Source organism: Streptomyces triculaminicus (genome assembly GCF_017349075.1).
GTDB lineage: Bacteria > Actinomycetota > Actinomycetes > Streptomycetales > Streptomycetaceae > Streptomyces > Streptomyces triculaminicus.
The window spans coordinates 400,987-516,329 of record NZ_JAFMOF010000004.1; the positions used below are offsets into that span (position 1 = coordinate 400,987).

A 115,343-nucleotide genomic window follows, 5' to 3' on the forward strand; every position below is an offset into this window, starting at 1 on the left:
GAACGACGGCATCGCCTTGGACAGGGGGAAGAAGTAGCTCGCGGCGCCGCCGGCGTGCGGCAGGCACACCAGCCGCACCTCGCTGTCCGGGCGCGGGTGGAACCTGCGGATCCACAGGCCGTTGTCGTCACCCGAGAGGTTGTCGATCACAGTGGGGTCGTTCCTTCCAACACGGTCGTCTCGGCAGAAGTGCTAGGTGTCCCGACCTTCCTCAGGACGCGGTGCCCAGTTTCGCCACCCACTCGTCGACGGCCGCCGCGGTCGACTCGGCGTGACGTTCCATCAGCGTGTAGTGGTTCCCCGGCACTTCGGTCACCGTATCGGCATGCTCCGGGGCGGCAGGGCGGTCGTCGGCGCTCGCCGCCTGGTCCGCCATCCACTCCCCCGCCCTGACGACGAGCGTGGGCGCGGCGGCCGTCGGCACGTCCCAGCCGTCGAAGACGCGGAGATAGCCGCCCATGGCGGTGAGCTGGGTGCCCGGCGAGGAGACGAAGTCGAAGCGCTCCGCCTGTTCCTGGGCCACCGCCGACTGGAAGCGGTCGCCCATGCCCTCCCGGCGGGTGAAGCTGTCCAGCATCACCACGCCCTCGACCGGCCGGCCCAGCCGCTCGAGGTGGCAGGCGACCGCGTGCGCGACCCAACCGCCGGAGGAGTAGCCGACCAGCACGACGGGTTCGTCGCCCACGCTCGCCGCGATCGCGGCGGCGTGCACCCCGAGCAGGGCGGCCACATCCTCGGGCAGCGCCTCGTGCGGCGCGAAGCCGGGCTCGGGCAGCGCCCAGATGCTGCGGCGCCCCGCGAAAGCGGCCGCGAACCTGGCGTACTGGTGCACACCGGACGGCGCCATGTACGGGCCGAAGCAGACCAGGTGCGGGCCCTCCTCGCCGCGCGCCAGCCGCACGGGCGTGGGCAGGTGCGCCCCGGCGTCGGCGGCCGCGAAGACCGGCCGCAGCCGCGAGGCGCTCATGACCATGTCGATCCCCTCGGCGAGCCGGCCGACGGCGGCGGCGCGGCGGTAGAGGGTGACGAGGACGTCCTCCTCGGCCGGCGCGCCCCCCGCCTCCTGGTCGCCCTGCCGTTCGCCGATCAGCGAGAGCAGGTGGGCGGCGACGGCGGCCGGCGTGGGGTGGTCGAAGACCAGGGTGCTCGGCGGCTTCAGGCCGGTGGCCCGGCCGACGCGCTTGCCCAGCTGGACGGCGGTCAGCGAGTCGAAGCCCAGCTCCAGGAAGACGTGCCGCTCCCCCACCGCGTCCTTGTCCGGGTGGCCGAGGACGGCGGCCGCCTCGGCGCGGACGAACTCCACGATCGCCGCCAGGTGTTCCTCCTCCGGGAGCCCGGCCAGGCGGCGCACCAGCGGCGGTTCCGTTCCCTCCGCGGGCTCCTCCTCGGCAGCGAGGCGGGCGACCTCGGGGAGGTCGCCGATGAGGGGGCTGGGGCGGGCCATGGTGAAGCCGGGCACGAAGCGCGCCCAGTCGACGTCGGCGACGACGGCGGTCGTCTCGTCGCGTTCGACCGCGCGGCGCAGGGCGAGCACCGCGGCGTCGGGGCCCATCGGGTCCAGGCCGCGCAGCCGCAGGCGTTCCCCGGCCGCCGCGTCGACCATGCCGCCTCCGCCCCAGGCGCCCCAGGCGATGGAGGTGGCGGCGAGGCCGCGGGCGCGGCGGTCCTCGGCGAGGGCGTCCACGAAGGCGTTCGCGGCCGCGTAGGCGCCCTGGGCGCCGCTGCCCCAGGCGGCGGCTCCCGAGGAGAAGAGGACGAAGGCGTCCAGCGCGCGGTCGCCGAGCAGCTCGTCCAGATGCGCCGCGCCGGCCGCCTTCGCGTCCATCACGGCGGCGAACTCCTCGACGGTGGTGTCGGCGAGCATGGCCGGCGTGCCGATCCCGGCGGCGTGCACCACGGCGGTCAGGGGCGGCAGGTCCTCGAGGGAGGCCAGGAGCGCGGCCACCGCGTCCCGGTCCGCGAGGTCGCAGGCGGCGACCGTCACCCCCGCCCCCAGCGCCTGGAGTTCCTCGCGCAGCTCGGCGACGCCCTCGGCCCCGGGGCCGCGGCGGCCGGCCAGCACCACGTGCTCGGCGCCGTCGGCGGCCAGCCGCCGGGCGACGTGACCGCCGATGTGGCCGGTGCCGCCGGTGACCAGGACGGTGCCGCGCGGCCGCCAGGGCCGCTCGCCGGACGCGGAGCCGCCGGGGGTACGTACCAGGCGCCGGGCGTACGTTCCGGCGTCCCGCACCGCGACCTGGTCCTCGCCGCCCGTACCGAGCAGCACGGCGGCCAGCCGCCGGGCGACGCGCCCGTCGGCGGCCTCCACCGCCCCCGGCAGGTCCACCAGGCCGCCCCAGCGCCCGGGGTGTTCCAGGGCCGCCACGCGCCCCAGCGCCCACACGGGCGCCTGCCGCACGGCGAGCGGGGCGTCGCCGGCCACGCCGGCCGACACCGCGCCCCGCGTGACGCACCACAGCGGCGCCTCCACGCCCGCGTCGCCGAGCGCCTGGATGAGCAGCAGCGACCGGGCCAGGCCGCGCGAGAGCGCCGGGTGGTCCGTGTGCGGGCGGTCGTCCAGCGCCAGCAGGGAGAGCACACCGGCCGGTTCGGAACAGGCACCGCGTACGAGCGCCTCGAGCGCCCGCCGGTCCTCGGAGCCGTCCACCCCCAGCCGCACCACGTCGGCGCCGTGCGCGGTCAGGGAGTTCAGGGCGAGCGCGACGGCCGGGTCGTCCGCACGGTCGCTCGGCACCACCGCCAGCCAGGTGCCGGGCACGGCGGGCGGCGCCGTCCCGGGCAGGGGCTTCCAGGTGATCCGGTAGCGCCAGGCGTCGGCGGCCGACTCGTCGCGGCGGCGCCGGTGCCAGGCGGACAGCGCGGGCAGCGCCGACCGCAGGGTGACGTCCTCGTCCACGTCCAGCCCCTCGGCGAGCGCCCGCAGGTCCTCGCGCTCGACCGCCTCCCAGAACGCGGCATCCATCACCGACGCCGCCGGAGCGGTCTCCTCCGGCGCCTCCAGCCAGTAACGCCGCCGCTGGAAGGGGTAGGTCGGCACGTCCACGGGGCGGACGTCCCAGCCGGCGAACACCGCCCGCCAGTCGACGGGCGCCCCGTGCGCGTGGGCCTCGCCCAGGGAGGCGAGGAACCGCGGGACACCGCCGTCACCGCGGCGCAGCGTCGGGACGACGGCACCGGGGACGTCGCCGTCACCGTGGGCGTCGAGGGTGTCCTGCAGGCCGTACACCAGCACCGGGTGCGGGCTCATCTCCACGAAGACCCGGTGCCCGTCGGCCATCAGGTGCCGGGTGGCCTCCTCGAAGCGCACGGTCTCCCGCAGGTTGCGGTACCAGTACGCCACGTCGGGGGCGACGTCCAACGGGCCGCCGGTCACCGTGGAACAGAACGGCACCGCCGGCGCCTTCGGGGCCAGGGGGCCCAGCGCCTCGGCGAACGCGTCGCGGACCGTCTCGACCTGGGCGCAGTGCGAGGGGTAGTCCACCTGGATGCGCTTGGCCTTCACGCCCTGCGCCGCGCACTCGGCGAGCAGCTCGTCCAGCGCGTCGAGGTCGCCGGAGACGACCACGGCACGGGGCCCGTTGACGGCCGCCATGCTCAGCCGCCCGTCCCACCGCGCGAGCCGCCGGGCGGCGTCCGCCTCGGACTCCGGGAGCGAGGCCATGCCGCCCAGGCCCGCGAGCCGGGACACCAGGGCGCTGCGCCGGGCCACGACCCGGGCCGCGTCCTGGAGCGACAGCGCGCCGGCCACGCAGGCCGCCGCGATCTCGCCCTGCGAGTGGCCGACGACGGCCGCCGGCCGCACGCCGCAGGCGCGCCACAGCTCGGCCAGCGACACCATCACCGCCCACAGCGCCGGCTGGACCACGTCGACCCGCTCCAGGCCGGGCGCGCCCGCCTCACCGCGCAGCACGCCCTCCAGCGACCAGTCCACGTACGGGGCCAGGGCCTCGCCGCAGGCGGTGATCCACTCGCGGAAGACCGCCGAGGAGTCGAGGAGTTCCACCGCCATCCCGGCCCACTGCGAGCCCTGCCCGGGGAAGACGAAGACCGGCTGGCGGGAGCCGGCGGCGGTGGCGCGCACCAGGTGCTCGTGCGCGTCGCCCGAGGCGAGGGCCTCGAGCACGGCGGTCAGCCCGGCGCGGTCGGCGCCCACGACGACCGCGCGCTCGTCGAAGGCCGTGCGGGTGGTGGCGAGGGCGTGGGCCACGTCCCGCGGCCGCGCGTCGGCGGACTCGCCCAGCAGCGCCGCGAGCCGGCCCGCCTGCTCCTCCAGCGCGGCGGGGGTGCGGGCGGAGAGGAGCAGCGGAACGGCCACGGGGTCGAACACCGGCCGCACGGGGGCGGCTTCGGCGGGCGCGGGCGGCTCGGGCGCCTCCTCGATGATGACGTGGGCGTTGGTGCCGCTCATGCCGAAGGAGGACACGCCGGCCCGCCGGGGGCGGCCGGCGTCCTCCCAGGCGACGGGGTCGGTGAGCAGCCGGACGGCTCCCGAGGCCCAGTCGACGTGCGGGGTCGGCTCGTCCACGTGCAGCGTCCTCGGCAGCGTCCGGTGCCGCAGGGCCTGCACCATCTTGATGATGCCGCCCGCGCCGGCCGCCGCCTGGGTGTGACCGATGTTCGACTTCAGCGAGCCCAGCCACAGCGGGCGGCCGTCGGGCCGCTCCTGCCCGTACGTGGCCAGCAGCGCCGACGCCTCGATGGGGTCGCCCAGCGTTGTGCCCGTGCCGTGGGCCTCCACCGCGTCCACGTCCGCGGCCGTCAGCCCCGCGTTGGCCAGGGCCTGGCGGATGACGCGCTGCTGGGCGGGGCCGTTGGGGGCGGTCAGGCCGTTGCTGGCGCCGTCCTGGTTGATGGCCGAGCCGCGCACGACCGCCAGGACCCGGTGCCCCTTGCGGTGGGCGTCGGACAGCCGCTCCACGAGCAGCATGCCCACGCCCTCGCTCCAGCCGGTGCCGTCGGCGCCGGCGGAGAACGCCTTGCAGCGGCCGTCGGCCGCCAGGCCCCGCTGCCGGCTGAACTCCACGAAGGCGCCGGAGCTCGACATGACCGTCACGCCGCCGGCCAGCGCCATCTCGCACTCGCCCTGCCGCAGCGCCTGGGCCGCCAGGTGCAGGGCGACCAGCGACGACGAGCAGGCCGTGTCGACGGTGACGGCCGGGCCCTCGAGCCCGAGGGTGTAGGCGATGCGGCCGGAGACGACGCTGGCGGCGTTGCCGGTGCCCAGGTAGCCCTCGACGCCGTCGGGGACCTGCAGGTTGCGCCGGATGTAGTCCTGGTAGCCGGAGCCGACGAACACGCCGACGGGCGTGGACCGTACGGTCGTCGGGTCGATGCCGGCCCGCTCGAACACCTCCCACGACGTCTCCAGCAGCAGCCGCTGCTGCGGGTCCATGGCCGAGGCCTCGCGCGGCGAGATGCCGAAGAACGCGGCGTCGAAGTCGGGGAGGTCGTGCAGGAAGCCGCCCGCCCGGGCGTACGTGGTGCCGGGGTGGTCGGGGTCGGGGTGGTAGAGGGCGTCCAGGTCCCAGCCCCGGTTGCCGGGGAAGGGGGTCATCGCGTCGGCGCCCTCGGCCACGAGCCGCCACAGGTCCTCGGGGGACCGTACGTCGCCGGGGTAGCGGCAGCTCATGGCCACGATGGCGATGGGCTCGTCCTCGGCGGCGCGCGAGCCCTCGAGAGGACCGGACTCCGCGCCGACGCCCATCAGTTCGACCAGGAGCCGGCCGGCGAGGTCGATGGCCGAGGGGTAGTCGAAGACGACGGTGGTGGCCAGCGGGAGACCCGTGGCCCGCCCGAGCCGGTCGCGCAGCTCGACGGCGGTCAGCGAGTCGAAGCCCAGCTCGCGGAACGCCCGGCCCGGCTCGATCGCCTGCGGTCCGCCGTGCCCCAGCACGGCGGCCGCCTCGGTCCGTACGAGCTCCACCAGCATGCGGTCGCGTTCGGCGGCGTCGGCCCCGGCGAGCGTGCGGCGCAGGGCGGCCGCGGCGCCGGAGGCCTCCCCGTCGTCGTGCCGGTCGCCCGCGGGCCGCGCGGCGGCCCGGACCTCGGGCAGGTCGGCGAGCAGCGGGCTGGGCCGGCCGATGGTGAAGGTGGGCGCGAACCGCTCCCAGGCCACGTCGGCGACGGTCACCGCGGCCTCGTCCCGGCCCAGCGCCTCCGCGAGCGAGGAGATCGCGAACGCCGGGGCCATCGGGTTCAGGCCGCGGCGGCGCAGGGCGTCGGCGACCTCGGCGGAACCCGCCATGCCGGCCTCGGCCCACGGCCCCCAGGCCACGGCCGTCGCCGCGAGCCCCCGGGCGCGGCGGGCGGCGGCGAGGGCGTCGAGGCAGGCGTTGGCGCTGGAGTAGGCGGCCTGGCCGCCCGCGCCCCAGACGCCGGCGATGGAGGAGAACAGCACGAAGGCGTCCAGCGGGCGGTCGCCCAGCAGCTCGTCCAGATGCGCGGCGCCGGCCGCCTTGGCCGCCACGACCTCGGCGAAGGCCTCGGGTGAGGTGCCGGGCAGCGGGCCCGGGGTGTCGACGCCGGCGGTGTGGAAGACGGCGGTGAGGTCCGGCAGCCCCCGGAGCAGTTCCGCGACCGCGTCCCGGTCCGAGACGTCGCACGGGAGGATCGTCACCCGCGCCCCGAGCTCCTCGAGTTCGGCGCGCAGTGCCGGCGCGCCCTCGGCGGCGGGGCCGCGACGGCTGGTGAGGACGAGACGCTCGGCGCCTTCGGCGGCCAGCCACCGGGCCACGTGCCCGCCGAGGGCACCCGTGCCGCCCGTGACGAGAACGGTCCCCCGAGGGGAGAACGCGGGCCCGGCCGGGGCACCGTCCCGGTGCGCCAGGCGGCGGCCGAGGACGCCGGCCGGGCGGACGGCGAGCTGGTCCTCGTCGCCGTGACCGCCCGTGAGGATGCCGGCCACCCGGGCCAGGACCCGGGCGTCGAGGTCCTCCGGCAGGTCGACGAGCCCGCCCCAGCGCTGGGGAAGCTCCAGGGCGGCCACCCGGCCGAGGCCCCAGACTCCCGCCTGCGCGGGGACGGTCGGCGGGTCGGACTCGCCGGTGGCGACCGCACCCCGGGTCAGGCACCACAGGGGCGCCTCGATGCCGGCGTCGCCGAGCGCCTGCACCAGGGTGAGGGTGGGAAGGACCGAGGGCTCGTCGTCCAGTGCGAGGAAGGAGACGACGCCACGAAGCCGGCCGCCGGCCTCATGTTCCGCCGCCGTGCGCAGGCGGTCCGCGAGCGTGTCGCGGTCCTCGGCGGGGTCGACGCTCAGGCTGAGGGTGTGGGCACCCCGCCCGGTCAGCTCCTCCTGAAGGGCGGAACCGTCCCGCGTGGCGCGGGCGTCGGGCGGGGTCAGCAGCAGCCACAGCCCCTCGGCGGCCGGCGGCTGGGGGCCGGCGTCGGCGAGCGGGCGCCAGGCGACCACGTACCGCGTGCCGTCGGCGCCGGAGCCGGGCGCGGGGGACGCCAGCCAGTACGGCCGGCGCTGGAAGGCGTAGGTGGGCAGGTCGACGCGCCGGGCGCCGCGGCCGGCGAGGACGGCGTGCCAGTCCACTGCCGCACCGTGGACGTGCAGCCCGGCGAGGGAGGTGGTCAGCGCCACGTCCTCGGCGCGGTCGGCGCGCAGGGCGGGAAGGGCGGCGGCCGGGACGTCGGCGAGGACGGACCGGGCGAGCGCGGTCAGGACGCCGCCGGGACCGATCTCAAGGAAGGCGGTCACACCTTCGGCGGCCAGTGCCTCGATGGCGTCGGCGAAGCGCACCGCCTGGCGGACGTGCCGCACCCAGTACTCGGGGTCGCACAACTCCTCGGCCGGAACGGGCCGACCGGTGAGGGCGGAGACGACGGGCAGCGAGGGGGCGGAGAAGGTGACACGTTCCGCCACGGCCCGGAAACCGGCGAGCATCGGGTCCATCAGCGGCGAGTGGAAGGCGTGCGACACGGCCAGGGGCTTGGTCTTACGCCCCTGGGCGGCGAGCTTGGCGGCGATCTCGGTGACGGCCGCTTCGGCGCCGGACAGGACCACAGCCTGCGGGCCGTTGACGGCAGCGATCCCCGCCCGGTCCTCGTAGCCTGCGAGCAGCGGAAGGACCTCGTCCTCCGACGCCTGCACGGCGACCATCACGCCACCGGCGGGCAGGGCCTGCATCAACCGACCACGCGCCGATACGAGCGTGGCCGCGTCGGCAAGGGACAACACCCCGGCGACGTGCGCGGCGGCCAGTTCTCCGATCGAGTGCCCGGCGAGGTAGTCGGGCCGTACGCCCCAGGACTCGAGGAGACGGAACAGCGCCACCTCGACGGCGAACAGTGCCGGCTGAGTGAACTCCGTACGGTCCAGCAGCCCGTCCGTGTCCTCACCGAACACCACATCCCGCAGCGGACGCTCGAGATACGCGTCCAACTCTCCACACACCGCATCGAACGCCTCGGCGAACACCGGGAACGCGGCATGCAACTCCCGCCCCATCCCCACCCGCTGACTCCCCTGCCCCGAGAACAGGAACGCCAGCTTGCCTTCCTTGCCGACGACGCCGTCCACCACGTTCGGGGCGGACGTGCCCTCGGCCACCGCCCGGAGGCCGGCGGTGAGTTCGCCGGGGTCGGTGCCGACGACGACCGCACGGTGTTCCATGGCCGCGCGGGTGGTGGCCAGCGAGTAGGCGATGTCGAGGGGCTCGACGGTGGTGTCGTCGGAGAGGCCGATGACGTGCGCGAGCAGCCGTTCCGCCTGCTCGCGCAGGGCCGCCGCGCTGCGGGCCGAGACGATCCAGGGCACCGGCGCCCGCGCCGCGCCGGCGCGCTCCGGCTCCGGGTCGGTGCCTGCCGCGGGGGCCTGTTCGATGATGGTGTGGGCGTTGGTGCCGCTCACGCCGAAGGACGATACGGCCGCCCGGCGCGGGTGCCCGGTCTCGGGCCAGGGCACGCTCTCGGTGAGCAGGCGGACGGTGCCCGTCGACCAGTCGATGTGCGGCGAGGGGTCGTCGGCGTGCAGCGTTCTGGGCAGCACGCCGTGGCGTATCGCCTCGACCATCTTGATGATGCCGCCGACGCCGGCCGCGGCCTGCGTGTGCCCGATGTTCGACTTGAGCGAGCCCAGCCACAGCGGCTGTTCCTGCGGGCGTCCCTGCCCGTACGTGGCCAGCAGGGCCTGTGCCTCGATGGGGTCGCCCAGCGTCGTGCCCGTGCCGTGCGCCTCGACGACGTCGACGTCCGTCGGGGAGAGGCCGGCTCCGGCCAGGGCCTGCTGGATGACGCGTTGCTGGGCGGGGCCGTTGGGGGCGGTGAGGCCGTTGGAGGCGCCGTCCTGGTTGACGGCGCTGCCGCGGACGACCGCGAGGACGGGGTGGCCGTTGCGCCGGGCGTCGGACAGGCGCTCGACCAGCAGCATGCCGATGCCCTCGCCCCAGCCCGTGCCGTCGGCTTCGGCGGAGAAGGACTTGCAGCGGCCGTCGGCCGCGAGGCCCCGCTGGCGGCTGAACTCGGTGAACATGCCGGTGCTCGCCATGACGGCCGCGCCGCCGGCCAGGGCCATCGAGCACTCACCCTGCCGCAGCGCCTGCACCGCCAGGTGCAGGGCGACCAGAGACGACGAGCAGGCCGTGTCCACGGTCAGCGCCGGGCCCTCGAGCCCGAAGGTGTAGGACAGTCGGCCCGAGGCGACGCTGGGGGCGGTGCCGGTCAGCAGGAAGCCCTCGAGCTCCTCGAGGGTGTCGCCGCCGCCGGCGTAGCCCTGGTAGGCGAGGCCGACGAACACGCCGGTGCGCGAGCCCTTGACGGACGACGGGTCGATGCCGGCCCGTTCGAAGGTCTCCCAGGCGACCTCGAGCAGCAGCCGCTGCTGCGGGTCGGTGGCGAGGGCCTCGCGCGGGGACATCCCGAAGAAGCCGGGGTCGAAGTCGCCGGCGTCGTGGAGGAATCCGCCGTGGCGCGTGTAGCACTTGCCGGGGGTGCCCGGGTCGGGGTCGTAGAGGCCCTCGAGGTCCCAGCCGCGGTCGGCGGGGAAGCCGGAGACGGCGTCGGCGCCGTCCTCGACCAGGCGCCACAGTGCCTCGGGGCTGTCGATCCGCCCGGGGTAGCGGCAGCTCATCGCCACGATGGCGATCGGCTCCTGGTCCTTGGCCTCGACTTCGTGCAACCGGCGCCGGGTCTGCTTGAGATCGGCCGTCACACGCTTGAGATAGTCGAGCAGCTTCTGCTCGTTCTGCTCGTTCTGCATGTCTCGTTCACCCGCCATAGGAGTTCGTGAAGTCGTGCGTGTTCCGGTGAGCGGCAGGGCCGCGCCGTCGGGGCGGTCAGGCACCGTCGAGTTCCTGGTCGATGAGGTCGAAGATGTCGTCGACGGTGGCCGTCCGCAGGCGCTCGTCGGACGTGGCGCCTCCGTCGGGGCCGTCGTCCGGCCCGGTGGTCTCCGCCGGGGCCGCGGGCGATTGGCTGATCCGGGCGAGCACGCTCTGCAGCCGGGTGCGGACGCGGGAGCGTACGAGCTCGTCGTCCGCGCCGACCGCGGCGAGGGCCGCGTCCAGCCGGTCGAGCTCGCCGAACACGGACAGGGCCGACAGGGCCGGGTCCGCTCCCCCGGGCGCCAGGTCCGCGCCGATCCGCTCGGCGAGCGCCACGGGCGTGGGGCAGTCGAACACCAGGGTCGCGGGGAGCCTCAGCCCGGTGGCGGCGTTGAGGCGGTTGCGGAGCTCCACGGAGGTCAGCGAGTCGAAGCCGAGCGCCTTGAACTCCCGGTTGCGTTCGACCTCCTGCGGGCCGCCGATGCCGAGGACGGCCGCGACGTGCCTGCGGACGAGGTCCAGCAGGATGCCGCTTCGCTCCGTCTCCGGCAGGCCCTCGAGGCGCCGGCGCAGGCCGTCGGCGTCCCCGCCCGGTGCGGCCGCGGCCCCGGCCGTGCGCCGCGCCGGCGTACGGACCAGGCCGCGCAGGATCGCGGGCACGGCGGCCGCCTCACCGTCCCGTCCGGCCGTGGTCGGGGAGGCGAAGCGCACCGGCACGGCGACGGCCTGCTCGCCGAGGCGTGCCGCGTCGAACAGCTCCAGGCCCTCCGCCGCGCGGAAGGAGACCAGGCCGGAGCGGGCCATGCGGCTCCGCCCCCGCTCGTCCAGGCCGTCGGCCATGCCGCCGTCGGCCCACGGCCCCCAGGCCAGGGACACGGCGGGCAGCCCGGCCGCGCGCCGCCGCCGGGCCAAGGCGTCCAGATAGGCGTTGGCGGCCGCGTAGTTGCCCTGGCCGGCGCTGCCGAGCGTGGCGGCGACGGAGGAGAACAGCACGAAGGCCGACAGGTCCGCCTCCCGCGTGAGCTCGTGCAGATGGAGCGCGGCATCCGTCTTGGGGCGCAGCACGGTCTCCAGCCGCTCGGGGGTGAGGGAGGCGACCAGGCCGTCGTCCAGGACCCCGGCCGCGTGGATCACGGCCGTCAGCGGGTGGGCTGCGGGGATGTCCGCCAGCAGCGCGCCGAGCGCGTCGCGGTCGGCGGCGTCGCAGGCGGCCACGGTGACGGTCTCGGCGCCCAGGGCGAGCAGGTCCTCGCGCAGGGCGGCCGCACCCTCGGCGGCCGGGCCGCGCCTGCTCGTGAGCAGCAGGTGGCGTGCGCCGTGTTCGGTCACCAGGTGGCGGGCCACGGTGCCGCCGAGCGCTCCGGTGGCACCGGTGACGAGCACGGTGCCCTGGGGGTCGGGGGCGGCCGGGACGGTGAGGACGAGCTTGCCGACGTGCCGGGCCTGGCTGAGGTGTCGCAGGGCCTCGGGTGCCTGGCGGACGTCCCAGCAGGTGAGGGGCAGCGGCCGCAGTACCCCGCGCTCGAACAGCTCGACGAGCGCGCGCAGCATGGCGCCGATGCGGTCCGGTCCCGCCTCGATGGTGTCGAACGCCTGGTACGACGCGCCGGGACGGGTCGTGGCGATCCGCACGGGGTCTCGGACGTCGGTCTTGCCCATCTCCAGGAAGCGCCCGCCGTCGGCCAGCAGGCGCAGCGAGGCGTCGACGTACTCACCGGCCAGCGAGTTGAGCACGACGTCCACGCCCCGGCCGCCGGTGGCCTCGCGGAAGGCCTGCTCGAACTCGAGGGTGCGCGAGTTCGCCAGGTGCTTCTCGTCCAGCCCGTCGGCGCGCAGCGCCGCCCACTTGCCGGGGCTCGCCGTGCCGTAGACCTCGGCTCCCAGGTGCCGGGCGAGCTGGGTGGCGGCCATGCCGACGCCGCCGGCGGCCGAGTGCACCAGCAGCGACTGGCCGGGGCGCAGGCGGGCCAGGTCGACCAGGGCGTAGTAGGCGGTGAGGAACACGATGGGTACGGACGCGGCCTGGGCGAACGTCCAGCCCCGGGGCATCGGCGCCACCATGCGGTGGTCGGCGACGGCCAGCGGGCCGAACGACTCGGGGATCATGCCCATGACGCGGTCGCCGGGCGCGAGGCCGGTGACGCCCGGCCCGGTCTCGGTCACGACGCCGGCGGCCTCGCTGCCGAGCGTCGCGGCGCCGGGGTACATGCCGAGGGCGATGAGCGCGTCGCGGAAGTTGACCCCGGCGGCGCGCACGGCGATACGCACCTGCCCCTCGCCCAGCGGCGCGGTGGCGGCCGGGTTCTCCGTCAGCGCCAGGGCGTCGAGGGTGCCGATGCCGCTGGTCGTGAGCCGCCAGCCGGTGGCTCCGGGGGCGGGGCGCAGGGCGTCCTCGGCCGTCCGGCGGGCGAGCCGGGGCGCGTACGCGGTGCCGTGCCGCAGGGCGAGTTGGGGCTCGCCGACCGTCAGCGCGGCGGTCAGGGCACGGGCGGAGGCGGGGTCGTCGTCGACGTCGAGCAGGACGAAGCGGTCCGGGTTCTCGGTCTGCGCCGACCGCAGGAGGCCCCAGAGGGCCGCCTGCGCCGGGTCGGCCACGGTCTCGCCGGGCACGGCGGCGACGGCGCCACGGGTGAGCAGCACCAGCCGAGACCCGGCGAACCGCTCCTCCCCCAGCCACTCCCGCACCAGCTCGAGGGCGTACCGGGTGGCCGTACGCACGTCCTCGGCGGTGTCGCCGCCGGGGATGTCCGACCGTACGAGCACGGCGTCCGGGGCCGCGGCGGCGAGGGAGGCGAGGTCGGGGTGGCTTACGAGGCCCTCGGCGAGGACGGGCTCGGCGGCACCGAGCAGGGCGCACGCGGGCCGGGGGGCCGAGTCGGGCAGGGGGACGGCCGGCCAGGCGAGGCGGTACAGCGCGTCCTGGTGCTCGACGGACCGGCCGGCGCCGGCGCCGAGCTGATCGACCGTCACAGGGCGCAGGACCAGGGAGTCGATCGAGGCGACGGGCCGGCCGGCGGCGTCCGCGACCAGGAGGGACACCGCGTCCTGCCCGGCAGGGCGCAGCCGGACGCGGAGCGAGGTCGCGCCCGTGGCGTACAGGCGTACGCCGCTCCACGAGAACGGCACGCGTCCCTGGCCGGTGTCGGGCAGCAGCCCGCCCAGGCCCACGGCGTGCAACGCCGCGTCGAGCAGCGCCGGATGGACGCCGAAGCCGGTGACGTCGGTGCCGTCGGGCAGCGCGACCTCGGCGAACGCCTCGCCCTGGGGCGCGCCGTCGTTCGTACCGCCGCCGTCGCTCGTGTCGCTGTCGGCGGCGGCGTGCCACAGGCCGCGCAGGCCCTGGAACACGGGCCCGTAGCCGAAGCCGAGCTCGGTGAGGCGCTCGTAGTAGCCGTCGGTGGGCACCGGGGTGGCGCCGGACGGGGGCCACTGGGCCAGGTCGGGTTGTTCGCTGGGGGCCGGGGCCGATGTGAGCACGCCGGTGGCGTGCGACACCCAGGGGGTGCCCGGGTCGGCGCCGTCGGCGCGGGAGTACACCTGGGCCGTGCGGCGCCCGGCGTCGTCGGCGGCGCCGACGGTGACCTGCAGCTGCAGCGCGCCCTCGGCGGGCAGCGCGAGCGGGGCCCGCAGGGTCAGCTCCTCGAGGTGGTCGCAGCCCACCTCGTCGGCCGCGCGCAGGGCGAGGTCGACGAGGGCGGTGCCGGGCATCAGCACCGCACCCATGACCGCGTGCTCGGCCAGCCACGGCTGGGCGGCCACCGACAGCCGCCCGGTCAGCACCGCGCCCTCGCCGTCGGCGAGCGCCACCGCGGCGCCCAGCAGCGGGTGTTCGGCGGACCGCAGGCCGGCGCTCGTCAGGTCGCCGGCCGCCGGGCCGGTGTCGAGCCAGTAGCGTCGGCGCTGGAAGGCGTAGGTGGGCAGGTCGACGGGGCGGGCGTCGTCGCGGTCGGAGAAGAGGGCGGTCCAGTCGACGGGGACGCCGTGGACGTGGAGCCCGGCGAGGGCATTGATCAGGGCCGCCTCCTCGGGGCGGTCCGCGCGCAGAGCGGCGACCACGGTGTCCGCCCGGCCGTCGAGGACGGCGTCGGCGAGGGCCGTCAGGACGCCGCCGGGGCCGATCTCGAGGAAGGCGGTCACGCCCTCGGCGGCCAGCGCCTCGACGGCGTCGGCGAAGCGGACCGCCTGGCGGACGTGCCGCACCCAGTACTCGGGGTCGCACAACTCCTCGGCCGGGACGGACCGGCCGGTGAGCGTCGAAACGATCGGCAGCGCGGGAGCGGAGAGGGTGATGCTCTCGGCGACCTTGCGGAAGTCGGCGAGCATCGGGTCCATCAGCGGCGAGTGGAAGGCGTGGGACACGGCCAGGGCCTTGGTCTTACGGCCCTGGGCGGCGAGCTTGGCGGCGATCTCCGTGACGGCCGCTTCGGCACCGGACAGGACCACGGTCTGCGGGCCGTTGACGGCCGCGATACCGGCCAGGTCCTCGTAGCCGACGAGCAGCGGCAGGACCTCGTCCTCCGACGCCTGCACGGCGACCATGACGCCGCCGGCGGGAAGCGCCTGCATCAGACGGCCGCGCGCCGCTACGAGCGCGGCGGCGTCGGACAGGGACAGCACCCCGGCGACGTGCGCGGCGGCCAGTTCTCCGATCGAGTGCCCGGCCAGGAAGTCGGGCCGTACACCCCACGACTCGACAAGACGGAACAACGCCACCTCGACGGCGAACAAGGCGGGCTGAGTGAACCCGGTCTGATCGAGCAGCTCACCATCGTCGCCGAACACCACATCCCGCAGCGGACGCTCGAGATGCGCGTCCATGTACGCGCACACCTCGTCGAAGGCGTCGGCGAAGGCCGGGAACGCGGCGTACAACTCCTGCCCCATCCCCACCCGCTGGCTCCCCTGCCCCGAGAACAGGAACGCGACCTTGCCGTCCGTGGCCGCGACGCCCCGGACCTCCGTGCCCGTCGTCTCCCCGGCCGCCAGGACGCGCAGGCCGTCCAGCGCTGCCGACCGGTCGGTGACGACCATGGCCGCGCGGTGTTCCAGCGCCGCGCGCGTGGTGGCCAGCGACAGCGCGACGTCGGCGAGTCCGAGCTCCGGCCGTGCCGTCATATGGGCGAGCAGCCGTTCGGCCTGTTCCCGCAGGGCGTCCGCGCGGCTTCCGGAAAGCAGCCACGGGACCGGTCGTGAGCCGGCGGGGGCGGTGGCCGGACGCCGGGGCTCGTCCGGGGTGTGCGGCGCCTGCTCGATGATGACGTGGGCGTTGGTGCCGCTCACGCCGAACGAGGAGATGCCGGCCCGGCGCGGACGCCCCTCGACGTCCGTCGTCCACTCCACGGGCTCGGTCAGCAGCCGCACCTCGCCCGCCGACCAGTCCACGTGCGGCGACGGCTCATCGACATGCAGCGTCTTCGGCAGCACGCCGTGCCGCATCGCCTGCACCATCTTGATGATGCCGCCCACACCCGCCGCGGCCTGCGTGTGACCGATATTGGACTTCAGCGATCCCAGCCACAGCGGACGACCCTCCGGCCGGTCCTGACCGTACGTCGCCAACACCGCCTGCGCCTCGATCGGATCACCCAACGTCGTACCCGTACCGTGCGCCTCGACCACGTCCACATCCGCAGCCGACAGACCCGCACCGGCCAACGCCTGCCGGATCACCCGCTGCTGCGCCGGACCGTTCGGCGCCGTCAGACCGTTCGACGCGCCATCCTGGTTGATCGCGCTGGACCGCATGACCGCGAGCACCTTGTGCCCATTGCGCCGGGCGTCCGAGAGGCGCTCGACGAGCAGCATGCCCGCGCCCTCGCCCCAGCCCGTGCCGTCGGCGGCCGCCGCGAACGGCTTGCAGCGACCGTCGGGGGCGAGGCCGCGCTGGCGGCTGAACTCGATGAAGGCGTTGGGGCTGGACATGACGGTCACGCCGCCGGCGAGGGCCATCGAGCACTCGCCCCGTCGCAGGGCCTGCGCGGCGAGGTGCAGGGCGACCAGGGACGACGAGCAGGCCGTGTCGACGGTCAGGGTGGGGCCCTCGAGGCCGAAGGAGTAGGCGATGCGTCCGGAGACGACGCTGCCGGAGCTTCCGGTGCCGATGTAGCCCTCCAGGTCCTGCGGCACGCTCAGCAGCCGGGCCGCGTAGTCCTGGTAGCCGGAGCCGATGAACACTCCGGTGGCGCTGCCGCGCACCGACGTCGGGTCGATGCCGGCCCGTTCGAACGCCTCCCAGGCGATCTCCAGCAGCAGCCGCTGCTGCGGGTCCATGGCCAGCGCCTCGCGCGGCGAGATGCCGAAGAACGCCGGGTCGAAGTCGCCCACGTCGTGGAGGAAGCCGCCGTCCTTGGCGTAGGTGGTGCCGGGGCGGTCGGGGTCGGGGTCGTAGAGGGCGTCGAGGTCCCAGCCCCGGTCGGTGGGGAAGCCGGAGACGGCGTCCCGTCCGTCGGCCACGAGCCGCCACAGGTCTTCGGGCGTGCGGACGTCGCCGGGGTAGCGGCAGCTCATGGCCACGATCGCGATCGGCTCGTCGCCGGGGCCGGCGGCCGCGACGGACAGGGGCGTGACGGCGGCGTCGGGCGCGCTCGCCGCCGTGCTCGTGCCCGTGCCGAGTTCGGTGGCGAGGTGTGCGGCCAGCACGGCGGGGGTCGGGTGGTCGAAGACGAGCGTGGCGGGCAGCCGGACGCCGGTGGCCCTGGCCAGCCGGTCGCGCAGCTCGACGGCGGTGAGGGAGTCGAAGCCCAGTTCGCGGAAGGCACGGTCGGAGGCGACGGCTTCGGTTCCGGTGTGGCCGAGCACGGCGGCCGCTTCGGTGCGGACGAGGTCCAGCAGGGCGCGCCGGCGTTCGCCGTCGTTCATCGCGGTGACGCGCCGGACGAAGGCGGGAACCTGGTCGCCGGTCCCGCCCGTCCCGCCGGTCCCGTCCGCGTCAGCAGCGGCGGCGGCCAAGGCGGCCCGTACCTCGGGCAGGTCGCCCAGCAGGGGGCTGGGCCGCAGCAGGGTGAAGGACGGTGCGAAGCGGGCCCAGTCCACGTCGGCGACGGTCACGGCGGTCTCGTCGCGGTCGAGCACCCCGCGCAGTGCGGTGATCGCGGCCCGGGGGGCGAGGGCGGGCAGTCCGCGCCGGCGGAGCCGGTCCTCGGCGTCGCCGTCCTCGACCATGCCGCCGTCGGCCCAGGGGCCCCAGGCCACGGCCGTCCCGGCCAGGCCGCGGGCCCGGCGGCGTTCGGCCAGGGCGTCGAGCGAGGCGTTGGCGACGGCGTAGGCCGCCTGCCCGCCGGCGCCCCAGACGCCGGAGATCGAGGAGAACATCACGAAGGCGTCCAGCGGTTGGTCGCCCAGGAGCACGTCCAGGTGGGCCGCGCCCGTGGTCTTGGCCGCGAGGACGTCCGCGAACCGTGCGGGCGTGGTGTCGGCGAGCATCTCGGGGGTGCCCACGCCGGCCGCGTGGAACACCGCGGTCAGCGGTTCCTCCTCCGGTACGCCCGCCAGCAGCCGGGCCACGGCGTCGCGGTCGGCCATGTCGCAGGCCTCGATGGTGACGCGGGCGCCGAGCTCCTCGAGCTCCGCCTTGAGCCGGTCGGCGCCGTCCGCCGCGGGGCCGCGCCGGCTTGTCAGCAGCAGGTGCGGCCGCCCGGTGCCGGCCCCGGCGAGCCAGCGGGCCACGTGCCCGCCGAGCGCGCCCGTACCGCCGGTGATCAGGATGGTGCCGTGCGGCTGCCACGCCGCCTTCGCCGTGACGGCCCCTTGCGGGGCGCGCGCGAGGCGCCGTACGAACACTCCCGACCCGCGCACCGCCAGCTGGTCCTCGCCGCCGCCGGCGAGGACGGCCGACAGGCGGCGGGCGGCGCGGGTGTCGAGCTCGTCGGGGAGGTCGACGGATCCGCCCCAGCGCGAGGGGTGTTCGAGGGCCGCGGTCCGTCCCAGCGCCCACACCTGTGCCTGGCGGGCGCTGTGCAGGGGGTCGGAGGAGCCGGTGGAGACCGCGCGCCGGGTGACGGACCACAGGGGGGCGTCGAGGCCGACGTCGCCGAGCGCCTGGATCAGGGCCAGCGTGGCGGCCAGGCCCTCGGTCATCGCCTCGTGCCCGCGGTGCGGCCGCTCGGCGAGGGCGAGCAGGGACAGGACTCCCGTGACGTGGGCGTCGGCGGGCAGGTGCGCGGCGAGCGTCTCGCGGTCGGCGCCGGCCTCGACGACGACCGGGTGGACGTCGGCGCCGTGGTCGTGCAGCGCCCGTACGACGGCGGCGGCCCAGGGGTCGTCGGCGTGGGAGGCGGGGGTGAGCGCGAGCCAGGTGCCGCTCAGTGCGGGCGCCTCGAGGTCGGTGGCCGGCTTCCAGACGACGCGGTAGCGCCACCGGTCGACCGTCGACTGTTCGCGGTTCCTGCGCCGCCAGGAGGAGAGGGCGGGCAGCACCGAGCTCAGTGGGGCGTCGTCCTCGACGTCGATGCGGTCGGCGAACGCGGCCAGGTCCTCGCTCTCGACGGCCTCCCAGAAGCCTGCTTCGGCCGGGTTCGCGGCCGGGGCGTCCCCGGCGGCGGCCGAGGGGTTGCCGGGGACGAAGGCCGTGGACTCCAGCCAGTAGCGGCGGCGTTGGAAGGGGTACGTCGGCAGGTCGGCGAGCGCGGTGCGGTGGCCGCCGAAAGAGAGGGTGGTCCAGTCGACGGGGACGCCGTGGACGTGGAGCCGGGCGAGGGCGGTGACGACGGCCGCGTCCTCCGGGCGGCGGTCGGCGGTGCGCAGGGCCGGGACGGCGACGGCGGACTCGTCGTCGAGGACGTCCTGGGCCAGGGCGGTCAGCGCGCCGCCGGGGCCGATCTCGAGGAAGGCCGTCGCGCCTTCGGCGGCCAGCGACCGGACGGCGTCCGCGAAGCGGACCGGCCGGCGCACGTGCCGGGTCCAGTAGGCGGGGTCGCACAGTTCGTCGGCCGGGACCGGGGCACCGGTCAGGGCGGAGACGACCGGGATCGTGGGGGCGGCAAAGGTCACTCCCTCGGCGACGGCCCGGAATTCGGCGAGCATCGGGTCCATCAGCGGCGAGTGGAAGGCGTGCGAGACCGGCAGCCGCTTCGTCCTGCGTCCTTGGGCGGCGAGCCGTTCGGCGATCTCGGTGACGGCCGCTTCGGCGCCGGACAGGACCACGGCCTGCGGACCGTTGACGGCAGCGATGCCGACCTGGTCCTCGTAACCGGCGAGCAGCGGAAGGACCTCGTCCTCCGACGCCTGAACGGCGACCATGACGCCACCGGCGGGCAGGTCCTGCATCAGACGGCCACGAGCCGCTACGAGCGCGGCGGCATCGGCCAGGGACAGCACCCCGGCGACGTGCGCGGCGGCCAGCTCCCCGATCGAGTGCCCGGCGAGGAAGTCCGGTCGTACGCCCAGTGATTCGACGAGACGGAACAGCGCCACCTCGACGGCGAACAGGGCGGGCTGAGTGAAGCCTGTCTGGTCCAGCAGCCCGTCCGTGTCCTCGCCGAACACCACATCCCGTAACGGACGCTCGAGATGCGTGTCCATGTGCGCGCACACCGCGTCGAAGGCGTCGGCGAAGACCGGGAAGGCGGCGTGCAGCTCCCGGCCCATGCCCAGTCGCTGGCTCCCCTGCCCGGAGAACAGGAACGCGACCTTGCTCCTCCGGGCGGACACGCCCCGCACGGCGTTGCCGGCCGTCTCTCCCTGTGCCAGGGCGGTGAGGCCGGCGAGGAGTTCGTCGCGGCCGGCGCCCACGGCGGCGGCGCGGTACGGGAGCGCGGCGCGCGTGGTGAGCAGGGAGTGGCCGATGTCGCCGGGTGTGAGCTCGGGGTGCGTCCGGGCGTAGGCGAGCAGGCGCCGCGCCTGTTCGCGCAGGGCGGCCTCGTCCTTCGCGGAGACGATCCAGGGCAGCGGCCGAGCAGTGGAGTCGGGCGTCTCCGCGCGGGTCCTCTGCGCGTCGGTCCTCTCAGCGTCGGCTTCCCCGGGATCCGTGGCCTCGGACCGCTCCGGTGTCGCGGACGGCTCCGGGGCCTGCTCGAGGATGACGTGCGCGTTCGTACCGCTCACGCCGAACGCCGACACGCCCGCCCGCCTCGGCCGGCCCGGTTCCCCGGCCGGCCACGGGGTGGTCTCGGTCAGCAGCCGGACCGCGCCGGCCGACCAGTCGACGTGGGGCGTGGGCTCGTCCAGGTGCAGGGTCCTGGGTAAGACGCCGTGCCGCATGGCCAGCACCGTCTTGATGACACCGGCGACGCCGGCGGCGGCCTGCGTGTGCCCGATGTTCGACTTCAGGGCTCCCAGCAGCAGCGGCCGCTCGTCCGGCCGCTCCTGCCCGTACGTCGCCAGCAGCGCCTGGGCCTCGATGGGGTCGCCGAGGGCGGTGCCGGTGCCGTGCGCCTCGACCGCGTCGACGTCCGACGCGGCGAGGCCGGCGTCGGCCAGCGCCTGGCGGATCACCCGCTGCTGGGCCGGACCGCTGGGGGCGGTCAGGCCGTTGGAGGCGCCGTCCTGGTTGACGGCCGAGCCGCGCAGGACCGCGAGGACCCGGTGACCGTTGCGCTCGGCGTCCGAGAGCCGCTCGACGAGCAGCATGCCGACGCCCTCGGCCCATCCGGTGCCGTCGGCGGCCGCCGCGAACGGCTTGCAGCGGCCGTCGGCGGCCAGCCCGCGCTGGCGGCTGAACTCCATGAACGCACCGGGCGTGGACATCACCGTCACCCCGCTGACCAGGGCGAGCGAGCACTCCCCCTTGCGCAGCGACTGCGCGGCCAGGTGCAGGGCCACCAGCGACGACGAGCATGCCGTGTCCACCGTCACCGCAGGGCCCTCGAGCCCGAACGTGTAGGACAGCCGGCCCGAGACGACGGCGGCGGCGTTGCCCGTGCCCAGGTAGCCGTCGAAGTCCTCGGGGGAGGTGGACAGGCGGGCGTAGTCCTGGCCGTTCGTTCCGGCGAAGACTCCGGTGCGGCTGCCGCGTACGGAGGCCGGGTCGATGCCCGCCCGTTCGAAGGCCTCCCAGGCGGTCTCCAGCAGCAGCCGCTGCTGGGGGTCCATCATCAGGGCCTCGCGCGGCGAGATCCCGAAGAACGCGGCGTCGAAGTCGCCGACGCCGTCGAGGAATCCGCCCTCGCGGACGTAGCAGGTGCCCGCGTTGTCGGGGTCGGGGTCGTAGAGCGCGTCCAGGTCCCAGCCCCGGTCGGCGGGGAATCCGGAGACGGCGTCGCCGCCTTCCTCGACGAGCCGCCACAGCTCCTCGGGCGAGGTGACGCCGCCGGGGAAGCGGCAGCTCATCGCGACGATCGCGATGGGCTCCCGGGATTCCGCCACCAGTGTCCGGTTCTGCCGGCGCAGCCGCTCGGTCTCCTGGAGGGAGGCCCGCAGTGCCTGAACGATTTTCTCGTTCGACGTGGTCATCATGTGCTCCGTACTCAGGCCGTTTCGGAAATCGTTCAGAGTTCGCCGTCGCCCAGCGCCAGTTCGATGAGGTTGTCGACGTCCATCGACTCGATGGATCGCGTCGCCTCGTCGGCGTCCGTACCGGCGGCGGGGGCGGGGGCAAGGGCCGGGTCGGCGGGGTTGCTGTCGGCCGCCAGGCGCAGCAGGGCGTCCAGCAGCCCCGCCTCGCGCAGGCGGGCGAGCGGCAGGGCGGCGAGGGCCTGCCGCACCCGTTCGTCGTCGCTCCCGCCGGCACCGGAGCCGTCGCCGCCGTTCTCCACGAGCAGGTCGGCAAGCAGCTGTTCGGTCAGGGCCAGCGGTGTCGGGTAGTCGAAGACCATGGTCATCGGGAGCTTCAGGCCGGTGACCGTGCCGAGCCGGTTGCGCAGTTCGACCGCCGTGAGCGAATCGAAGCCCAGCTCCCGGAACGCCCTGTCCGGCTCGACGGCGGCGGCCCCGGCGGCCCCCGTGTAGCCGAGCACGGCGGCCGCCTCGGCCCGCACGAGCTCGAGCAGGGCCTCGCGCCGGTCGTCCCGCGCGAGCCCGGCCAGACGCCGCGTCAGCTCCAGGACGCCGTCACCCGGCGCCTCGTCGTCACGGCCGGCCCCGGAGGCCAGCGCCGTACGCACCTCGGGCAGGTCGCCGAGCAGCGGGCTGGGACGGCCGATGGTGAACGACGGCGCGAACCGCGACCAGTCCACGTCCGCCACGACCACGGCCGTGTCGCCCCGGTCCATCGCGTTCTGCAGCGCGCCGACGGCCAGCTCGGGCGGCAGCGAGGGCAGGCCGCGCCGGCGCAGGTGCTCCTCCGCCCCGCCGTCGGCCGCCATGCCGCCCTCGGCCCACGGGCCCCAGGCGACGGCCGTCGCGGCCAGGCCGCGGGCCCGCCGCCGCTGCGCCAGCGAGTCGAGGAACGCGTTGGCCGCCGAGTACGCGGCCTGGCTGCCGCTGCCCCACACCCCGGACACCGACGAGAAGAGGACGAAGGCGTCCAGCGGCCGGTCGCCCAGCAGCTCGTCCAGGTGCACCGCGCCCGCGACCTTGGCCGACAAGACGGCGGCCAGCTCCGCCGTACCCGTGTCCATGATGGTCGCGAACTGCGGAAGCCCCGCCGCGTGGACGACCGCCGTCAGCCCGGGGCCGGTCTCCTCGAGCGAGCCGAGCAGCCCGGCGACCGCGCTCCTGTCGGCCACGTCGCACGCCACGACGGCGACCTCGGCCCCCAGGCCCTCGAGCTCCGCACGCAGTTCCGCCGCCCCCTCGGCGGCCTCGCCGCGCCGGCTGGTGAGCACCAGGCGCTCGGCGCCGTTACGGGCCAGCCAGCGGGCGGCATGGCCGCCCAGCGAGCCCGTACCGCCTGTGATCAGTACGGTCCCGCGCGGCCGCCACCCGCCGCCGGCGGCGGCCGCCGTGCCGCGCGGTGCCCGCGCCAGCCGCCGTACGAGCACTCCCGAGCCGCGCACGGCGAGCTGGTCCTCGGCGGCACCTATTTCGGTATGGGCATCGGCATCGGCATCGGCGAGCACGTCGACCAGGCGGTTCAGGGCGCGCTCGTCCGGCACCCCGGGCAGGTCGATCAGTCCGCCCCAGCGCTGGGGCACTTCCAGCGCGGCCGCCCGGCCCATGCCCCAGACGAGACCCTGCAGCGGATTCTCGACGGGGTTCGAGCGGCCGGTCGACACGGCGCCGCGCGTGACGCACCACAGCGGGGCGGCCATGTCGAGGTCGCCCAGGGCCTGTACGAGCGCCATGGTCGCGGCCAGGCTCGCGGGCAGTCCGTCGTGGTCCGGGTGCGTCCCCTCGGCCAGCGCCAGGAGGGACACCACACCGACCAAGGCCGTACCGCCCGGCACCGCCTCGCGCAGCAGTTCCGCCACGGCCTCGCGGCCGCCGCCGGGCCCGCCGACGACCACGGGCGCGAGGGCGTCGGCACCCCGGTCGCCGAGGACACGGACGACGTCACGCGCCTCCTCCGACGCGCTGTCGGGGGCCACGACCAGCCATGTGCCCGGGAGCACGGCGCCGGAGGCGAGTTCGGTCAGCGGCTTCCAGACGGGCTGGTAGCGCCAGCCGTCGAGCGTGGACCTCGTCCGGCTCTCGCGCCGCCACGCCGACAGCGCGGCGAACACCGAATCGGCGGACGCCTCGGCGTCGACACCGAGGCGCTCGGCCAGCGCCCCGTGCCGCCCGTTCTCCACGGTCTCCCAGAACTCCGCCTCGGCGGCGTCGCCGGGCGCGCCCGACTGCCCGGTCGCGACGGCCTGAGTGGGACGTGTGTTCTCGAGCCAGTAGTGCTGCCGCTGGAAGGGATACGTCGGCAGATCGACAAAACGAGCGCCGGTCCCGGCGAAGACCGTGCTCCAGTCGACGGGGACGCCCAGGACGTGAAGCCGGGCCAACGCCGTGGTGACGGACAGGCCTTCGGGGCGGTCGGCGCGCAGGGCCGCGACAGCCTCGGCCGTCTCCACGTTCTGCTGCGCCATCGCGGTCAGCACACCGCCCGGACCGACCTCGAGAAAGACCGTCGCGCCTGCGACGTCCAGCGCACGGACCGCGTCGGAGAAACGGACCGTTTGCCGCACATGCCGCACCCAGTACTCCGGGTCACTCAGCTCGTCGGCCGTGACCAGCCGCCCGGTCAGAGCGGACACGAAGGGGACGACCGGGGCGGAGTACGTCACGCTCTCGGCGACCTTTCGGAACGCCGCCAGCATCGGATCCATCAACGGCGAATGGAAAGCATGCGACACCGACAACCGCTTCGTCCGCCGACCGTCAGCGGCCAGCAAACCACCCACCTCGATGACGTCGTCCTCAGCACCTGAGACGACCACAGAGGACGGGCCATTGACCGCAGCGATCCCGAGCGCATCCTCACGCCCCTCCAGCAACGGAAGCACCTCGGCCTCCGACGCCTCCACCGCCAACATCAACCCACCCACAGGCAACGCCTGCATCAACCGACCACGCGCCGCCACAAGCACAGCCGCATCGGCAAGAGACAACACCCCGGCCACATGCGCGGCAGCCAACTCACCCACCGAATGCCCGGCCAGGAAATCCGGCCGCACACCCCACGATTCCACCAGCCGGAACAACGCCACCTCGACCGCGAACAACGCCGGCTGAGTGAACCCCGTCTGATCCAGCAGCTCGCCATCGTCACCGAACACCACATCCCGCAACGGACGCTCAAGGTGCGCGTCCATGTGCGCGCACACCTCATCAAAGGCATCAGCGAACACTGGGAACGCGGCATACAACACCCGTCCCATCCCCAACCGCTGACTCCCCTGCCCCGAGAACAGGAACGCCGTCCGTGTCGTCGATGCCACGGCGACACCTCGTACGAGGTCCGGTGACGACTCACCGCGTGCCAGGGCGTCCAGCCCGGCGAGCAGGGTGGCGCCGTCCTGTCCGACGACCACGGCCCGGTGCTCCATGGCCGTACGGCTGACGGCGAGGGAGAGGGCGACGTCGTGGGGTCGCCGGTCCGCCACGTGGGCGAGGAGGTTGCGGGCCTGTTCGCGCAGGGCGGCCTCGTCCTTGCCGGACACGGTCCACGCGGTGCAGCGCTCCGAATCGCCCGCGTCCGCTTGCGCTTCCGCTTCCGTCGGCGCCGGTTCCTCGACGGGTGCCTCTTCGATGATGGTGTGGGCGTTGGTGCCGCTCACGCCGAAGGACGATACGGCCGCCCGGCGCGGCTGCCCGTCCGTAGCGGTCCACTCGACCGGCTCGGACAGCAGGCGCACGGCCCCGGCCGACCAGTCGACGTGGGGCGTCGGCTCGTCGACGTGCAGGGTCCTGGGCAGGAGGCCGTGGTGCAGGGCCAGCACGGTCTTGATCACGCTCGCCACGCCGGAGGCCGCCTGGGTGTGGCCGATGTTCGACTTCATCGAACCCAGCCACAGGGGCCGGTCCTCCGGGCGCTCCTGCCCGTACGTGGCCAGCAGGGCCTGTGCCTCGATCGGGTCGCCCAGCGCGGTGCCGGTGCCGTGGGCCTCGACGGTGTCGATGTCGGCGGCGGTCAGACCGGCGTTGGCGAGGGCCTGGCGGATGACGCGTTGCTGGGCGGGGCCGTTGGGGGCGGTAAGGCCGTTGGAGGCGCCGTCCTGGTTGACGGCGCTGCCGCGTACGACCGCGAGGACGGGGTGCCCGTTGCGTCGGGCGTCGGAGAGCCGCTCGACGAGCAGCATGCCGACGCCCTCGCCCCAGCCCGTGCCGTCGGCGGCCGCCGCGAACGGCTTGCAGCGGCCGTCGGCGGCGAGTCCGCGCTGGCGGCTGAACTCGACGAAGGCGTTGGGGCCTGCCATCACGGTCGCGCCGCCGACGAGGGCCATCTCGCATTCGCCCTGCCGCAGCGCCTGGGTGGCCAGGTGCAGCGCGACCAGCGACGACGAGCATGCCGTGTCCACGGTCACCGCCGGGCCCTCGAGCCCGAAGGTGTAGGCGATGCGGCCGGACATGACGCTTCCGGAGCTGCCGGTGAGCAGGTGCCCCTCGACTCCCTCGGGCAGTTCGCCGAGCCCGGCGCCGTAGCCCTGGTAGCCCGAGCCGATGAACACGCCCGTCCGCGATCCCTTGATGGTGGCGGGTGCGAGCCGGGCGCGCTCGAGGGCCTCCCAGGCGGTCTCCAGCAGCAGCCGCTGCTGCGGGTCCATGGCCAGCGCCTCGCGCGGCGAGATGCCGAAGAACCTGGGGTCGAAGTGGCCCGCGTCGTGCAGGAAGCCGCCTTCGTCGACGTACGTGGTGCCCGGCCGCTCGGGGTCCGGGTCGTACAGCGCCTCCAGGTCCCAGCCGCGGTCGGCCGGGAACGCGGAGACGGCGTCCACGTCGTCGGCGAGCAGCCGCCACAGTTCCTCCGGCGACCGTACTCCGCCGGGGAAGCGGCAGCTCATGGCGACGATGGCGATGGGCTCGTCGGCGGCGGAACGGGCGGCCACGGCTTCGGCTTCGGCTTCGCCCGTCCGCGTGGCCCGGCCCGACACCTCGGTGGAGAGGAAGGCGGCGAGGTGGGCCGCGCTGGGGTGGTCGAAGACCAAGGTCGTCGGCAGTCGCAGCCCGGTGGCCGCGTTGAGCCGGTTGCGCAGTTCGACACCGGTGAGGGAGTCGAATCCCAGGTCCTTGAAGGCCCGTTCCGGGGCGACCGCCTCGGGGCCCGCGTGGCCGAGCGCCATGGCGGCCTCGGTACGGACGAGGTCGAGCAGCACCCGGTCCCGCTCGGCCGGCGCCAGCCCGGCCAGCCGCTCGCCGAGGGCGGAGGTGGTGGTCGCGGCGTCGGGGGTGCCGGCCAGGGCTTCCCGTACCTCCGGCAGATCGCCGAAGAGCGGGCTGGGCCGGGCGACGGTGAAGGCGGGTGCGAACCGCTCCCACAGCACGTCGGCCACGACCACGGCGGTCTCGTCGAGGTCCAGCGCCCGCTGGAGGGCGGCCGTCGCCGTCTCCGGGGACATCGCGGGCAGCCCGCGCCGGCGCAGATGCGACCGCGCCTCCTCGTCCCCGGCCATTCCGCCGTCGGCCCACGGCCCCCAGGCCACGGCCGTGCCCGCCAGCCCCCGGGCGCGCCGGCGTTCGGCCAGGCCGTCGAGGAAGGCGTTGGCGGCGGAGTAGGCGGCCTGGTTGCCGCTGCCCCACACGCCGGCGACGGACGAGAAGAGCACGAAGGCGTCCAGCGGCCGGTCGCCCAGCAGTTCGTCCAGGTGGGTCGCGCCCGCGACCTTCGCCGACACCACGTCGGCGAGGTCGGCGAGCCTCGTGTCGGCGAGGGGGGAGAACTGCGGCATTCCGGCGGCGTGCACCACCGCCGTCAGCGGCTCTTCGTCCTCCTCCAGCGTCCTGAGCAGAGCCGCCACGGCCTTCCGGTCGGCGGCGTCGCAGGCGACGAGCGTCACGCGGGCGCCCAGGTCCCGCAGGTCGGCGGCGAGTTCCTCGGCGCCGGGGGCCTCGGGTCCACGGCGGCCGGTGAGCACGAGGTGGCCGGCCCCGGCGCGGGCGAGGTGACGGGCCACGTGGGCGCCGAGGGCGCCCGTACCGCCGGTGATCAGCATGGTGCCGCGCGGCCGCCACGCCCGCTCGGCGGGCACGGCGCCGAAGGGCGCCCGGGTCAGCCGGCGTACGAACACCCCGGACGGCCGCACGGCGAGCTGGTCCTCATCGCCCGCCGCGCCGCCCAGCACGGCCGCGAGACGGCGCGCCGAACGCTCGTCCAGCACTTCCGGCAGGTCGACCAGCCCGCCCCAGCGCTGCGCGTGTTCCAGCGCGGCCGCCCTGCCCAGGCCCCAGACCATCCCCTGGTACGGGCTCCGTGCGGCGTCCGAGCGCCCGACCGAGACCGCCCCGCTCGTGGCGCACCACAGCGGCGCGTCCACCCCCGCCTCGCCCAGCGCCTGAACGAGCACGGTGGTGAGGGCGAGGCCCAGGGGCAGGGACGTGTGCAGCGGGTGCGGGTCCTCGGCCCGGCCGAGCAGCGAAAGGACGTGCTCCGGTGCCGCCCAGCGGATGCGCTCGGCCAGCTCGGAGCGGTCGTCGTCGGCGCCTACGGTCAGCCGCATGACGTCGGCGCCATGGGCGGACAGGACGCGCTCGACCGCGTCGGCGGCCGGGGATTCCTCCTCGTCCGTGGTGACGAGCAGCCAGGTGCCCCGCGGCCCGGCCGCCTCCCGCAGGGCGGTCAGCGGCTTCCAGGTGACCCGGTAGCGCAGGCTGTCGACGGCGGACTGCTTCCGCTGCCGGCGACGCCAGTCCGACAGCGCCGGCAGCACGGAGCTGAGCGGCGCCGCCTCGTCGACGGCCAGTTCCTCGGTGAGGGCGGCCAGGTCCTGCCGCTCCACGGACTCCCAGAAACTCCTCTCCGACGGATCCTGGGCATCCCCGGCGAGGACGGCGGGTTCGCCGGAGGACGGCAGCAGCCAGTAGGGCTGGTGCCGGAAGGCGTACGTGGGCAGGTCGACGCGGCGAGCGCCCCGGCCGGCGAAGACGGCCGACCAGTCGATCGCCGTGCCGTGCACGTGCAGCCGGGCCACGGCCGTGGTGACGGCGACGTCCTCCGGACGGTCCGTGCGCAAGGCGGGGACGGCCGTCACGCTCGGCTCGTCGACGATGTCCTGGACCAGAGCGGCGAGAACACCCCCCGGCCCGACCTCGAGGAAGGCGGTCACACCTTCGGCGGCCAGCGCCTCGACCGCGTCGGCGAAGCGGACCGCATGACGGACGTGCCGCACCCAGTACTCGGGGTCGCGCAGCTCGTCGCCGGTGACCAGTCGGCCGGTGAGGGTGGAGACGATCGGGATGGCCGGGGCGGCGAAGGTCACGCCTTCGGCGACCGTCCGGAAGTCGGCGAGCATCGGGTCCATCAGCGGCGAGTGGAAGGCGTGCGAGACCGACAGCGCCTTCGTCTTACGGCCCTGAGCGGCAAGCTTGCCGACGATCTCCGTAACAGCCGCCTCGGCACCGGACAGGACCACGGCCTGCGGACCGTTGACAGCGGCGATCCCCGCCTGGTCCTCGTAGCCGGCGAGCAGCGGAAGGACCTCGTCCTCCGACGCCTGCACCGCCACCATCACACCGCCGGCAGGCAGCGCCTGCATCAACCGGCCACGCGCCGCTACGAGCGCGGCCGCATCGGCCAGGGACAGCACCCCGGCGACGTGCGCGGCGGCCAGCTCCCCGATCGAGTGCCCGGTGAGGAAGTCGGGCCGTACGCCCCAGGACTCGAGGAGACGGAACAATGCCACCTCAACGGCGAACAGTGCCGGCTGAGTGAAACCGGTCTGATTCAGCAGCTCGCCATCGTCACCGAACACGACCTCCCGCAGCGGACGCTCGAGATGCGCGTCCAACTCGCCACACACCGCGTCGAACGCCTCGGCGAAGACAGGGAACGTGGCATGCAGCTCCCGCCCCATCCCCACCCGCTGGCTCCCCTGCCCCGAGAACAACAGGCCGGCCTTGCCGTCCCTCGCGCCATCGCCACCGGCGTCGCCCCGGGCGGCCAGCGCCTCCAGCCCCCGCACCAGCTCCTCACGGTCCGAGCCCACCGCGAACCCGCGATACGGCAACGCACCCCGCGTCGTCGCCAACGACAACGCAACATCCACCACATCAAGACCGGGATCAGCTTCCACGAACGACAACAACCGCTCCGCCTGCCCCCGCAGCCCCTCCGCGTCCTTGCCCGACACCAACCACGGCACAGCAACGCCACCGCCCGCACCGCGATCGTCACGCGCGTCGTCGGCCCGCGTCTCCTCCGGCGCCTGCTCGACGATGACGTGCGCGTTCGTTCCACTCACGCCGAACGACGACACACCCGCCCGACGCGGACGCCCGTCACCGTCCACCGCCCACTCGACCGGCTCGGTCAGCAGCCGCACCTCACCCGCCGACCAATCCACGTGCGGCGACGGCTCGTCCACGTGCAGCGTCTTCGGCAGGACGCCGTGCCGCATCGCCTGGACCATCTTGATGATGCCCGCGACGCCCGCCGCTGCCTGCGTGTGCCCGAGGTTCGACTTGACGGTCCCCAGCCACAGCGGGCGACCGGAAGACCGCCCGTGCCCGTAGGCCTCGAGCAGTGCCTGGGCTTCGATCGGGTCGCCGAGCATCGTTCCCGTGCCGTGCGCCTCGACCGCGTCGACGTCGGCGGCGGTCAGCCCCGCCGATGCCAGGGCCTGCCGGATCACCCGCTGCTGGGCGGGGCCGTTCGGGGCTGTCAGGCCGTTCGAGGCGCCGTCCTGGTTGACGGCGCTGCCGCGTACGACCGCCAGCACCTGGTGCCCGTTGCGCCGGGCGTCCGACAGCCGCTCCACGAGCAGCATGCCGACGCCCTCCGCGAGGCCGGTGCCGTCGGCGGCGGCCGAGAAGGCGCGGCAGCGGCCGTCCTGCGACAGGCCGCGCTGGCGGCTGAAGCCGATGAGGGCTCCGGGTGTCGACATGACGGTCACGCCGCCGGCCAGGGCCAGTTCGCACTCGCCCTGCCGCAGCGCCTGCATCGCCAGATGGAGCGCGACCAGCGACGACGAGCATGCCGTGTCCACCGTCACCGCCGGGCCCTCCAGCCCGAACGTGTAGGACAGCCGGCCGGAGACGACGGATGCCGAGTTGGCGGTGAGCAGATGTCCTTCCATGCCCTCCGCGGCGCCGGCAGTGAGGCCGACGGCGTAGTCCTGGCCGTTGGTGCCGGCGAAGACGCCGGTGCGGGAGCCGCGCAGCGTCGCCGGGTCGATGCCGGCCCGTTCAAAGGCCTCCCAGGTGACCTCGAGCAGCAGTCGTTGCTGCGGGTCCATGGCCAGTGCTTCGCGCGGCGAGATGCCGAAGAAGTCCGGGTCGAAGTCGCCGGCGTCGTGGAGGAAGCCGCCTTCGCGGGTGTAGACGGTGCCGGGGGCGTCGGGGTCGGCGTGGTAGAGGGCGTCGAGGTCCCAGCCGCGGCCGGCCGGGAAGCCGGTGATGGCGTCGCCGCCGCTCGCGACGAGGTCCCACAGGTCCTCCGGGCTGCGGACGTCTCCGGGGAAGCGGCAGCTCATGCCGACGATGGCGATGGGCTCGTCGTGCCCGGCGGGCCGCCCGAGGGTGGCAGGCGGGGCCTCGGTGACCAGGGTGACGCGTCCGGCGCCGCCCGTGACCTGGTCCGAGAGGTGGGCGGCCAGGGCGGCGGGGGTGGGGTGGTCGAAGACGACGGTCGCGGGCAGCCTGGTGCCCACCGCCGTGCCGAGGCGGTTGCGGAGCTCCATGGCCGCCAGGGAGTCGAAGCCCAGTTCGCGGAAGGCGCGTCCGGGGTCGACGGCCGCCGGTTCGGCGTGGCCGAGCACGCCCGCGACCTGGGTGCGGACGAGCTTGAGGAGGGCCTTGCGGCGTTCCGCCGGAGGCAGCCCGGCCAGCCGCCGGGCCTCCTGCGGGGTCTCGTCGGCGGCCGCCGCTTCGGCGGCCCGGCGCAGCGGGGTCCTGACGAGTCCGCGCAGCAGGGCGGGTACCGTGCCGCCGGCCGTGTGCCGACGCATGGCGGCCGGGTCCAGGCGTACGGGCGCGAGCACCGGGTCCTCGAGGGCGCGCGCGAGGTCGAGGAGGCGCAGGCCCTCGTCGGCGGTCAGCGGTATGAGCCCGGCGCGGGTCATCCGCCGCAGGTCGCTCGTCCCGAGGCGCGTCTGCTCGCCGCGCTCGTCCCACACGCCCCAGGCGAGCGAGGAGGCCGGGAGCCCGCTCGCCTTTCGGTGCTCGGCGAGGGCGTCGAGGAAGGCGTTGCCCGCCGCGTACGCGGCCTGGCCCGCGCCGCCGAGCGTGCCGGCGAAGGAGGAGAAGAGGACGAACGCGGCGAGGTGGTCCATGTCCCGCGTCAGTTCGTGGAGGTTCAGCGCCGCGTCGACCTTGGGGCGCAGCACCTGGTCGAGTTCGTCGGGGGCGAGGGAGGCGACGAGGCCTCCCGCGACGACGGCCGCGGCGTGGACGACGGCGGTGAGCGGGTGCTCCGCCGGTATGCCGGCGAGGAGTCCGGCCAAGGCCTCGCGGTCGGCGGCGTCGCAGGCGGCGATGGTGACGGTTTCGGCGCCGAGGGCGGTCGTCAGGTGCTCGCGGAGTTCGTCGGCGCCTTCGGTCGCGGGGCCGCGGCGGCTGGTGAGGACGATGTGGCGGATGCCGTGGGTGGTGACGAAGTGTTCGGCGACGAGCCGGCCCAGGGCGCCGGTGCCGCCGGTGATCAGCACGGTGCCGTGCGGATCGAAGGCCCGGGCCGGGGCCTGTTCCAAGGCTTGGTCTTGGGCCTGGGGAGCGTGCCCGGCGGCGGGCACTCGGGCGAGCCTCGGTACGGACATCCGCCCGGCCCGCAGCGCGAACTGGGGCTCGCCGGTGGCCAGTGCGGCCGGCAGCAGGGCGTGGGAGTCCGCGTCGTCGTCGAGGTCCGCCAGGACCAGCCGGTCGGCGTGCTCGGACTGTGCCGAGCGGACCAGTCCCCACACCGGCGCGTGGGCGAGGCCGGCCAGAGCGTCGTCGCCGTCGTCCGCCGCGACCGCGCCCCGCGTGAGCAGGACCAGCCGGGAGGCCGCGCAGCGTTCGTCGGCGAGCCAGGAGCGGACGAGGCCGAGGGTTTCGCGGGCGAGGGCCCGTACGGCCTCGGGGTCGCCGCCGTCGGCGCTGGGCACGGCGGCGACCACCACGTCGGGTACGGGTTCGTCCGCCGGCACGGGGAGGGCGGGGAGGAGGCCGGGCCGCAGGGCGCGCAGCGCCTCGGGGACGTCGTCGCCGAGAACCGCCCATCGTCCGCCCGGGGTCCGGGAGTTCACGGGCAGGGGTAGCGGCGTCCAGTCCACCCGGTACAGCGCGTCGTGGTGGTCCGCGCGTGGGGAGCGGAGCTGCTCCTCGTCCACGGTGCGGAAGCTCAGCGTGCCGACGGAGGCCACGGCCCGGCCCGTCGCGTCGGCGGCGGTCACGGACACCGCGCCGGGGCCCGCCGGGCTGATGCGTACGCGCAGCTCCGAGGCGCCGGTGGCGTGCAGGCGCACGTTCTCCCAGGAGAAGGCGAGCCGTCCGCCGTCGGTGTCCCCGAGCGGGCCGAAGCCGACGGCGTGCAGCGCGGCGTCCAGCAGTGCGGGGTGGAGGCCGAAGCGGGCGGCGTCGGTCCGGGCGTCCGGGGCGGCCGTGGGCAGGGCGACCTCGGCGTACACCTCGTCGCCGTGCCGCCAGGCGGCCCGCAGGCCCTGGAAGGCGGGCCCGTAGCCGAACGACCGCTCGGCGAGCAGGTCGTAGAAGCCGTCGAGGTCGACGGCCGTGGTGCCCGCGCCGGCCGGAGGCCAGGCGGTGAGGTCCTCGGCCGCGTCCGTCTCCGCGGGGCCGCCCGTGGCCAGTGCGCCGGTGCCGTGGCAGGTCCAGCCGTCGTCGTCGGCGGCTGCGTCGTCGGGCCGCGAGTAGATGCCGAAGGTCCTGCGGCCGGAGTCGTCGGCCTGGCCGACGGAGACCTGGACGACCACTCCGGCGCCGTGCTCGGGGAGCAGCAGCGGTGCCTGGAGGGTGAGTTCCTCGAGCCGGTCGCAGCCGGCGTGGTCGCCGGCGCGGAGGGCGAGCTCGACGAAGGCCGTGCCCGGCAGCAGGACGTTGCCCATCACGACGTGGTCGGCGAGCCAGGGGTGGGTGTGGGTGGACAGCCGTCCGGTGAGCAGCAGGCCGTCGGAGTCGGCGAGGGTGACGACGGCGCCCAGCAGCGGGTGGTCGGCCGGCCCCAGGCCGAGGCCGGTGGCGTCGCCGGCGGGGTGGGGGGCGTCGAGCCAGTAGCGCTGGTGCCGGAAGGCGTAGGTGGGCAGGGGGACGGTACGGGCGCCCGTACCGCCGAGGAGCGTGTGCCAGTCGAGGGCGACGCCGTGGGTGTGGGCCTCGGCGGCCGAGCGCAGGAACCGGCCCGGGCCTCCTTCGTCGCGGCGCAGCGTGCCCAGCGCGACGGCCGTGGCGCCCATGTCGTCGAGGGTCTCCTGCATCCCCATGGTGAGCACGGGGTGGGCGCTGACCTCGACGAGCGCGCTGTGCCCGTCGGCGACCAGGGCCCGGGTGGCCTGCTCGAAGTACACGGTCTGCCGCAGGCTGCGGTACCAGTACTCGGCGTCGAGCCGTGCGGTGTCCAGCGGCTGCCCGGTGACGGTGGAGTAGAACGGCACGTCGGACGAGCGCGGCGAGATGTCGGCGAGGGCGACCAGGACGCGCTCGCGGACCGACTCGACCTGGGCGGAGTGGGAGGCGTAGTCGACGGCGATGACGCGGGCCCTGATGTCGTCGGCGGCGAGCGTGTCGCGCAGTTCGGCCAGGGCGTCGGGGTCGCCGGACAGGACGATGGAGGTGGGGCTGTTGACGGCTGCCACGGACAGCCGGTCGCCCCACGGCTCCATGCGCGGGGAGAGCCGGTCCAGGGGCAGGCCCACGGACATCATGCCGCCGCGCCCGGAGAGCGCGGTCAGGGCCTGGCTGCGCAGCGCCACGACCTTCGCCGCGTCCTCCAGCGACAGCGCTCCCACCACGCACGCGGCGGCGATCTCGCCCTGGCTGTGCCCGGCCACGGCGGCCGGCCGCACGCCGTACGAGCGCCACAGCTCGGCCAGCGAGACCATCACCGCCCACAGCACCGGCTGGACGACGTCGACCCGGTCGAGCCCGGGCGCGCCGGGAGCCGCGCGCAGGACGTCCTCCAGCGACCAGTCGACGTGCGGTGCCAGCGCGTCCGCGCACTGCTGGATGCGCTCGCGGAAGACGGGCGAGGAGTCGAGGAGTCCGAGCGCCATGCCGGGCCACTGGGAGCCCTGCCCGGGGAAGACGAAGGCGACCTGGCGGGCGTGTTCGGCGGTGCCGCGCACCACGGTGGCGGGGTCGGGCTCGCCGGCGGCGAGCGTGGCCAGGGAGGCCTCGAGCCCGGCCCGGTCGGCGGCCAGGAGGACGGCGCGGTGGGCGAAGGCGGTGCGGGTGGTGGCGAGCGAGCGGGCGATGTCGGCGGCGTCGAGGCCGGGGTGTGCGGCGAGGTACGAACTCAGGCGCGCCGCCTGGGCGGTGAGGGCGGCCTCGCCCTTGCCCGACAGGGCCCAGGGGATGAGGGGCAGGGGCGTTCCGGCGGCCTCTTCGCCGGGGCTGTCGACGCGGGCCTCCGCCGGCGTGGACTCCTCGATCTGTTCGGTGCTCTCGATCTGCTCCGCCTGCGCGGTCTCCTCCGCCTGTTCGATGAGTACGTGCGCGTTGGTGCCGCTGACGCCGAAGGCGGACACGCCCGCGCGCCGGGGCCGGCCGGTCTCGGGCCAGGCGGTCTGCCGTGTCAGCAGGGACACCGCCCCGGCCGACCAGTCGACGTGCGGTGTCGGCTCATCGACGTGGAGGGTGCGGGGCAGCACGCCGTTCCGCAGGGCCTGGACCATCTTGATGACGCCGGCGACGCCGGCGGCGGCCTGGGTGTGCCCGAGGTTCGACTTGACCGAGCCGAGCCACAGCGGCCGGTCGGCGGGGCGCTCCTGCCCGTAGGCGGCCAGCAGGGCGTCGGCCTCGATGGGGTCGCCGAGGGCGGTGCCGGTGCCGTGGGCCTCGACCGCGTCGATGTCGGACGGGGACAGCCTGGCGTTGGCCAGGGCCTGGTGGATGACGCGCTGCTGGGAGGGTCCGTTGGGGGCGGTCAGGCCGTTGCTCGCGCCGTCCTGGTTGACCGCGCTGCCCCGTACGACCGCCAGGACGGGGTGGCCGTTGCGCCGCGCGTCGGAGAGCCGCTCCACGAGCAGCACGCCGACGCCCTCGGACCAGCCGGTGCCGTCCGCCGAGGAGGAGAACGCCCGGCACCGCCCGTCCGGGGACAGTCCGCGCTGGCGGCTGAACTCCACGAACGTCGTCGGCCCGGCCATCACCGTCACGCCGCCGGCCAGCGCCAGCTCGCACTCCCCCTGCCGCAGCGCCTGCACGGCCAGGTGCAGCGCGACCAGCGACGACGAGCATGCCGTGTCGATCGTCACCGCCGGGCCCTCCAGGCCCAGCGTGTAGGCGATGCGGCCCGAGACGACGCTTCCGGAGTTGCCGGTGCTGACGTATCCCTCGATGCCCTCGGGTATGCCGGGGAGCCGGGAGACGTAGTCGTGGTACATGACGCCCGCGAACACGCCGGTGCGGCTGCCGCGCAGCGACGCCGGGTCGATCTCGGCGCGCTCGACGGCTTCCCACGAGGCCTCCAGCAGCAAGCGCTGCTGGGGGTCCATGGCCAGCGCCTCGCGGGGGCCGATGCCGAAGAACGCCGCGTCGAAGTCGCCCGCGTCGTGGAGGAAGCCGCCCCCTCGCGCGTACGTCGTTCCCGGGGTCTCGGGGTCGGGGTCGTAGAGCGCCTCGAGGTCCCAGCCGCGGTCGGACGGGAACGCGGAGATCGCGTCGCGGCCTTCCGTGACGAGGCTCCACAGCTCCTCGGGGGAGCTGACGCCGCCGGGGAAGCGGCAGCTCATGCCCACGACGGCGATGGGCTCGTGGTTCTTGCTCTCCACCTCGCGCAGGCGCTGACGCGCATGGCGCAGATCGACAGTGGCACGCTTGAGGTAGTCCCGGAGCTTGTTCGCGTCAGTCGTCATCTGAATTCTGTTCCTCAATGCCAAGGGAATTCGTGCTGTCGATCGGTGGTCATTCGGTGGTGCCGAGCTCGTTGTCGAGGAGCTCGAAGAGCTCCTCGTCGGTGGCGTCCTCGACCGCGGCCGCGTCCGATTCCGCGCCGGAGGACGCGGTGCCGGCGGAGCCGGGGCCGGCGTCGGTGGCGGTGCCCGTACCGCCGTGGTCGCGGCTCGCGTCGTTCCACTTCGCGAGCAGGACTTCGAGGCGCAGGGCGACCGTGGCGCGCAGCCCCTTGTCACCCCTATCGCTCTTGTCACCCTTGTCACCCTTGTCGCCCTGCTCATGCCGCGAGTTCATGAGCGCGGCTTCGAGCCGGTCGATCTCGGCGAGGAGGGAGGGGGCGCCGGCGTCCGCGCCGTCGGCCGGCAGTTCGGCGTCGAGGCGCTCGGCGAGGGCCGTGGGCGTCGGGTAGTCGAACAACAGGCCTGCCGGCAGGCGCAGTCCGGTGGCGGCCCCGAGGCGGTTGCGCAGCTCGACCGCCGTCAGCGAGTCGAAGCCGAGGTCGCGGAACGCCTGCCCGGCGCCGACCGCCTCGGACGAGGCGTGCCCCAGCACGGCGGCGACCTCGCCCCGGACCATGGCCAGCAGGATCCTGCGGCGCTTCTCCCCCGACGCGCCCGCCAGCTGCCGCTCGAGCGAGGAGGAGGCGGGCAGCGCCTCGGCCGCCGCCCTGCGGGCGGGGGCCGGCACCAGGGCGAACAGGAGAGCGGGCAGGGGCGACGCCGCCGCCCGGGCGCGCAGCGCGGCGAGGTTCAGCCGGACCGGTACGTACACGCCGCCGTCCGCCGCGGCCGCCGCGTCGAAGAGCGCGAGCCCCTCGTCGGCCGGCAGCGGGGCGACGCCGCCGCGCGCCATGCGCGCGAGCGCCTCGGTGTCGGCCTCGCCCAGCATCCCCTCGGCACCGGTCGCCCAGGGCCCCCAGGCGAGCGAGGTGCCCGCCTGCCCAGCAGCTCGGCGTCGTTGCGCCAAGGCGTCCAGATAGGCGTTGGCGGCGGCGTAGTTGGCCTGACCGGCGTTGCCGAAGGTACCGGCGAGGGAGGAGAACAGGACGAAGAGGGAGAGGCGGGCATGACGGGTGAGCTCGTCCAGGTGGCGGGCGGCGTCCGCCTTGGGCCGGAAGACCCGGTCCAGCCGCTCGGGCGTCAGCGCGTCGACGAGCCCGTCGTCCAGGACGCCGGCCGCGTGCACCACGCCCGTCAGCGGATGCTCGGCCGGTACGGCCTCCAGCAGGGCGGCGAGCGCGTCCCGGTCTGCGGCGTCGCAGGCCACCGTCGTCACCCGGGCGCCCAGCGCCGACAGTTCGGCCTCGAACGCGCCCGCCCCCTCGGCGTCCGGCCCCCGCCTGCTGGTGAGCAGCAGGTGCCGCGCGCCGTGGACGGACACCAGATGCCGCGCGACGAGCCGGCCCAGGGCGCCGGTCGCGCCGGTCACCAGAACGGTGCCCTCCGGGTCGAGCGGCAAGGGCGCGGGAGACGACGCGTCGGCGCCCGCCCGGGCAAGCCGCGGCACGAACAGCCGGTCGCCACGGAGCGCCACCTGCGGCTCCCCGGCGGCCAGCGCCGCCGACAGGCCGGTGGCGGGATCGGCACCCTCGCCCACGTCGACCAGGACGAAACGGTCCGGGTGCTCGGACTGCGCCGAACGCACCAGGCCCCACACGGCGGCCATCTCGGGATCCACCGCCGCGGCATCGGCGACGCCCGTCGCGACGGCGTTACGGGTGACCACGACGAGGCGGGCGTCATCGCCCACGGTGCCGGCGGCAGCGGACTCCGCCTCCGCCAGCACATCCTGGACGAGGGCCAGCGCACGCGCCACGGGCCGCGCGCCCGCGGCGGGCGCAGGCCGCGGCTCTAGGCCCCGGGCGCGCAGGGCGTCGACGAGCGCGGTGTCGGGCATGGGGTGGTCGTCGAGGCCGCTTTCGCCTGCGCCGAGGTACGCCCACTGGCCTGGGGCCGGCCCGGCGGGAGCCGGGTGCGCCGGCACGGAAGTCCAGTCGACGCGGTAGAGCGACTCCTGGCGGCCGCCGCGCGCGGCGGCGAGCTGCTCGGCCGAGACCGGGCGCAGCACGAGCGAACCGACCGATGCCACGGGCTGCCCGGTGACGTCCGCGACCTGCAGCGACACGGCGTCCGCCCCGTCCGCCGCCAGCCTGACGCGCAGGGCGGTGGCGCCGGTGGCGTACACCCGCACGCCGTGCCACGAGAACGGCACCCGCGCCTGACCGGTGTCGGCCAACAGCCCGCCGAACGCTACGACATGAAGCGCCGCGTCGAGCAGTGCCGGGTGGACGCCGAAGCCGGCGACGTCGACCGGGCCGGTGACCGAAGAGGTGCCGGTGACGGACTCGGGCAGGGCCAGCTCCGCGAAGAGCACGTCCCCCTGGCGCCAGGCCGCCCGTACGCCCCGGAAGACGGGCCCGTAGTCCAGGCCGAGTCCGGACATGCGCTCGTAGAGCTCCTCGACAGCCTCCTCCGTCAGCGGAATCGCGCCGGCCGGCGGCCACTGCGCGAGGTCGTCGGACGATTCGCCGGAAGCGGAGGGCGGCGTGGCGGAGACCGTACCCATGGCGTGCGCGGTCCACAGCTCGCCCACTGCCGCGCCCTCCCGACGGGAGTACACCGTCACCGCACGACGGCCGTCGTCGTCGGCACCGGCGACGAGCACCTGGAGCTGCACCCCGGTGTCCTCCGGGAGTACGAGCGGTGCCCGCAGCGTCAACTCGTCCAGGTGGTCGCAACCGACCTGCCCCCCGGCGTGCAGCGCGAGGTCCACCAGGGCTGTGCCGGGCAGCAGGACGCTGCCCAGGACCACATGCTCGGCCAGCCACGGGTGCGTGGCCGCCGACAGGCGCCCGGTGAACAGCACACCCTCGCCATCGGCCAGGCCGACCGCCGCGCCGAGAAGCGCGTGACCGGCAGCCGCCAGACCCGCCGACGCCATGTCGCTGATGACGGGACGTGCGTTCTCGAGCCAGTAGCGCTGCCGCTGGAAGGGATAGGTCGGCAGATCGACAAAACGAGCGCCGGTCCCGGCGAAGACCGTGCTCCAGTCGACGGGGACGCCCAGGACGTGAAGCCGGGCCAACGCCGTGGTGACGGACAGGCCTTCGGGGCGGTCGGCGCGCAGGGCCGCGACAGCCTCGGCCGTCTCCACGTTCTGCTGCGCCATCGCGGTCAGCACACCGCCCGGACCGACCTCGAGAAAGACCGTCGCGCCTGCCGCATCCAGCGCACGGACCGCGTCGGAGAAACGGACCGTTTGCCGCACATGCCGCACCCAGTACTCCGGGTCACTCAGCTCGTCGGCCGTGACCAGCCGCCCGGTCAGAGCGGACACGAAGGGGACGACCGGGGCGGAGTACGTCACGCTCTCGGCGACCTTTCGGAACGCCGCCAGCATCGGATCCATCAACGGCGAATGGAAAGCATGCGACACCGACAACCGCTTCGTCCGCCGACCGTCAGCGGCCAGCAAACCACCCACCTCGATGACGTCGTCCTCAGCACCTGAGACGACCACAGAGGACGGGCCATTGACCGCAGCGATCCCGAGCGCATCCTCACGCCCCTCCAGCAACGGAAGCACCTCGGCCTCCGACGCCTCCACCGCCAACATCAACCCACCCACAGGCAACGCCTGCATCAACCGACCACGCGCCGCCACAAGCACAGCCGCATCGGCAAGAGACAACACCCCGGCCACATGCGCGGCAGCCAACTCACCCACCGAATGCCCGGCCAGGAAGTCCGGCCGCACACCCCACGATTCCACCAGCCGGAACAACGCCACCTCGACCGCGAACAACGCCGGCTGAGTGAACCCCGTCTGATCCAGCAGCTCGCCATCGTCACCGAACACCACATCCCGCAACGGACGCTCAAGATGCGCATCAAGCTCCGCACACACCGCATCAAAGGCATCAGCGAACACTGGGAACGCGGCATACAACACCCGTCCCATCCCCAACCGCTGGCTCCCCTGCCCCGAGAACAGGAACGCGGTCTTCCCGCCCTCTGCGGGCCCGTCGTGCGTGACGGTCGCCGTGGACGGCTCGCCGTTCGCCAGAGCGCTCAGGCCCGCCAGCAGCTCGGCGCGGTCGGTCGCCACGACCGCCGACCGGTGTTCCAGGGCGGCCCGGCCGGTGGCCAGCGAGTACGCCACGTCCTCGGCGGCGAGTTCCTCGTGGGACCGTACGTGGGCGAGGAGGCGTGCGGCCTGGTCGCGCAGGGCTTCGGGGGACTTCGCGGACAGCAGCCATGCGGCCGCCTCGCCCGAGGGGGCGGTGGTACGGGCGGCCTCGGTGTTCTCCGGCTGCTCCGGCGCCTGTTCGATGATGACGTGGGCGTTGGTGCCGCTGAAGCCGAAGGAGGAGACGCCCGCGCGTCGCGGATGCCCGTTCTCGGCCCACTCGACGGGTTCCGTGAGCAGGCGTACGGTGCCCGTCGACCAGTCGATGTGCGGCGAGGGCTCGTCGGCGTGCAACGTCCTGGGCAGCACGCCGTGCCGTATCGCCTCGACCATCTTGATGATGCCGCCGACGCCGGCCGCCGCCTGCGTGTGCCCCAGGTTCGACTTGAGCGAGCCAAGCCACAGCGGCCGGTCCTCCGGCCGCTGCCGCCCGTACGTGGCCAGCAGCGCGGAGGCCTCGATGGGGTCGCCCAGGGTGGTGCCCGTGCCGTGCGCCTCGACCGCGTCGACGTCGGCGACGGTCAGTCCGGCGTTGGCGAGGGCCTGCTGGATGACGCGCTCTTGCGACGGGCCGTTGGGGGCGGTGAGGCCGTTCGACGCGCCGTCCTGGTTGACCGCGCTGCCGCGTACGACCGCCAGCACGGGGTGGCCGTTGCGCCGTGCATCCGACAGCCGCTCCACGAGCAGCATGCCCGCACCCTCGGACCAGCCCGTGCCGTCGGCCGCGGCGGAGAACGCCTTGCAGCGGCCGTCGGCGGCCAGCCCGCGCTGGCGGCTGAACTCCACGAAGGCGCCCGGGCCCGCCATCACGGTCACACCGCCGGCCAACGCCAGCTCGCACTCCCCCTGGCGCAGCGCCTGCGCCGCCAGGTGCAGCGCGACCAGCGACGACGAGCATGCCGTGTCCACCGTCACCGCCGGACCCTCGAGCCCGAACGTGTAGGACAGCCGGCCCGAGATGACGCTGCCGGAGTTGCCCGTACCGAGAAAGCCCTCGACGCCCTCGGGAACGGCCTGCAGGGAGGAGGCGTACTCGTGGTACATCACCCCGGCGAAGACGCCGGTTCGCGAGCCGCGCAGCGTCGCCGGGTCGATGCCGGCGCGCTCGAAGGCCTCCCACGACGTCTCGAGCAGCAGCCGCTGCTGCGGGTCCATCGCCAGGGCCTCGCGCGGCGAGATGCCGAAGAAGGCCGCGTCGAAGTCACCGGCGTCGTAGAGGAAGCCGCCCTTGTGGGTGTTGCTTGTGCCGGCCTTGCCGGAAGCCTCTTCGGACCCACCGGCATCTTCCGCCCCTTGCGCCAGCAGATCGAGGTCCCAGCCCCGGTCGACGGGGAAGTCGGAGATGGCGTCGGTTCCGGAGGTGAGCAGCTGCCACAGTTCCTCGGGGGTCCGTACGCCGCCCGGATAGCGGCAGCTCATGCCGACGATGGCGATGGGCTCGTCGCTGACGCGAGCGACAGCGGCGTGCGGGGCGCGGGCTGCGCTGTCGCGCCGCGAGCCGGTGAGTTCGGCGCGCAGATGGCGGGCGAGGGCGTCGGGGGTCGGGTGGTCGAAGACGAGGCCGGCCGGCAGCCGCACGCCGGTGGCGGAGCCGAGGCGGTTGCGCAGTTCGACGGCGGTCAGGGAGTCGAGGCCCAGCTCGCGGAAGGGCTGCGTCGCCTTGACGGATTCGGGGCGCCCGTGTCCGAGGACGGCGGCCGCGTGCGTACGGACCAGGTCCACGAGCAGCTCGTGGCGGCGTTCCTCCGGGAATCCGTCCAGCTGTCGCACCAGCTCCGCGACCGCACCGCCGCCCGCAGCCGCCACCGCTGTCGTCGCCGCTTCGGCGCGGCGTACGGGCGCGGGGAGCAGGCCCGAGAGCAGGGGCGGAAGCTCGCCGGAGCGCCCTTGCTCGCGTAAAGCCCGCATGTCCCACTGCACGGGGACGAGCACGGCCTCGCCCGGCACGCGGAGGGCACTGTCGAGGAGGGCCAGGCCGGTCGCGGATTCCAGGGCCCGCATGCCCGAGCGGGTGATGCGGTGCTGGTCGGCGGTCCGCAGCGCACTGGTCAGCGCGCTCGTCTCGGACCACAGACCCCACGCCAGCGACACCGCCGCAAGACCCTCCCCGCGCCTCTGCTCGGCCAAAGCATCCAGGAAAGCGTTCGCGGCCGCGTAATTGCCCTGCCCCGCACTACCGAACACACCGGCAGCCGAGGAGAACAGCACGAAGGCCGACAGGTTCATGTCCCGCGTCAGCTCATGCAGATGAAGCGCAGCAACAGCCTTCGGAGCGAAGACACGCTCCAACCGCCCGGCGTCCAGAGCCGGAATGATTCCGTCATCGGTCACACCCGCCGCATGCACCACACCCCGCAACGGACGCCCCGCCGGAATCCCCGCCAGCACACCCGCCAACGCCACCCGATCAGCGACATCGCAGGCCGTGACCGTGATCTGCGCCCCGTGGCCCGACAGCTCGTCGGCGAGATCGGCCATCCCCTCGGCGTCGAGGCCACGGCGGCTGAGGAGCAGCAGATGCCGGACGCCGTGGGCGGTCACCAGATGCCGGGCCACCAAACGACCCAGCACACCGGAAGCACCCGTCACCAACACCGTGCCATCGGCATCGAAAACAGGCTCATCATCCGGCGCGGACTCCGGAACCTCGGCACGCACGAGACGAGGCACGAACACCTCACCACCACGCACCACCACCTGCGGCTCACCCACACTCAACGCGGCGGAAAGCGACGCCTCCTCGTCATCCTCATCGACATCCACCAGCACGAACCGGCCCGGATTCTCCGACTGCGCCGACCGCACCAGACCCCACACAGCCGCCTGCCACGGATCCACACCAGCCGACGCACCCACCACGGCACCACGCGTCACCACAACCAGACGCGAACCCGGCCCCCCAGCCGCCTCACCCGCCAACCACTCCTGCACCAGCCCCAACACCCGATACACACCAGCATCAGCGGCATCAGCATCACCAGCACGCACAACCACCACATCAGCCGGCGAAGCGTCACCACCGGACACCGGACGCCGCACCCACTCCACCCGGTACAGCGACTCCTGCCCACCGCCCCCGGCCCCTGCCTCCGCCAGTCGTCCGGCGCTCACCGGCCGCAGCGTCAGCGACTCGACGGTGAGGACCCGGCCGCCGGCGGCGTCCGTGACGAGCAGCGATACGGAGTCCGTTCCGGCCTGTGACAGGCGTACTCGTAGGGCGTTCGCGCCGGTGGCGTGCAGTTCGACGCCGTCCCAGGCGAACGGGATCCGGGCCCGGCCGGGGTCCTCGACGAAGTTCCCGAGGCCGACGGCGTGCAGGGCGGCGTCCAGCAGGGCCGGGTGGACGCCGTAGCCCGCGGCGGCGACGCCTTCCGGCAGCGCGATCTCGGCGAGGACCTCCTCGCCGAGCCGCCACGCGGCCCGTACGCCCCGGAACACGGGCCCGTACTCCAGGCCCAGGCCGGCCATCCGCTCGTACAGCGCGTCGGTGTCGACGGGGACGGCGCCGGGCGGCGGCCACTCCGTCGCCGGCTCGAACGGCGTGGTCCGGCTCGTGGTGACCGTACCCGTGGCGTGGCATGTCCAGGGGGTGTCCTCCGCGGCCTCGTCCGGCCGCGAGTACAGGCGTACCGCGCGGCGGCCGGCGTCGTCGCCGTCCACGACGACCTGGAGCCGGACGCCGCCGTCGCCATGGGCGGGCAGGACGAGCGGCGTGGACAGGGTGAGTTCTTCGAGGTGGTGGCAGCCCACCTGGTCGCCCGCCCTGATCGCCAGCTCGACGAGGGCCGTGCCGGGGACCAGTGTGGCGCCCATGACGGTGTGGTCCGCGAGCCAGGGGTGGGTGGCCGTGGAGAGCCGGCCGGTGAGCAACAGTCCGTCGTCGGCGAGGGTGACGACGGCGCCGAGCAGCGGGTGGTCGGCGGTGCCGAGGCCGGCGTGGCCGAGGTCGCCGATGGCGGGTCGCGTCTCGAGCCAGTAGCGGTCGCGCTGGAAGGCGTACGTGGGGAGGTCGACGCGGCGGGCGCCACGGTCGGCGAAGACGGCCGGCCAGTCGAGGGCGACGCCGTGGACGTGCAGCCGGGCCACGGCCGTCGTGACGGCGGCGTCCTCCGGACGATCCGCACGCAGGGCCGGGACGGCCACCACACCCGCGTCGTCGTCCACAACGCCCTGGACCAGGGCCGCCAGAACGCCACCCGGGCCGACCTCGACGAACGCGCTCACGCCTTCCGCGGCCAGCGTCTCGACGGCGTCCGCGAACCGCACCGCATGCCGCACATGCCGCACCCAGTACTCCGGGTCGCGCAGCTCCTCCGCCGACACCACCCGGCCCGTCAGCGTGGAGACGATCGGGACCGACGGCGCGGCGAACGTCATCCGTTCCACCACGGCGCGGAAGTCGGCCAGCATCGGCTCCATCAGCGGCGAGTGGAAGGCGTGCGACACCGACAGCGCCTTCGTCTTACGACCCTGGGCCGCGAGCCGCGCCACCACCGGCGCGACAGCGTCCTCCGCGCCCGAAATCACCACCGACGTGGGACCGTTGACCGCCGCGACACCCGCCCGGTCCTCGGAGCCCGCGAGCAGCGGCAGCACCTCGTCCTCGGACGCCTCCACCGCCACCATCACACCGCCGGCCGGCAGCTCCTGCATCAGACGACCACGAGCCGCCACCAGCGCCGCCGCATCGGCCAGCGACAACACACCCGCCACATGCGCGGCGGCCAGCTCGCCCACCGAATGCCCGGCCAGGAAGTCCGGCCGTACGCCCCAGGACTCCACCAGTCGGAACAGCGCCACCTCGACGGCGAACAACGCCGGCTGCGCGAATTCCGTACGGTCCAGCAGCCCGTCGGCGCCCTCGTCCAGCATCGCGTCCCGCAGCGACCACTCGAGGTGGACGCCGAATTCCGCGCACACCGCGTCGAATGCCTTGGCGAAGGCGGGGAAGGACGCGTACAGCTCCCGGCCCATGCCCGCGCGCTGGCTTCCCTGTCCCGAGAACAGCATCGCCACCGTCTGCCGAGGAGCCACCGGGCCCTCGATCACACCGGCCGCCGCCCCGTCGCCTCGGGTCAGCGCCTCGAGGCCGCGCAGGAGTTCCGCCCGGTCCGAGGCCACCACGGCGGCGCGGTGGTCGAGCGCCGCGCGTGAGGTGGCCGATGAGAGGCCGAGGTCGGCCACGGAGTACCGGGGGTGATCGGTGACGTGGGTGAGCAGGCGGGCGGCCTGGTCGCGCAGGGCGGCCGCGTCCGTGGCCGAGAGCACGACGGGCGTGGGCAGGGGGGTGGCCTCGGAGGGTTCCTCGTCGGCCGGTTCGGGCTCGGGGGCCTCTTCGATGATCGTGTGGGCGTTGGTGCCGCTGAAGCCGAAGGAGGATATGCCGGCCCGGCGCGGACGGCCGTCGGCGTCCGCCGGCCACTCGACGGGCTCGGTCAGCAGCCGCACCTCGCCCGCCGACCAGTCCACGTGCGGCGACGGCTCGTCCACGTGCAGCGTCTTCGGCAGGACGCCGTGCCGCATCGCCTGCACCATCTTGATGATGCCGCCCACACCGGCCGCGGCCTGCGTGTGCCCGACGTTCGACTTCAGCGACCCCAGCCACAGAGGACGGTCGGCGGTGCGCCCGCGCCCGTACGTGGCCAGGAGGGCCTGGGCCTCGATCGGGTCGCCCAGCGTCGTGCCCGTGCCGTGCGCCTCGACGACGTCCACGTCGGCGGCCGACAGCCCCGCCGACTCCAGCGCCTGCCGGATGACGCGCTGCTGCGAGGGGCCGTTGGGGGCGGTCAGGCCGTTCGACGCGCCGTCCTGGTTGATGGCGCTCCCCCGGACCACGGCCAGCACCTCGTGCCCCTTGCGCCGCGCGTCCGACAGCCGCTCCACGAGCAGTACGCCCACGCCCTCGGCCCAGCCCGTGCCGTCGGCCGCGGCCGCGAAGGGCTTGCAGCGGCCGTCGGCGGCGAGGCCCCGCTGGCGGCTGAAGTCCACGAACGCCGTGGGGTTGGACATGGCCGTGACGCCGCCGGCCAGAGCGAGGTCGCACTCTCCCTGCCGCAGCGCCTGCACCGCCAGGTGCAGGGCGACCAGCGACGACGAGCACGCCGTGTCGATCGTCACCGCCGGGCCCTCGAGCCCGAAGGTGTAGGCCACCCGGCCGGAGACGACGCTGGCCGCGCTGCCCGTACCGATGTAGCCCTCGACGTCCTCGACGGCATGCTGCAGCACGGAGGAGTGATCGTGGTACATGACGCCGGCGAACACGCCGGTGCGGCTGCCCCTCAGGGAGGTGGGGTCCATGCCGGCCCGCTCGAACGCCTCCCAGCAGCTTTCCAGCAACAGCCGCTGCTGCGGGTCCATGGTCAGCGCCTCACGCGGCGATATCGCGAAGAGCCCGGCGTCGAACAGGCCGATGTCGTCGAGGAATCCGCCTTCGCGCACGTGACTGGTGCCGCGGGTCTCCGGGTCCGGGTCGTAGAGCGCGTCCAGGTCCCAGCCGCGGTCGGCGGGGAATCCCGTGATGGCGTCCCCGCCGTTCTCGAGCAGGCGCCACAGGTCTTCGGGAGACGTGACGCCGCCCGGGTACCGGCAGCTCATGGCCACGATGGCGATCGGCTCCTGCCGTGCGGCGTCGAGCTCCTGGAGACGCTCGCGGGCCTCGTGCAGGTCCGCCGTGACGCGCCGGAGGAAGTAGCGCAGCTTGTCTTCGTTGTTCACCTGAGGGTCGTTCACCTGAGGTCACCTCTTGCGGAAGGCCCGGGAGCGGAGCCGAAGCCGGCGGATTCGTCGAATGCGTTGTGGGTACGGGAGTTGGCTGCCAACTCCCCGGGTCAGGAGATCCCGAATTCCTTGCCGATGAAGTCGAACAGCTCGTCATCGGTCGCCGCGTGCACGTCGTCGGCCACCTGGTCGGTGGTCCCGCCGGTCGCCCACTCGGCCGCCATGCCCCGCAGCCTCGAGGCGATCTCGGAGCGGTGTGCGTCGTCGTCCGCCGCCGTGGACCGGGCGGCGGCCCGCAGGGCCGTCTCGATCCTCTCCAGCTCCGCGAGGAGCGTGGTGACGTCCCCGCCCGCAGGGACGACGGCGGTCTCGGCCCCGGCTTGGACTTCGGCCTCTGCCTCGGCCTCGGCCTTGAGGTGGTCCACGAGCTCGCCGGGCGTCGGATAGTCGAAGATCAGGGTCGGTGCCAGCCGAAGTCCGGTGTCCTTGGCCAGCCGGTTGCGCAGTTCCACGGCCGTCAGCGAGTCGAACCCGAGGTCGCGCAGCGCCTGCCCCGGCCGTACCGCCTGGGGCGAGGGGAGACCGAGGACGGCCGCCACGTGGCCGCACACCAGGTCCAGCAGCAGTCTGTGCCGCTCGGGTTCGCCGAGCCCGGCCAGGCGCCCGGCCAACGAGGGGGCGTCCGCCGTGTCCGTACCCGCCGTGGCGCGCGCCGTGCGGCGCACCGGCACGCGCACCATGTCGCGCAGGAGCGGCGGGAGCGAGCCTGCCGCCGCCTGGGAGCGGAGTTCCGGCTGGTCGAGCTTTACGGGCACGAGCGCGGGGTCCGGTCCGGCGAGGGCCGCGTCGAGGAGGGCGAGCCCCTCCTCCGTGGACAGGGGCAGGACACCGCTGCGTGCCATGCGGCCGCGGTCGGCGTCGCTCAGCTCCCCCGTGATCCCGCTGCTCTCCTCCCACAGCCCCCAGGCCAGCGACAGGGCCGGCAGCCCGGCCGTACGCCGCTGCCGGGCCAGGGCGTCCAGGAAGGAGTTCGCGGCGGCGTAGTTGGCCTGACCCGGGCTGCCGAAGACGCCGGCGGCGGAGGAGAAGAGCACGAACGCCGACAGCTCCATGTCACGGGTCAGCTCGTCCAGGTGCAGGGCGGCGTCCACCTTGGGAGCGAAGACGCGGTCGACGCGCTCGGGCGTCAGGGACGCGACCACGCCGTCATCGACGACGCCGGCCGTGTGCACGACCGCCGTCAGCGGGCTCCCGGCCGGTACGGACGTGGCCAGGACACCGGCCAGCGCCTCCCGGTCGGCGACATCGCAGGCCGCCACGGTCACCCGGGCTCCGCGTGCCGTGAGCTCCGCCTCCAGTTCGGACATACCGGCGGCCGTGCCGCCGCTGCGGCTGACCAGCAGCAGGCTGCGTACGCCGTGTTCGGCCACCAGGTGCCGGGCGACGAGCCGTCCCAGCGTGCCCGACGCACCGGTGACGAGAACCGTGCCGTCGGCCGGGAAGGCGGGGCCGTCCGCGGCGGAGGCGGGGCCGTCGCCGGGCGTCGCCTCCGGGGCGCCGGCCGGCGTCCGTACGAGGCGCGGTACGAGCACCTGGCCGTCGCGCACCGCGAACTGCTCCTCCTCCGCACCGAGCAGGGCGGGCAGCGCGCGGACGGAGGCGGCGTCGCGGTCCAGGTCGGCCAGGACGAACCGGCCCGGGTTCTCCGACTGGGCGGACCGCACCAGCCCCCAGACCGCGGCCTGGGCGGGGTCGATCTCCTTGTCGTCGTTCCTCGTGACCATCGCGTTGCCGGTCAGCACCACGAGCCGGGAGTCGGGCCGCCGGTCGTCGGCGAGCCACTGCCGCAGCAGCTCCAGCATGCGGTGCGCGGTCGTGTGGACGTGGCGGACGGGGTGATCGCCGTCCGGGCGGACGCCCGCCGTCGCGAGGACGACCACCGGCGGCACGTCCCCCGCCGCCTCGGCCTCCCGAGCGACGCTCGCCAGGTCGGCGTGGAACGTCGCGGGTACGCCCGCCGCCTCGAAGGCCGCGCGCAGCCCGTCGTCGTCACCGATGACGGCCCAGGGCGCGGTCACGGTACGGGGCTCGGGCGGGGCGGCAGCGAACCCGCCCGGTTCCACGGTCCGGGCAGCGGGCCACGGCATCCACTCCACGCGCAGGAGGGCGTCATGGCGACCGGCCCCGCCCGCGGCCCGCGCCAGCTGCTCGCCGGAGACGGCCCGCAGGACGAGGGAGTCGACGGACGCGACCGGACGACCGGCGTCGTCGGCGACCCGCAGCGAGACGGTGTCGGGACCGGAGGCCGTCAGCCGGACCCGCAGGGACGTGGCGCCCGTGGCCTGCACGGTCACACCGTTCCAGGAGAACGGAATTCTCCCCTCCCCGGTGTCGGGGAGCAGCCCGCCCAGACCCACGGCGTGCAACGCCGCGTCGAGCAGGGCCGGGTGGACGCCGAACCCGGTCACCGCCGTCCCTTCGGGCAGCGCGACCTCCGCGAAGACCTCGGCCACCTCGTCACCGTGCCGGCGCCGCCACAGGCCGCGCAGCCCCTGGAAGACCGGCCCGTACTCGAAGCCGCTCTCCGCCAGCCGCTCGTAGGCGCCGTCGAGTGCGACGGGCTCGGCAGCCTCCGCGCTCGAGGCGGGCGGCCACTGCGCCGCCAGGCCGAACGTTTCGGCGAGCTCCTGGGCCTGGTCCTGGGGCTCTGCGTGTTCCGGCGCCTGTGCGACCGTGCCTGTCGCGTGGCACGTCCACGGTGTGTCTGCGTCGGCATGCTCCGGCCGGGAGTAGATGTTCACGGCCCGGCGACCGGACGGATCGGCGGTGCCCACGACGGCCTGCAGCCGCAGCGCACCCTGTGCGGGGACGACGAGCGGGGCGGGCAGGTGGAGTTCGTCCACGCGATCGCAGCCCACTTCGTCCGCCGCCCGCAGGGCGAGATCGACGAGTGCGGTTCCGGGCAGCAGCACGGTGCCCATGACGGCGTGCTCGGCGAGCCAGGGCTGAGCGGACACGGACAGCCGACCGGTCAGCAGCGCGCCTTCCCCGTCGGGGAACGCCACCGCCGCGCCCAGCAGCGGATGCTCGGCCGCCGTCAGCCCCGCCGACGCCACGTCGCCCGTCGGAACGCCGGACTCCAGCCAGTAACGCCGACGCTGGAAGGCATACGTGGGAAGTTCGACGAGCCGGGCGTGGTGGACGGCGAACACGGCGGGCCAGTCGACGGCCGTGCCGTGGACGTGGAGCCGGGCAAGGGCCGTCATGACGGCCGCGTCCTCGGAGCGGCCGGCCCGCAGGGCGGGGACGGCCGCCGCACTCGGCTCGTTGACGATGTCCTGGACCAGAGCGGCGAGAACACCCCCCGGCCCGACCTCGAGGAAGGCGGTCACACCTTCGCCGGCCAGCGCCGAGACGGCGTCCGCGAAGCGAACCGCGTGGCGAACGTGCCGCATCCAGTACTCCGGGTCGCACAGCTCGTCGCCGGTGACCAGCCGGCCGGTGAGGGTGGAGACGATCGGGATGGCCGGGGCGGCGAAGGTCACGCCTTCGGCGACCGTCCGGAAGTTCGCGAGCATCGGCTCCATCAGCGGCGAGTGGAAGGCGTGGGAGACGGCGAGGGCCTTCGTCCTACGGCCCTGGGCGGCGAGCCCGGCGGCGATCTCCGTGACAGCGTCCTCCGCGCCGGACAGAACCACTGAGGTCGGCCCGTTGACGGCGGCGACGCCGGCTTGGTGCTCGTAGCCGGCGAGCAGTGGAAGGGCCTCGTCCTCCGACGCCTGCACCGCCACCATCACGCCACCGACGGGAAGCGCCTGCATCAACCGACCGCGCGCCGCTACGAGCGCGGCCGCATCGGCCAGGGACAGCACCCCGGCGACGTGCGCGGCGGCCAACTCTCCGATCGAGTGCCCGGCGAGGTAGTCGGGCCGTACGCCCCAGGACTCGAGGAGACGGAACAGCGCCACCTCGACCGCGAACAAGGCGGGCTGGGTGAACCGCGTCTGATTCAGCAGCTCGCCATCGTCACCGAACGCGACCTCCCGCAACGGACGCTCGAGATGCGCGTCCAATTCGCCACACACCGCATCGAACGCCTCGGCGAACACCGGGAACGCGGCGTACAGCTCCCGCCCCATCCCCACCCGCTGACTCCCCTGCCCCGAGAACAGGAACGCCAGGCGGCCGCCGCCATCGGAACCACCGTCGGTCGCGTCCGTCAGCTCCGCCAGTGCGGCCAGCAGCTCGTCGCGGCTGTGGCCGACGACGGCAGCGCGGTGGTCGAGGGCCGCGCGCGACGTGGCGAGGGAGAAGCCGATGTCGGCGGGCTGGAGGTCCGGGCGCTCGGCGACGAAGGAGGCGAGGCGTCGTGCCTGATCCCGCAGCGCCTGCTCGTCCTTGGCCGAGAGCACCCACGGCACGGCGGTTGTCGCGTCGCCGCGCTCGGCGGGTCCGGCCGGCAGTGCGGCCGCCGGGGCGTCGGGTACCTCTTCCAGTACGACGTGGGCGTTGGTGCCGCTCACGCCGAAGGACGAGACCGCCGCGCGACGCGGACGGCCGTCCGCCGTCCACTCGACGGGTTCGGTCAGCAGCCGTACGGAGCCGGCCTCCCAGTCGACGTGGGACGTGGGTTCGTCGACGTGGAGGGTGCGCGGCAGCACGCCGTGCCGCATCGCCTGCACCATCTTGATGATGCCGGCGACGCCGGCCGCGGCCTGCGTGTGCCCGATGTTGGACTTGATGGATCCCAGCCACAGCGGCCGGCCCTCGGAGCGCCCCTGCCCGTAGGTCGCCAGCAGGGCCTGCGCCTCGATGGGGTCGCCCAGCGTCGTTCCCGTGCCGTGCGCCTCGACCGCGTCCACGTCGGCGGTCGACAGGCCGGCCGATGCCAGGGCCTGCCGGATGACCCGTTGCTGAGCGGGGCCGTTGGGGGCGGTGAGGCCGTTCGACGCGCCGTCCTGGTTGACGGCGCTGCCGCGGACGACCGCCAGTACGCGGTGGCCGTTGCGTCGGGCGTCCGAGAGGCGCTCCACGAGCAGCATGCCCGCGCCTTCGGCCCAGCCGGTGCCGTCGGCGGACGAGGAGAACGCCTTGCAGCGCCCGTCCGCGGACAGCCCGCGCTGGCGGCTGAACTCGACGAACGTGTCCGGCGTGGCCATGACGGTCACGCCGCCGACCAGCGCCATCTCGCATTCGCCCTGCCGCAGCGCCTGCGCCGCCAGGTGCAGCGCCACCAGGGAGGACGAGCACGCCGTGTCCACGGTCACCGCCGGGCCCTCGAGCCCGAACGTGTAGGAGACGCGTCCCGATGCGACGCTGCCGGACGTCCCCATGCCGAGATGCCCTTCGACGCCGTCGGGCACGACGGCGAGCCGGCTGCCGTAGTCGTGGTACATGACGCCCGCGAAGACGCCCGTACGCGAGCCACGCATCGCCGCCGGGTCGATGCCCGCGCGCTCGAAGGCCTCCCACGACGTCTCGAGCAGCAGCCGCTGCTGCGGGTCCATCGCCAGCGCCTCGCGCGGCGAGATCCCGAAGAACGCCGGATCGAAGTCGCCGGCCTCGTAGAGGAAACCGCCCTCGCGCGTGTAACTCGTACCGACGTGGTCCGGGTCCGGGTGGTAGAGGGACTCGACGTCCCAGCCACGGTCCGAGGGGAAGCCGCCGATGGCGTCACCGCCCTGGCTGACCAGTTGCCACAGCTCGTCGGGCGTCCGTACGCCACCCGGGTAGCGGCAGCTCATGCCGACGATGGCGATGGGCTCGTCGACGGCTACGGCCGTCGCCGGCACCGGCCGCCGCTCCTCGGCGGAGGAACCGAGCAGATCGTTCATCAGGTGGTGCGCAAGCGCTTCGGGAGTGGGGTGGTCGAAGACGAGCGTCGCGGGGAGGCGCAGGCCGGTGGCGGCGTTGAGGGCGTTGCGCAGTTCGACGGCGGTGAGCGAGTCGAAGCCGAGGTCCTTGAACTGCCGGTCGACGCTGACGGATCCCGCCGTCGCATGCCCCAGCACGGCCGCGGCCTGCTCGCGGACCAGGTCCCGCAGCGTCTCGAGCCGGTCCGCCTCGGACAGCCCGTCCAGACGCCGGGCCAGGGCGGACCGTCCGGCGTCCGCCTGCTGGGCGGCTTCCACGGCGCGGCGCGCGGGAGTACGTACCAGGCTCCGGAAGAGCGGCGGCAGGGCGCCGGACCGTGCCTGCGCCTGCAGGGCGCCGAACTCGAGACGGGCCGGCACCACGACGGCGTGCTGGGCGCGGGTCGCGATGTCGAAGAGGGCGAGCCCGTCCTCGGTCTCGAGCGCCTCCAGGCCGGAGCGGGTGATGCGGTGCTGGTCGGCGGTGCCAAGGGCGCTGGTCAGGGCGCTCGTTTCGGCCCACAGCCCCCACGCCAGAGACACCGCCGCAAGACCCTCGGCCCGCCGCTGCTCGGCCAAGGCGTCAAGGAAAGCGTTCGCGGCCGCGTAGTTGCCCTGCCCCGCGCCACCGAACACACCGGCGGCCGACGAGAACAACACGAACGCCGACAAGTCCATGTCCCGCGTCAGCTCATGCAGATGAAGCGCAGCAACAGCCTTCGGAGCGAAGACACGCTCCAACCGCCCGGAATCCAGAGCCGGAATGATCCCGTCATCGGTCACACCCGCCGCATGCACCACACCCCGCAACGGACGCCCCGCCGAAATCCCCGCCAGCACACCCGCCAACGCCACCCGATCAGCGACATCGCAAGCGACGGTCTCCACGCGGGCCCCGAGCGCGGCGAGCTCCTCGGCGAACTCCGCCGAACCCTCGGCCAGGGGCCCCCGCCGACTCACCAGGACGAGGTGCCGGACGCCATGGGCGGTGACCAGATGCCGGGCCACCAAACGACCCAACACACCGGAAGCACCCGTCACCAACACCGTGCCATCGGCATCGAAAACAGGCTCATCATCCGACGGCGATTCCGGAACCTCGGCACGCACGAGACGAGGCACGAACACCTCACCGCCACGCACCATCACCTGAGACTCGCCCACACTCAACGCGGCGGAAAGCGAAACCTCTTCGTCATCCACATCCACCAGCACAAAGCGGCCCGGATTCTCCGACTGCGCCGACCGCACCAGACCCCACACGGCCGCCTGCCACGGATCCACACCAGCCGAGGCACCCACCACGGCACCACGCGTCACCACGACCAGGCGCGAATCCGAACGTTCAGGCTGCTCGCCGGCCAACCACTCCTGCACCAGCCCCAACACCCGATACACACCGGCATCACCATTGGCATCACCAGCACGCACAACCACCACATCAGCCGGCGAAGCGTCACCACCGGACACCGGACGTCGCACCCACTCCACCCGGTAGAGCGACTCCTGTCGCGTTCCCTGAGCCGCCGAGAGAGCCGCGACGGTGATGGGCCGAAGGGTGAGGTCGTCGACGGTGGCGACGGGCATGCCCGCCTCGTCGGCGATCGACAGCGAGACCGCTTCCCGCCCGGCTCGCGTCAGCCGGACCCGCAGGCTCGTGGCCTCCGTGGCGTACACGCTGACCCCGTTCCACGCGAACGGGAGTCGCCCCTCGTGCCCGTCGGGCAGGAAACCGCTCACCCCCAACGCGTGCAGCGCCGAGTCGAGCAGTGCCGGATGGAGGGCGAAGCCCGCGACGGAGGTCTGTTCGGGCAGCGCGACCTCGGCGAAGAGATCCTCTCCACGCCGCCAGGCTCCCCGCAGCCCCTGGAACACCGGCCCGTAGCCGAAACCGGCAGCAGCAAGCTGCTCGTAGCAACCGTCGGTCTCGATCGCCTCCGCACCCGCAGGCGGCCATTCCCGCAGGTCAGCGGCCGACTCCGTACGCTCGGCGGTGAGGGCTTCGGCCACCACACCGGCGGCGTGGCACGTCCACGGCGCGTCCACGGCGTCAGCGCCCTCGACCCGCGAGTGGATCTTCACGGTCCGCCGCGCCGCATCGTCCTCCGCGCCGACGGTCACCCGGATCTGGACCGCGTCCTGTTCGGGCAGTACGAGCGGGGTGGCGAGGGTCAACTCCTCGACCCGGCCGCACCCGACCTCGTCGCCGGCGCGCACCGCCATCTCCAGGAAGGCCGTCCCGGGCAGCAGCACGACGTCGGACACCGCATGGTCGCCGAGCCAGGCATGCGTGGCCCGCGACAACCGTCCGGTCAGCAGCACACCACCCTCATCGGGCAGACTGACCGCCGCGCCCAGCAGGGCGTGTCCCGCCGCCGCCTGGCCGACCGACGTCACATCGCCGGAGGCGGCGGGTGCGTCGAGCCAGTACCGCTCGCGCTGGAAGGCGTACGTGGGAAGGTCGACGCGCCGGGCACCCCGGCCGGCGAAGACGGCGGTCCAGTCGACGGCGACACCGTGGCCGTGCAGTTGAGCCATGGCCCGCATGACCGCCGCGTCCTCGGAACGGTCACCACGCAGAGCCGGCACGGCCGCGAGCGACTGGGCCAGGGCGGTCAGAACACCGCCGGGACCGATCTCGAGGCACGTCCCGACACCTTCGGCGGCCAGCGCCTCGACCGCGTCGGCGAAGCGGACCGCATGACGGACGTGCCGCACCCAGTACTCGGGGTCGCACAGCTCGTCTTCCGTGACCAGCCGACCGGTGAGGGTGGAGACGATCGGGATGGCCGGGGCGGCGAAGGTCATGCCCTCGGCGACGGCCCGGAAGTCGGCGAGCATCGGGTCCATCAGCGGCGAGTGGAAGGCATGCGAGACCGACAGCGCCTTCGTCTTACGGCCCTGAGCGGCAAGCTTGCCGACGATCTCCGTAACAGCCGCCTCGGCACCGGACAGAACCACGGCCTGCGGACCGTTGACAGCGGCGATCCCCGCCTGGTCCTCGTAGCCTGCGAGCAGCGGAAGGACCTCGTCCTCCGACGCCTCCACCGCCACCATCACGCCCCCTGCGGGAAGCGCCTGCATCAACCGGCCACGCGCCGCTACGAGCGCGGCCGCATCGCCCAGGGACAGCACCCCGGCAACGTACGCGGCAGCCAGCTCACCCACCGAATGCCCGGCCAGGAAATCAGGCCGCACCCCCCACGACTCGACGAGACGGAACAGCGCCACCTCGACGGCGAACAACGCCGGCTGAGTGAACCCGGTCTGATTCAGCAGCTCGCCATCGTCACCGAACACCACGTCCCGCAACGGACGCTCAAGATGCGCATCAAGCTCCGCACACACCGCACCAAAGGCATCAGCGAAGGCCGGGAACGCGGCATACAGCTCCCGCCCCATCCCCACCCGCTGACTCCCCTGCCCCGAGAACAGGAACGCCACCTGCCCACCGGCAACCACACCAGCCCCACCCGCGTCGCCCCGGGCGGCCAGCGCCTCCAGCCCCGCACCAACTCCTCACGATCCGACCCCACGACAGCCGCGCGCCGTTCCAAGGCGGCGCGTGCCGTGGCCAGAGTGAAGCCGATGTCCACCGCGTCCGGCTCGGGGTGAGTGCGTACGTACGCCAGAAGGCTCTCGGCCTGGGCCCGGAGGGCCGTCGCGTCGCGGCCGGAGAGCAGCCACGGCACAGCTACGCCAACGCCCGCACCGCGATCGTCACGCCCGCCGTCGGCCCGCGCCTCCTCTGGCGCCTGCTCGACGATGACGTGCGCGTTCGTGCCGCTCACACCGAACGACGACACACCCGCCCGACGCGGACGTCGCCCGTCACCATCCACCGCCCAGTCGACCGGCTCCGTCAGCAGCCGCACCTCACCCGCCGACCAATCCACGTGCGGCGACGGCTCATCGACATGCAGCGTCTTCGGCAACACACCATGCCGCATCGCCTGCACCATCTTGATGATGCCGCCCACACCCGCCGCGGCCTGCGTGTGACCGATATTGGACTTCAGCGACCCCAGCCACAGCGGACGACCCTCCGGCCGGTCCTGACCGTACGTCGCCAACACCGCCTGCGCCTCGATCGGATCACCCAACGTCGTACCCGTACCGTGCGCCTCGACCACGTCCACATCCGCAGCCGACAGACCCGCACCGGCCAACGCCCGCCGGATCACCCGCTGCTGCGCCGGACCGTTCGGCGCCGTCAGACCGTTCGACGCACCGTCCTGGTTGATGGCGCTCCCCCGGACCACGGCCAGCACCTCGTGCCCGTTGCGCCGCGCGTCCGACAGCCGCTCCACCAGGAGCATGCCCGCGCCCTCGGCCCAGCCCGTGCCGTCGGCGTCGGCGGAGAAGGCCTTGCAACGGCCGTCCGCGGCCAGGCCCCGCTGGCGGCTGAACTCGACGAAGATGTTCGGCGTGGCCATGACGGTCACGCCACCGACCAGCGCCATCTCGCACTCGCCCTGCCGCAGCGCCTGCGCCGCCAGATGGAGCGCCACCAGCGACGACGAGCACGCCGTGTCCACCGTCACCGCCGGGCCCTCCAGCCCGAAGGTGTACGCCACCCGGCCTGAGGCGATGCTGCCCGCGCTGCCGTTGACGACGTAGCCTTCGAAGCCCTCGGGGATGGTGGACAGTCGCGAGCCGTAGTCGTGGTACATGACGCCCGCGAAGACGCCCGTACGCGAGCCACGCATCGCCGCCGGGTCGATACCCGCCCGCTCGAAGGCCTCCCACGACGTCTCGAGCAGCAACCGCTGCTGCGGGTCCATCGCCAGCGCCTCACGCGGCGAGATCCCGAAGAACCCCGGATCGAAATCACCGGCCTCGTACAGGAAACCGCCCTCCCGCGCATAGCTCGTACCGGCGTGGTCCGGGTCCGGGTGGTACAGGGACTCGACGTCCCAGCCACGGTCCGACGGGAAGCCGCCGACCGCGTCCGTTCCCTCGGCGACCAGGCGCCACAGGTCCTCGGGCGAGCGGACGGCGCCCGGGTAGCGGCAGCTCATGCCGACGATGGCGATGGGGTCGTCGACGGGGACGGCCGTCGCCCGCACCGGCACCGGCTGCCGCTCCTCGGCGGAGGAACCGAGCAGCTCCCCGCGCAGGTGGCGGGCGAGAGCGGCGGGGTTGGGGTGGTCGAAGACGAGGGTGGCCGGAAGCCGGGTGCCGGAGGCGGCGTTGAGGAGGTTGCGGAGCTCGACGGCGGTGAGGGAGTCGAAGCCCAGTTCCTTGAAGGCGCGTTCGGGCTCGATCTGCTCGGGCGAGGCGTGGCCCAGCACGGTGGCGATCTGCCGGCGTACGAGCTCCAGCAGGGCGCGTTCCTGCTCCGCCGCGCCGAGCCCGGCCAGGCTCCGGGCCAGGGTCGAGGCGGCGTCCTGACGGTCCGTCGTGTCCCCGCCGGCCTGCCGGCTCGTCCGTACGCGTCGCGTGGATGCCGGGACCAGGCCGCGCAGCAGGGCGGGCACGTCGTCGTCGGCAGCGCGGGCGCGGAGCCCGGCGGTGTCGAGGCGGACGGGGTAGAGGACGTCGCCTTCGGCCGTGCGGGCGGCGTCGAAGAGGGCGAGGCCCTCGGCGGAGTCCATCGCGGCCAGGCCCATGCGCCGGATGCGGGCCAGGTCGGCCGAGTCCAGCTTGCCGGTCATGCCGCTGCCTTCGGCCCACAGGCCCCAGGCCAGCGAGAGGGCCGGGAGTCCGGCCGCCCGGCGGCGCTGTGCCAGGGCGTCGAGGAAGGAGTTCGCGGCGGCGTAGTTGGCCTGGCCGGCGCCGCCGAGGGTGGCGGAGACGGAGGAGAAGAGCACGAAGGCCGAGAGGTCGGTGTCCCGTGTGAGCTCGTGCAGGTTGAGTGCGGCGTCCACCTTGGGGCGCAGGACCCGGTCGACGCGTTCGGGGGTCAGGGCGGACACGATGCCGTCGTCCGTGACGCCGGCGGCGTGCACCACGGCGGTCAGCGGGTGCTCGGCCGGTATCGCGGCGAGTACGGCGGCGAGCGCGTCGCGGTCCGCCACGTCGCAGGCCACGGTGACGACGTCGGCGCCCAGCGCGCCGAGCTCGGCCTCGAAGGCGGCGGCGCCCTCGGCGGCCCGTCCCCGGCGCCCGGCCAGCACGAGGTGCCGTACGCCGTGTTCGGTCACCAGGTGCCGGGCGACGAGCCGACCCAGCGTGCCCGTCGCACCGGTGACGAGGGTGGTGCCCTCGGCAGCGAACGAGAGCGGCGGGTCCTGCGGCGTGCTCGCGGCCGTCCTCGTCAGCCGGGGCAGCAGTATCGCGTCGCCTCGTACGGCCAGTTGGGGCTCGCCGCTGCCGACGGCGGCACGCAGGGCCGTCTCCAGGTCCCCGTTCTCGTCGAGGTCGACCAGCACGAAGCGGTCCGGGTTCTCCGACTGCGCCGACCGTACGAGGCCCCACACGGCGGCCTGCGCCGGGTCGAGCGCGTGCGGCTCGTCGCCGGGCGAGACGGCGTCGCGCGTCACGAGCACCAGGCGGGAGCCGGTGAACCGCTCGTCGGCGAGCCATCGCTGTACGAGCTCCAGGGCGCGCAGGGTGGTCGCCCGTACGGCGGCGGCCGACGGCTGAGTCCCCGGAGTCTCCTGAGTCCCCTCCTCCGCCTCGACCGGCGCGAGGACGAACGCGGGCACGGCCGCGTCCGTGTCCTCCTCGAGGGCGGCGAGCGTGGTGACCGGGCCCGGCAGCGGGACGTCCGCCGACAGCGTGCCCGTGGCGGGTACCCATTCCATCCGGAAGAGGGAGTCCTGCCCGGACCGCCCGGACTTGGCCACGGCCCCGCGCAGTTGCTCGACGGAGACCGGACGCAGCGCGAGCGAACCGATCGAGGCGACCGGCTGTCCGGCGCCGTCGGCGACCAGCACCGAGACGGCGTCCGTGCCGGCGGGGGTCAGCCGGATGCGGAGTACGGGCGTCCCGCCGGCCCGCAGGCTCACCGCGCCCCAGGCGAACGGCAGCAGGCCCTGTCCGGTCTCGGACCCCGACAGCATGCCCAGCCACGAGGCGTGCAGCGCGGAGTCGAGCAGGGCGGGGTGGAGCCCGTACGCGTCGGCGTCCGGCGCCTGCTCCTCGGGCAGGGCCGCCTCGGCGAACAGGGTGTCGCCCTGCCGCCAGGCGGCTCGCAGCCCTCGGAAGACGGGTCCGTAGCCGAAGCCGAGCTCCGTGAGCCGGTCGTAGATGTCGTCGGTGACGACGCGCTCGGCGCCCGGGGGCGGCCAGGCGGTGAGGTCGGCGAGCGGGGCCTCGGACGCGTCGTCCGGGGCGAGCGTTCCGTCGGCGTGGAGCGTCCACTCCCCCGCGCCGAGGGCGTCCTCGGGCCGGGAGTACAGGGCCAGTGCGCACCGTCCCGTGGCGTCCTGGGCGCCGACGGTGAGCCGCAGCTGCACCGCGCCGTGCTCGGGCAGCACCAGCGGGGCGGACAGCGTCAGCTCCTCGACGCCGCCGCGGTCGGCCTCGTCGGCGGCGCGCAGGGCGAGCTCGACGAACGCCGTGCCGGGCACGATCACCACACCGGACACGGCGTGGTCGGCGAGCCAGGGGTGCGTGGTCAGGGACAGCCGCCCGGTGAGGACCATGCCGCCGTCCGGCAGACCGACCGTGGCGCCCAGCATGGGGTGGCCGGCGTCGGCGAGGCCGATCGCCGCGGGGTCGACGGTCGCGGCGGGGTTGGCGAGCCAGTAGCGGCTGCGCTGGAAGGCGTAGGTCGGCAGGTCGACGCGGTGGGCGCCGCAGCCGGCGAAGACCTCCGCCCAGTCGACGGTGACGCCGCGTACGTGCAGCTGGGCGATCGCCGTCGTGATCGCCACGTCTTCGGGGCGGTCGGCGCGCAAGGCCGGAACGGCCACGGTGCCCTCGCCGCTCTCGCCGTCGGTGACGTCCTGGGCGAGGGCGGTCAGCACCCCGCCGGGGCCGATCTCCAGGAACGTTTCAGCACCCTCTGCCGCGAGCGTCTCGACGGCGTCCGCGAAGCGGACCGCCTGGCGGACGTGTCGCACCCAGTACTCGGGGTCGCACAGCTCCTCGGCGGAGGCCGGGCGGCCGGTCAGCGTCGAGACGACCGGAACGGTCGGCGCGGCGAACGACACGCTCCGCGCCACGGCCCGGAACTCCGCCAGCATCGGCTCCATCAGCGGCGAGTGGAAGGCGTGCGAGACCGACAGCGCCTTCGTCTTACGGCCCTGAGCGGCAAGCTTGCCGACGATCTCCGTAACAGCCGCCTCGGCACCGGACAGGACCACGGCCTGCGGGCCGTTGACGGCCGCGATCCCCGCCTGGTCCTCGTAGCCTGCGAGCAGCGGAAGGACCTCGTCCTCCGACGCCTGCACCGCCACCATCACGCCGCCGGCAGGCAGCGCCTGCATCAGACGACCACGCGCCGCTACGAGCGCGGCCGCATCGCCCAGGGACAGCACCCCGGCAACGTACGCGGCAGCCAGCTCACCCACCGAATGCCCGGCCAGGAAATCAGGCCGCACCCCCCACGACTCGACGAGACGGAACAGCGCCACCTCGACGGCGAACAACGCCGGCTGAGTGAACCCGGTCTGATTCAGCAGCTCGCCATCGTCACCGAACACCACGTCCCGCAACGGACGCTCAAGATGCGCATCAAGCTCCGCACACACCGCACCAAAGGCATCAGCGAAGGCCGGGAACGCGGCATGCAGCTCCCGCCCCATCCCCACCCGCTGACTCCCCTGCCCCGAGAACAGGAACGCCACCTGCCCACCGGCAACCACACCAGCCCCACCCGCGTCGCCCCGGGCGGCCAGCGCCTCCAGCCCCCGCACCAACTCCTCACGATCCGACCCCACGACAGCCGCGCGCCGTTCCAAGGCGGCGCGTGCCGTGGCCAGAGTGAAGCCGATGTCGACCGCGTCCGGCTCGGGGTGAGTGCGTACGTACGCCAGAAGGCTCTCGGCCTGGGCCCGGAGGGCCGTCGCGTCGCGGCCGGAAAGTATCCACGCCACGGCCGAACTGCCCGCCGTATCCCCGCCGTTACTGTCCTCGGCACCCGCATCGGCCGTCGGCGCCTGCTCCACGATGACGTGCGCGTTCGTGCCGCTCACGCCGAACGCGGACACGCCGGCCCGGCGGACGCGGTCGTCGTCGGACGGCCACGCCGCGGGCTCGGTGAGCAGCTGGACCGCTCCCGCCGACCAGTCGACGTGCGGGGTCGGCTCGGCGACGTGGAGCGTGCGGGGCAGCAGGCCGTGGCGCAGTGCGAGCACCATCTTCATCACGCCGGCGACGCCCGCCGCGGCCTGCGTGTGGCCGATGTTGGACTTGAGCGAGCCCAGCCGCACGGGCGGGCGGCCGTCCGGTCGTTCCTGTCCGTAGGTGGCCAGCAGGGCCTGGGCCTCGATCGGGTCGCCGAGCCGGGTGCCGGTGCCGTGGGCCTCCACGGCGTCGACGTCGGCGGCGTGCAGGCCGGCGTTGGCCAGGGCCTGGCGGATGACGCGCTGCTGGGAGGGGCCGTTGGGGGCGGTCAGGCCGTTGCTCGCGCCGTCCTGGTTGATGGCCGAGCCGCGTACGACCGCGAGGACGGGGTGTCCCTTGCGGCGGGCGTCCGACAGGCGCTCGACGAGCAGCATGCCGGCGCCCTCGCCCCACCCGGTGCCGTCGGCGTCGGCGGAGAAGGCCTTGCAGCGCCCGTCCGCTGCCAGGCCCCGCTGCCGGCTGAACTCCACGAAGATGCCGGGGGTGGACATGACGGTCACGCCGCCGGCGAGGGCGAGGTCGCACTCGCCCTGCCGCAGCGCCTGCACCGCCAGGTGCAGCGCGACCAGCGACGACGAGCATGCCGTGTCCACGGTCACGGCCGGGCCCTCGAGCCCGAAGGTGTAGGCCAGGCGCCCGGACACCACGCTGGCGGCGCGGCCGGTGAGGAGGTAGCCCTCGACGCCGTCGGGGGCCCGGCGGGTTCCGGAGGCGTAGTCCTGGCCGTAGTCCTGGCCGTTGGAGCCGACGAAGACGCCGGCCTGGGTGCCCTTCAGCGTCGCCGGGTCGATGCCGGCGCGCTCGAACGCCTCCCACGACGTCTCGAGCAGCAGCCGCTGCTGCGGGTCCATCGCCAGCGCCTCGCGCGGCGAGATGCCGAAGAAGGCCGCGTCGAAGTCACCGGCGTCGTAGAGGAAGCCGCCTTCGCGGGCGTAGGTGGTGCCGGTGCGGCCGGGGTCGGGGTCGTAGAGTGCGTCGAGGTCCCAGCCGCGGTCGGCGGGGAAGCCGGACAGGGCGTCGGTGCCGTCGACGAGGAGCTGCCACAGGTCCTCGGGGGTGCGGACGCCGCCGGGGAAGCGGCAGCTCATGGCGACGATGGCGATGGGCTCGTCGTCGGCCGGGCGCGCCGGGGCCGACGGCGGCACGGCGCTCCCCGCCGCATCCTGTCCCTGTCCCTGCCCCGGGAGCTGGGCGAGCAGGAAGCCGGCGAGGTCCTTGGGGCTGGGGTAGTCGAAGACGACCGTGGTCGGCAGGCGCATGCCGGTGGCGGCGGCGAGGCGGTTGCGCAGCTCGATGGCCGTGAGCGAGTCGAAGCCGACCTCGCGGAACGCCCGTCCCGGCTGCACGCGTTCGGCGCCGGCGTGGCCGAGGACGGTGGCCGCCTGGGTGCGGACGAGGTCGAGTACGGCGCGGGAGCGCTCGGCCTCGTTGAGGCCGGCCAGGCGTTGCGCGAGGGCCGGGCCGGTGGCGCCGGCGTCGCCCGCCGGGACCGTCGTGGCGGCGGCGTCGAGGAGGCGTCGCGCCTCGGGCAGGTCGCGCAGCAGCGGGTAGTCGCCGGTGAGGGCGAAGGCGGGGACGAAGCGGTTCCAGTCGATGTCGGCGACGGTCACCGCGGTGTCGTCGCTCGCGATGGCTCTGTCCATGGCCTGGACGCCGAGGTCGGCGGCCATGGGGAGGATGCCGCGCCGGGTGAGGTGCGCCTCGGCGGCGTCGCCCATCATGCGGCCGCTGCCCCAGGAGCCCCAGGCGATGGCGGTGGCGGGCAGTCCGGCCGCGCGCCGCTGCTGGGCGAGTGCGTCGAGGAAGGCGTTGGCGGCGGCGTAGCCGCCCTGGCCGCCGTTGCCGACGACGCCGGCGATGGAGGAGAAGAGGACGAAGAAGCGGAGGTCGTCGCCGCGTTCCCGGGTCAGTTCGTGGAGGTTGAGGGCGACGTCGGCCTTGGGGCGCAGGACATGTTCGAGGCGTTCGCCGGTCAGGGCGTCGAGAACGCCGTCGTCGAGCACGCCGGCGGCGTGGATGACGCCGGTGAGCGGGTACTCCTCCGGCAGTCCGTCCAGCAGTCGCCGGAGCTGGTCGCGGTCGGCCGCGTCGCAGGCGGCGACGGTGGTGCGGGTGCCGAGGGCTTCGAGTTCGTCGCGCAGCGCGGCGGCGCCGTCGGCGGCGAGGCCGCTGCGGCTGGTGAGGACGAGGTGCCGGGCGCCGTCGGCGGCGAGGCGGCGGGCGACGTGGGCGCCGAGGGTGCCGGTGCCGCCGGTGATCAGGACGGTGCCGTGCGCGCGGCGGTCGTCGGCGCGGTCGGGGGTGACGTTCGCTTCGGCGCGTACGAGCCTCCGGGCGAGGGGGCCGGAGGCGCGTACGGCCAGCTCGTTCTCGCCGCCGGCGTCGGCGAGCAGGCTCACCAGGAGGGTGAGGGCGTGTTCGTCGGGGGTGCCGGGCAGGTCGATCAGGCCACCCCAGCGCTGGGGGTACTCGGCGCCGGCGACCCGGCCCAGGCCCCAGACCTGGGCCTGCGCCGGGTCGCGGAGCGGGTCGGCCGGGCCGGTGGAGACGGCGCCCGACGTCAGGCACCACAGCGGTGCGTTGACGCCGGCGTCGCCGAGTGCCTGGAGGAGGGCGAGGGTCTCGGGCATTCCTGCGTCCGCCCGACCCTCGAGCGGAATCGTTTCTTCAGCCGCGAGCAGGGAGACCACGCCGGTGAGCCCGTGCGCGTCCGCGAGGCCCGCGAGCCGGGCGGCGAGGGCCTGCCGGTCGTCGCCGTGACCGACCGTCAGCGTCTCGACGCGCACACCGCCGTGCCCGGCCAGGGCATCGTGGACGGCGGCGGCCACCGTGCCGGCGGCCGGCGCAGCCGGCGCGACCGGGTCCGAGGTGCCCGTCTCCGGCCCGGCCGTCTGCGCTCGGGCCGCACCCGCCTCGCCCGAGCCCGGCGTACCCGAGCCCGACGCGACCGTCTCCGCCGAGGCCGCGTCCCGCACGCCCGCGACCGCGCCCGTCGTGCCCGTCTCCGGCGCTGCCGCCCCCGCCGTCACCACCAGCCAGGTCCCCGTCAACGGCGCCCGCTTCGCCTGCGCGGGCCGCCAGGCGACCCGGTAGCGCCAGCTGTCGACGATGGAGGTCTCGTTGGTCTTGCGGCGCCAGTCGGCGAGCCCGGCCAGGACGTCGTCGAAGGCCGCGTCGGCGTCCACGCCGAGGGAGGCGGCGAGCGTCGCCAGGTCCTCGCCCTCGACGGCCTCCCAGAACCGTGCCTCCTCGGCGGTGTGGGCGCCGTCGGCGCCGCCTCCGGCCGGGGTCGACGGTCCCGACGGCAGCCAGAAGCGGCGTCGCTGGAAGGGGTAGGTGGGCAGGTCGGCCCGGCGGACACGCTGTCCGGCGAAGACCGCGGCCCAGTCGACCGGCACGCCGTGGACGTACGCCTCGCCGAGCGCGGTCAGCCAGCGGGCCGGGCCTCCGTGGTCGCGGCGCAGTGAGGCGACGACGACGGTCTCGTCGGCGCCGGCGGCCTCGGCGGTCTCCTGGAGGCCGACGGCGAGGACGGGGTGGGGGCTGACCTCGACGAAGACCTGGTGTCCGGTCTCCATGAGCGCGCGTACGGCGGGCTCGAAGCGTACGGTCGCGCGCAGGTTGCGGTACCAGTAGGCGGCGTCGAGCGCGGCGGTGTCGACGATCTCGCCGGTGACGGTGGAGTGGAAGGGGGTGTGGGGTACGCGCGGGGTGATGCCTTCCAGGGCCTCGGCGAGTTCGGCTTCGATGATCTCGACGTGGGAGGAGTGGGATGCGTAGTCGACCGGTATGCGCTTGGCGCGTACGCCGTCGGCCGTGCAGGCCTCGAGCAGTTCGTCGAGGGCGTCCGCGTCGCCGGAGACGACGACCGAGCGGGGGCCGTTGACGGCGGCGACGCCGATGCGGTCGTTCCAGTGCTCCAGGCGCCGGGTGACGTCGGCGAGCGGCTCGGGTACGGACACCATGCCGCCGAGTCCGGCGAGGCGGCTAAGCAGGCGGCTGCGGAGGGCGACGACGCGGGCGGCGTCCTCGAGGCTGAGGGCGCCGGCGACGCAGGCGGCGGCGATCTCGCCCTGGGAGTGGCCGACGACGGCCGAGGGGCGCACGCCGAAGGAGCGCCACAGTTCGGCCAGTGACACCATCACGGCCCACAGGGCGGGCTGGACGACGTCGTCGGCGCTGCCGAGCTCCGGGGCGCCGGGGGCGCCGCGCAGGACGTCCTCGAGCGACCAGTCGACGTAGGGGGCGAGGGCCTCGCCGCAGGCGCGCAGGCGTTCGCGGAAGACGGCGGAGGTGTCGAGGAGTTCGACGGCCATGCCGGCCCACTGGGAGCCCTGACCGGGGAAGACGAAGACGGTGCGGCGGTCGGGGGCCGCGAGGCCCTGGGCGGTGTGGGCGGGCGGGGTCTGGCCGGTGGCCAGGGCCCGCAGGGCGTCGGTGAGTTCGGTGCGGCCGGCGCCGACGGCCACGGCCCGGTGCTCGAAGGCGGCCCGGGTGGTGGCGAGGGTGTGGCCGATGTCGGCCGGGTGCGTGCCGGGGTGTGCCTCGACATGGGCGAGGAGGGCGGCGGCCTGCGCCCGTAAGGCTTCGGGGGTACGTGCTGACAACGGCCACGGGACGACGGACTCGGGGGCGTGCGCCGGGTCCTCAGCCGCTTCGGGGGCCGTGCCGTCGTCGGGGGCCTGTTCGAGGATGGCGTGGGCGTTGGTGCCGCTGATGCCGAAGGAGGAGACGCCCGTGCGGCGCGGGCGGCCGGTCTCGGGCCAGTGGGACTCGGCGCTCAGCAGGCGTACGGCGCCGGTGGACCAGTCGACGTGGGGTGAGGGCTCGTCGGCGTGGAGGGTCCTGGGCAGGACGCCGTGGCGCAGGGCCAGCACCATCTTGATGACGCCGGCGACGCCGGCCGCGGCCTGGGTGTGGCCGATGTTGGACTTGAGCGAGCCCAGCCACAGCGGCCGGTCCTCGGGGCGGTCCTGGCCGTAGGTGGCCAGCAGGGCCTGGGCCTCGATGGGGTCGCCCAGGGTGGTGCCCGTGCCGTGGGCGTCGACGGCGTCGACGTCGGCGGGCGAGAGTCCGGCGCCGGCGAGGGCCTGGCGGATGACGCGCTGCTGGGCGGGGCCGCTGGGGGCGGTCAGGCCGTTGCTGGCGCCGTCCTGGTTGATGGCGGTGCCGCGGACGACGGCCAGCACGGGGTGGCCCTTGCGCCGGGCGTCCGACAGCCGCTCCAGCAGGACCATGCCGGCGCCCTCGGCGAGGCCGAAGCCGTCGGCGTCGGCGGAGAAGGCCTTGCAGCGCCCGTCGGGTGCGAGGGCGCGCTGCTTGCTGAACTCGACGAAGGAGCCGGCGGAGGGCAGGACGGTCGCGCCGCCGGCCAGGGCCAGCGAGCACTCGCCCTGTCGCAGCGCCTGTACGGCCAGGTGCAGGGCCACCAGCGACGAGGAGCACGCGGTGTCCACGGTCACGGCGGGGCCCTCGAGGCCGAAGGTGTAGGAGATCCGGCCGGAGGCCACGCTGGCGGTGTTGCCGGTGAGCAGGTATCCGCTGACCTCTTCGGCCGCTTCGTACAGCCGAGGCCCGTAGTCCATGGTCATGGCGCCGACGAAGGCGCCGGTGCGGCTGCCGCGCAGCGTGGTGGGGTCGATGCCCGCCCGTTCGAAGGCCTCCCAGGCCGTCTCCAGCAGCAGGCGCTGCTGGGGGTCCATGGCCAGGGCTTCTCGGGGGGAGATGCCGAAGAACTCGGGGTCGAAGTCGGCGGCGTCGTGCAGGAGGCCGGCTTCGCGCTGGTAGTAGCGGCCCGGGCGGCCGGGTTCGGGGTCGTAGAGGCCTTCGACGTCCCAGCCGCGGTCGGCGGGGATGGCCGAGACGGCGTCATCGCCGGTGCGCAGCAGCCGCCAGAGGTCCTCGGGGGTGCGGACGCCGCCGGGCAGGCGGCAGCTCATGGAGACGATCGCGATGGGCTCGTCCCAGGCGACCGCGGCCGTGTCGTCCATGTCGGGTGCGCCGGCCGGGTCGTGGGTGCCGAGGGCCTCGGCGACGATGCGGGCGGCGAGGCCGCCGGGGGTGGGGTGGTCGAAGACGACGGTGTGCGGCAGGGCCAGGCGGGTGGCCTCGTTGAGGCGGTTGCGCAGTTCGATGGCGGTGACGGAGTCCAGGCCCAGGTCGCGGAAGGCGCGGTGCGCGCCGACGGCTGCGGGGTCGGCGAGGTTGAGGAGGGCGACGGCGGTGGAGCGCACCAGATCGGTCGCCGCGCGTTCGCGTTCGGCCTCGGGCAGGGCGCGCAGGCGTGCCCCGAAGGTGGTGTCGTCGTCGGTGGCGTCCGAGGGGCGCCGGAAGGCGTAGGTGGGCAGCTGGACGCGGCGCGGTGCCGGGCCGGGGAAGGCCGTCGCCCAGTCGACGTCGACGCCCTGGACGTAGGCCTCGGCGAGGGCGGTGCGCAGGCGCCGTTCGTCGCCCTGGTCGCGGCGCAGGGTGCCGACGGCGACGGCGGTGTGTCCGGCGGCGGCCGCGGTCTCCTGCATGAGGGCGGTCAGGGAGGGGTGGGCGCTGATCTCGAGGAGGGCGTCGTGGCCGTCGGCGAGCAGGGCCCGGGTGGTCTCCTCGAAGCGCACGGGGTGGCGCAGGGTGCGGAACCAGTGCTCGGCGCCCGCTTCCCGGCCGTCGATGCGGCCGCCGGCGTACGAGGAGTACAGCGGGACGCGGGCGGTGCGCGGGGCGAGGGGTGCCAGTTCGCGCAGGAACCGGTCGTGGAGCTCGTCGATGTGGGGCGAGTGGGCGGCGAGGCCGACGGCGACGCGCCGGGCGCGGACGCCTTCGGCCGTCAGGGTGTCCAGGAGCTCGAGGGCGGCGTCGGCGTCGCCGGAGACGACCACGGCGCCGGGGCCGTTGAGGCCGGCGATGACCAGGCGTCCGTCGTAGGGCCGCAGACGGGGCGTCACCTCGGCGGCGGGCAGGGCGACGGTGATCATTTCGCCGCGTCCGACGAGGGTGGCCTGGGCCCGGCCCCAGCTGGTGATGACAAGGGCCGCGTCCTCGAGGGTGAGGACGCCGGCGACGTGGGCTGCGGCGATCTCGCCGACGCTGTGCCCGGCCACCGCGTCGGGGTGCACTCCGTGGGCCCGCCAGGTCTCGGCGAGCGCCATCTGCACGGCGAACAGGGCGGGCTGGACGATGTCGGGGCCCTCGAGCGCGGGGGCGGTGTCGGCGCCGCGCAGCAGGTCGGTCAGGTTCCAGTCGAGGTGGGGGGCGAGGGCCTCCTGGCAGCGCTCGACGGCGGCCCGGAACGCGGGAACGGTGTCGAGGAGTCCGGCGGCCATGCCCGGCCACTGGGTGCCCTGGCCGGCGAAGACGAAGGCGGTGCCGCCGGTGGCGGTGGCCGCGCCGCGCACGAGGGTGGCCGCCGGGTCGCCGTGGGCGGCGGTCTCGAGGGCCTGGAGGAGTTCGTCGCGGGTGTCGCCGAGGACGACGGACCGGTGGGCGAAGCGGTGCCGGGTGGTGGCCAGGGCGTGGCCGACGGCGGCGGGGTCGAGGCCGGGGTGGTCGGTCAGGTGCCGGTGGAGCGCGCGGGCCTGGGCGCGCAGGGCCTCGGGGCCGGCGGCGGAGAGGATCCAGGGCAGCGGCGTACGGGCGGGGGGCGCCGCATCCGGGCGGGGTGCCGGTGCGGCGGCACGTAAAGCGGCGCGTAAGGCGTCGGCCGGCTCCCAGGTCCAGGGGTCGCCCGGCTCGGCGCCGGGGCGCAGCAGGTGTTGGATGTCGTCGCCGTCGGCCAGGGCTCGGGCGAGGGGCTTGAGGAGCAGGGCGCCCAGGCCGGCCGAGGTCCTGGCCGGAAGGCTGGGGCCGGCGGCGAGGGCGAGGGGGCTTGTGCCGCGCCGGAGGTCTTCGCACGCGGCGTCGAGCGCCGCCCGGCCCTCGGTGCCGGCGCGGGTGAGGGTGACCTCGTCCAGGCGGAGAGCGCGGGCCACCGCGCGGGCCGCGTCGTCGCCGGTGCCATCAGGGGTGTCGCCGGCGAGGTGGATGGTGGGGCGGTGCCCCGCGACCGTCGTGGGCGTGAGGCCGGCGTCCTCCATGGCCTCCCAGAGCAGTTCGAGGACGGCGGGCCCGCCGGGAATTCCCGTCGCGGCCGCGTCCTCCGCGTCGTCCGCGCGTAATCCCAGGAATTCCGCGTCGAAGGCGTCACATTCCTCGGGTGGGCGATGAGCCGATCCGACGACCGCTACCGCGTTCGCCTTCACCGCTTCGAACTCGGAGAGAACCGACTCGGATCCGCTCATTCTCGTGCTCCATCACCCGATTGAACCACTGCCGACATGCTCGGAAAGCCGACCGTTTCGGCGCAGGGGTGCGCCGAAACGGTCGTGGCCGCTGTCAGGAAGCGGCGACGTCCTGCTTGATGACCCGCTCGATGTTGCGTTCCGCCAGTGCTGTAATTGTCACAAACGGATTGACGCCGATGGAACCCGGAATCAGTGAACCGTCCGTTACATATAGGTTTTTGTAACCGGAGACCCGGCCGTAGTGATCTGTCGCCTTGCCCAGGACCAGGCCGCCCAGCGGGTGGTAGCAGAAGTCGTCGGCGAAGTTCTTGAGCCGGGGACCGAAGAGGTCGTAGCGGTAGACCGTGGAGTTGGCCTTGTTGATCCGGTCGAAGAGCGACTTGGCGGCGTCGACCGCGGGCTTGTTCTGGTCGCGGGTCCACCGGAGGCTCATCCGGCCGGTGGCCTTGTCGTATACGAAGGTGCCGCGCTCGGGGTTCTTGGTGATGGCCAGGTAGAGGCTGACCCAGGTCTCCAGGCCGGCCGGCATCGGGGCGATCTCGGCGAAGACGGGCGCGGTGGGGTTGTTCCAGTCGTCGATCCCCAGGGCGGGGATGGAGGACTGCTTGGACCCGGTGGGGTTCCAGATGTGGTTGGCGCGGGCGGTCATGATGTTGCCGTTGGGGCCCCAGCCCGCCCCCACCTCACCGCTGAGCTCGGGCAGGGCGCCGGTCTCGCGGGCGCGCAGCAGGAGTTCGGTGGAGCCGAGGCTGCCGGCGCCGAGGAAGAGGTAGGTGCAGGAGATCTCCTTGGTGGCGACACGCTTGCCGTAGGGGTCGATCTCCTCGATGGTCAGCACGTACGAGCCGTCGCGCTGCTGCCGGATGGCGCCGACCTTGTGCAGGGTCTTGATGGTGACCTTGCCGGTGCCCAGCGCGGCGGCCAGGTAGGTCTTGTCCAGGGTCATCTTGCCGTGGTTGTTGCCGTAGATGACCTCGGTGGCCAGCGCCGACTTGGGGGCCTGGCCGGCCGCCTCGCGGCGCATGTGGTCCCAGTCGTAGACGTTGGGCACGAAGGTGGTGCCCAGGCCCGCCTTGCCCGCCTGGTCACGGGAGACGCGGGCGAACTTGTACCACTCGGTCTCCTCGAACCAGCCCTTGTCGATGTGGTTGACCCGGAGGGTGGCGTTGGCGCGCGGGAAGTAGCGGTCGTACATCTCGGCGGCGTCGACCTGAGGCAGGACCTCCTCGAAGTACGCGCGCTTGGGCACCACGGCCATGCCGCCGTTGACCAGCGAGCCGCCGCCGACGCCGCGGCCCACGTACACGGACATCTGGTCGAAGTTGACCCGGTCCAGGACGCCGGCGTAGGGGGTGATGTCCCGGTTGACCACGTCGAGCCAGAGGAAGGAGCCCAGCGGGGCCTCGGTGCGGCTCTTGAACCAGGTGGAGCGCTCGTCGGGCCTCAGCATGTTGGGGAAGACGTTGCCGTCCGCGCCGGGGCTGTCCCACTGGCGGCCCATCTCGATCATGAGCGTCTCGACGCCCGCCTCGCCCAGGCGCAGGGCGGCGACGGCGGCGCCGTAGCCGGTGCCGATGACCACGGCGGGCACGAACGAGCCGTCGGCCCCCCGGGTGGCGGCGTGCGCGCGGGGAGCGGTGCTGATCGTGGTCGCCCCGGTGACGGCGGCGGCGCCCAGGGCCGCCATGCCCAGCAGACGGCGGCGCGACAAGTGCTGGTTCTCTACCACGCTGTTGCTACCTGACCTTTCGTTAACTGATCGCAAGGGGTCGCTTCTTGCACGGTCGTTGATACGAAAGTGAGCGGCTCGGTGTTCAACCGGCGACGCATCAGTGCCGGCGGCCGCTCACGTCACCAGGCGACCGGAAGCTCGTAGACACCGTAGACCTGCATGTCGTGGCGCAGCGGCACCTCGTGTGCGGGCACCGCGGGGCGCAGGCCGGGGAAGCGGTCGAGGAGCGCGGTCAGCCCGACGCGCAGTTCGATGCGGGCCAGTTGCTGGCCCAGGCACTGGTGGATGCCGTGCCCGAAGGCGAGGTGGCCGGTGGCGTTGCGGGTGACGTCGAGCCGCTCGGGGTCGGTGAACCGGGCGGGGTCGCGGTTGGCGGCGGCGAGGGAGACCATGACGACCTCGTCCGCCTTGATGGCCACGCCCTCGACCTCGACGTCCTCCAGGGCGGCCCGGGTCGGGCCGTGGTGGACGATGCTGAGGTAGCGCAGCAGCTCCTCCACGGCGCCGTCGACCAGCGAGCGGTCGGCGCGCAGCGCGGCGAGCTGCGCGGGGTTCTCGAAGAGGGCGAGGAGGCCGAGGCCTATCTGGTTGGCCGTCGTCTCGTGGCCTGCGACGAGCAGCAGGAAGGCGATCGAGGTCAGTTCCTCGTCGGTGAGCGAGGGGTCGGCGGCGATCAGGCCGCTGAGGATGTCCTCGGCGGGCTCGGAGCGCTTGAGCGTGACGAGGCGGTGGAGGTAGGCGCCCAGGGAGACGAAGGCCCCGGTGACCTCCTCGGTGGACCTGCCGAAGCTGCTCCAGACCGCGGTGTCGTGCTGGAACTTCTCGCGGTCGGCGTAGGGCACGCCGAGCAGCTCGCAGATGACGAGCGAGGGCAGCGGCAGCGCGAAGTGCTCGAAGAGGTCGGCCGGGGAGCCCTGGCTCTGCATCGCGTCGAGGTGCTCGTTGGTGGTCTTCTCGATCCACTCGGTGAGCAGGCGCATGCGGCGGACGGTGAACTGGCCCGTGAGCAGCTTGCGGTAGCGCTGGTGCTCGGGGTCGTCGTGCTGGATGAACATTCCCGGCGGCGCGGCCGGGGATTCCTCCAGCGTCGCGGCGCGCGGTACGGGCGGGTGCTTGAGTTCCCCCCGGGCGCTGAACCGGGGGTCCGCCAATACGGCCCGGGCGGCGGAATATCCGGTGACGAGCCATCCGAGGTGCCCGTCGGCGAATGTCATCCGGGCGATGGGTTCCTTTTTCCGCAGCTCCCGGGTCGAGGCCGGCGGGTTGAAATAGTTCTCGCGAACGGTGGAGAAGGTAACCGGCACCGCCTGGGTCATGTTCCGCCCTTCCGGGGACAGCGCGCTTCGCGCGCTCACGGTCCATTCACAACGCATGACGGCCCTGCGGCCGTCGCCCGAAAGGACCGTATGGAGGTGTCGTGAAGACTGTCAACGCGAACAAACCGCGGGCCGCTAAGACTGTGGTGAGGGGGCGGGGGTTCGGTTACCTCAGGTACCGCGGTGTTTCGGTTCGGTACGGTCCCCCGCGGCGGTTCGGTACGGGCCCGGCGGGACGGCGGCGCCCGGTTCCGCCAGCAGGTCGGGCACGTCGGCGAGTTGGGTCCGGCCGGCCAGGTTCAGCTTGCGGTAGGCGTGGGTGAGGTGTTTCTCCACCGCCCGTGAGCTGACCTCGAGTTGTTCGGCTATCTCCCTGTTCGACGCGCCCCGGGCGGCGAGCCCGGCGACCCGGCGTTCGGCGCGGGTGAGGGCGGCGACGGTCTGCCGCGTGCGCGGGCCGGCGAGGGTGCGCAGGTCCCGGCCCGCGCCCTCGGCGAGCCAGGGCGCCCCGCACACCAGCGCCTGGTCACGGGCCAGGCGCAGCCAGGTCTCGGCCTCGGCGCGCCCGGCGCGCAGCAGCCGGCGGCCGAGCAGCAGGGCGGTGCGGGCCCGCTCCATGCCGTTGACCGCGCCCTCGAGCGTCGCGGCGGACTCCCGCAGCAGCGTGATGCCCTTCTCCCCCGCCGTCAGGGCGCCCTTGACGCGCTGGGCGCGGCCGATGGCGACGGGGGCGCCCCAGGCGGTGGCCCGCGCGTACTCCTCGTCGACGAGGTCGTGGGCCCGGCCGGTCTCGCCCAGCCGGTGGTGCAGCCCGGCGGCCCAGGCACGCCAGGGGAGGACGGAGGGGTTGCGCCAGTCGGCCCGTTCGGCGGAGCGGCCCCAGTCCAGGAAGTACTCCAGGGCGGTGGGCAGGTCGCCGCGCCGGGCGGCGCAGGAGCCGCGGATGAGCTGGAGCGAGGAGGGGCGGTAGCCGTGGTCGGCGCCCTCGGGGCGGTAGGACAGCAGGCGCCGGGCAAGTTCCGCGTCGCGGGTCTCGAGGGCGACCAGGACGACGGCCGTCATCGACTGCAGGGTCGCCCAGTCGGCCACGCCCAGCGCCAGGGCCTCGTCGGCGCTGGCCCGGGCGTCGGCCAGGCGGCCCTGGGCGACCAGGACATGGGTGCGTTCGATGGCGATGAGCGCCTGCGGGACGGTGGCCCGGCGGGCCCGGGCCCGCTCGCGCGCGGTCCGCAGCCAGGGGCCGATCGCCTCGAGGGAGTCGGTGGCGATCAGCACGTGGACCAGCAGGGGCAGGGCGGTGTGGACGTGGTCCGGGGAGGCGGGTTCGTGCTGCAGGACGCGGCCGGCCAGCGGCGCGACCTCGGCGGCCGACAGGGACTGGGACATGGTGGCGCCGTGCAGCAGGACGGTGACCAGCTCGCGTTCGGCGGCGGTGCCCAGCGCAGGCGCGGGGCCCAGCTCGCGCAGCCGCGCGGCGCACAGGGGCAGCCCTCCCGGCCCGGTCACGGCGGCGTGGCGCAGCCGTGCCTCGAGCCCGAGGGCCAGTTCCCGCTCGTCGCCGGTGAGCCGGCCGGGTTCGCCGAGCTCGCAGGCGAGCTTGCCGACGGCTTCGACGACGGGTGGCGGGCCGCCGCCGAGCAGGGAGGGCGGGATGCGGACGGCCGCCTCGGCGCGCTGGGCCGCCGAGGGGAGCAGCAGCAGCGCCTGGGAGATGTGCCGGACCGCGGCCAGGGGGTCGAAGGCGCGCTCGACGGTGGCCAGGTCGACCAGGAGCGCCGCCCGGTCGGGGCCGGAGGGCGAGGCGCCGAGGAGGGCCCGGCGCAGGTAGCGGGCGGCGTCCTGGTGCGCGCCGCGCCGTTCCGCGGCCTCGGCGGCGGCCCGCAGCGCCTCCACGGTCCAGCCGTCCTGGCAGGAGGGCGCGGCCAGGAGCTGGGCGGCGGTCTGTTCGGCCGGGTGTCCGCCGCGGTGCAGCAGCAGTGCGGCGAGCACGTGGACGTGCTCGTGTTCGGGGGGCGTCATCGAGTCCTCCACGGCGTCGCGCACGGCGTGGTGGACGAAGCGCGGCTCGGGCCCTTCGGCGAGCAGGCCCAGCCGGCGCAGCCCGCGGGCGGCTTCCTCCTGGCCGGTGGTGTCGAGGCCGGCGAGGCGGCCGACGAGCTCGGGGTCGGTGCCGTCGCCGAGCACGGCGAGGGCCTTGGCGAGTTCGCGTACGGGCCCTGGCTGGGAGCGCAGCGCCACGGCGAGGCGTTCGCGCAGGGCGGGCAGGCGGAGTTCGCGGACGGTGCGGGCGCGTTCGGCTGCGGTGCCGAGGTCGCCGTGGCCGTGGCCGGCGCTGGAGAGGGCGGCCAGGGTGGCGGTCAGGAACATCGGGTTGCCGCCCGTGGCCTCGCGGCAGGCCGTCACGTAGGCGGGGTCGGCCGGGCGGCCGAGGGCGGCGGCGACGAGCGCGGCGGTGCCGGCCTGGGTGAGCGGGCCGAGGCGCAGGACGTGCGCCGCGCGGTCGGTGATGTCCTGCACGCGCGGCTCCTCGGCGCCGGGGTCGCCCTCGCGGAGGGCGGCGACGAGGGTGACGGGCCAGTCCGGGAGCCGTCGGGCGAGGCGGCCGAGCCAGCGCAGGGAGGGCGGGTCGGCCCAGTGGAGGTCGTCGACGAGCAGCAGCAGCGGCTCGCGGGCGCTGTGCTCGGCGACGGGGGCGAGGAGCTCGCCGTAGGGGTCGGGGCCGGGCGGTTCGAGGGCGGCGCCGGGGCGCAGGGGCTCGAGGAGCTGGCCGGCCAGGCCGTAGGGGAGATCCCGTTCGAGGGTGCGCCGCCGGCGGTCAGGGTGCGGGTGGCGTGCCGTTCGGCGAGGGCGGGCAGGGCCCGCAGCAGGGCGGTCTTGCCGGTGCCGATGCCGCCGGTGACGACGATCAGCGAGCCGCTCCCGGCGGTGGCGGCCGTCCGCAGTGCCGTGGTGATCAGCTCCAGCTCGCGGCGCCGGTCGAGCAGGGGTGTCATGGCGTGTCCTTCCCCAGGCGCTCCAGCGCCTCGGCGAGCTCCGGGCGTCCGTGGATGCCCAACTTGCGGTAGGCCCTGGTCAGATGCAGTTCGACGGTGCGGGGGGTCACCGACAGCCCGGCGGCGATGGCCCGGTTGGGGTGGCCGCGCGCGGCCAGGGCCGCGACGCGCGCCTCGGCCCCGGTCAGTCCCTCGCGCGCGGCACGGGGGCGCGTGGGAGGGGCGCGGCGACGCGCTCGGTGCCGCCCGCCGTGCCGGTGCCGCGCGCGGCGCGGGCACGACGGGCGGCGGGGGTACGGACGTGCCGCCGGGCGGCGGGGCGACGGCGTCCGGGCCGGCGAGGCGTGCCGTCGCCAGGGCGCTCAGCGCCTGACGGAACCGCCAGTCGGCGGGGACGGCGGAGCCGGGCCGTACGGGCTCGGGCAGGGCCAGGCCGCCGGTGGCGTACAGCGCCCTGGCGACCGGTCCGGGCGCGCCCCAGGCCAGGGCGAGCCGGCGTTCCTCGGCCAGCAGGGCGGCGGCGTCGCGGTCGTGCGGGTCCAGGCCCCGGGCGCGCGCCGCGGCCGAACGCCAGGGCAGCAGGGCGGGGTTGGCGGCCTGCTGGGCGAGCAGCAGGCGGCCGCATTCCAGCAGGTCGGCGAGCGCGGCGGCGTCCCGCTGTCCGCCGGCCAGGTGGGTGCGGCCGCGGGCGTAGAGCAGGCAGGCCCACCCCAGGCCTCCCCGGCGTCGCCGGCGTCGCCGTCGTCGTCGCGGGCGAGCCCGAGGGAGCGTCCGGCTCCGGCGGTGTCGCCGAGCTCGAGGTGGGTCAGGGCCTTCAGGGCGACGACCGCGGGGCTCATCAGGGGGTGCCAGCAGTGCGGGGGCATGACCTCCTGGGCGCGGTCCAGGGCGGTGGAGGCCTCCTGGGGCCGTCCCTCGTGCAGCAGGCCCATGGCTCTGACGAGTTCGGCGGAGCCGGCCACGGCGCGCGTCGGCGTGCTCGGCGCGCAGCAGCACCGCGTCGAGGCCTGCGTGCGCCTCGGTGAAGTCGCCGGTGAGGACGAGGGTGTGGCAGGCGGCGACCTGGGGGCTCAGCGGGGCGGGGCGCCCGTGCCGGGGGCCAGGGCGGCCCGGGCGAGGTGCCGGGCCCGGCCGATGTCCCGGCCGAGCAGGGCCTGGCGCCAGGCGGCCACGGCCGCCTCGGCGGGGTCGTCGGGGTGCTCGGCGAGAGCCGGTACGGGGGCCGGTCCAGGGCCTGTGAGGTCTCCCGCCGGCTGTGGGCGGCGAGCCAGTACAGGGCCCGCAGCGCCGAGCGCTCGGCGGGGCGTACCCGGTCGCCGGCGAGGGCCCGGGCGATGAGCGGCTGTGCCCGGGCGACGTCGCCGCGGGCCACGAGCAGGTCGGCGGCCCCTATCCAGGACGGTCCGGCATCGGCGTCGGCGGGCGAGCGCAGGGCCTGGCGCAGGTGCCGGTCGGCGGCGTCGGGCTCCGAGGGCAGCACGGCCGCGCTCAGTTCGGTCAGGGTGCGCACTCTCAGGTGGGGGGCCATGGGTTCGCGCAGCGCGCGCCGGAGCAGGCGGGCGGCCTCCCCCGGGCGGCCGGCGACGCGGTGGCGGGCGGCCTCGCGGCGCAGGACGTCGACGGCCCAGGGGGCGCCGAGGACGCGGGCGCCCGTGAGCATGGAGGCCAGGGCGCCGTCGGGGACGGCGGTGTGGTGGGCGTGTTCGGCCGCGCGGGCGTACAGCTCCTCGCGGTCGTGGGCGTTCATGCCGGCGAGCACGGCCCGGGCCGCCGCCGGCTCGCGGAACGCCGGGCGGTCGCCGCCGGTCAGCAGTCCGGTACCGGCGAGCAGTTCCAGGGCGCGCCGGGTGCCGGTGGCCGTGGGGCCGGTCAGCGCGACGAGCGTCTCGGGGGCGGTGTGCGGCGCGCACACGGCGACGGCCCGCAGTACGGACCGCAGGTCGCCGGGCAGCGCCGCCAGGGTGCGCGCCGCGCGGTCGCGGACGGCCTCGGCGGCGCATTCGGCCAGGTGCGGCAGGTGTTCGGCGCGGGGGTGCCGGCCGTGGCGGGCCAGCCGGGCGGCCGTCGCGCGGAGGACGGCGGGATTGCCGTCGGTGCTCCTGGCGGCCGCGTCCCGGAACGCCGGGTCGGCCGGCGTTCCGAAGGCGGCGGCCAGCAGGTCGCCGACGTCGGCCGGGGTCAGGGGGCCGAGGGTGAGGGTGTGGTGGGCGACGGCCCGTTCGTCGTCCAGGGAGCCGGGTTCGAGGCGCTCCTCGAAGGGGGGGGCCGGTTCCGGCGCGGGCGGTCAGCAGCATCAGGGGGACGCCGGCGAGTCTGCGGGCCTGGGCCCGCAGCCAGCGCAGCGAGCACGGGTCGGTCCACTGGACGTCGTCGACGACGATCAGCAGCGGGTGGGCGCGGGCGGCGGTACGGGCGGCCCGGCACAGGTCGGCGGTGCGGTCGGCCGTGGCGGGGGCGGGCGGCCGGGCGGGGTCCGCGGCGGCGGGCGGTGCGAACGCGGCCCGCAGCTGGGCGACGACGCCGTAGCGCTGTCCCGTCTCCTCCCACGAGGCCTGGGCCGACTCGACGTGGACGCCGGCCGCGCGGGCGTGGTGGGCGGCCCATTCGAGCAGGGCGCTGCGGCCCGTGCCGGGCAGGCCGCGGATCTCGGCCAGTGCCGGGCGCCCGGCCCGCAGGTTCTCCACCAGCCCGGCCAGCAGCCGCTGTTCGGGGGTCCGCCCGGCGAGCGGCGGTGTGGCGGGGGGCCGGCGCGGCGGCCGCTCGTCTGTCACCTGCGACTGCACCTTGTCTCTTCTCGTGGCTGTGCGCCGCCGGTGCGGCGGCCGGGACGGGAGCCGGAGCGTACGTCCCGGTCACACGGGAAGGGGCGGGCCGTATCCGCCGAGGCCGCCGGGCAGGTCGGTGCGGCCGCGCACGGCGAGCTTGCGGTAGACGTTGGTCAGGTGCGTCTCCACCGTGCGGGGGGTGATGAAGAGCGCCTCGGCGATCGCCTTGTTGGTCACCCCGCCCTGGGCGAGAGCGGCGATGCGGCGCTCGCTGCCGGTGAGGGTGTCGAGCGGGCTGGCGGCGAGCTGGGGCATCCGGCCGCCGGCGGTGACCAGCGCGGCGCGGGCGGCGGCGCCCAGGGCCTGGTAGCCGCAGCGGGTGGCCACCTCGATGGCCTGGCGCAGGTGGCGGCGGGCGGCCCGGGCGTCGCCCTGGGCGAGCAGGCACCGGCCCAGCAGGTAGGCGGCCTTGGTGTGTTCGAGGCGGGCGGGTGACCGGGCGAGGATGCCGGCGGCCTCGGCGAGCAGGTCCAGCCGGGCCCGGCCCGTGGCGGCCGCGGCGGCGGCCATCAGGCCGGTGCCCAGGGCGCGCGGGGTGCCCCAGCGGCGCAGGCTCGGTGTCACGCGCTCGACGATGTCGCGGGCCTCGCCGGCCCGGCCCAGGCGGGCGAGGGTGGCGGCGGCCGGCAGCCACCAGGGGGCGAGCACGGGGTTGGCGACGCGGGCCTCGTCCAGGCTCCGTCCGCAGCGCAGCCACAGGTCCAGGGCGCCTTCGTGGTCGCCGAGTTCGCGGCGGACGCGGCCCTGGGCGTAGAGGTAGTGGTGCCATTCCCAGATGTGCCGTTCGGTGTCCCGGTGGACGATGCGCGCGAGGGCGGCCGCGGCCTCCTCGGTCCGGCCCTGGGTGAGCAGGGCGGTGCCCAGGGCGATGTGGGGCATGGCCGAGCCGGTGGTGCGTTCGCTGCGGGCGGCGGCGTCGACGGCGGCCCGCGCGTCGCGGACGGCGGCGTCGACGCGGCCGGTGTCGTGCAGGGTCAGGGAGCGTGCGGCCAGGGCGGAGACGTGCATCCACGGCTCGTGGCGGGCCCTGGTGTCGCGCAGCGAGCGCTCCAGTCCGGCGAGGGCCTCGTCCACCTCGTCGGCGAGGCCGAGGACCAGGGAGGAGCCGAACACCCACCAGCCGGCGGGCGCGGCCTCCTCCACCCGCAGGGCCCGCCGGGCCAGCTCGGCCGCCCGGACGGCCGGGGCTCCCTCGAGGGCGGCGAAGGCGCTCAGGACGGACAGCAGCCGGCGTTCGGCGGGGGTGTCGCCGTCGGGTACGGGCCAGGCCGCGGCCCGTTCGCGGACGCCGGCCATGGCGGCCTTGTCGTTGACGGCGGTGACCAGCAGGGCGGCCCGTACGGAGGTGCGCAGTTCCCGACCGGCAGGGGTGCGGTCGCTGTCGCCGGGCAGCTCGTCGAGGACGTGTGCCAGCGCCCGGACGGCGTCGGGGGCGCCGGGCGTGCCGAGGGCGGCCATGCCGTACTCCACGGCGATGGGCGCCCGTTCGCGGGGACCGGTGGAGGCGTCCAGGGCCTGGCGCAGGTGGCGCAGGGCGGTGGTCGGGGAGAGGGGGGCGGCCGCCCGGGCGAGTTCGAGGCGTATCTCGCGGCGCTGGGCGTCGTCGGGTCCGGCGTCCAGGGCGCGCCGCAGGTAGCGGACGGCGGCCTCGGTGGTGCCGCGCCAGCGGGCCCCGGCGGCGGCCTCGCGCAGGACGGGGAGCATCCAGGGCTCGTCGAGGCGTTCGAGCGGCACCAGTTGGTCGGCGACCTCGGCGGCGGGCCGGCCGGCGTCGTTGAGCAGCCGCGCGGCCCGTACGCGCAGGTGGCGCAGCTCGGCGGGGGGCAGGTCGGCGAGGACGGCGGCGCGTACGGGGGCGTGCATGACGCCGGGCGCGCCCGCTTCGCCGGGGGTGACGACCTCGGCGCGGCGCAGGATCTCCAGAGCGGCCCGGGTCCGGTGCCCGCTCACTTCGCAGACTACGGACAGCAGGTCGGGGTCGGCCCGGCCGAGGACGGCCAGGGCGCGGGCGATCTGCCGTACGTGGCGGGGCCGGCCGGCCAGGCGGTCGGGGACCGAGGAGGCGACGGCACCCTCGGCTGCGGCGGCCACGTGGTGGGCTCCGGCGGCGTCGGGGCGGACGCCGCTCCCGCGCAGCGAGGCGAGCAGCCGGTGGAGCAGTTGCGGGTTGCCGCCGGTGACGTCGGCGCAGCGGCGGACGAAGCGGTCGTCGGGGTGCTCGCCGAGGGCGTACGTCACCAGGCGGGCGGTCGCGGCGTCGTCGAGGGGGCCGAGTTCCATCAGGGTGCAGCGGCCCTGGCCGAGCATCTCGGCGAGGACGCCCGCGCCGGGTCCGCCGCAGTCGGTGCGCTGGGACAGCAGCAGGAACAGCGGCCGGGCGGCGGCCCTGCGCAGGACGAAGTCGAGGCGCCGCAGGGTCGCTTCGGCGCACCACTGGGCGTCGTCGAGGACGAAGGCGAGGGGTCCGTCGGCCAAGAGGGCGCTGACGTGTCCGTAGAGCCGCCGGTGGGCGGCGTAGGGGTCACGGGGCGTCGCGGCGGCGGCGCGGGGGGTGTGTTCGTCGGTGACGCGGGGGGCGGTGTGCCGGCGGACGGCGACGCCCTCGGAGCGCAGGTGGTCGGCGGCGGCGGTCAGGAGGCTGGTCCTGCCGATGCCGGCGGGGCCGCGGACGAGGACCGCCCGTGCGGTTCCGGCGCGGGCGCGGGCGGCGAGGGTGGTCAGGGCGCGGAGTTCGGCGGTGCGTCCGGTGAGGTGCCGGGGATCGCCTGGATGTGTGTGGAAGCTGACCGCCAAGGCGTTCCCTCTTTCGTGAAGCCCCCATTCGACCTCTGGTGATCGCCGTCCAGGGCGCGGCAACGGGCACCGACTTGGACGGTCAAGATCGGAAACGACGGTAACAGCACACCTTGTGGCGACCCATCACGTTTGAGCCAGAATGCTGCGATGCGATGGGCGACGTGGGACACGGCGTCGTCGCCTCCTCACCGTCCGTACCCATCCGATCGCCGATGTCAACGTACTTACGGTTCTTTACCTATGGAGCCCGAAAATGAATGTCCCATGCGGTCCTGATATCTGACAGACATATGACTCCTGTACGCTGCGGCGCTCGTCACCGAAAGACCGGAGCGAACCGAAAGACCGGAGCGACCTGTGCGGCTACACCTGGACCACTCCGCCACCCGCCCTGACCGAGCCGTCGACGTCCCCTGGCCGCCCAGCCAGGGCCGGCCGGCCGAAGGCGCCCTCGATCTCTGGCTGTTGCACGCCCCCGACCCGTGGCTGTCCTCCGCGGTCCTCGACCCGTCGCCGCTGGACGGGGAGGAGCGCCGGCGGGCGAAGGCGTTCGTCCGCCCGCTCGACCGCGCCCGGTACGTGATCGCCCACCTGATGCTGCGCAGGCTCATGGGCGCCTATCTGAACGTACCTGCGGGAGAGGTGGAGTTCACGCGGGAGCCCTGCCCCGGCTGCGGCGAACCGCACGGCAGGCCGGCCGTCGCCTCCGCCGGCGCCCCGCACTTCTCCCTGTCGCACGGCGGCGATCTCACCCTGATCGGCGTCGCCGCCGCCCCGGTCGGCGTGGACACCGAGCAGGTACCGGCCGCGCACACCGTCGGCGAGGTGTCGGCGGCCCTGCACCCCGCCGAACGCCGGGAGATCATGGCCGCGCCCGCGGTCCGCCGCCCGGCGGTCTTCACCCGGCTGTGGGTGCGCAAGGAGGCCTACCTCAAGGGCCTCGGCACCGGCCTCGGCCGCTCCCCCGACCTCGACTACCTCGGCAACGGCGGCCCCGGCACCCCCGCCTGGCCCGCCGGCTGGACGATCGTCGACGTGCCCGTCGGCACCGGCCACGCCGCGGCGGCGGTGCGCGGCGAGCTCCACAGCCGCTACGACGTCAGGCGGCTCGACCCCCGGGGTCTCACCGCCTGAGGCCGCCGAGGCGGCCGTGATCACGCTGTCGTCGTGCCGTCCGTCGCGCCGCGGGCGGTCAGTCCGCCCGCCGCCCGGCCGGACGGCCGTGCGTCACTTGCCGACGGCCCACTTGCCGGTGTCCTGGGCGAACCCGGAGTCCGGCGTGAACGTCACGGACTTGGGCTTGCCGTTCTCGGGCACGGAGACGATGACGTAACCGAGGGCCTTCTCGCCGGCCTTGAGCTTGACGGTGGCCGGCAGGTTGGGGCCGGCGGTGCTCTCGCCGATGGAGTGGGTGAAGGACTGCCCCTGGTCGTCGAGGACCTTCACGCCGTTGGCCGGGCTGTCGTCGTACACCGCCGCACCGGTGTTGACGATCTCGAACTGGGCGGCGACCCAGCGGTTGCCCGGCTTCGGCATCATGTACTTGTTGTTGCTCTTGGCCGGGTCGGTCCAGTTCTTCAGGGTGACCGAGATCTCGGCGCCGTTCTTGGCCTTGACCTTGGCGGTGCCGCCGACGGCCAGGTCGCCGCCCTTGTCGGCGCCCTTGTCGCCCTTGTCGGCGCCCGGCGCCGGGTCCTTGGGCGCCTGGCTCTGTGCCGCGCTCGCGTTGCTGTCCGGCTTGGCGTCGACACCGTCGCTGTTGCAGGCGGTGGCGGTGGCCGCGAGAGCGATGACGATCGCGGCGGTGCTGAGCTGACGACGCATGATGGTGAATCCCCCGTACTGGTGCTTGTTTGACGTGCACATTCTTACCCGCACCGCCGGGCCGGACCGGCCAGAAGAGCGTCCTGTGGGACTCCTGTGACAGTTGAGTGATCAAACCGTGGCAGCCCCCGCCCCCCACAGCGGGGCGAATCCGGCCTTACTGAAACGCCCCTCCTGGGGGGGATCACCATGCCCCGAGCGTTCTCGGATGCGTCCGCGCCCGCCCCGGCGCACGCTGGAGGTATGTCCGCGCGGATAGTGGTCCACCCGCCGACGCCCGCGGGCTGCCGGTGGGTGACGGACGGGGCCGTGACGCTCGGCAGGGCCTACGGGATCGTCGACGTCATCGAGTTCCTGCGCCGCGCCGGGGTGGACACGGAAAACATCCGGCTCGACGACCCGCACGTGATCGAGTGGCTCGGAGGCGGACCCGGCGTCTGGTCCTGACAGCGGCGCCGTCAGGGGGTGTCCGCTGGGTCGGCACGGGGGCCCTACCGGATCGGCATCCCCGACAGCGTCCGGGCGATGACCAGCCGCTGGATCTCGCTCGTGCCTTCGAAGATCGTGTAGATGGCGGCGTCCCTGTGCATCCGCTCCACCGGGTACTCGCGGGTGTAGCCGTTGCCGCCGAGGATCTGCATGGCCTGGGCGGTGACCTTCTTGGCCGTCTCGCCCGCGAAGAGCTTGGACATCGACCCCTCCGCCGCCGTGAAGGGCCGGCCCGCGCTCGCCATCCACGAGGCGCGCCAGACGAGCAGGCGGGCGGCGTCGATGCGGGTGCGCATGTCGGCGAGCTGGAAGGCGACGCCCTGGTTGTCGATGATCGGGCGGCCGAACTGCACACGGGTCCTGGCGTAGTCCAGGGCGACCTCGTACGCGGCGCGGGCGATGCCGACGGCCTGGGCGCCCACCGCCGGGCGGGACGCCTCGAAGGTGGCCATGGCGGCGTTGCCGCCCCGCTCGCCGCCGCCGACGGCCCGCTCCCGGGCGCGGGCCAGGCGCTCGTCCAGCTTCTCCTTGCCGCCGAGCAGGCAGTGGCCGGGGACGCGGACGTCCCGCAGGACGACCTCCGCGGTGTGGGAGGCGCGGATGCCGTGCTTCTTGAACTTCTGGCCCTGCTCGAGCCCGGGGGTGCCGGGCGGGACGACGAAGGAGGCGTGGCCGCGGGCGCCGAGGGCGGGGTCGACGACGGCGACGACGACATGGACGTCGGCGATCCCGCCGTTGGTGGCCCAGGTCTTGACGCCGTCGAGGACCCATTCGTCCTTCGCCGCGTCGTACACGGCACGGGTGCGCATCGCGGCGACGTCGGAGCCGGCGTCGGGCTCGGAGGAGCAGAACGCGCCGATGCGCACGTTGTCGGCGTCGCCGTACATCTCGGGCACCCAGGTGCCGATCTGCTCGTCGGTGCCGTTGGTGAAGACGCTGATCGCGGCGAGGCCGGTGCCGGCGATCGCCAGGCCGAGGCCCGCGTCGCCCCAGAAGAGCTCCTCCAGGGTGAGGGGCACGCCCAGGCCCGTGGGGTCGAGGAACTGCTGGGCGTAGAAGTCGAGGGAGTACAGCCCGATCCGGGCGGCCTCGCGCACCACGGGCCAGGGGAACTCCTCGCGTTCGTCCCACTCGGCGGCGGCGGGGCGCATCACGTCGGCGGCGAAGCCGTGGATCCAGTCGCGCACGGTCTTCTGGTCGTCGTTCAGCTCCAGCGCGAACTCCCCCATGGGTGCCCCTCCCAGCGCTCATTACCTGCGGTAACATGAGTCTGTTACTCGTCAGTAGTAAAGTCAACTCCCCCGGCCTGCGAATCCGCTCCGTGGAGCGAGTGTTACTTTGCGCAGGCGTTTTGAGATCACTGAAGGGGGAGGCACGCCTGATGGAGACCAGTCAGCGGGACGAGCAGCAGAGGGCGGCGGAACAGCGGCGCAGGGAGCTGCTGGAGGCCGCGGACCGCGTGGTGCTGCGGGACGGGCCGGGAGCGTCGATGAACGCGATCGCCGCCGAGGCGGGGATCACCAAGCCGATCCTCTACCGCCACTTCGGCGACAAGGGCGGCCTCTACCGGGCGCTGGCCGCCCGCCACACCGACGCGCTGCTGGCCGGCCTGCGCGCGGCCCTGGACGCCCCGGCGGAGCGGCGCCGGCGGGTCGAGACGACGCTGGACGCCTATCTCGCGGCGATAGAGGCGCGCCCGCAGGTCTATCGCTTCCTGATGCACCCCGCCGACGAGGGCACGCCCGCCGAGCACGGCTTCGACGTGGGCCGGCACTCCGCGCCCCTGCTGCGGCGCATGGGCGAGGAGCTGGCCCAGGTCATATCCGAGCGGGTCGACCTCGGCCCGGACGGGGAGGAGCTGGCCCGCGCCTGGGGCCACGGCATCGTCGGCATGATGCACGCGGCCGGCGACTGGTGGCTGCGCGAGCGCCCGTTCGAGCGGAGCCTGCTGGTCCGCCACCTGGCGGACCTGCTGTGGGGACGGCTGGCGACCTCGGGCGACCTGCCGGGCGGACCGGGGTTCTGAGCCCGGGGCGCGGGAGGTCCGGGGGCCCGGTTACCCGGCGACCGCCCACGGCGCCCTGCGGGCCGCCCGCAGGGCGCGCCGGCGGCGCAGCCCCGTCAGGTGGTCGAGGTAGAGGCCGCCCTCGAGGTGGTCGCACTCGTGCTGCAGGCAGCGGGCGAAGAAGCCCGTCCCGTGCACGCGCACGGGCTCGCCCAGGACGGTGAGGCCCTCGACGACGGCCTCGTCGAAGCGGGGCGTGCCCGCCTCTATGCCCGGAACGGACAGGCAGCCCTCGGGCCCCCGGACGCTGACGCCGTCGGCGGCCACCAGGCGCGGATTGACCAGGTGTCCCAGATGCCGCTGGTCCTCGTCGTCCGGGCAGTCGTACACGAAGACCCTCAGCGGCACGCCGATCTGGTTGGCGGCGAGGCCCACCCCGCCGTGCGCGTACATGGTCGCGAACATGTCCTCGACGAGCGCGGCCAGGTCCGCGCCGAATTCCGTGACCTCGTCGCAGGGTGCGGAAAGACCCCGGTCGCCGAGCAGCCTCATGGGCCGCACGTGTCCTGAACTGCCGGGAATGGTGCCTCTTCGCATGGCCCAAGGGTACGTTCAGCTGATGGTGGGTTCGGGCCCACGGCCGGATCTCGATAGGCTGATCCCCGACCGAAGCCTCCTGGCGGCGATTCGGCACGGAGGGGGCGTCCACCGGCTGACCAGGTAGACAGGCGCGGCGCCGGAAGCAATGGAGGATCTAGGACGATGGCAGGCAACTCGGGGCCGCTGTCGCCGCGGGCCAAGCTGGCCGTGACGGCGGGCAAGGCGGCTGCGGCGGTGTCGCGCGCCGCGGGCCGTGGCAGCGGGTCGGTGATCGGCGGCAAGGTCGCGCTCAAGCTCGACCCCGACCTGCTGGCCCGGCTGGCAACGCACCTGGACGTGATCCTGGTGTCGGCCACCAACGGCAAGACGACCACGACGCGACTGATCGCCGAGGCCCTGCGGGCCAGCGGTCCGGTGGTGTCCAACGCGCTGGGCGCGAACATGCCCGCGGGCATCACCTCCGCCCTGGCGGGCGGCTCGGACGCCCGCTACGGCGTAATCGAGGTGGACGAGAAGTACCTGGCGGGTGTCGCGCGCGACACCTCGCCCAAGGCCATAGCGCTGCTGAACCTCTCGCGCGACCAGCTGGACCGCGCCGCGGAGACCCGCATGCTGGCCGAGAAGTGGCGCGAGGGCCTGGCCGGCACCAAGGCCGTGGTGATCGCCAACGCGGACGACCCGCTGATCGTGTGGGCGGCCTCGTCCTCGCAGAACGTGGTGTGGGTGGCGGCCGGCCAGGAGTGGAAGGACGACGCCTGGTCGTGCCCCTCCTGCGGCGGTGTGATGCAGCGCCCGGGCGACGACTGGTTCTGCGGCGAGTGCGGCTTCAGGCGGCCCACCCCGAGCTGGGCGCTGTCGGGCGACTACGTCCTCGACCCGCACGGCTCCGCGTGGCCCATCCACCTGCAGCTGCCGGGCCGGGCCAACAAGGCCAACGCCACCACCTCGGCCGCCGTGGCCGCGACCTTCGGCGTCCCGCCGCAGGTGGCGCTGGAGCGGATGTACCAGGTGCAGGCCGTGGCCGGCCGGTACGACGTGGTCACCTTCCTCGACCGTGAGGTGCGACTGCTGCTGGCGAAGAACCCGGCCGGCTGGCTGGAGACGTTCTCGCTGATCGACGGGCCGCCGGCGCCGGTGATCCTGTCGGTGAACGCCCGCGGCGCGGACGGCACCGACACCTCCTGGCTGTGGGACGTGGACTACACCCGCCTCGCCGGGCACCCGATCATGGTCATCGGCGACCGCAAGCTGGACCTCGCGGTCCGCCTCGAGGTCGCGGGCGTGGACTTCCGGGTCTGCGAGACCGTCGACGAGGCCGTGCAGATGGCCCCGCCCGGCAGGATCGAGGTCATCGCCAACTACACGGCGTTCCAGGACATCCGCCGCCGCGTAGGCAACTAGGCCCACGGACAGCACGACAAGGATTGTGAGCATGAGCCAGAACAGTCTGCGTGTGGTGTGGGTCTACCCCGACCTGCTCAGCACCTACGGCGACCAGGGCAACGTCCTGGTCCTCGAGCGGCGCGCCCACCAGCGCCGCCTGGACGTCCAGCGCGTCGACGTCCGCTCCGACCAGCAGATCCCCACCTCCGGGGACATCTACCTGATCGGCGGCGGTGAGGACCGTCCGCAGCGGCTGGCGGCCGAGCGGCTGCGCCGCGACGGCGGCCTGAACCGGGCCGTCGCCAACGGCGCGATCGTCTTCTCGGTCTGCGCCGGCTACCAGATCCTGGGCCACGAGTTCATCAACGACCTGGGCCAGCGCGAGCAGGGCCTGGGTCTGCTGGACGTCATCAGCACCCGTGGCGAGGGCGAGCGCTGCGTCGGCGACGTGCTCGCCGACATCGACCAGCCGCTCGGCCTGCCGCCGCTGACCGGCTTCGAGAACCACCAGGGCATCACCCACCTCGGCCCGACGGCCCGCCCGTTCGCCCGGGTGCGCTTCGGCAACGGCAACGGCACGGGCGACGGCACCGAGGGCGCGTACAACGACACCGTCTTCGGTACGTACATGCACGGCCCCGTGATGGCGCGCAACCCGCACATCTCGGACATGCTGATCAAGCTGGCGCTGGACGTCAACGCCCTGCCGCCGGTCGACGACCGCTGGTACGAGGCGCTGCGCGCCGAGCGGATCGCCGCGGCGACACAGCCCGCATAGCGGACGGTCGCGATCCCCGTCACCCTCGGCGGTTAGGGTGGCGGGGATTTCACCGGACGACGGGGTCCGGTCCTGCTCTTTCGGCCCTCGCGGCCCCGAACGCAAAGGTCCCCCCTGTCATGCGTATCGGTGTACTCACGTCCGGCGGCGACTGCCCCGGCCTCAACGCCGTCATCCGGTCCGTCGTCCACCGCGCGGTGGTCGACCACGGCGACGACGTCATCGGCTTCCACGACGGCTGGCGCGGCCTGCTGGAGGCCGACCACCGCAAGCTGGACCTTGACGCCGTGGCCGGCGTCCTGGCCACCGGCGGCACGATCCTCGGCTCCTCACGCGTACGGCCCGAACAACTGCGGGACGGCGTGGAGCGGGCCCGCGAGAACGTCGCGGCGCTCGGCCTGGACGCCGTCATCCCGATCGGCGGCGAGGGCACCCTCAAGGCGGCACGGCTGCTGTCGGACGCCGGCCTCCCCATCGTGGGCGTGCCCAAGACGATCGACAACGACATCGCCTCGACCGACGTCACCTTCGGCTTCGACACCGCCGTGGGGGTGGCCACCGACGCCCTGGACCGGCTGAAGACCACCGCCGAGTCGCACCAGCGCGTCCTGATCGTCGAGGTGATGGGCCGGCACACCGGCTGGATCGCCCTCCAGTCGGGCATGGCCGCCGGCGCCCACGCGATCGTGGTGCCGGAACGTCCCTTCTCCGTCGACGAGCTGACCGAGGTGGTCGGCAGGCGCTTCGCGGCGGGCAAGCGCTTCGCGATCGTCGTGGTCGCCGAGGGCGCCAAGCCGCGCCCGGGTGCCATGGACTTCGAGACCGGCGGCACGGACGTCTACGGGCACGAGCGGTTCGCCGGAGTGGCCCGTCAGCTGGCCGTGGAGCTGGAGCGGCGCCTGGGCAAGGAGGCGCGGCCGGTGATCCTGGGCCATGTGCAGCGGGGCGGCACGCCCACCGCGTACGACCGGGTGCTGGCCACCCGCTTCGGCTGGCACGCGGTGGAGGCCGCGCACGGGGGCGCGTTCGGGATGATGACGGCGCTGCGCGGCACGGACATCACGTTGGTGCCGCTGGCGGAGGCGGTCGAGCACCTGAAGACGGTGCCGGCGGAGCGCTACGCCGAGGTCGACTGCGTGCTCTGAGCCCGCGCGCGGTCCGCCCCCGGCCGTGGGGCGGCCCCGGGGCGCCTCTACTCTGGTTCCCGGCGCATCGGTGCGAAATGGGAGAGAGCGGATGGATCACAGCGGGCACGGCATGATGCATATGGACATGCCGCCGTTCACGCTGGAGCGGGGTCTGCAGTTCAGTGGTGAACCGTTCTTCATGATCGGCTGCCTGCTGGGGCTGGGCCTGTACGGCTGGGGCGTGGTGCGGCTGCGGCGGCGCGGGGACGCGTGGCCGTGGGGCCGGGTGGTGGCGTTCGTGGCCGGTGTGCTGAGCGTGGCGCTGGTGATGTGCACCAAGCTCAACGACTACGGCATGGTCATGTTCAGCGTGCACATGGTGCAGCACATGGTCATCAGCATGCTCTCCCCCATCCTGCTCCTGCTGGGCGCGCCCGTGACGCTGACGCTGCGGGCGCTGCCGGCGGCAGGCCGCGGCCGCAAGGGCCCCCGCGAGTGGCTGGTGGCGCTGCTGCACAGCCGCTACATGCGGGTGATCACGCACCCGGCGTTCACCATCCCGCTGTTCATCGCGAGCCTGTACGCCCTGTACTTCAGCCCCCTCTTCGACTTCCTCATGGAGTCCAAGGTCGGGCACATCGGGATGATGGTGCACTTCCTGGCGGTGGGCCTGGTCTTCTTCTGGCCGATCATGGGTGTGGACCCGGGCCCGCACCGGCCCGGCTATGTGATGCGGATGCTGGAGCTGTTCGCCGGCATGCCCTTCCACGCGTTCTTCGGCATCGCGCTGATGATGGCCACCCAGCCGATGATCGGCACCTATATGCACCCGCCGGCCTCGCTGGGCATCGACCCGCTGGAGGACCAGCAGGCGGGCGGCGGCATCGCCTGGGCCTTCAGCGAGATCCCGTCCGTCGTGGTGCTGCTGGCGCTGGTCTACCAGTGGTACCGCTCGGAGCAGCGGCAGGCCAAGCGCAGCGACCGGGCCGCCGACCGGGACGGCGACAAGGAGCTGGCGGCCTACAACGCCTATCTGGCGTCGCTCGACGGCCGGGGTCGCTGACCGCGGGGCGGTCTGCGGTATGGCGGTACGGACCGCGGCGGGGAGACGATGGTCTCCTGGCCGCGGTCCGCGCGTTTTCCCGCCCGGGCCGCCGTGAGGAGGTGTGGGATGCCCGGATCGGCGAAGACGATGGCGGCCCTGACGGTCGGCGCCCTGGTCCTGGTGACCGCCTATACGGTCACGATCGGCGGCGACGGGTGGCTGTGGTTCGCGTGGGTGGTCCTGGGCCTGACGACGATCGGCACGCTGGCGGCCCGCGGGACGTGAGACGCCGCGGGGCCGGCCCGCGGCGTCAGAAGCGGAAGACGGGGCCGGTAGCGGCCTCGAGGGCGCAGGCGTTGGGGTAGATCCTGCGCCAGGCGACCTGACCGCCGCGCCAGTCGCCGTCGACGGACGCGGTGACCGGATCGTTCTCCTTGGCGCAGGGGGCCGGGGGCTTCTCGCCGGCGACGGGCGGGGCGTCGGGACGGCCCGCCGCCCGGCCGAGGCGCTGGCAGGCCTCGGCGGCGTGCGGGTGGTGGCCGCCCGGCCCCGGGCAGGCGAGCCGGACGCCGCGGATCCAGGTGTTCTGCGCGCCGGAGAGGGTGAGGAAGAGCCTGCCCTCGGCCTGGTCGCGGGCGGCGGCCGGGGCCGTGGCCAGGGGCAGGGCGAGCAGGGCGGTCGCGGTCACCGCCGCGGCCGTGCTGGTGCGTACGGACATGGTGTGCCTCCTGGGGGACGCTGCCGGGTCAGGGCACCGCGCCGCACCCGCGCGCGGCAAGGAGCCGCACGGGCGCCGTCGCCCGTGCGGAGGTGTGCGGCCACCCGGTTGGGCCCCGCCGGCGCCCCCTCCGGAACGCACTCGGCCCCGCCGGCCCCTCGGGGAGGGACCGGCGGGGCCGGGCGCTGCTACGTGTGCTGTGAACCGCTTACTTCGTCGTGGCCTTCGGGACCTCCGGGGTGGCGTGCGGGGCGCACGTCACGTCCGAACCGCCGTCGAGCTTGCCGGTCAGGAGGTAGGCGTCCACACGCTGGTTGACGCACGGGTTGGTCAGACCCGTGACGCCGTGCGAGCCGGCGCCCTTCTCGGTGATCAGCTGCGAGCCGCGGAAGCGCTTGTGCAGCTCCACCGCGCCCTCGTACGGGGTGGCGGCGTCACGGTCGGACTGCACGATGAGGGTCTTGGGCAGACCCTTGTGCGTGGCGACCTCGACCGGGGTGTACTGCGGGCCCTTCCAGGTGGCGCAGGGCAGGTTCATCCAGGCGTTGGCCCAGGTCATGAAGGGGGCCTGGCGGTGGATGCGGGTGTTGTCGCGGTCCCACTTGGCCCAGCTGGTGGGCCACTTGGTGTCGGCGCACTCGACCGCGGTGTAGACGGCGTTGCCGTTCTCGGCGGTGATGTTGCCCGCCTTGTCGGTCAGGTCCGGGCCCGCCGCCTGGACGAGCGCCTTCTCGTCACCGGCGCGGTACTTCTTCCAGGTCTCGGCGACCGGGACCCACGAGCGGTCGTAGTACGCGGCGCCCTGGAAGTAGTTGATCAGCTCGGCCGGGCCGACGAGGCCGCCCACGGGCTGCTTCTTGGCGGTGGCGCGGAGCTTCTCCCACTCGGCCTGGACCTTGGCGCGGGTGTCGCCGATGTGGAAGTAGGAGTCGTTCTTGGCGACCCAGTCCTCCCAGTCCTTGAACCGGCCCTCGAAGGCGATGTCCTGCTCGAGGTTGGCCTGGTACCAGATGTTGTCCCGGTCCGGGTTGACGACGCTGTCGACGATCATGCGCCGGACGTGGTTCGGGAACAGCGTGCCGTAGACGGCGCCCAGGTAGGTGCCGTAGGAGACACCGAGGTAGTTGAGCTTCTTGTCGCCCAGGGCGGCGCGGACGACGTCCACGTCACGGGCGGTGTTCGCCGTCGTCATGTACGGCAGCATGTTGCCGCTGCGCTCCGCGCAGCCGTCCGCGTACTCCCGGGCGAGCTTGCGCTGGGCGCGCTTGTCGGCCTCGCTGCCGGGCACCGGGTCGGCCTTGGGGGCCTTGACGAACTCCTGGGGGTCGACGCAGGAGATCGGAGCCGAGTGGCCCACACCGCGCGGGTCGAAGCCGACGAAGTCGTAGGCCTTCGCGATGTTGGCGTACAGCGGGTTGCCGGTCACGACCCGCTTGGGGAAGGACAGGCCGGAGCCGCCCGGACCACCCGGGTTGTAGACGAGGGAGCCCTGACGCTCGCTCGGCTTGCCCGTGGAACGGGTCCGGTCGACGGCGATCTTGATGGTGCGGCCGTTGGGCTTGGCGTAGTCGACGGGGACGGTGACCCATCCGCACTGGATCTTGTCCAGCCCCCAGTCGGCGGGGCAGTCCTGCCACTTGACACCGGACTTGGCGGCCCGGTCAGCGGCGATCTTGACGCCCTTGGCCTCGGCGGCGCCGCCCGGCACCGACGACGCGGCCCCGGCCGACGGCGCGGCCAGGAAGCCGGCGACGAGGGCGCCGGCCACGGCCGTGCCGGCCGCACCGAATATCGCGTTTGATCTCAAAGTAGGAATCCCCCTGCTGAGTGTGTCGCCGGAAGCGGCGATGATCACGCGGTCTGCAGAGGGGAATCCTTTCGCCTCCCATGCCACAAAGGACAGGGTGTAAGGGCGTTCTTTACTCATCCGTAAACACGACGAAACATGGAACGCCCCATGTGACACCCTTCACCCCAACACCCGTTAAAACGCCCGGATTACGGCATTCAGCTGGGATAGCGCCGAATCCAGCAGCCTGCGCAGGGCCAGTGCGTCCGGTGCGACGACGCTCACCACCGCGCCCGGCCCGGCCAGGGGTGCGAGAGCGGCCAGCGGGCCGAGCACCCGAGGGGCCACGGGACTCCCCTCGAAGCCGGGGTGGACGACCACGAGTTGGCCCGCGGCCCGGTGGCCGCCGAGCACCGCGCCGCCGTCCCAGCCGCCCGGCGCCCCCGGCCCGTACGCCAACTCCTGGTCCAGCAGCGGGCGGCCCGCCCGACGGACCGTCAGCCGGGTGGTGAGCCGCCCGGTCGTCTCCCCCGCCCGGCCCAGCACCTGCTCCTCGCGCAGCACCAGGCAGGCGGTGGCGGCGAGGTCGGCGCGGGTGCTCTGGCGCAGGTCGCTGCCGCGGGCGGAGATCAGCGGCTCGGGCAGCCAGCGCAGCGAGCCGCCGTCGCCGACGGTCAGCCGCGTGTCGTACGTGGCCGGCGCGCCCGTGCGCCCGGGCAGCGCGATCGTGGCCGCCGTGGTGGTGAAGCACAGCGCGGCGCCCGCCCCGACGTCCGCGGTCAGGGCGAGCCGGTCGCCGCCGAGCGGCGCGCTCATCGCGCCGACCAGCGCGACGCGGGCCTCGTGCCCGTACGAGCGCGGCCGGCGCAGCGCGAAGGGGCCCGCCCCCTCGAGGACGGGCAGGGCCGTGCCGCCCCTGCCGTCGGGGGCGGCGACGATCCGGGCGGCGGCCCGCAGCCCGGCGCCGGGCGTCGGCGCGGTCTCCGTGACCGTCACGGCGCCGTGGCCGTCCACGCGGCGAGCCGTTCGCGCACCCAGTCGCGCACCGGCGCCACGCCGTCCTCGGCGGCCAGGGACGTGAACGCGACGGGCAGCTCGCCGCGCTGGGCCTTCGCGTCGCGGGCCATGCCGGCCAGGTCGACGCCGACGTAGGGCGCGAGGTCGGTCTTGTTCACGACCAGGAGATCCGCGGTGGTGACGCCGGGGCCGCCCTTGCGGGGGATGTCGTCGCCGCCGGCCACGTCGATGACGAAGATCTGCGCGTCGACCAGACCCTTGGAGAACGTGGCGGTGAGGTTGTCGCCACCGGACTCGACGAGGACGAGGTCCAGGGGCCCGGTCGCCTCCTCGAGGTCCTCGACCGCCTCGAGGTTGGCGGAGATGTCGTCGCGGATCGCGGTGTGCGGGCAGGCCCCGGTCTCCACGGCCGTGATGCGCTCCGGCGGCAGCACGGCCTCGCGCAGCAGGAACTCGGCGTCCTCGCGGGTGTAGATGTCGTTGGTGACCACGGCGATGGACAACTCGTCGCGCAGCGTCCGGCACAGGGCCGCGACCGTCGCGGTCTTCCCGGACCCGACGGGCCCGCCGAGCCCGATCCGCAGCGCGCGACGGGTGCCGTCCGGGCGGGTGGGGGCGCTGTAGGTGTGGCGGTGGGGGTAGGTGTCGGGGTGGTCGAGGTGCATGGTCCCTCCGGGGGTTGGGGTGGGGCTTTCAGCCCGTCCGGCGTTTGAGGACACCGCGCGAAGCGCGGTCCGGGGGTCTGGGGCTTGACCCCAGGAAACGGCGAAAGGGCGGGACCGGGGATCGACTACGTGGCGAACAGCCGCACCGGCCAGGCGGCGTGCTGCTCCGCGGTGATGTCGAGCAACGGGGCCGAGCCGGCCGGCAGGGCGTCGAGCCCCTCGTCGAACGCACGCAGCGCGGCCTCCGCCGCGCGCGCCGCGACGTCGTCCATCTCCGGCGCAAGCCGCGCCAGCACCGCCGTCGCCTCGAACGGATCAAGGCTCAGCAACCGCACCACCGCCGTCGCCGGCCCGCTCACCGCCTCGTACGCGGCGGCGTACGCGGCGGCGAGCGGCCCGAGCCCCGCGGCCCGTGCGACCAGTCCGAGGACGACGGGCTGGTGGGCGCCGCGCGGCCGGGCCGCCGCGAGGGCGTCGAGGTCGGGCGAGGGCCAGGCGGCCCGTGCGGCGCGTGTCAGTTGGCGGCCGAGCCGGCGCGCGGCGGCGCGCAGGGCGGGTGAGGGGGTGCGGGCGTCGGCTGCCGCGTCGAGGCCGAGCGGGTCGAGTCCGGCGGCGGCCGCGGCGGCGAGTCCCGCCGCGGTCAGCCCGGCGGTGTGCAGCCGTCCCCGGCAGAACGACTCCAGCGACGCGCCGTCCGTGATCCGGCCGGCCTTGACGGCCGCCTCGGCGCCCCCGGAGTGGGCGTGGCCCCCGGCGGGGAAGCGGCCGTCGGCCAGGACGAGAAGCGCGGCGGAGAGGGTGCTCATCGGTGGCCGCCCCGTCAGAAGAGGAAGTAGCGCTGGGCCATCGGAAGTTCCGCCGCCGGGCGCGGCTCCACCGGCTCCCCGTCGATGGTGACCGTGAAGGTGTCCGGGTCGACCTCCACGCGGGGGCGGGCGTCGTTGTTGCGCATGTCGGCCTTGGTGACGCCGCGTGTGCTCAGGATGGGGACGAAGCGCTTGCCCAGCCCCAGTCGCTCGGGGAGCCCGTCGTCCATGGCCCACTGGGTCACGAAGTTCAGGGAGTTGCCGGCCGGGGCGCGTCCGCGCGCGCCGAACATGGGCCGGGGCAGGACGGGCTGGGGGGTGGGGATGGAGGCGTTGGCGTCGCCCATCTGCGCGTAGGCGATCTGGCCGCCCTTGATCACCAGCTGGGGCCGGACGCCGAAGAAGGCCGGCTCCCACAGCACGAGGTCGGCGAGCTTGCCGGTCTCGACGGAGCCGATCTCGTGGTCGAGGCCCTGGGCGACGGCCGGGTTGATGGTGTATTTGGCGACGTAGCGCCGGGCGCGGGCGTTGTCGGCGGGGCCGTCGCCCGGCAGGGCGCCGCGCCTCCTCTTCATGACGTGCGCGGTCTGCCAGGCGCGCAGCACGACCTCGCCGACGCGGCCCATGGCCTGGGAGTCCGAGGAGATGATCGAGATCGCGCCGAGGTCGTGCAGGACGTCCTCGGCGGCGATGGTGGAGGGCCGGATGCGGGACTCGGCGAAGGCGAGGTCCTCGGGGACGGCCGGGTTGAGGTGGTGGCAGACCATCAGCATGTCGAGGTGTTCGTCGACGGTGTTGACGGTGTGCGGCCGGGTGGGGTTGGTGGAGCTGGGCAGGACGTTGGCCTCGGAGACCACCGTGATGATGTCGGGCGCGTGACCGCCGCCCGCGCCCTCGGTGTGGTAGGCGTGGATGGAGCGGCCGGCGATCGCGGCGAGGGTGTCGCCGACGAAGCCGGCCTCGTTGAGGGTGTCGGTGTGGATGGCGAGCTGGGCGCCGCTCTCCTCGCACACGTTCAGGCAGGCGTCGATGGCGGCCGGGGTCGCCCCCCAGTCCTCGTGGATCTTGAAGCCGACGGCTCCGGCCCGCAGCTGGGCGCGCAGGGAGTCGTGCGAGACGGTGTTGCCCTTGCCGAGGAGGCCGATGTTGAGGGGCGAGTCCTCCATGGCCTCGAACATCCGGGCGAGGTGCCAGGCGCCCGGGGTGACGGTGGTGGCCTTGCTGCCCTCGGCGGGGCCGGTGCCGCCGCCCAGGAGGGTGGTGATGCCGGAGGCGAGGGCCTCGTCGGCCAGCTGCGGGCAGATGAAGTGGACATGGGCGTCGATGGCGCCGGCGGTGAGGATCCGGCCGTTGCCGGCGATGATCTCGGTCTCGGGGCCGATGACGAGGTCGGGGTGGACGCCGTCCATGGTGTCGGGGTTGCCGGCCTTGCCGACGCCGGTGATCCGGCCGTCGCGCAGGCCGACGTCGGCCTTGACCACGCCCCAGTGGTCGAGGACGACGGCACCGGTGATGACGGTGTCGGGGGCGCCCTCGGCGCGGGTGACGCGGGACTGGCCCATCGACTCGCGGATGACCTTGCCGCCCCCGAAGACCGCCTCGTCCCCGGCCCGGCCGGGGCCGCCGCAGCGGTCCTCCTCGATCTCGACGACGAGGTCGGTGTCGGCGAGGCGGACGCGGTCGCCGGCGGTCGGCCCGTAGAGGTCGGCGTAGGCGGCGCGGGTGAGCTCAGGCATCGAGGGGTCCACCGCATTCGCCGCGCAGGCCCTCGACCACACGCTTGCCGCCGATGGGGACGAGGGCCACCTCCACCGGGATGCCCGGTTCGAAGCGCACGGCGGTGCCGGCGGCGATGTCCAGGCGCTTGCCGCGCGCGGCCGCGCGGTCGAAGGCCAGGCCGGGGTTCGCCTCGGCGAAGTGGTAGTGCGAGCCGACCTGTACGGGCCGGTCGGCGGCGTTGAGGACGGTCAGCCGGGTGCGGTGCAGTCCTTCGTTGAGCCGTACGGGCTCGGCGGCGTACAGGATCTCTCCGGGAATCATCCGTCTCTCCCCGTCACGCGATGGGTTCGTGGACGGTGACGAGCTTCGTCCCGTCCGGGAAGGTGGCCTCGACCTGGACGTCGTGGATCATCTCGGGGATGCCGTCCATGACCTCGTCGCGCGTGAGCACCTTGCGCCCGGAGGACATCAGCTCGGCCACGGTGCGGCCGTCGCGGGCGCCCTCGAGGATGTGCACGGTGATCAGAGCGATCGCTTCGGGGTGGTTGAGGCGCAGCCCGCGGGCCCGGCGACGCTCGGCGACGTCGGCGGCCACATGGATGAGCAGCCGTTCCTGCTCGTGCGGGGATAGTTGCATGCGTCCCACCTCAACACAGTGTTGACCTGGGGTTCTTCTCCCCGTGGCCGCTGAGTGCAGATTAGGACGCAAGCTTTTCCAACGCGTTAACTCCGCTGACCCGGTCTTTGCGTTGTCATGGCGGGCGCGGCGGCAGGCCGTCGCCGGGAAGTACTGGATCTCCTCGGACGGATCACCCCGGCTCGCACGCACGACACGTACGGCGCGCTACGAGCCGCGCAGACGCTCGCGATCGCGGCCGCCGGGCCGCGCGCCGCGCTCCCGGTCCCCTACGGACGGGACGAACGCGAGGTGTGCGCGAGCATCCTGGCACGGGCGATGCGGATCTCGGGCGGGGATCAGGGGAGCACGCCGGGTGAAGTCGCCGCCGCCGACGGCGAACTGAGGAACGGAAACATTCGTCCCCCGATCTCCTTCAGACAGCGGATGCGATCGTAGACGGCGCGTGTCGATCACCTCGGGCGGTGTGCTCATTGCGCACCCGGGGAGATCGCTGCGCCGCAGGTGGCGGCCTCACCAGGGCGAAACCGTGACCATCAAACCGCCGCGCGTCCACCCGAATTGCCCAGAGGTGACGAGGCTCACATAACGCCGGATCCCCTCGGCCCGGCCGCCGCGACTGCGCCAAGATCCCCCCGACGACAAGACCCCGCCACCACGGCGGGGCGGACCGGGCGGACGCCGAACCCCGCCGCCGCCCGGGACGACGGGTCGACACGATTGCACCGGCGGGGATGGAGGACCCAGGCACGACGGGACGACCGGCACGCGGCAACGCCGGTCATCCCTTGGGGTGAAGCCGCTTCGGCGGCCGGGCATTCTTCGCCTGCCCGAACCCGACAGGTCATCCTTCACAGGCGGCTGACGAAGGGTTTGGCATGGGCGCTCACAAACGTCCCTCGATGCTCTCCAAGGCCGGGACCGTACCCCTGACCGTGAAATCCGCCCTCACCCTGGCGGCCGTCGGTGCCACAGTGCTGGCTCCCGTCGGCGCGACCGAGGCGGAAGCGGCGACGCTCTCCACCAACGCCCTGCGGATCGCGGCCTCGAAGGCCGGCTCCCCCTACCAGTGGGGTGCGACGGGTCCGTACCGCTTCGACTGCTCGGGACTGACCCAGTACTCCTTCAAGCAGGTCGGCAAACGGCTGCCCCGCACGGCGCAGGACCAGTTCAACCACACCCGGCACATTCCCGGCTTCACCCGTGAGCGCGGCGACCTGGTGTTCTTCCACGGCCGGGGCGGCGTCTACCACGTGGGCATCTACGCCGGGAACAACCAGATCTGGCACGCCCCGAAGACCGGCTCGGTCGTCCGCCTCGAGCGGATCTGGACCCAGAGCGTCTCGTACGGACGCGTCAACGGCTGACCGCACGGGCACCGGACCGGCAGCGCACCGGAATCCGGCACGCCTCGGCACCCGACGTACGTCCTCGCACCTTTTCGCTCGTCGTGGCACATCTTCCGTGGCAGCGGACCCGACTGCCCCTCGGTGCCCCACCGGCACCCGCAGCACCCCTGGACCCACAGGTCCCCAGCGCGCTCCACGAGAGCGCCGGGCCGGGCGGACGCCTCCGTCCGGCCCCTTCGCGCCGCCGGTCAGCCGACCGGCGGCGTCCACGGCAGACGGATCCACACCGTCTTGCCGCCGTCGGCGGTCGGGGTCACACACAGCCGGCCGCCGTGCTCGGCGGTCAGGCAGCGGATGATGACCAGCCCGCGCCCGTTGTCCCGTTGAACGGCGGCGGGCATGCGCCGGGGGTGGCACGGGTGGCTGTCCGTGACCCCGATTCGCAGCTCTTCGCCCCGGTCGAGCCGGAGGTCCACGGTGAAGGTGGGCGACTGGCCGCGGGTGTGCTGCACGGCGTTGGTGGCCAGTTCGGAGACGATCAGCCGGACGGCGTCGACGGCCTCCGGGTCGTCGGGCAGGCCCCACTCCGACAGGACGTCCGTGACGTAGCGGCGCGCGGTGGAGACCGAGGCGGGGGCGCTCGGCAGAGTGACGGTTGCTTCCTGGTGGTCTGCCATGGCGCTGTCCCTTTCCCACCGGGACCGGACTTCCGACGCGATGACGCGTGAAGTGCAGTGAAGTCGGGTGCGGTTCCGGCGGCTCTTCGTGACAGAGTGCCATTGATAAGGGTGGTCATGGGCGCGTTCCACCGGATTGTGGATATATCTGTCGCTCGAAGCGGTGAACCCTTCCGCGAGCGACCGGACGGGGGCGCCACACTGGTCTATTGACTCTGCACGTGGGGATTTCAGCGGCGGGGAGGAAGAGCTGATGCGGTACGGACCCGCGGTGCGCCGCCGCAAACTCGGCGCGGAACTGCGGCGCCAGCGCGAACTGAGGGGGATGACCAGCCGGGAGGCCGCCTGCGCGGTGGGCTGGCACCAGTCGAAGGTGAGCCGGATCGAGACGGGCAGCAGTGGCGTGAAGCCCGCGGACGTGGCCCGGCTGCTCGATGTCTACAGCGTCTCGGACCCGGAACTGCGGGCCCTGCTGGGGGCGCTGTGCGGGGCCGGGACGAACGGCTCGGAGGGCCCGCGGCGCGGCTGGTGGTACGCCTACCGCGATCTGCTGCCTTCGGCGTATCTCGACTTCATCAGCCTGGAGTCGGAGGCCTGTCGTTCGCGGACGCTCGAGACCACGGTGGTGCCCGGTCTGCTGCAGACGCCGGCGTATGCCCGTGCGGTGACCCGGGCGGCGCTGTGCGACCCGCCGGCCGACCTGGTCGAGGAGCTCGTCCGGGTGCGGATGGCCCGGCAGGCGGTCCTCGGCCGCGAACGGCCGCTGGAGCTGTGCGCGGTGCTCGACGAGGCGGTGCTGCGGCACGAGGTCGGCGGGCCGGAGGTGATGGCGGAGCAGCTGCGGCATCTGCTGGACCAGGGGTCGTTGCCGCATGTGCGCCTGCATGTGCTGCCGTTCACCAGCGGCAACCATATCGGCATCACGGGGCCTTTCGTTATCTTCTCATTTCCGCGCATCGCCGATCTGGACGTGGTTGTTCTCGACCATTTGACGAGTAGCCTCTACCTCGAGCAGAAGGAAGACCTCCGGGCCTACGGCTCGGCCTTCGCCACGCTGCGTGCGCACGCCCTCTCGCACGAGAAATCACTGGAATACATCGCCGGGATCAGCGACGGCGCGTAAGGAGGCAACATGCCCGCAATGCCTCGGTACGTTCCCTCTCGATCGGCTCATCACCCGGTCCGGTGTCGTCACCGCGCCCCGCACGCCGGAGCGTGGCACCGGAGCAGCCACAGCACCGGGATGAACAACTGCGTCGAAACGGCCGTACTGGCACCGGAACTGCTCGCCGTGCGCGATTCCAAGCACACACCGGGGCCCGTGCTGCTGTTCTCCCCCCGCGCCTGGTCCGCGTTCACGACGGACCTGCGCGGCGGGAGGCCCGGCGGAGCCCTCAGCGGCTCCGCCGGTCTCACCCTGGGAGGTTGAGCGCCTCAGGCGGCCGGCGCGGTCCGTACGATCGTGTCGGCCGCCTGCGCGATCCGCTCGTCCGTGAGGTCCGCGCGCGCGGTCAGCCGCAGCCGGGAAATGCCGTCGGGCACGGACGGCGGCCGGAAGCAGCCGACCGCGAGCCCCGCCTCCCGGCAGTCGGCCGCCCAGCGCACCGCGGCCTCCGGTGAGGGGGCCCGCACGGACACCACCGCCGCGTCGGGGCGGACCGCCGTCAGCCCGGCCTCCGTCACCCGCCGGTGCAGCTCGCCGGCCACGGCCCGCACCCGGGCCGCCCGCTCCGGCTCGCGGCGCAGCACCTCCAGGCTCGCCAGCGCGGCGCCGACCGCGGCGGGTGCCAGGCCGGTGTCGAAGATGAAGCTGCGGGCGGTGCTGACGAGGTGGTCGATGACCCGGGCGGGGCCGAGCACCGCGCCGCCCTGGCTGCCGAGCGACTTGGACAGGGTGACGGTGGCGACGACGTCCGCGTCGCCCGCCAGCCCGGCCGCGTGCAGGGCGCCCCGGCCGCCGTCCCCCAGCACGCCGAGGCCGTGTGCGTCGTCCACCAGCAGCGCCGCGCCGCCCGCGCGGCAGGCCTCGGCCAGCGCGCGCAGCGGGGCCGCGTCTCCGTCCACGGAGAAGACGGAGTCGGTGATCGTCAGCGCCCGGCCCTCGTGCGCGGCCACCGCCTTGGCGACGGCCTCCGGGTCGGCGTGCGGCACGATCGCCCGCTCGGCGCGCGCGAGCCGGCAGCCGTCGATGAGGGAGGCGTGGTTGCTCTCGTCGCACACCAGCAGGGTGGCGGCGGAGGGTCCGGACAGCGCGGTGACGGCGGCGAGGTTGGCGGCGTAGCCGGAGGAGAAGACGAGCGCCGCCTCGAAGCCGCAGAACGCGGCGAGCTCCCGCTCCAGCCGGGCGTGCAGCTCGGTGCTGCCGGTGACCAGGCGGGAGCCGGTGGCTCCGGCGCCCCAGCGGCGGGCCGCGGCCGCGGCGGCCTCGGTGACCTCGGGGTGGCGGGTCAGGCCCAGGTAGTCGTTTCCGGCCAGGTCGGTCGGGCCGGCGTCGGCCGGGCGGGGCCGCAGGGTCCGCAGCAGGCCGGCGGCGCGGAGCCGTTCGTGCTGTGCTTCGATCCAGTCGAACGGATCCTTGGGCATGGGCCGTCCCTCGAGTGGTTCTGTGGGGTTTGCATAAAACGTATCCGCCGCCGCGCCCGGTCAGGGTGTGGCAATACACACACCTGAATCGGCGCCTGTTGTGCGATCTCTCCTTGGCCGAAGCGGGGGCCGTAGGCAAGGATCGGCGCCATGGACCTGCTGAACACGCTGGTGGACAAGGGGTTGCGGCGCGAGCTGCCGACCCGCGAAGAGGCTCTCGCCGTCCTGGCGACGTCCGACGACGAGCTGCTCGACGTGGTCGCCGCGGCGGGCAAGGTGCGCCGCAAGTGGTTCGGGCGACGAGTGAAGCTCAACTACCTGGTCAACCTGAAGTCCGGGCTGTGCCCGGAGGACTGCTCGTACTGCTCGCAGCGCCTGGGCTCCAAGGCCGAGATCCTCAAGTACACCTGGCTCAAGCCGGAGGACGCCTCGAAGGCGGCGGCCGCGGGCATCGCCGGCGGCGCCAAGCGGGTCTGCCTGGTGGCCAGCGGCCGCGGGCCGACGGACCGGGACGTCGACCGGGTCTCCAAGACCATCGAGGCGATCAAGGAGGGGAACGAGGGCGTCGAGGTGTGCGCGTGCCTCGGGCTGCTCTCCGACGGCCAGGCGGACCGGCTGCGCGCGGCGGGCGCCGACGCCTACAACCACAACCTCAACACCTCCGAAGCCACCTACGGCGACATCACCACCACCCACACCTACGCCGACCGCGTCGAGACCGTGCGCCAGGCCCACGCGGCGGGCATGTCCGCCTGCTCCGGGCTGATCGCGGGCATGGGCGAGAGCGACGCGGACCTGGTGGACGTGGTCTTCTCGCTGCGGGAGCTGGACCCGGACTCGGTGCCGGTCAACTTCCTCATCCCCTTCGAGGGGACGCCGCTGGGCAAGGAGTGGAACCTCACCCCGCAGCGCTGCCTGCGGATCCTGGCGATGGTGCGGTTCGTCTGCCCGGACGTGGAGGTCCGGCTGGCGGGCGGCCGCGAGGTGCACCTGCGCACCATGCAGCCGCTGGCGCTGCAGATCGCCAACTCGATCTTCCTCGGCGACTATCTGACCAGTGAGGGCCAGGAGGGCAAGGCCGACCTGGCGATGATCGCGGACGCGGGCTTCGAGGTGGAGGGCGCGGGCACCACGACCCTGCCCGAGCACCGGGCGGACGCGGTGGCGGCGGGCTGCGGCTCACACGCTGCGAGCGGCTGCGGATCGCACGCGGGCGGCGGCTGCGGGCCGTGCGGTGGCGGCGGTGCCGCGGCCGAGGAGCCGGCGGAGGCGGCCGTGCCGGCCGCGACCGGGGCCGGAGCCGGTGAAGCCCGTACGGACCTGGTGGCCGTGCGCCGCCGTGGCGCGGGGACGGATCTGCCGCCCAATGCCTGAGCCGATCCCCGTGGACCGGCTGGTCGACCTCGATCGCCGGCACGTGTGGCACCCCTACGGCCCGATGCCGGGCCGCCAGGACCCCCTGGTCGTCGAGTCGGCGGCCGGGGTCCGGCTGCGTCTGGCCGAGCCGGCCCACGGGTCGCGCGAGCTGGTGGACGGCATGTCGTCGTGGTGGTCGGCCGTGCACGGCTACAACCACCCGGTGCTCAACGAGGCCGCCCGCGAGCAGCTGGGCCGGATGAGCCATGTGATGTTCGGCGGGCTCACCCATGAGCCCGCCGTGCGGCTGGCCGCCCGGCTGGTGGAGATCACCCCCGAGGGCCTCGAGCATGTCTTCCTCAGCGACTCCGGATCGGTGTCGGTCGAGGTGGCCGTGAAGATGTGCCTGCAGTACTGGCGCTCGGTCGGGCGCCCGGAGAAGCAGCGCCTGATGACCTGGCGCGGCGGCTATCACGGCGACACCTGGCAGCCGATGTCGGTGTGCGACCCGGACGGCGGCATGCACCAGCTGTGGTCCGGGGTGCTGCAGCGGCAGGTGTTCGCGGACATGCCGCCGCACGCCCATGAGACGGACGCGGTGCCGGCGTACTCGGCGCACCTGCGGGAGACGATCGCGCGCCACGCCCATGAGCTGGCCGCCGTCGTCGTCGAGCCGGTGGTGCAGGGCGCGGGTGGCATGCGCTTCCACGACCCGGAGTACCTGCGGGTGCTGCGGGCGGCGTGCGACGAGCACGACGTGCTGCTGGTCCTCGACGAGATCGCGACCGGCTTCGGCCGGACGGGCCGGCTCTTCGCGGCGGAGCATGCGGGGATCACCCCCGACGTCATGTGCGTCGGCAAGGCGCTGACCGGCGGTTATGTGTCCCTGGCGGCGACGCTGTGCACCACGCGGGTGGCGGAGGGCATCAGCTCCGGCGACGTGCCGGTGCTCGCCCACGGCCCCACGTTCATGGGCAACCCGCTGGCCTGTTCGATCGCGAACGCCTCGATCGATCTGCTGCTGTCGCGGGACTGGCGCACGGACGTCAAGCGGATCGAGGCCGGGCTGCGGGACGGCCTGGCCGGCGCGGCGTCGCTGCCGGGCGTACGGGACGTCAGGGTGCTCGGCGCCATCGGGGTGGTCGAGCTCGACCACGAGGTGGACATGGCGGCCGCCACGCGCGCCGCGGTCCGCGAGGGCGTGTGGCTGCGGCCGTTCCGCAGCCTCGTGTACACGATGCCGCCGTACGTCACCGAGGACGCGGACGTCGAGCGGATCTGCGCGGCGGTGCGCGCGGTGGCCCGCGAGGGCTGACGACAGAGACGAAAGGACGGGGAGTCATGACGGTACTGATCGTCACGGGAACGGGCACGGAGGTCGGCAAGACCGTGGTGACGGCGGCCGTCGCGGCGGCCGCGCTGGCCGCGGGCCGTTCGGTGGCCGTGCTCAAGCCGGCCCAGACCGGGGTGGCGGCCCACGAGCCGGGCGACGTCGCGGAGGTGCTGCGGCTGGCGGGCGGGGTGACCGGCGCCGAACTGGCCCGCTTCCCCGAGCCCTTGGCGCCCGACACGGCGGCCCGCCGGGCGGGCCTGGCGCCCGTGGGGCCGACGGAGATCGAGCGGGCCGCGCGCGAGCTCGCGGACTCCCACGACCTGGTCCTGGTCGAGGGCGCGGGCGGCCTGCTGGTCCGGCTGGACGAGGCGGGCGCCACCCTCGCGGACGCGGCCGCGCTGCTGGGGGCGCCCGTGCTGCTCGTCGCCCAGGCCGGCCTGGGCACGCTCAACACCACCGCCCTGACCGCCGAGGCCCTGAGCGCGCGGGGGCTGACCTGCGCGGGCGTGGTCATCGGCAGCTGGCCGGCCGCCCCCGACCTCGCCATGCGCTGCAACCTCGCCGACCTGCCGCGGGCGGCGGGCGCCCCGCTGCTGGGCGCCGTCCCGGAGGGCGCGGGCACGCTTCCCCCCGAGGACTTCCGGGGCGCGGCCCCCACCTGGCTGGCGCCGGCGCTGCACGGCACCTGGGACGCCGCCCGCTTCACGGCCGAGCAGCAGGACTGAACACCCACGGGCGCATCGGGGCGCGGTCCCGGTTCGGGACGGTCGTGAAGGGGAAAAATCCCCTCGCCGTCCCCCGGGAAAGGGGTGCCTCATGCCGCTGCGCCGCAGGAGAACACCGCACGACGCCGTGCATCACCCGCTGTTCGCCCGGGCGTACGCCCGGTGGAGCCCGGTCGTCGACGAGCGGGCCGGCGTGGCCGCGCACCGCCGGGAGTTGCTGGCGGGGCTGTCGGGGCGGGTGATCGAGATCGGCGCGGGCAACGGCCTGAACTTCGCCCACTATCCGGCCACCGTCTCGGAGGTCGTGGCGATCGAGCCCGAGCGGCTGCTGCGGCGCCACGCGGTGGAGACCGCGGTCCGGGCCGGCGTGCCGGTGGACGTGGTGCCGGGCGTCGCGGAGGCGCTGCCGGTCAAGAGCGAGGCGTTCGACGCGGCGGTGACGTCCCTGACGCTGTGCTCGGTGGGGGACGTACGCCGGTCGCTCGCGGAGCTGCGGCGGGTGCTGAAGCCGGGCGGCGAGCTGCGCTTCTTCGAGCACGGGCTGGCTCAGGGGCGGCCGCAGGCCCAGGTGCAGCGGGTGCTGGACCGCACGGTGTGGCCGCTGTTGTTCGGCGGCTGTCACACGGCCCGCGATCCGCTGGGGGCGATCGAGGCGGCGGGGTTCGAGGTCGGGGTGTATCGCCGTCTGCGGGTGCCGGCGCGGGGCATGGCCTCGCCCGCTTCGTCGTGCGTGCTGGGGGTGGCCAGGCGGCCGGCCGAGCCGGAGCGCCGGTCCGGTCCGTAGGGAGCCGCCGAGCGGGTCCGCGGAATCTGACGGGAAGACAAGCGGAGCCATCCTCCGGTACGGTGGCGGCACCGACACACCAGGGGGTTCTCCATGTCTCGACCGTCCCGACCGTTCCGTTTCGCCGTCAACATGCTCGGTTCCGGCACGGGTGCCGAGTGGCGCGCGAAGTGCCGTGAGGCGGAGGCGCTCGGCTACGACGTCATCCTCGTGCCGGACCACCTGGGCATGCCCGCGCCCTTCCCCTCGCTGGTGGCGGCCGCGGAGGCCACCGAGCGGCCCCGGGTCGGCACGTTCGTGCTCAACGCGGGCTTCTGGAACCCGTCCCTGCTCGCCCGCGAGGTGGCCTCCACCGACCAGCTCACAGGCGGCAGGCTGGAGCTGGGACTCGGCACGGGCTATGTGAAGGCCGAGCACGACAGCGCGGGGCTGCCGTTCGGCTCGCCGCGCGAGCGGGTCGACCACCTCGAGCGCACCGTCACCGAGCTGGACCGGCTGCTCGGCGACCCCGAGCACGTCCCGGCGACCGCGCAGTCCCCGCGCCCGCCGTTGCTCCTCGGCGGGAACGGCAACCGCATGCTGCGGCTGGCCGCGCGGCACGCCGACATCGCGGCGTTCACCGGCGGGACCACCGACGCCGACGGCAGGCTGCGGCTGATCAGCCCCACCGCCCTGGAGCAGCGCATGGCTCTCTACCAGGGCTTCGCGGCCGACCGGGCCGAGCCCGCCGAGCTGAACTACCTGGTCCAGATCGTGGCGGTCGGCGGCGACCCGCGCGCCAAGGCCCGTGAGCTGATGGGCTACACGGAGGACCTCACCGAGGACGAGTTCCTGGCCCACCCGGCCCTGCTGACCGGCTCGGTCAAGGAGATCGCCGAGCGCGTCCGGGGCCACCGCGAGCGCTTCGGCTTCACCTACTTCACCGTGCTCGAGCCCTTCATGGAGGCGTTCGCGCCGGTGATCGAGGAGCTGCGGGGCTGACCCGGCCCCGTCCGCTTTGCTCGTCCTTTACTATTGATGGTCACCGTCGCGTCATGATGGTGACCATCGGTTTTTCTTCTTCGCTGAGTGAAAGGTGTGAGCGTCCGTCCATGGGCGAGCCTCCCAGTAGTCCCGAGTACCGACGTCGCGCGGTCCTTCCGCCCCTGCCCGACCATGGGACGGAGGTGAACCGATGACCGAAGTACTCCTCCTGGTGCTCGCGCTGCTGCTGACGCTGGCCTGCGCGATCTTCGTGGCGGCGGAGTTCTCGCTCACCACCGTGGAGCGCGCCGAGCTGGAGCGGGCCGTCGACAGCGGCGAGCCCGGCGCGGAGAGCGCCCTCAAGGCCGTACGGAGCCTGACCTTCCAGCTCTCCGGCGCCCAGCTCGGCATCACGGTCACCGGCCTGATCATCGGCATGATCTCCAAGCCGTCCATCGCCGCCCTGCTCACCGGCCCCATGCGGGCCGTCGGTCTGCCCGAGTCGCTGGCCTCTCAGGCCGCTCTGGTCCTGGGCACCGTGCTGTCCACGGTGGTGCTGATGGTCGCCGGCGAGCTGGTGCCCAAGAACTGGGCGATCTCCCGGCCGCTGCCCGTCGCCCGCAGGGTCGCCGGGCCGCAGCGCGCCTTCAGCGCCGCCTTCCGCCCGCTGATCCGGCACCTGAACAACACCGCCAACCACGTCGTGCACCGCATGGGCCTGGAGCCCGCCGAGGAGCTCGCCACCGCGCGCGGCCCTCAGGAGCTCATCGCCCTCGCCCGGCACTCCGCCAGGGAGGGCGCCCTGGAGAAGGACACCGCCGAGCTCTTCGTGCGCACCCTCAACCTCGCCGACCTGACGGCGGAGAACGTGATGACCCCGCGTGTGCAGGTCATCGCGCTCGACGCCCGCGCCACCGCCGAGGACGTCGCCAACGCCACCCTGGCCACCGGCCTGTCCCGCTTCCCCGTCTACCGCGAGACCCTGGACACCGTCATCGGCACCGCCCACATCAAGGACGTCCTGGCCATACCCGCCGAGGAGCGCACCCACCGGGCGGTCACCGGCCTGCTGCGCGAGCCGCTGCTGGTGCCCGAGTCGCTGACCGTGGACCGGCTGCTGGACCGGCTCTCCGGCAAGCGCAGCATGGCCGTCGTCATCGACGAGTACGGCGGCACGGCCGGCGTGGTCACCCTGGAGGACATCATCGAGGAGGTCGTCGGCGAGGTCCGCGACGAGCACGACCCCCACGAGCTGCCCGACCTGGCCCCGGCCGGCGAGGACCCCGACGGCCGCAAGCTCTACGACGCGGACGGCGCCGCCCGCACCGACCAGCTCGAGCACATCGGGCTGCGCGCGCCCGACGGCCCGTACGAGACCCTGGCCGGCCTGGTCGCCACCGAGCTCGGCCGCATCCCGGTCGAGGGCGACACGGTGGAGGTCGTCGGCTGGCGGATCGAGGTCACCGACGCCTCGGGGCGCCGCGCGGCCCGGGTGCGCCTGACGGCTCCCCCGCCCGGCGCGGGCCTCTTCGGCGGGGAGACGGGCCGATGACCTTCGTCCAGCTGCTGATCGGCCTGGCGACGCTGGTCGCCAACGCCTTCTTCGTCGGCGCCGAGTTCGCCATGATCTCCGTGCGCCGGGGCCAGATCGAGCCCTACGCCGAGCGCGGCGACCGGCGCGCGCGCAGCGTGCTGTGGGGCCTGCGGCACATCTCCGCCCTGATGGCGGCGGCCCAGCTCGGCATCACGCTGTGCACGCTGGTGCTCGGCGTGGTCGCCGAACCCGCCATCGCCCACCTCCTGGAGCCGCTCTTCCACGCGACCGGGGTGCCGCAGGGCGTGGTCCATCCGGTGTCGTTCGTCATCGCCCTGGCGGTGGCGACGTATCTGCACATGCTGTTCGGCGAGATGGTGCCGAAGAACATCGCGCTGGCCGAGCCGGTGCGCACCGCCCTGCTGATGGGCCCGCCGCTGGTGACGCTGGCGCGCGCCCTGCGCCCGTTCGTCTTCGCGATCAACCGGCTGGCCAACGGGGTGCTGAAGCTGCTGCGGGTCGAGCCGAAGGACGAGGTGACGGCCGTCTTCTCGGACGACCAGCTGGCCCGGATGGTCGCCGACTCCAGCGAGGCGGGCCTGCTGGACCAGCGGGCCACCGCACGGCTGCGCGACGCCCTGGGACTGGGCAAGCGCCCGGTCGAGGACGTGGTCATGCCGCTGGAGGAGGTGGTCTCGGCCCGCTTCGGGGTCACCCCCGAGGAGCTGGAGCGCCTGTCCGCCTCGTCCGGCTACTCCCGCTTCCCCGTCGTCGACGACGCGGACCGCATCCTGGGCTATCTGCATGTGAAGGACGCGCTGGACGCCAGGCCCCGCGACATGCCCTTCCCGCTGCGCCGGATGCGGCCGATCGCCCGGGTCCGGGCGGACACCCCGCTGGACGACGTGATCCGGGCGATGAGCGGCACCGGCGCGCACCTGGCCGCCGTGATCGGCGAGGACAACCGGCTGGCCGGCCTGGTCACCCTCGAGGACGTGCTGCGCCAGCTGGTCGGTGCCCGGTCCTGAAGCCTTCCGGGCCGCCGTGCGCGGAGGCCGCGCACGGCGGTAGGATCACGGCGCCATGCCGATGAATGCCGCATACACGCACACCAGCTTCGTCGCCCTGGGCGACTCCTTCACCGAGGGCATGTCCGACGGGCTGCCGGACGGCTCGTACCGCGGCTGGGCGGATCTGCTCGCCGCGCGGCTGGCCGCCCGCGGCCCCGGCTTCCGGTACGCCAACCTCGCCGTGCGGGGCAAGCTGATCGGCCAGATCGCGGACGAGCAGGCCCCCGCGGCCGCCGCCATGGGCGCGGACCTGGTGACGCTGGTGGGCGGCCTCAACGACGTGCTGCGGCCCAAGTGCGACGTGGACCTGGTGTGCGCCCGGCTCGCCGAGGCGGTGGAGCGGCTGGCCCCCACCTGCCGACAGCTGGTGCTGATGCGCAGCCCGGGGCGGCGCGGCCCGGTGATGGAGCGGTTCCGGCCCCGCATGGAGCAGCTGTTCGACTTCGTCGACGCGCTGGCCGAGCGGCACGGCGCCCTGGTCGTCGACCTGTTCTCGGCCGAGGCGCTGGGCGACTCCCGGATGTGGGCCGAGGACCGGCTGCACCTGAACGCCGAGGGCCACCGCCGGGTGGCCGAGGCCGTGTGGCAGGCGCTCGGCCACGCCCCGGAGTCCGACTGGCGCGAGCCGCTCCCGCCGGCCGTGGCCCCGGGGTGGGCCGCCCGGCGCGGCTCCGACCTGCGCTTCGCGCGCGAGCACCTGGTGCCCTGGATCGGCCGCCGCCTCACCGGCCGCTCCTCGGGGGACGGCCTGCCGCCCAAGCGCGGCGAGCTGCTGGCGTACGAGGCGCCGCTTTCGTAGGCCGCCTCCCGCGGGCCCCTCTCGTAGCAAGCCACAAACCGGGGCGGGGCGTCCACCTGCACGAATCACCAGTAGACTTCGGCCACGTGACTGCAAAGCCCCGCATCCCCAATGTCCTGGCCGGCCGCTACGCCTCCCCCGAGCTCGCCGTGCTGTGGTCCCCCGAGTACAAGGTGACGCTGGAGCGGCGGCTGTGGCTCGCCGTCCTCCGTGCGCAGAAGGACCTGGGGATCGAGGTGCCGGACGCCGCCCTCGCCGACTACGAGCGGGTCCTGGACCAGGTCGACCTGGCCTCGATCGCCGAGCGCGAGAAGGTCACCCGGCACGACGTGAAGGCCCGCATCGAGGAGTTCAACGCCCTCGCCGGCCACGAGCACGTCCACAAGGGCATGACCTCCCGCGACCTCACCGAGAACGTCGAGCAGCTGCAGATCCGGCTCTCCCTCGAGCTGGTGCGCGACCGCGTCGTCGCCGTCCTGGCCCGGCTCGGCACGCTGGCCGCCGACCACGCCGAGCTGGTCATGGCGGGCCGCTCGCACAACGTCGCCGCCCAGGCCACCACCCTCGGCAAGCGCTTCGCGACCGCCACCGACGAGCTGCTGGTCGCCTTCGCCCGCACCGAGGAGCTCCTCGCCCGCTACCCCCTGCGCGGCATCAAGGGCCCCGTCGGCACCGCCCAGGACATGCTCGACCTGCTCGGCGGCGACGCCGCCAAGCTCGACGAGCTGGAGCAGCGGATCGCCGCCCACCTCGGCTTCGCGCACGCCTTCACCTCCGTCGGCCAGGTCTACCCGCGCTCGCTGGACTACGACGTGGTGACCGCGCTGGTGCAGCTGGCCGCCGCCCCCTCCTCGCTCGCCAAGACCATCCGCCTGATGGCCGGCCACGAGCTGGTCACCGAGGGCTTCAAGCCCGGCCAGGTCGGCTCGTCCGCCATGCCGCACAAGATGAACACCCGCTCCTGCGAGCGCGTCAACGGCCTGATGGTCATCCTGCGCGGCTACGCCTCGATGACCGGCGAGCTGGCGGGCGACCAGTGGAACGAGGGCGACGTCTCCTGCTCCGTGGTGCGCCGCGTCGCGCTGCCGGACGCGTTCTTCGCGCTGGACGGCCTGCTGGAGACCTTCCTGACCGTGCTCGACGAGTTCGGCGCCTTCCCGGCCGTCGTCGCCCGCGAGCTGGACCGCTACCTGCCCTTCCTCGCCACCACCAAGGTGCTGATGGGCGCGGTGCGCGCCGGCGTCGGCCGCGAGGTCGCGCACGAGGTCATCAAGGAGCACGCGGTGGCCTCCGCGCTCGCCATGCGCGAGCAGGGCGCCGAGCGCAACGAACTGCTGGACAAGCTCGCCGCCGACGAGCGCATCCCGCTGGACCGCGCCGCGCTCGACGCCCTGATGGCCGACAAGCTGTCCTTCACCGGTGCCGCGAGCGCGCAGGTCGCCTCCGTGGTCGCCCGCGTCGAGGAGATCGCCAAGCGGCACCCGCAGGCCGCCGCCTACGCGCCGGGGTCCATCCTGTAGGGATGACTCCCCAAGAGCTCGAAGCCGCCCGCGACCGCCTCGTCCCCGATGTGGTCGCGGGCGGTCTGCGTGTCCTGTTCTGCGGCATCAACCCCGGGCTGATGTCGGCGGCCACCGGCCACCACTTCGCCCGCCCCGGCAACCGCTTCTGGCCCGTCCTGCACGCCTCCGGCTTCACGCCGCGCCTACTGCTCCCCGCCGAGCAGGAGGAGCTGCTGGAGTACGGGCTGGGGATCACCAACGTGGTGGCGCGGGCCACCGCGCGGGCCGACGAGCTCGGCCCGGCGGAGTTCCGCGAGGGCGGGCGGCTGCTCGCCGCGAAGGTGGAGCTGCTGCGGCCGAAGTGGCTGGCGGTGGCCGGGGTGACCGCCTACCGGACCGCCTTCGGCGACAAGCGGGCCGGGATCGGCCCGCAGGAGCGGACCCTCGGCGGCACCCGGATCTGGGCCCTGCCCAACCCCAGCGGCCTCAACGCCCAGTGGACGCTGCCGAGGATGGCGGAGGAGTTCGCCCGGCTGCGCGCCGCGGCCGACGCAGACGACTGATCACGCGTCACGGCGGCGCAGCGTCCACCAGCCGGCGCCCATGGCCAGTGCCGTCCACAGCGCCATCACGCCCATCCCGTCCCAGGCCCCGAGCACGCCCTCGGGGTGCGGGTGGAGGATCTGCTGGCCGGCCCGGTCCGGGAGGAAGGCCACCACGTCGCCGATGCCGGAGACGCCGTACAGGATCGGGGAGATCAGGAAGATGAACGGTGTGAGCAGGGACAGCGCCCCGACCTGGCTGCGGACGACCGCCGCCACGCCCGCCGAGAACAGGGTGAGCAGGGTGAGGTAGAGGCCGCAGCCGACCGCCGACCGCAGCGCGCCGGGGGTACCCAGGCCCACGCCGTACTCGCCGAGGAACGCCTGCGCCCCCAGGAAGCAGCCGAAGCCGGTCGCCAGGCCCACCGGCAGCGCGAGGGCGGCCAGCACCGCCATCTTGCCCCCGAAGAACAGCCCGCGGCGCGGCACGGCGGCGAGCGACAGCCGGATCTGGCCGCCGGCGCCGTACTCCCCCGCCGTCGCCATGACGCCGAAGCAGACGGCGGCGATGTGGCCGAAGTTGAGGCCGAAATAGGAGCCGTAGACCGGCTCGAAGTCCGCGTTGTCGGCCTCGGCCCTGCCGACCATGGCGTGCACCAGCACGGTGACGCCGACGGTCGCGACGAACACGGCGGACAGGGTGACGAGCAGCGACCGCACGGACCGGATCTTGGTCCATTCGGAGCAGAGCACGGGGGTGAGCATCATCAGGAGCGGCCTTCCCGGGTGGTGTATTCGGCGGAGTCGGCGGTGAGGCGGAAGTAGGCC

50 protein-coding genes, 1 pseudogene and 1 riboswitch (2 of these 52 only partly in view) are annotated in these 115,343 nt (G+C 74.3%); of the genes and pseudogenes, 21 read left to right on the forward strand and 30 right to left on the reverse strand.

The annotated features are described in order from the left end of the window. From J1792_RS25660 to J1792_RS35180, 15 genes and pseudogenes are all read right to left on the reverse strand, one after another. Positions 1-147, reverse strand: the 5' end (the start) of a protein-coding gene (locus J1792_RS25660; protein WP_086571840.1) for a thioesterase II family protein. The gene continues 612 nt to the left of window position 1, outside the view; only the first 147 of its 759 coding nucleotides appear in the window; it begins with the start codon at positions 145-147; its stop codon lies beyond the left edge, outside the window. 64 nt (positions 148-211) lie between these two features. Continuing rightward, complete coding sequence (locus tag J1792_RS25665) at positions 212-10,204, reverse strand: type I polyketide synthase (RefSeq protein WP_278186402.1); 9,993 nt, start codon at positions 10,202-10,204, stop codon at positions 212-214. A 76-nt stretch (positions 10,205-10,280) separates the two neighbouring features. Then, entirely contained in the window at positions 10,281-21,656 is an 11,376-nt protein-coding gene (locus J1792_RS25670) for a type I polyketide synthase (RefSeq protein ID WP_307843095.1), read from the reverse strand. A 35-nt stretch (positions 21,657-21,691) separates the two neighbouring features. Then, entirely contained in the window at positions 21,692-36,754 is a 15,063-nt protein-coding gene (locus J1792_RS25675; RefSeq protein ID WP_372446175.1) for a type I polyketide synthase, read from the reverse strand. A gap of 25 nt (positions 36,755-36,779) precedes the next feature. Further along, a complete protein-coding gene (locus J1792_RS25680) occupies positions 36,780-47,672 on the reverse strand; it encodes a type I polyketide synthase (protein WP_207248467.1) in 10,893 nt (3,630 codons plus the stop codon). Between the two features lie 113 nt (positions 47,673-47,785). Beyond that, complete coding sequence (locus J1792_RS35950; RefSeq protein WP_242646702.1) at positions 47,786-56,917, reverse strand: type I polyketide synthase; 9,132 nt, start codon at positions 56,915-56,917, stop codon at positions 47,786-47,788. Continuing rightward, entirely contained in the window at positions 56,800-71,031 is a 14,232-nt protein-coding gene (locus tag J1792_RS25690; RefSeq protein ID WP_207248307.1) for a type I polyketide synthase, read from the reverse strand. The genes J1792_RS35950 and J1792_RS25690 overlap by 118 nt, the downstream gene beginning before the upstream one ends. A gap of 94 nt (positions 71,032-71,125) precedes the next feature. Then, positions 71,126-72,721: a GMC oxidoreductase gene (locus J1792_RS25695; protein ID WP_086573926.1), complete on the reverse strand. Its 1,596-nt coding sequence runs from the start codon at positions 72,719-72,721 to the stop codon at positions 71,126-71,128. Positions 72,722-72,885: 164 nt separating this feature from the next. Continuing rightward, entirely contained in the window at positions 72,886-73,980 is a 1,095-nt protein-coding gene (locus tag J1792_RS25700; protein WP_242646606.1) for a cytochrome P450, read from the reverse strand. Between the two features lie 273 nt (positions 73,981-74,253). After that, positions 74,254-76,599 carry a helix-turn-helix transcriptional regulator gene (locus J1792_RS35490; protein ID WP_207248308.1) on the reverse strand — a complete coding sequence of 782 codons (2,346 nt, stop codon included), beginning with the start codon at positions 76,597-76,599 and terminating at the stop codon, positions 74,254-74,256. Then, positions 76,482-77,075 (reverse strand): AAA family ATPase, encoded by a 594-nt coding sequence (locus J1792_RS25710; RefSeq protein WP_207248309.1) that lies wholly within the window; start codon positions 77,073-77,075, stop codon positions 76,482-76,484. The genes J1792_RS35490 and J1792_RS25710 overlap by 118 nt, the downstream gene beginning before the upstream one ends. Then, positions 77,072-77,263 (reverse strand): helix-turn-helix domain-containing protein, encoded by a 192-nt coding sequence (locus tag J1792_RS25715; protein WP_207248469.1) that lies wholly within the window; start codon positions 77,261-77,263, stop codon positions 77,072-77,074. The genes J1792_RS25710 and J1792_RS25715 overlap by 4 nt, the downstream gene beginning before the upstream one ends. Before the next feature lie 650 nt (positions 77,264-77,913). Continuing rightward, complete coding sequence (locus tag J1792_RS34560; protein ID WP_242646607.1) at positions 77,914-78,987, reverse strand: hypothetical protein; 1,074 nt, start codon at positions 78,985-78,987, stop codon at positions 77,914-77,916. 391 nt (positions 78,988-79,378) lie between these two features. Then, positions 79,379-79,858 (reverse strand): annotated as a pseudogene (locus tag J1792_RS35955) (ATP-binding protein); the annotation flags it as partial. Between the two features lie 69 nt (positions 79,859-79,927). Then, complete coding sequence (locus J1792_RS35180; protein WP_207248310.1) at positions 79,928-82,693, reverse strand: helix-turn-helix transcriptional regulator; 2,766 nt, start codon at positions 82,691-82,693, stop codon at positions 79,928-79,930. Between the two features lie 360 nt (positions 82,694-83,053). On the opposite strand from J1792_RS35180, the gene J1792_RS25730 reads away from it, so the two are divergent. Beyond that, complete coding sequence (locus tag J1792_RS25730) at positions 83,054-83,830, forward strand: 4'-phosphopantetheinyl transferase family protein (protein WP_242705282.1); 777 nt, start codon at positions 83,054-83,056, stop codon at positions 83,828-83,830. A gap of 93 nt (positions 83,831-83,923) precedes the next feature. On the opposite strand, the gene J1792_RS25735 is transcribed toward J1792_RS25730, so the two are convergent. After that, positions 83,924-84,520, reverse strand: a complete 597-nt coding sequence (locus tag J1792_RS25735) for a DUF4352 domain-containing protein (protein ID WP_143587656.1) — start codon at positions 84,518-84,520, stop codon at positions 83,924-83,926. Positions 84,521-84,763: 243 nt separating this feature from the next. Between J1792_RS25735 and J1792_RS25740 the strand changes: the two genes are divergently transcribed. Further along, positions 84,764-84,967: a hypothetical protein gene (locus J1792_RS25740; protein ID WP_086570135.1), complete on the forward strand. Its 204-nt coding sequence runs from the start codon at positions 84,764-84,766 to the stop codon at positions 84,965-84,967. 44 nt (positions 84,968-85,011) lie between these two features. Here J1792_RS25740 and J1792_RS25745 read toward each other — a convergent pair whose 3' ends face one another. Further along, positions 85,012-86,238 (reverse strand): acyl-CoA dehydrogenase family protein, encoded by a 1,227-nt coding sequence (locus J1792_RS25745; RefSeq protein WP_086570133.1) that lies wholly within the window; start codon positions 86,236-86,238, stop codon positions 85,012-85,014. Positions 86,239-86,390: 152 nt separating this feature from the next. Here J1792_RS25745 and J1792_RS25750 point away from each other — a divergent pair, with 152 nt between their 5' ends. Next, on the forward strand, positions 86,391-87,035 hold the full coding sequence (locus J1792_RS25750) for a TetR/AcrR family transcriptional regulator (protein ID WP_086570131.1): 645 nt from the start codon (positions 86,391-86,393) through the stop codon (positions 87,033-87,035). Positions 87,036-87,065: 30 nt separating this feature from the next. Here the strand turns inward: J1792_RS25750 and def are convergent, their stop codons facing one another. Beyond that, complete coding sequence (gene def, locus J1792_RS25755; protein ID WP_086570130.1) at positions 87,066-87,611, reverse strand: peptide deformylase; 546 nt, start codon at positions 87,609-87,611, stop codon at positions 87,066-87,068. Positions 87,612-87,776: 165 nt separating this feature from the next. Here def and J1792_RS25760 point away from each other — a divergent pair, with 165 nt between their 5' ends. The 5 genes from J1792_RS25760 to J1792_RS25780 all read left to right on the forward strand — a co-directional run bounded on the left by J1792_RS25760 (position 87,777) and on the right by J1792_RS25780 (position 92,232). Then, positions 87,777-89,015, forward strand: a complete 1,239-nt coding sequence (locus tag J1792_RS25760) for a MurT ligase domain-containing protein (protein ID WP_086570128.1) — start codon at positions 87,777-87,779, stop codon at positions 89,013-89,015. Between the two features lie 31 nt (positions 89,016-89,046). Beyond that, positions 89,047-89,775, forward strand: a complete 729-nt coding sequence (locus J1792_RS25765) for a type 1 glutamine amidotransferase (protein ID WP_086570124.1) — start codon at positions 89,047-89,049, stop codon at positions 89,773-89,775. A 119-nt stretch (positions 89,776-89,894) separates the two neighbouring features. Next, the gene (locus J1792_RS25770; protein ID WP_086570122.1) at positions 89,895-90,920 is read left to right on the forward strand and encodes a 6-phosphofructokinase; all 1,026 of its coding nucleotides are present in this window, start codon (positions 89,895-89,897) and stop codon (positions 90,918-90,920) included. 91 nt (positions 90,921-91,011) lie between these two features. Then, positions 91,012-91,965, forward strand: a complete 954-nt coding sequence (locus tag J1792_RS25775; RefSeq protein ID WP_086570120.1) for a cytochrome c oxidase assembly protein — start codon at positions 91,012-91,014, stop codon at positions 91,963-91,965. A gap of 108 nt (positions 91,966-92,073) precedes the next feature. Then, positions 92,074-92,232 carry a hypothetical protein gene (locus J1792_RS25780; protein WP_179198899.1) on the forward strand — a complete coding sequence of 53 codons (159 nt, stop codon included), beginning with the start codon at positions 92,074-92,076 and terminating at the stop codon, positions 92,230-92,232. A 25-nt stretch (positions 92,233-92,257) separates the two neighbouring features. Here the strand turns inward: J1792_RS25780 and J1792_RS25785 are convergent, their stop codons facing one another. The 8 genes from J1792_RS25785 to J1792_RS25820 form a co-directional block, all read right to left on the reverse strand. Continuing rightward, positions 92,258-92,665 (reverse strand): SSI family serine proteinase inhibitor, encoded by a 408-nt coding sequence (locus tag J1792_RS25785; protein ID WP_086570118.1) that lies wholly within the window; start codon positions 92,663-92,665, stop codon positions 92,258-92,260. 208 nt (positions 92,666-92,873) lie between these two features. After that, positions 92,874-94,472: an alpha/beta hydrolase gene (locus J1792_RS25790; protein ID WP_242646608.1), complete on the reverse strand. Its 1,599-nt coding sequence runs from the start codon at positions 94,470-94,472 to the stop codon at positions 92,874-92,876. Positions 94,473-94,649: 177 nt separating this feature from the next. Beyond that, positions 94,650-95,468 carry an urease accessory protein UreD gene (locus J1792_RS25795; protein ID WP_307843097.1) on the reverse strand — a complete coding sequence of 273 codons (819 nt, stop codon included), beginning with the start codon at positions 95,466-95,468 and terminating at the stop codon, positions 94,650-94,652. Continuing rightward, positions 95,447-96,136, reverse strand: a complete 690-nt coding sequence (gene ureG / locus J1792_RS25800; protein WP_207248311.1) for an urease accessory protein UreG — start codon at positions 96,134-96,136, stop codon at positions 95,447-95,449. Before ureG ends, J1792_RS25795 begins: the two co-directional genes overlap by 22 nt. A 125-nt stretch (positions 96,137-96,261) precedes the next feature. Continuing rightward, positions 96,262-96,942, reverse strand: coding sequence for an urease accessory protein UreF (locus tag J1792_RS25805; protein ID WP_086568266.1), 681 nt, complete (start codon positions 96,940-96,942; stop codon positions 96,262-96,264). 14 nt (positions 96,943-96,956) lie between these two features. Then, positions 96,957-98,678: an urease subunit alpha gene (locus tag J1792_RS25810; protein ID WP_207248312.1), complete on the reverse strand. Its 1,722-nt coding sequence runs from the start codon at positions 98,676-98,678 to the stop codon at positions 96,957-96,959. Beyond that, a complete protein-coding gene (locus tag J1792_RS25815) occupies positions 98,671-98,982 on the reverse strand; it encodes an urease subunit beta (protein WP_086568270.1) in 312 nt (103 codons plus the stop codon). Before J1792_RS25815 ends, J1792_RS25810 begins: the two co-directional genes overlap by 8 nt. A gap of 13 nt (positions 98,983-98,995) precedes the next feature. Then, a complete protein-coding gene (locus J1792_RS25820) occupies positions 98,996-99,298 on the reverse strand; it encodes an urease subunit gamma (protein ID WP_086568272.1) in 303 nt (100 codons plus the stop codon). Between the two features lie 713 nt (positions 99,299-100,011). After that, positions 100,012-100,173, forward strand: a riboswitch (cyclic di-AMP (ydaO/yuaA leader). Between the two features lie 3 nt (positions 100,174-100,176). On the opposite strand from J1792_RS25820, the gene J1792_RS25825 reads away from it, so the two are divergent. Beyond that, complete coding sequence (locus tag J1792_RS25825; RefSeq protein WP_086568275.1) at positions 100,177-100,665, forward strand: C40 family peptidase; 489 nt, start codon at positions 100,177-100,179, stop codon at positions 100,663-100,665. Between the two features lie 230 nt (positions 100,666-100,895). Here J1792_RS25825 and J1792_RS25830 read toward each other — a convergent pair whose 3' ends face one another. Next, positions 100,896-101,324, reverse strand: a complete 429-nt coding sequence (locus tag J1792_RS25830) for an ATP-binding protein (protein WP_207248313.1) — start codon at positions 101,322-101,324, stop codon at positions 100,896-100,898. Between the two features lie 253 nt (positions 101,325-101,577). On the opposite strand from J1792_RS25830, the gene J1792_RS25835 reads away from it, so the two are divergent. Both J1792_RS25835 and J1792_RS25840 read left to right on the forward strand, forming a co-directional pair. Beyond that, positions 101,578-102,447, forward strand: a complete 870-nt coding sequence (locus J1792_RS25835; RefSeq protein WP_086568279.1) for a helix-turn-helix domain-containing protein — start codon at positions 101,578-101,580, stop codon at positions 102,445-102,447. Positions 102,448-102,465: 18 nt separating this feature from the next. Then, entirely contained in the window at positions 102,466-102,753 is a 288-nt protein-coding gene (locus J1792_RS25840; protein ID WP_372446191.1) for a DUF397 domain-containing protein, read from the forward strand. A gap of 5 nt (positions 102,754-102,758) precedes the next feature. Here the strand turns inward: J1792_RS25840 and J1792_RS25845 are convergent, their stop codons facing one another. Next, positions 102,759-103,907: an 8-amino-7-oxononanoate synthase gene (locus J1792_RS25845; protein ID WP_086568282.1), complete on the reverse strand. Its 1,149-nt coding sequence runs from the start codon at positions 103,905-103,907 to the stop codon at positions 102,759-102,761. 150 nt (positions 103,908-104,057) lie between these two features. Here J1792_RS25845 and bioB point away from each other — a divergent pair, with 150 nt between their 5' ends. The 10 genes from bioB to mug all read left to right on the forward strand — a co-directional run bounded on the left by bioB (position 104,058) and on the right by mug (position 114,536). Next, the gene (bioB, locus tag J1792_RS25850) at positions 104,058-105,281 is read left to right on the forward strand and encodes a biotin synthase BioB (protein WP_086568283.1); all 1,224 of its coding nucleotides are present in this window, start codon (positions 104,058-104,060) and stop codon (positions 105,279-105,281) included. Beyond that, positions 105,274-106,578 carry an adenosylmethionine--8-amino-7-oxononanoate transaminase gene (locus tag J1792_RS25855; RefSeq protein ID WP_086568285.1) on the forward strand — a complete coding sequence of 435 codons (1,305 nt, stop codon included), beginning with the start codon at positions 105,274-105,276 and terminating at the stop codon, positions 106,576-106,578. Before bioB ends, J1792_RS25855 begins: the two co-directional genes overlap by 8 nt. Before the next feature lie 26 nt (positions 106,579-106,604). Continuing rightward, positions 106,605-107,321: a dethiobiotin synthase gene (gene bioD, locus J1792_RS25860; protein WP_207248314.1), complete on the forward strand. Its 717-nt coding sequence runs from the start codon at positions 106,605-106,607 to the stop codon at positions 107,319-107,321. 91 nt (positions 107,322-107,412) lie between these two features. Further along, positions 107,413-108,105, forward strand: coding sequence for a class I SAM-dependent methyltransferase (locus J1792_RS25865; RefSeq protein ID WP_086568289.1), 693 nt, complete (start codon positions 107,413-107,415; stop codon positions 108,103-108,105). A gap of 93 nt (positions 108,106-108,198) precedes the next feature. Further along, positions 108,199-109,086, forward strand: coding sequence for an LLM class F420-dependent oxidoreductase (locus J1792_RS25870; protein WP_086568290.1), 888 nt, complete (start codon positions 108,199-108,201; stop codon positions 109,084-109,086). 193 nt (positions 109,087-109,279) lie between these two features. Beyond that, positions 109,280-110,620, forward strand: coding sequence for a hemolysin family protein (locus tag J1792_RS25875; protein WP_086568292.1), 1,341 nt, complete (start codon positions 109,280-109,282; stop codon positions 110,618-110,620). Beyond that, positions 110,617-111,630, forward strand: a complete 1,014-nt coding sequence (locus J1792_RS25880) for a hemolysin family protein (protein WP_086568293.1) — start codon at positions 110,617-110,619, stop codon at positions 111,628-111,630. The genes J1792_RS25875 and J1792_RS25880 overlap by 4 nt, the downstream gene beginning before the upstream one ends. Positions 111,631-111,685: 55 nt before the next feature. Next, on the forward strand, positions 111,686-112,471 hold the full coding sequence (locus J1792_RS25885) for an SGNH/GDSL hydrolase family protein (RefSeq protein ID WP_086568295.1): 786 nt from the start codon (positions 111,686-111,688) through the stop codon (positions 112,469-112,471). Between the two features lie 86 nt (positions 112,472-112,557). Beyond that, on the forward strand, positions 112,558-113,991 hold the full coding sequence (gene purB, locus J1792_RS25890; protein WP_086568297.1) for an adenylosuccinate lyase: 1,434 nt from the start codon (positions 112,558-112,560) through the stop codon (positions 113,989-113,991). Between the two features lie 2 nt (positions 113,992-113,993). Further along, the gene (gene mug, locus J1792_RS25895; protein WP_086568299.1) at positions 113,994-114,536 is read left to right on the forward strand and encodes a G/U mismatch-specific DNA glycosylase; all 543 of its coding nucleotides are present in this window, start codon (positions 113,994-113,996) and stop codon (positions 114,534-114,536) included. Here the strand turns inward: mug and J1792_RS25900 are convergent, their stop codons facing one another. Both J1792_RS25900 and J1792_RS25905 read right to left on the reverse strand, forming a co-directional pair. Beyond that, entirely contained in the window at positions 114,537-115,268 is a 732-nt protein-coding gene (locus tag J1792_RS25900) for an ABC transporter permease (protein WP_307843098.1), read from the reverse strand. A gap of 14 nt (positions 115,269-115,282) precedes the next feature. Then, on the reverse strand, positions 115,283-115,343 hold the 3' portion of the coding sequence (locus tag J1792_RS25905; protein ID WP_086568302.1) for an ABC transporter ATP-binding protein. It continues 674 nt past the right edge of the window; the window shows 61 of its 735 coding nt (coding positions 675-735); its start codon lies beyond the right edge, outside the window; its stop codon occupies positions 115,283-115,285.

What these genes read in the sequence shown, in the direction of transcription:
- def (WP_086570130.1), bottom strand. Translation starts at nt 87,611, where the DNA reads ATGCGAAGAGGCACCATTCCCGGCAGTTCAGGACACGTGCGGCCCATG.
- J1792_RS25735 (WP_143587656.1), bottom strand. Translation starts at nt 84,520, where the DNA reads ATGCGTCGTCAGCTCAGCACCGCCGCGATCGTCATCGCTCTCGCGGCC.
- J1792_RS25765 (WP_086570124.1), top strand. Translation starts at nt 89,047, where the DNA reads ATGAGCCAGAACAGTCTGCGTGTGGTGTGGGTCTACCCCGACCTGCTC.
- J1792_RS25870 (WP_086568290.1), top strand. Translation starts at nt 108,199, where the DNA reads ATGTCTCGACCGTCCCGACCGTTCCGTTTCGCCGTCAACATGCTCGGT.
- J1792_RS25700 (WP_242646606.1), bottom strand. Translation starts at nt 73,980, where the DNA reads ATGACATTCGCCGACGGGCACCTCGGATGGCTCGTCACCGGATATTCC.
- ureG (WP_207248311.1), bottom strand. Translation starts at nt 96,136, where the DNA reads ATGCACCTCGACCACCCCGACACCTACCCCCACCGCCACACCTACAGC.
- J1792_RS25710 (WP_207248309.1), bottom strand. Translation starts at nt 77,075, where the DNA reads ATGACACCCCTGCTCGACCGGCGCCGCGAGCTGGAGCTGATCACCACG.
- J1792_RS25815 (WP_086568270.1), bottom strand. Translation starts at nt 98,982, where the DNA reads ATGATTCCCGGAGAGATCCTGTACGCCGCCGAGCCCGTACGGCTCAAC.
- J1792_RS25885 (WP_086568295.1), top strand. Translation starts at nt 111,686, where the DNA reads ATGCCGATGAATGCCGCATACACGCACACCAGCTTCGTCGCCCTGGGC.
- J1792_RS25770 (WP_086570122.1), top strand. Translation starts at nt 89,895, where the DNA reads ATGCGTATCGGTGTACTCACGTCCGGCGGCGACTGCCCCGGCCTCAAC.
- J1792_RS25745 (WP_086570133.1), bottom strand. Translation starts at nt 86,238, where the DNA reads ATGGGGGAGTTCGCGCTGGAGCTGAACGACGACCAGAAGACCGTGCGC.
- J1792_RS25760 (WP_086570128.1), top strand. Translation starts at nt 87,777, where the DNA reads ATGGCAGGCAACTCGGGGCCGCTGTCGCCGCGGGCCAAGCTGGCCGTG.
- J1792_RS25785 (WP_086570118.1), bottom strand. Translation starts at nt 92,665, where the DNA reads ATGTCCGTACGCACCAGCACGGCCGCGGCGGTGACCGCGACCGCCCTG.
- J1792_RS25695 (WP_086573926.1), bottom strand. Translation starts at nt 72,721, where the DNA reads ATGGCGGCCCTGGGCGCCGCCGCCGTCACCGGGGCGACCACGATCAGC.
- J1792_RS25865 (WP_086568289.1), top strand. Translation starts at nt 107,413, where the DNA reads ATGCCGCTGCGCCGCAGGAGAACACCGCACGACGCCGTGCATCACCCG.
- mug (WP_086568299.1), top strand. Translation starts at nt 113,994, where the DNA reads ATGACTCCCCAAGAGCTCGAAGCCGCCCGCGACCGCCTCGTCCCCGAT.
- bioB (WP_086568283.1), top strand. Translation starts at nt 104,058, where the DNA reads ATGGACCTGCTGAACACGCTGGTGGACAAGGGGTTGCGGCGCGAGCTG.
- J1792_RS25740 (WP_086570135.1), top strand. Translation starts at nt 84,764, where the DNA reads ATGTCCGCGCGGATAGTGGTCCACCCGCCGACGCCCGCGGGCTGCCGG.
- J1792_RS25825 (WP_086568275.1), top strand. Translation starts at nt 100,177, where the DNA reads ATGGGCGCTCACAAACGTCCCTCGATGCTCTCCAAGGCCGGGACCGTA.
- J1792_RS25840 (WP_372446191.1), top strand. Translation starts at nt 102,466, where the DNA reads ATGCCTCGGTACGTTCCCTCTCGATCGGCTCATCACCCGGTCCGGTGT.
- J1792_RS25775 (WP_086570120.1), top strand. Translation starts at nt 91,012, where the DNA reads ATGGATCACAGCGGGCACGGCATGATGCATATGGACATGCCGCCGTTC.
- J1792_RS25690 (WP_207248307.1), bottom strand. Translation starts at nt 71,031, where the DNA reads ATGAGCGGATCCGAGTCGGTTCTCTCCGAGTTCGAAGCGGTGAAGGCG.
- J1792_RS25855 (WP_086568285.1), top strand. Translation starts at nt 105,274, where the DNA reads ATGCCTGAGCCGATCCCCGTGGACCGGCTGGTCGACCTCGATCGCCGG.
- J1792_RS25820 (WP_086568272.1), bottom strand. Translation starts at nt 99,298, where the DNA reads ATGCAACTATCCCCGCACGAGCAGGAACGGCTGCTCATCCATGTGGCC.
- J1792_RS25880 (WP_086568293.1), top strand. Translation starts at nt 110,617, where the DNA reads ATGACCTTCGTCCAGCTGCTGATCGGCCTGGCGACGCTGGTCGCCAAC.
- J1792_RS25845 (WP_086568282.1), bottom strand. Translation starts at nt 103,907, where the DNA reads ATGCCCAAGGATCCGTTCGACTGGATCGAAGCACAGCACGAACGGCTC.
- J1792_RS25810 (WP_207248312.1), bottom strand. Translation starts at nt 98,678, where the DNA reads ATGCCTGAGCTCACCCGCGCCGCCTACGCCGACCTCTACGGGCCGACC.
- J1792_RS25805 (WP_086568266.1), bottom strand. Translation starts at nt 96,942, where the DNA reads ATGAGCACCCTCTCCGCCGCGCTTCTCGTCCTGGCCGACGGCCGCTTC.
- J1792_RS25875 (WP_086568292.1), top strand. Translation starts at nt 109,280, where the DNA reads ATGACCGAAGTACTCCTCCTGGTGCTCGCGCTGCTGCTGACGCTGGCC.
- J1792_RS25835 (WP_086568279.1), top strand. Translation starts at nt 101,578, where the DNA reads ATGCGGTACGGACCCGCGGTGCGCCGCCGCAAACTCGGCGCGGAACTG.
- J1792_RS25750 (WP_086570131.1), top strand. Translation starts at nt 86,391, where the DNA reads ATGGAGACCAGTCAGCGGGACGAGCAGCAGAGGGCGGCGGAACAGCGG.
- J1792_RS25780 (WP_179198899.1), top strand. Translation starts at nt 92,074, where the DNA reads ATGCCCGGATCGGCGAAGACGATGGCGGCCCTGACGGTCGGCGCCCTG.
- J1792_RS25670 (WP_307843095.1), bottom strand. Translation starts at nt 21,656, where the DNA reads ATGACCACGTCGAACGAGAAAATCGTTCAGGCACTGCGGGCCTCCCTC.
- bioD (WP_207248314.1), top strand. Translation starts at nt 106,605, where the DNA reads ATGACGGTACTGATCGTCACGGGAACGGGCACGGAGGTCGGCAAGACC.
- J1792_RS25830 (WP_207248313.1), bottom strand. Translation starts at nt 101,324, where the DNA reads ATGGCAGACCACCAGGAAGCAACCGTCACTCTGCCGAGCGCCCCCGCC.
- J1792_RS25665 (WP_278186402.1), bottom strand. Translation starts at nt 10,204, where the DNA reads ATGCAGAACGAGCAGAACGAGCAGAAGCTGCTCGACTATCTCAAGCGT.